Annotated in this window: 102 protein-coding genes, 2 tRNA genes and 1 pseudogene (2 of these 105 running past the window's edge); 49 read left to right on the top strand and 56 right to left on the bottom strand. The window is 69.7% G+C overall.

All coding sequences use genetic code 11. The features are described from left to right. Positions 1-35 carry the 3' portion of a MarR family transcriptional regulator gene (locus J2S55_RS24605; RefSeq protein WP_306865397.1) on the top strand. 439 nt of this gene lie to the left of the window's left edge, so 35 of the gene's 474 nt are visible here — the last part of the coding sequence; the start codon falls outside the window, past its left edge; its stop codon occupies positions 33-35. A gap of 205 nt (positions 36-240) precedes the next feature. Next, on the top strand, positions 241-4,530 hold the full coding sequence (locus J2S55_RS24600) for an nSTAND1 domain-containing NTPase (RefSeq protein ID WP_306865395.1): 4,290 nt from the start codon (positions 241-243) through the stop codon (positions 4,528-4,530). 59 nt (positions 4,531-4,589) lie between these two features. Here J2S55_RS24600 and J2S55_RS24595 read toward each other — a convergent pair whose 3' ends face one another. Then, on the bottom strand, positions 4,590-5,432 hold the full coding sequence (locus J2S55_RS24595; protein ID WP_306865393.1) for an MBL fold metallo-hydrolase: 843 nt from the start codon (positions 5,430-5,432) through the stop codon (positions 4,590-4,592). 67 nt (positions 5,433-5,499) lie between these two features. Here J2S55_RS24595 and J2S55_RS24590 point away from each other — a divergent pair, with 67 nt between their 5' ends. Beyond that, on the top strand, positions 5,500-6,108 hold the full coding sequence (locus J2S55_RS24590) for a TetR/AcrR family transcriptional regulator (protein WP_306865392.1): 609 nt from the start codon (positions 5,500-5,502) through the stop codon (positions 6,106-6,108). A 75-nt stretch (positions 6,109-6,183) separates the two neighbouring features. On the opposite strand, the gene J2S55_RS24585 is transcribed toward J2S55_RS24590, so the two are convergent. Together J2S55_RS24585 and J2S55_RS24580 are read right to left on the bottom strand one after the other, a co-directional pair. Next, entirely contained in the window at positions 6,184-7,140 is a 957-nt protein-coding gene (locus J2S55_RS24585) for a TIGR03885 family FMN-dependent LLM class oxidoreductase (RefSeq protein ID WP_306865390.1), read from the bottom strand. Positions 7,141-7,340: 200 nt separating this feature from the next. After that, positions 7,341-8,396 (bottom strand): hypothetical protein, encoded by a 1,056-nt coding sequence (locus J2S55_RS24580; RefSeq protein WP_306865388.1) that lies wholly within the window; start codon positions 8,394-8,396, stop codon positions 7,341-7,343. Between the two features lie 435 nt (positions 8,397-8,831). Here J2S55_RS24580 and J2S55_RS24575 point away from each other — a divergent pair, with 435 nt between their 5' ends. After that, complete coding sequence (locus J2S55_RS24575) at positions 8,832-9,749, top strand: SCO6745 family protein (RefSeq protein ID WP_306865385.1); 918 nt, start codon at positions 8,832-8,834, stop codon at positions 9,747-9,749. On the opposite strand, the gene J2S55_RS24570 is transcribed toward J2S55_RS24575, so the two are convergent. The 3 genes from J2S55_RS24570 to J2S55_RS24560 all read right to left on the bottom strand — a co-directional run bounded on the left by J2S55_RS24570 (position 9,734) and on the right by J2S55_RS24560 (position 15,537). After that, the gene (locus tag J2S55_RS24570) at positions 9,734-10,111 is read right to left on the bottom strand and encodes an STAS domain-containing protein (protein ID WP_306865382.1); all 378 of its coding nucleotides are present in this window, start codon (positions 10,109-10,111) and stop codon (positions 9,734-9,736) included. The two genes, J2S55_RS24575 and J2S55_RS24570, sit on opposite strands and share 16 nt — an antisense overlap. A gap of 167 nt (positions 10,112-10,278) precedes the next feature. After that, positions 10,279-12,060, bottom strand: coding sequence for an APC family permease (locus J2S55_RS24565; protein WP_306865380.1), 1,782 nt, complete (start codon positions 12,058-12,060; stop codon positions 10,279-10,281). 555 nt (positions 12,061-12,615) lie between these two features. Further along, entirely contained in the window at positions 12,616-15,537 is a 2,922-nt protein-coding gene (locus tag J2S55_RS24560) for a glycosyl hydrolase (protein ID WP_306865377.1), read from the bottom strand. A 462-nt stretch (positions 15,538-15,999) separates the two neighbouring features. Between J2S55_RS24560 and J2S55_RS24555 the strand changes: the two genes are divergently transcribed. Together J2S55_RS24555 and J2S55_RS24550 are read left to right on the top strand one after the other, a co-directional pair. Further along, complete coding sequence (locus J2S55_RS24555; protein ID WP_306865375.1) at positions 16,000-16,365, top strand: hypothetical protein; 366 nt, start codon at positions 16,000-16,002, stop codon at positions 16,363-16,365. 176 nt (positions 16,366-16,541) lie between these two features. Then, positions 16,542-16,721, top strand: coding sequence for a hypothetical protein (locus tag J2S55_RS24550; protein ID WP_306865373.1), 180 nt, complete (start codon positions 16,542-16,544; stop codon positions 16,719-16,721). 205 nt (positions 16,722-16,926) lie between these two features. Here the strand turns inward: J2S55_RS24550 and J2S55_RS24545 are convergent, their stop codons facing one another. From J2S55_RS24545 to J2S55_RS24530, 4 genes are all read right to left on the bottom strand, one after another. Continuing rightward, the gene (locus J2S55_RS24545) at positions 16,927-17,166 is read right to left on the bottom strand and encodes a hypothetical protein (RefSeq protein WP_306865370.1); all 240 of its coding nucleotides are present in this window, start codon (positions 17,164-17,166) and stop codon (positions 16,927-16,929) included. 314 nt (positions 17,167-17,480) lie between these two features. Continuing rightward, positions 17,481-17,554 (bottom strand) — tRNA-Lys (locus tag J2S55_RS24540). Positions 17,555-17,655: 101 nt separating this feature from the next. Further along, on the bottom strand, positions 17,656-18,309 hold the full coding sequence (locus J2S55_RS24535; protein WP_306865367.1) for a response regulator: 654 nt from the start codon (positions 18,307-18,309) through the stop codon (positions 17,656-17,658). Further along, on the bottom strand, positions 18,306-19,562 hold the full coding sequence (locus J2S55_RS24530) for a sensor histidine kinase (protein WP_306865364.1): 1,257 nt from the start codon (positions 19,560-19,562) through the stop codon (positions 18,306-18,308). The genes J2S55_RS24535 and J2S55_RS24530 overlap by 4 nt, the downstream gene beginning before the upstream one ends. Before the next feature lie 131 nt (positions 19,563-19,693). Between J2S55_RS24530 and J2S55_RS24525 the strand changes: the two genes are divergently transcribed. Further along, a complete protein-coding gene (locus tag J2S55_RS24525) occupies positions 19,694-20,890 on the top strand; it encodes an alpha/beta hydrolase family protein (protein WP_306865361.1) in 1,197 nt (398 codons plus the stop codon). A 158-nt stretch (positions 20,891-21,048) separates the two neighbouring features. Beyond that, positions 21,049-21,423 carry a PRC-barrel domain-containing protein gene (locus tag J2S55_RS24520; RefSeq protein WP_306865358.1) on the top strand — a complete coding sequence of 125 codons (375 nt, stop codon included), beginning with the start codon at positions 21,049-21,051 and terminating at the stop codon, positions 21,421-21,423. 268 nt (positions 21,424-21,691) lie between these two features. On the opposite strand, the gene J2S55_RS24515 is transcribed toward J2S55_RS24520, so the two are convergent. Next, positions 21,692-22,288 carry a nucleotidyltransferase family protein gene (locus J2S55_RS24515; RefSeq protein WP_306865355.1) on the bottom strand — a complete coding sequence of 199 codons (597 nt, stop codon included), beginning with the start codon at positions 22,286-22,288 and terminating at the stop codon, positions 21,692-21,694. 66 nt (positions 22,289-22,354) lie between these two features. Here J2S55_RS24515 and J2S55_RS24510 point away from each other — a divergent pair, with 66 nt between their 5' ends. Both J2S55_RS24510 and J2S55_RS24505 read left to right on the top strand, forming a co-directional pair. Beyond that, the gene (locus J2S55_RS24510; RefSeq protein ID WP_306865352.1) at positions 22,355-22,891 is read left to right on the top strand and encodes a DUF6328 family protein; all 537 of its coding nucleotides are present in this window, start codon (positions 22,355-22,357) and stop codon (positions 22,889-22,891) included. Between the two features lie 22 nt (positions 22,892-22,913). After that, on the top strand, positions 22,914-23,063 hold the full coding sequence (locus J2S55_RS24505; RefSeq protein ID WP_012894286.1) for a GPGG-motif small membrane protein: 150 nt from the start codon (positions 22,914-22,916) through the stop codon (positions 23,061-23,063). A gap of 170 nt (positions 23,064-23,233) precedes the next feature. Here the strand turns inward: J2S55_RS24505 and J2S55_RS24500 are convergent, their stop codons facing one another. Both J2S55_RS24500 and J2S55_RS24495 read right to left on the bottom strand, forming a co-directional pair. Beyond that, complete coding sequence (locus J2S55_RS24500; protein WP_306865341.1) at positions 23,234-23,947, bottom strand: metallophosphoesterase family protein; 714 nt, start codon at positions 23,945-23,947, stop codon at positions 23,234-23,236. Beyond that, the gene (locus tag J2S55_RS24495; RefSeq protein ID WP_306865339.1) at positions 23,944-24,189 is read right to left on the bottom strand and encodes a BON domain-containing protein; all 246 of its coding nucleotides are present in this window, start codon (positions 24,187-24,189) and stop codon (positions 23,944-23,946) included. Before J2S55_RS24495 ends, J2S55_RS24500 begins: the two co-directional genes overlap by 4 nt. Positions 24,190-24,337: 148 nt before the next feature. Between J2S55_RS24495 and J2S55_RS24490 the strand changes: the two genes are divergently transcribed. Both J2S55_RS24490 and J2S55_RS24485 read left to right on the top strand, forming a co-directional pair. Beyond that, a complete protein-coding gene (locus J2S55_RS24490; RefSeq protein ID WP_306865337.1) occupies positions 24,338-25,558 on the top strand; it encodes a glycosyltransferase in 1,221 nt (406 codons plus the stop codon). A 19-nt stretch (positions 25,559-25,577) separates the two neighbouring features. Then, positions 25,578-26,573: an SDR family oxidoreductase gene (locus J2S55_RS24485; protein WP_306865334.1), complete on the top strand. Its 996-nt coding sequence runs from the start codon at positions 25,578-25,580 to the stop codon at positions 26,571-26,573. A gap of 195 nt (positions 26,574-26,768) precedes the next feature. Here J2S55_RS24485 and J2S55_RS24480 read toward each other — a convergent pair whose 3' ends face one another. The 13 genes from J2S55_RS24480 to J2S55_RS24420 all read right to left on the bottom strand — a co-directional run bounded on the left by J2S55_RS24480 (position 26,769) and on the right by J2S55_RS24420 (position 36,942). Next, positions 26,769-26,987, bottom strand: a complete 219-nt coding sequence (locus tag J2S55_RS24480) for a DUF4235 domain-containing protein (protein WP_306865329.1) — start codon at positions 26,985-26,987, stop codon at positions 26,769-26,771. Positions 26,988-27,153: 166 nt separating this feature from the next. After that, positions 27,154-27,417, bottom strand: a complete 264-nt coding sequence (locus J2S55_RS24475; protein WP_306865328.1) for a DUF6458 family protein — start codon at positions 27,415-27,417, stop codon at positions 27,154-27,156. A gap of 301 nt (positions 27,418-27,718) precedes the next feature. After that, positions 27,719-28,555, bottom strand: a complete 837-nt coding sequence (locus tag J2S55_RS24470; RefSeq protein ID WP_306865325.1) for a MetQ/NlpA family ABC transporter substrate-binding protein — start codon at positions 28,553-28,555, stop codon at positions 27,719-27,721. Between the two features lie 87 nt (positions 28,556-28,642). Next, the gene (locus J2S55_RS24465; RefSeq protein ID WP_306865322.1) at positions 28,643-29,272 is read right to left on the bottom strand and encodes a DUF305 domain-containing protein; all 630 of its coding nucleotides are present in this window, start codon (positions 29,270-29,272) and stop codon (positions 28,643-28,645) included. A gap of 58 nt (positions 29,273-29,330) precedes the next feature. Further along, positions 29,331-30,209, bottom strand: coding sequence for a lytic polysaccharide monooxygenase auxiliary activity family 9 protein (locus tag J2S55_RS24460; protein ID WP_306865320.1), 879 nt, complete (start codon positions 30,207-30,209; stop codon positions 29,331-29,333). 188 nt (positions 30,210-30,397) lie between these two features. Continuing rightward, positions 30,398-30,760 carry a hypothetical protein gene (locus tag J2S55_RS24455; RefSeq protein ID WP_306865317.1) on the bottom strand — a complete coding sequence of 121 codons (363 nt, stop codon included), beginning with the start codon at positions 30,758-30,760 and terminating at the stop codon, positions 30,398-30,400. 115 nt (positions 30,761-30,875) lie between these two features. Continuing rightward, complete coding sequence (locus tag J2S55_RS24450) at positions 30,876-31,784, bottom strand: NADP-dependent oxidoreductase (protein ID WP_306865315.1); 909 nt, start codon at positions 31,782-31,784, stop codon at positions 30,876-30,878. Between the two features lie 131 nt (positions 31,785-31,915). Next, positions 31,916-32,929 (bottom strand): cytochrome d ubiquinol oxidase subunit II, encoded by a 1,014-nt coding sequence (locus tag J2S55_RS24445; RefSeq protein WP_306865312.1) that lies wholly within the window; start codon positions 32,927-32,929, stop codon positions 31,916-31,918. A 4-nt stretch (positions 32,930-32,933) separates the two neighbouring features. Further along, complete coding sequence (locus tag J2S55_RS24440) at positions 32,934-34,313, bottom strand: cytochrome ubiquinol oxidase subunit I (RefSeq protein WP_306865310.1); 1,380 nt, start codon at positions 34,311-34,313, stop codon at positions 32,934-32,936. Between the two features lie 150 nt (positions 34,314-34,463). Then, positions 34,464-34,540, bottom strand: a tRNA-Lys gene (locus J2S55_RS24435). Between the two features lie 548 nt (positions 34,541-35,088). After that, positions 35,089-35,487 (bottom strand): OsmC family protein, encoded by a 399-nt coding sequence (locus J2S55_RS24430; protein ID WP_306865308.1) that lies wholly within the window; start codon positions 35,485-35,487, stop codon positions 35,089-35,091. Between the two features lie 75 nt (positions 35,488-35,562). Continuing rightward, positions 35,563-35,838 carry a hypothetical protein gene (locus tag J2S55_RS24425; RefSeq protein WP_306865306.1) on the bottom strand — a complete coding sequence of 92 codons (276 nt, stop codon included), beginning with the start codon at positions 35,836-35,838 and terminating at the stop codon, positions 35,563-35,565. A 54-nt stretch (positions 35,839-35,892) separates the two neighbouring features. After that, positions 35,893-36,942 carry an NADP-dependent oxidoreductase gene (locus J2S55_RS24420; protein ID WP_306865303.1) on the bottom strand — a complete coding sequence of 350 codons (1,050 nt, stop codon included), beginning with the start codon at positions 36,940-36,942 and terminating at the stop codon, positions 35,893-35,895. Positions 36,943-37,228: 286 nt separating this feature from the next. Here J2S55_RS24420 and J2S55_RS24415 point away from each other — a divergent pair, with 286 nt between their 5' ends. Together J2S55_RS24415 and J2S55_RS24410 are read left to right on the top strand one after the other, a co-directional pair. Next, positions 37,229-37,597 (top strand): phage holin family protein, encoded by a 369-nt coding sequence (locus tag J2S55_RS24415; protein WP_306865301.1) that lies wholly within the window; start codon positions 37,229-37,231, stop codon positions 37,595-37,597. A 4-nt stretch (positions 37,598-37,601) separates the two neighbouring features. Continuing rightward, positions 37,602-39,122, top strand: coding sequence for an aromatic amino acid lyase (locus J2S55_RS24410; RefSeq protein ID WP_306865298.1), 1,521 nt, complete (start codon positions 37,602-37,604; stop codon positions 39,120-39,122). A gap of 79 nt (positions 39,123-39,201) precedes the next feature. Here J2S55_RS24410 and J2S55_RS24405 read toward each other — a convergent pair whose 3' ends face one another. Continuing rightward, entirely contained in the window at positions 39,202-40,155 is a 954-nt protein-coding gene (locus J2S55_RS24405; protein WP_306865295.1) for a LacI family DNA-binding transcriptional regulator, read from the bottom strand. Between the two features lie 226 nt (positions 40,156-40,381). On the opposite strand from J2S55_RS24405, the gene J2S55_RS24400 reads away from it, so the two are divergent. Then, positions 40,382-41,272 (top strand): amidohydrolase family protein, encoded by an 891-nt coding sequence (locus J2S55_RS24400; RefSeq protein ID WP_306865292.1) that lies wholly within the window; start codon positions 40,382-40,384, stop codon positions 41,270-41,272. A 52-nt stretch (positions 41,273-41,324) separates the two neighbouring features. Then, the gene (locus J2S55_RS24395; protein WP_306865289.1) at positions 41,325-41,831 is read left to right on the top strand and encodes a cysteine dioxygenase; all 507 of its coding nucleotides are present in this window, start codon (positions 41,325-41,327) and stop codon (positions 41,829-41,831) included. A gap of 182 nt (positions 41,832-42,013) precedes the next feature. On the opposite strand, the gene J2S55_RS24390 is transcribed toward J2S55_RS24395, so the two are convergent. Together J2S55_RS24390 and J2S55_RS24385 are read right to left on the bottom strand one after the other, a co-directional pair. Beyond that, entirely contained in the window at positions 42,014-43,111 is a 1,098-nt protein-coding gene (locus J2S55_RS24390; RefSeq protein ID WP_306865288.1) for a glycerophosphodiester phosphodiesterase, read from the bottom strand. A gap of 108 nt (positions 43,112-43,219) precedes the next feature. Further along, on the bottom strand, positions 43,220-44,428 hold the full coding sequence (locus tag J2S55_RS24385) for a CynX/NimT family MFS transporter (protein WP_306865285.1): 1,209 nt from the start codon (positions 44,426-44,428) through the stop codon (positions 43,220-43,222). Positions 44,429-44,573: 145 nt separating this feature from the next. Here J2S55_RS24385 and J2S55_RS24380 point away from each other — a divergent pair, with 145 nt between their 5' ends. From J2S55_RS24380 to J2S55_RS24350, 7 genes are all read left to right on the top strand, one after another. Then, positions 44,574-45,398 (top strand): CoA transferase subunit A, encoded by an 825-nt coding sequence (locus tag J2S55_RS24380; protein WP_306865283.1) that lies wholly within the window; start codon positions 44,574-44,576, stop codon positions 45,396-45,398. Positions 45,399-45,498: 100 nt separating this feature from the next. Next, positions 45,499-46,266, top strand: coding sequence for a CoA-transferase subunit beta (locus J2S55_RS24375; protein ID WP_306865281.1), 768 nt, complete (start codon positions 45,499-45,501; stop codon positions 46,264-46,266). Beyond that, complete coding sequence (locus tag J2S55_RS24370; RefSeq protein WP_306865278.1) at positions 46,263-47,438, top strand: thiolase family protein; 1,176 nt, start codon at positions 46,263-46,265, stop codon at positions 47,436-47,438. The genes J2S55_RS24375 and J2S55_RS24370 overlap by 4 nt, the downstream gene beginning before the upstream one ends. Positions 47,439-47,503: 65 nt before the next feature. After that, the gene (gene pcaB, locus J2S55_RS24365) at positions 47,504-48,835 is read left to right on the top strand and encodes a 3-carboxy-cis,cis-muconate cycloisomerase (protein ID WP_306875557.1); all 1,332 of its coding nucleotides are present in this window, start codon (positions 47,504-47,506) and stop codon (positions 48,833-48,835) included. A 127-nt stretch (positions 48,836-48,962) separates the two neighbouring features. After that, positions 48,963-49,361: a 4-carboxymuconolactone decarboxylase gene (pcaC, locus tag J2S55_RS24360; RefSeq protein ID WP_306865274.1), complete on the top strand. Its 399-nt coding sequence runs from the start codon at positions 48,963-48,965 to the stop codon at positions 49,359-49,361. After that, positions 49,345-50,196, top strand: a complete 852-nt coding sequence (locus J2S55_RS24355) for an IclR family transcriptional regulator domain-containing protein (RefSeq protein WP_306865273.1) — start codon at positions 49,345-49,347, stop codon at positions 50,194-50,196. Before pcaC ends, J2S55_RS24355 begins: the two co-directional genes overlap by 17 nt. Positions 50,197-50,283: 87 nt before the next feature. Next, entirely contained in the window at positions 50,284-51,243 is a 960-nt protein-coding gene (locus J2S55_RS24350) for a LacI family DNA-binding transcriptional regulator (RefSeq protein ID WP_306865272.1), read from the top strand. Here the strand turns inward: J2S55_RS24350 and J2S55_RS24345 are convergent. Continuing rightward, positions 51,240-52,436: an MFS transporter gene (locus J2S55_RS24345; protein WP_306865270.1), complete on the bottom strand. Its 1,197-nt coding sequence runs from the start codon at positions 52,434-52,436 to the stop codon at positions 51,240-51,242. The two genes, J2S55_RS24350 and J2S55_RS24345, sit on opposite strands and share 4 nt — an antisense overlap. A gap of 66 nt (positions 52,437-52,502) precedes the next feature. Between J2S55_RS24345 and J2S55_RS24340 the strand changes: the two genes are divergently transcribed. After that, complete coding sequence (locus J2S55_RS24340) at positions 52,503-53,489, top strand: ArsR/SmtB family transcription factor (RefSeq protein ID WP_306865268.1); 987 nt, start codon at positions 52,503-52,505, stop codon at positions 53,487-53,489. Position 53,490: 1 nt separating this feature from the next. Here the strand turns inward: J2S55_RS24340 and J2S55_RS24335 are convergent, their stop codons facing one another. Genes J2S55_RS24335 through J2S55_RS24325 form a run of 3 tightly spaced genes read right to left on the bottom strand, consistent with a single transcriptional unit; the run spans position 53,491 to position 56,631 of the window. Further along, positions 53,491-54,408: a carbohydrate ABC transporter permease gene (locus J2S55_RS24335; RefSeq protein ID WP_306865266.1), complete on the bottom strand. Its 918-nt coding sequence runs from the start codon at positions 54,406-54,408 to the stop codon at positions 53,491-53,493. Beyond that, positions 54,405-55,292, bottom strand: a complete 888-nt coding sequence (locus J2S55_RS24330) for a carbohydrate ABC transporter permease (protein WP_306865264.1) — start codon at positions 55,290-55,292, stop codon at positions 54,405-54,407. Before J2S55_RS24330 ends, J2S55_RS24335 begins: the two co-directional genes overlap by 4 nt. Before the next feature lie 52 nt (positions 55,293-55,344). Continuing rightward, entirely contained in the window at positions 55,345-56,631 is a 1,287-nt protein-coding gene (locus J2S55_RS24325; RefSeq protein ID WP_306865263.1) for an ABC transporter substrate-binding protein, read from the bottom strand. A 622-nt stretch (positions 56,632-57,253) separates the two neighbouring features. Here J2S55_RS24325 and J2S55_RS24320 point away from each other — a divergent pair. After that, a complete protein-coding gene (locus J2S55_RS24320; protein ID WP_306865261.1) occupies positions 57,254-58,975 on the top strand; it encodes an RICIN domain-containing protein in 1,722 nt (573 codons plus the stop codon). A gap of 172 nt (positions 58,976-59,147) precedes the next feature. Here the strand turns inward: J2S55_RS24320 and J2S55_RS24315 are convergent, their stop codons facing one another. Together J2S55_RS24315 and J2S55_RS24310 are read right to left on the bottom strand one after the other, a co-directional pair. Further along, positions 59,148-59,921: an AMP-binding protein gene (locus J2S55_RS24315; RefSeq protein WP_306865259.1), complete on the bottom strand. Its 774-nt coding sequence runs from the start codon at positions 59,919-59,921 to the stop codon at positions 59,148-59,150. Between the two features lie 524 nt (positions 59,922-60,445). After that, the gene (locus J2S55_RS24310; RefSeq protein ID WP_306865257.1) at positions 60,446-62,920 is read right to left on the bottom strand and encodes an ATP-binding protein; all 2,475 of its coding nucleotides are present in this window, start codon (positions 62,918-62,920) and stop codon (positions 60,446-60,448) included. Between the two features lie 338 nt (positions 62,921-63,258). Between J2S55_RS24310 and J2S55_RS24305 the strand changes: the two genes are divergently transcribed. Beyond that, positions 63,259-65,232 (top strand): ABC transporter ATP-binding protein, encoded by a 1,974-nt coding sequence (locus tag J2S55_RS24305; protein ID WP_306865255.1) that lies wholly within the window; start codon positions 63,259-63,261, stop codon positions 65,230-65,232. Between the two features lie 82 nt (positions 65,233-65,314). On the opposite strand, the gene J2S55_RS24300 is transcribed toward J2S55_RS24305, so the two are convergent. Both J2S55_RS24300 and J2S55_RS24295 read right to left on the bottom strand, forming a co-directional pair. Further along, positions 65,315-66,781, bottom strand: coding sequence for a peptidoglycan D,D-transpeptidase FtsI family protein (locus J2S55_RS24300; RefSeq protein WP_306865253.1), 1,467 nt, complete (start codon positions 66,779-66,781; stop codon positions 65,315-65,317). Between the two features lie 98 nt (positions 66,782-66,879). Beyond that, entirely contained in the window at positions 66,880-67,260 is a 381-nt protein-coding gene (locus J2S55_RS24295; RefSeq protein ID WP_306865252.1) for a MerR family transcriptional regulator, read from the bottom strand. Positions 67,261-67,351: 91 nt separating this feature from the next. Here J2S55_RS24295 and J2S55_RS24290 point away from each other — a divergent pair, with 91 nt between their 5' ends. Beyond that, entirely contained in the window at positions 67,352-68,290 is a 939-nt protein-coding gene (locus tag J2S55_RS24290; protein WP_306865251.1) for an aldo/keto reductase, read from the top strand. A 108-nt stretch (positions 68,291-68,398) separates the two neighbouring features. On the opposite strand, the gene J2S55_RS24285 is transcribed toward J2S55_RS24290, so the two are convergent. Further along, positions 68,399-69,055, bottom strand: coding sequence for a TetR/AcrR family transcriptional regulator (locus tag J2S55_RS24285; protein ID WP_306865249.1), 657 nt, complete (start codon positions 69,053-69,055; stop codon positions 68,399-68,401). Between the two features lie 71 nt (positions 69,056-69,126). Here J2S55_RS24285 and J2S55_RS24280 point away from each other — a divergent pair, with 71 nt between their 5' ends. Next, the gene (locus J2S55_RS24280) at positions 69,127-70,449 is read left to right on the top strand and encodes a GH1 family beta-glucosidase (RefSeq protein ID WP_306865247.1); all 1,323 of its coding nucleotides are present in this window, start codon (positions 69,127-69,129) and stop codon (positions 70,447-70,449) included. Positions 70,450-70,543: 94 nt separating this feature from the next. Here the strand turns inward: J2S55_RS24280 and J2S55_RS24275 are convergent, their stop codons facing one another. Next, on the bottom strand, positions 70,544-70,888 hold the full coding sequence (locus J2S55_RS24275) for a putative quinol monooxygenase (RefSeq protein ID WP_306865245.1): 345 nt from the start codon (positions 70,886-70,888) through the stop codon (positions 70,544-70,546). A 45-nt stretch (positions 70,889-70,933) separates the two neighbouring features. On the opposite strand from J2S55_RS24275, the gene J2S55_RS24270 reads away from it, so the two are divergent. Continuing rightward, positions 70,934-71,344: a MerR family transcriptional regulator gene (locus J2S55_RS24270; RefSeq protein ID WP_306865242.1), complete on the top strand. Its 411-nt coding sequence runs from the start codon at positions 70,934-70,936 to the stop codon at positions 71,342-71,344. A 158-nt stretch (positions 71,345-71,502) separates the two neighbouring features. Beyond that, positions 71,503-71,733: pseudogene (locus J2S55_RS24265) on the top strand (SDR family NAD(P)-dependent oxidoreductase); the annotation flags it as partial. Between the two features lie 329 nt (positions 71,734-72,062). On the opposite strand, the gene J2S55_RS24260 reads toward J2S55_RS24265, so the two are convergent. The 7 genes from J2S55_RS24260 to J2S55_RS24230 all read right to left on the bottom strand — a co-directional run bounded on the left by J2S55_RS24260 (position 72,063) and on the right by J2S55_RS24230 (position 79,204). Continuing rightward, complete coding sequence (locus J2S55_RS24260) at positions 72,063-72,491, bottom strand: hypothetical protein (RefSeq protein ID WP_306865240.1); 429 nt, start codon at positions 72,489-72,491, stop codon at positions 72,063-72,065. A gap of 212 nt (positions 72,492-72,703) precedes the next feature. After that, a complete protein-coding gene (locus J2S55_RS24255) occupies positions 72,704-73,099 on the bottom strand; it encodes a GNAT family N-acetyltransferase (RefSeq protein WP_306865237.1) in 396 nt (131 codons plus the stop codon). A gap of 480 nt (positions 73,100-73,579) precedes the next feature. Beyond that, complete coding sequence (locus J2S55_RS24250) at positions 73,580-74,557, bottom strand: DUF6461 domain-containing protein (protein ID WP_306865235.1); 978 nt, start codon at positions 74,555-74,557, stop codon at positions 73,580-73,582. A gap of 65 nt (positions 74,558-74,622) precedes the next feature. After that, a complete protein-coding gene (locus J2S55_RS24245; RefSeq protein WP_306865234.1) occupies positions 74,623-75,309 on the bottom strand; it encodes a NucA/NucB deoxyribonuclease domain-containing protein in 687 nt (228 codons plus the stop codon). 225 nt (positions 75,310-75,534) lie between these two features. Next, positions 75,535-76,422, bottom strand: a complete 888-nt coding sequence (locus tag J2S55_RS24240) for a hypothetical protein (RefSeq protein WP_306865232.1) — start codon at positions 76,420-76,422, stop codon at positions 75,535-75,537. Between the two features lie 39 nt (positions 76,423-76,461). Beyond that, on the bottom strand, positions 76,462-77,112 hold the full coding sequence (locus tag J2S55_RS24235) for a response regulator (protein WP_306865229.1): 651 nt from the start codon (positions 77,110-77,112) through the stop codon (positions 76,462-76,464). Further along, positions 77,105-79,204 carry a sensor histidine kinase gene (locus tag J2S55_RS24230; RefSeq protein ID WP_306875554.1) on the bottom strand — a complete coding sequence of 700 codons (2,100 nt, stop codon included), beginning with the start codon at positions 79,202-79,204 and terminating at the stop codon, positions 77,105-77,107. Before J2S55_RS24230 ends, J2S55_RS24235 begins: the two co-directional genes overlap by 8 nt. Positions 79,205-79,483: 279 nt before the next feature. Here J2S55_RS24230 and J2S55_RS24225 point away from each other — a divergent pair, with 279 nt between their 5' ends. Then, entirely contained in the window at positions 79,484-80,170 is a 687-nt protein-coding gene (locus J2S55_RS24225; RefSeq protein ID WP_306865226.1) for a hypothetical protein, read from the top strand. A gap of 502 nt (positions 80,171-80,672) precedes the next feature. On the opposite strand, the gene J2S55_RS24220 is transcribed toward J2S55_RS24225, so the two are convergent. The 7 genes from J2S55_RS24220 to J2S55_RS24190 all read right to left on the bottom strand — a co-directional run bounded on the left by J2S55_RS24220 (position 80,673) and on the right by J2S55_RS24190 (position 94,265). Beyond that, on the bottom strand, positions 80,673-81,269 hold the full coding sequence (locus J2S55_RS24220) for a DUF6461 domain-containing protein (protein ID WP_306865224.1): 597 nt from the start codon (positions 81,267-81,269) through the stop codon (positions 80,673-80,675). Between the two features lie 76 nt (positions 81,270-81,345). Further along, entirely contained in the window at positions 81,346-88,311 is a 6,966-nt protein-coding gene (locus tag J2S55_RS24215; protein ID WP_306865222.1) for a DNRLRE domain-containing protein, read from the bottom strand. Between the two features lie 1,141 nt (positions 88,312-89,452). After that, on the bottom strand, positions 89,453-90,268 hold the full coding sequence (locus J2S55_RS24210; RefSeq protein WP_306865220.1) for a hypothetical protein: 816 nt from the start codon (positions 90,266-90,268) through the stop codon (positions 89,453-89,455). Then, positions 90,256-92,187 (bottom strand): hypothetical protein, encoded by a 1,932-nt coding sequence (locus J2S55_RS24205; protein ID WP_306865218.1) that lies wholly within the window; start codon positions 92,185-92,187, stop codon positions 90,256-90,258. The genes J2S55_RS24210 and J2S55_RS24205 overlap by 13 nt, the downstream gene beginning before the upstream one ends. A gap of 2 nt (positions 92,188-92,189) precedes the next feature. Further along, on the bottom strand, positions 92,190-93,002 hold the full coding sequence (locus J2S55_RS24200) for a hypothetical protein (protein ID WP_306865215.1): 813 nt from the start codon (positions 93,000-93,002) through the stop codon (positions 92,190-92,192). Positions 93,003-93,035: 33 nt separating this feature from the next. Continuing rightward, entirely contained in the window at positions 93,036-93,683 is a 648-nt protein-coding gene (locus tag J2S55_RS24195; protein WP_306865213.1) for a Crp/Fnr family transcriptional regulator, read from the bottom strand. 48 nt (positions 93,684-93,731) lie between these two features. Beyond that, complete coding sequence (locus J2S55_RS24190) at positions 93,732-94,265, bottom strand: Pycsar system effector family protein (protein ID WP_306865210.1); 534 nt, start codon at positions 94,263-94,265, stop codon at positions 93,732-93,734. 315 nt (positions 94,266-94,580) lie between these two features. Between J2S55_RS24190 and J2S55_RS24185 the strand changes: the two genes are divergently transcribed. The 7 genes from J2S55_RS24185 (at position 94,581) to J2S55_RS24155 (ending at position 105,847) form a co-directional block, all read left to right on the top strand. Beyond that, positions 94,581-95,522, top strand: coding sequence for a hypothetical protein (locus J2S55_RS24185; protein WP_306865207.1), 942 nt, complete (start codon positions 94,581-94,583; stop codon positions 95,520-95,522). Between the two features lie 918 nt (positions 95,523-96,440). Beyond that, on the top strand, positions 96,441-97,655 hold the full coding sequence (locus J2S55_RS24180; RefSeq protein ID WP_306865204.1) for an ABC-three component system protein: 1,215 nt from the start codon (positions 96,441-96,443) through the stop codon (positions 97,653-97,655). Then, on the top strand, positions 97,642-98,130 hold the full coding sequence (locus J2S55_RS24175; protein WP_306865200.1) for a three component ABC system middle component: 489 nt from the start codon (positions 97,642-97,644) through the stop codon (positions 98,128-98,130). Before J2S55_RS24180 ends, J2S55_RS24175 begins: the two co-directional genes overlap by 14 nt. After that, positions 98,127-100,070, top strand: a complete 1,944-nt coding sequence (locus J2S55_RS24170) for a DUF3732 domain-containing protein (RefSeq protein ID WP_306865197.1) — start codon at positions 98,127-98,129, stop codon at positions 100,068-100,070. Before J2S55_RS24175 ends, J2S55_RS24170 begins: the two co-directional genes overlap by 4 nt. Before the next feature lie 249 nt (positions 100,071-100,319). After that, a complete protein-coding gene (locus J2S55_RS24165; protein ID WP_306865194.1) occupies positions 100,320-101,486 on the top strand; it encodes a hypothetical protein in 1,167 nt (388 codons plus the stop codon). A 695-nt stretch (positions 101,487-102,181) separates the two neighbouring features. Next, on the top strand, positions 102,182-102,619 hold the full coding sequence (locus tag J2S55_RS24160) for a hypothetical protein (RefSeq protein ID WP_306865192.1): 438 nt from the start codon (positions 102,182-102,184) through the stop codon (positions 102,617-102,619). Between the two features lie 1,377 nt (positions 102,620-103,996). Then, positions 103,997-105,847, top strand: a complete 1,851-nt coding sequence (locus tag J2S55_RS24155; RefSeq protein WP_306865189.1) for a hypothetical protein — start codon at positions 103,997-103,999, stop codon at positions 105,845-105,847. 310 nt (positions 105,848-106,157) lie between these two features. Here J2S55_RS24155 and J2S55_RS24150 read toward each other — a convergent pair whose 3' ends face one another. Beyond that, complete coding sequence (locus J2S55_RS24150) at positions 106,158-106,814, bottom strand: HNH endonuclease (protein ID WP_306865186.1); 657 nt, start codon at positions 106,812-106,814, stop codon at positions 106,158-106,160. A 70-nt stretch (positions 106,815-106,884) separates the two neighbouring features. Continuing rightward, positions 106,885-107,160 (bottom strand): GntR family transcriptional regulator, encoded by a 276-nt coding sequence (locus J2S55_RS24145; protein ID WP_306865183.1) that lies wholly within the window; start codon positions 107,158-107,160, stop codon positions 106,885-106,887. Positions 107,161-107,505: 345 nt separating this feature from the next. Here J2S55_RS24145 and J2S55_RS24140 point away from each other — a divergent pair, with 345 nt between their 5' ends. Together J2S55_RS24140 and J2S55_RS24135 are read left to right on the top strand one after the other, a co-directional pair. Further along, positions 107,506-107,802: a hypothetical protein gene (locus tag J2S55_RS24140; RefSeq protein WP_306865181.1), complete on the top strand. Its 297-nt coding sequence runs from the start codon at positions 107,506-107,508 to the stop codon at positions 107,800-107,802. Between the two features lie 254 nt (positions 107,803-108,056). Further along, a complete protein-coding gene (locus tag J2S55_RS24135; RefSeq protein ID WP_306865178.1) occupies positions 108,057-109,274 on the top strand; it encodes a helix-turn-helix domain-containing protein in 1,218 nt (405 codons plus the stop codon). Positions 109,275-109,467: 193 nt separating this feature from the next. Here J2S55_RS24135 and J2S55_RS24130 read toward each other — a convergent pair whose 3' ends face one another. Next, positions 109,468-109,854 (bottom strand): GntR family transcriptional regulator, encoded by a 387-nt coding sequence (locus tag J2S55_RS24130; protein ID WP_306865176.1) that lies wholly within the window; start codon positions 109,852-109,854, stop codon positions 109,468-109,470. Between the two features lie 144 nt (positions 109,855-109,998). On the opposite strand from J2S55_RS24130, the gene J2S55_RS24125 reads away from it, so the two are divergent. The 9 genes from J2S55_RS24125 to J2S55_RS24085 all read left to right on the top strand — a co-directional run. Then, a complete protein-coding gene (locus J2S55_RS24125) occupies positions 109,999-110,340 on the top strand; it encodes an SCO3933 family regulatory protein (protein WP_306865174.1) in 342 nt (113 codons plus the stop codon). Then, the gene (locus J2S55_RS24120) at positions 110,333-111,715 is read left to right on the top strand and encodes an FtsK/SpoIIIE domain-containing protein (RefSeq protein ID WP_306865170.1); all 1,383 of its coding nucleotides are present in this window, start codon (positions 110,333-110,335) and stop codon (positions 111,713-111,715) included. Before J2S55_RS24125 ends, J2S55_RS24120 begins: the two co-directional genes overlap by 8 nt. A 6-nt stretch (positions 111,716-111,721) precedes the next feature. Continuing rightward, positions 111,722-112,363, top strand: coding sequence for a DUF2637 domain-containing protein (locus J2S55_RS24115; RefSeq protein ID WP_306865167.1), 642 nt, complete (start codon positions 111,722-111,724; stop codon positions 112,361-112,363). 14 nt (positions 112,364-112,377) lie between these two features. Then, the gene (locus J2S55_RS24110; protein ID WP_306865164.1) at positions 112,378-112,734 is read left to right on the top strand and encodes a hypothetical protein; all 357 of its coding nucleotides are present in this window, start codon (positions 112,378-112,380) and stop codon (positions 112,732-112,734) included. Between the two features lie 16 nt (positions 112,735-112,750). Continuing rightward, complete coding sequence (locus J2S55_RS24105; RefSeq protein ID WP_306865161.1) at positions 112,751-112,921, top strand: hypothetical protein; 171 nt, start codon at positions 112,751-112,753, stop codon at positions 112,919-112,921. Continuing rightward, positions 112,918-113,040, top strand: a complete 123-nt coding sequence (locus J2S55_RS24100) for a hypothetical protein (protein WP_306865158.1) — start codon at positions 112,918-112,920, stop codon at positions 113,038-113,040. Before J2S55_RS24105 ends, J2S55_RS24100 begins: the two co-directional genes overlap by 4 nt. Before the next feature lie 132 nt (positions 113,041-113,172). Next, positions 113,173-114,516 (top strand): replication initiator, encoded by a 1,344-nt coding sequence (locus J2S55_RS24095; RefSeq protein ID WP_370879796.1) that lies wholly within the window; start codon positions 113,173-113,175, stop codon positions 114,514-114,516. Then, complete coding sequence (locus tag J2S55_RS24090; protein ID WP_306865152.1) at positions 114,503-114,679, top strand: helix-turn-helix transcriptional regulator; 177 nt, start codon at positions 114,503-114,505, stop codon at positions 114,677-114,679. The genes J2S55_RS24095 and J2S55_RS24090 overlap by 14 nt, the downstream gene beginning before the upstream one ends. Further along, positions 114,676-115,055 carry the beginning of a tyrosine-type recombinase/integrase gene (locus tag J2S55_RS24085; protein ID WP_306865149.1) on the top strand. 844 nt of this gene lie beyond the right edge of the window, so 380 of the gene's 1,224 nt are visible here — the first part of the coding sequence; its start codon is at positions 114,676-114,678; its stop codon lies beyond the right edge, outside the window. The genes J2S55_RS24090 and J2S55_RS24085 overlap by 4 nt, the downstream gene beginning before the upstream one ends.

Raw genomic sequence — 115,055 nt, 5'->3', positions numbered from 1 at the left:
GCATGCACCCGGGCCGTCCCGGCCGGACGGGCTGAGAGGCCGGAGACGAGCTGAGCTGAGAGGCCGGAGACGGGCTGAGAGGCCGGAGGAGATACGCCGCCGGGCGAGGGGCCGGTCACAGGTTCACGGCGATTGGCACCTTTCATGATTTCGGTGACCGCGGCCGGGCGATATTGGCGGGGTGAGCGCCAAGCCGCACGGTGACCAGTCGGGGTTGATGGGGCCGGGGTACGGGCTCGGGTGGCCCGCCTGGCGCGGGCGACGGGGGCGACGGCGGTCCGATGGTCTCCCCCGGCACTGGTGGCGGTGCTGTCGGCCGGCGCGTTCGCGCCGTTGCTGACCGCGAGCGTGGGCGCGACGGCACTGGCCTCGGCGGGGATCGGCGCCCTTACCGCGGTCGGCGGGAACATGCTCACCGACACGGTGAAAGCGGGTATCGCCCGGCTCCGGGAAAGCGGCCGGGAGCCGACGCGGGAAGCCCTGGAGAGCGAGCTGGAGCAACGGATCCAGCGGATCCTGGAGGACGGCGGGGAGCAGGCGGAGCGGCTGCGCGGTGAGATCGCGCAGGTCCTGCGTCAGGTCGGCGCCGTCGGCGCGGCGATCGAGGCCGCGGTGCACAGCGGCGACCGCGTGCTGCAGGCGCGACTGGCCGCGGGGCTGGCGGCGGTGAGCGAGGAGTTCGCCGAGTTCGACTTCGTGCTGGCCGATCTGGGCACGCAGCTGCGGTCGATCCGCGAGGGCCTGGACCAGCAGAGCGCGGAGATCGGCCTGGCGGTGGGGCTGCAGTACCGTCAGGCGACCGACACCCGGCTGCTGCTGCACCTGGTGTCGGCGATCGAGCGGCGCGTCCGCGCGGACGGGGACCCGGACGTGGGCGGCGCGCGGTGGGTGGACGGGTGCCCCTACCGCGGCCTGGTGCCCTTCGACGAGGTGGACGCCGACGTCTTCTACGGCCGTGAACTGGTCACCGCCCAGCTGGTGAGCACACTGTCGCAGCGGCTGACCCGGCCGGGACCGCTGGTGGTGACCGGGGCGTCGGGAGCGGGCAAGTCCTCGCTGCTGCGCGCGGGGCTGATGCCGGCGATCGGCCGCGGCGAGCTGTCGCAGGCCGCGCGTGACTGGCCGCAACTGGTGATCGACCAGCCGACCCGCTCCCCGCTGTCGCGTCTGGCCGTCCTCGTCGCGGGTCTGGCGGGCCTGGAGGCGTCCGCCGTGCTGCGCGGCCTCACCACGGACCCCGAGCAGGCCCCCCTGCTGATCCGCCAGGCCGTCGACACCGACGCCCGACGCCGTGGCCTGCCCGCCCGGACGGCGGCCGCGGGCAGGCTGATCCTGGTCATCGACCAGTTCGAGGAGATCTTCACCCTCAGCCCGGAGCAGGACGGGCCGTCCTCCGCGGAACGGACCGCGTTCGTCACCGCGCTGCACGCGGCCGCGACCATCCCCCAGGGGCCGGGCGGGGCGCCCGCCGCGCTGGTGGTGATCGCGGTGCGCGGCGACTTCATCGACCGGTGCGCCGACCACCCCCACCTGGCCGCGGCCCTCCAGGACGGCCCGTTCGTCCTCGGGCCGATGAACGAGACGGACCTGCGGCGCGCGATCACCGGGCCGGCCGACGCCGCCGGTCTGGACATCGAGCCCGGCCTGGTCGACACGATCCTCAGCGAACTGCGCTCACCGGCCGGCGGCTACGACGCGGGCGTGCTGCCGCTGCTGTCGCAGGCCATGTCGACCATCTGGGAACACCGCGAGGGCGACCAGCTCACCAGCCGCGGCCACGCCCGCACCGGGGGCGTCACCCATGCGGTCGCCACCAGCGCCGAGGCCGCCTACACCGGCCTTACCGCCGACGGTCAGGACCTGGCCCGGCAGCTGTTCCACCGGCTGACCAGCGTCTCCCGCGAGGGCCGGCTGGCCCGCCGCACCGCCGTACGCACCACCCTGCACGCCGGCCGCACCGGAGCGGAACGCGCCGCCCTCGACCACGTTCTGGACACCTTCGCCCGGCATCGGCTCATCGTCGTCGACGACGCCTGCGCGCAGATCGCTCACGACGTGCTGCTGTCGGCCTGGCCACGGCTGCGCGCCTGGCTGGAGTCCGATCTCACCGGCCACGTCCTGTACAGCCAGCTGCTGGAGGACGCCGAGGAATGGGCCGGCAGCGGCAGATCCGCCGCCTACCTGTACCGGGGCGAACGCCTGACCTCCCTCACGCACGCCCGATCGCGGTGGAAGGCCGACCCCGACCGTTACCCCGTCCTGTCCAGCACGCCACAGGAGTTCCTGGACACCGCGGTGCGGGCCGAGACCCGCCGGATCCGGCTGCGCAGAGCCCTCTTGACCACTCTGATCACCCTCCTGGCCGTCGCCCTGACCGCGGCGGGTCTCGCCATCCGGGCCCAGCGGGAGGCCGACGACGGACGCGACATCGCCGTCTCCCGCCAGCTGGCGACGGAGAGCGAGAACGAAGATCCCCTGATGTCCGCGCTCCTCGCGGCGGCGGCCTGGCGCATCCATCACAGCCCCGAAGCCCGCGCCAGCATGATCATCGCGCTCAGCCGGCCGGAACGCGCCACGCTCACCGGCCACACCGACGTGGTCCCCTCGGTGGCCTTCAGCCCGGACGGAAGGACACTCGCCGGCGGCAGCTACGACGGCACCGTCCGGCTGTGGGATGTGAAGACCCGCCGCGGGCTCGGCGTCCTGCGCACCGGCCCCGACGTGATCTCCTCGGTGGCCTTCAGCCCGGACGGAAGGACACTCGCCGGCGGCAGCTACGACGGCACCGTCCGGCTGTGGGACGCGAGAACCCACACGCCGGTCGGCGGCCCCCTCACCGGCCACACCAGCTCGATCAATTCGCTGGCCTTCAGCCCCGACGGAAGGACGCTCGCCACCGGCGGCGCGGACAGAACAGCCCGGCTGTGGGACATGACAACCCGTCGGCAGCTCGGCGGACCCCTCACCGGCCACACCGACACGGTCAACTCGGTGGCCTTCAGCCCCGACGGAAGGACACTCGCCACCGGCGGCGCGGACAGAACAGCCCGGCTGTGGGACATGACAACCCGTCGGCAGCTCGGCGGACCCCTCACCGGCCACACCGACACGGTCAACTCGGTGGCCTTCAGCCCCGACGGAAGGACACTCGCCACCGGCGGCCAGGACAGGACAGCCCGACTGTGGGACGCGAGAACCCACACGCCGATCGGCACCCCTCTCACCGGCCACACCAACGCGGTCAACTCGGTGGCCTTCAGCCCCGACGGCACCGCGCTCGCCACCGGCGGCCAGGACAACGCGGTCCGGCTGTGGGACGTGGCGACCCGCACTCCGATCGGCGAACCCCTCACCAGCCACACCGGAGCCGACCCCTCGGTGGCCTCCAATCCGATCAGTTCGGTGACCTTCAGCCCGGACGGGAAGACGCTGGCCACCGGCGGCGGCGACACCACGGTGCGGCTGTGGGACGTGAAGACCCGCCGCCAGCTCGGCACCCCCCTCACCGGCCACACCGACACGGTCAACGCGGTGGCCTTCAGCCCTGACGGCACCGCGCTCGCCACCGGCGGCCAGGACAACGCGGTCCAGTTGTGGGACGTGAAGACCCACAGCCGGCACGGCACTCCCCTTGCCGGAGCCGACCCCTCGGTGGCCTTCAGTCCGGTGAATTCAGTGGTTTTCAGCCCGGACGGGAAAATTCTGGCCACCGGCGGCGCGGACGAGACAGCCCGGCTGTGGGACGTGAAGACCCACACGCCGATCGGCACGCCCCTCACCGGCCACACCAGCCCGATCACCTCGGTAGCCTTCAGCCCCGACGGAAAGACACTCGCCACCGGCAGCCAGGACAGGACAGCCCGGCTGTGGGACGTGAAGACCCACACGCCGATCGGCACGCCCCTCACCGGCCACACCAGCCCGGTCAACTCGCTGGCCTTCAGCCCCGACGGCACCACACTGGCCACCGGCAGCCAGGACAGGACAGCCCGGCTGTGGGACGTGAAGACCCACACGCCGATCGGCACGCCCCTCACCGGCCACACCAGCCCGGTCAACTCGCTGGCCTTCAGCCCCGACGGAAAGACACTCGCCACCGGCGGCGGCGAGAGCAACGCCCAGTTGACGGACCACACGGTACGGCTGTGGGACGTGGCGACCCGCCGGCAGCTCGGCGTACCCCTCACCGGCCACACCGATCAGGTCTCCTCGGTGGCCTTCAGCCCCGACGGCACCACACTGGCCACCGGCAGCCTGGACCACACGGTACGGCTGTGGGACGTGGCGACCCGCCGGCAGCTCGGCGCGCCTCTCACCGGCCACACCGATCAGGTCTCCTCGGTGGCCTTCAGCCCCGACGGCACCACACTGGCCACCGGCGGCGCGGACCACACGGTACGGCTGTGGGACGTCGGCATCCCCAGCGATCTCCTCCGGGCCGTCTGCGCCGGCCCGGGCCGCTCGCTGACCCGCGCGGAATGGGCGCAGTACGTGCCTGCCGAAAAGGAGTTCCGGACGGTGTGCCCCTGACGCGGCGCCTGCGCCCTCCCGGGCCGCACTCCAGTGCTCCGAGCCGTTGAGAGCGTCGACTACTCGGAGCGCCGGACGGACGACGTGTGGCGCTGGAACTCCCACGGGTCGTGGGCGCTGAAGACGCTCACCTCGTCGCCGTGCAGGCGGACCAGTTCGCGCAGGCGGGCGTGGTTGCCCAGCCGTAGCGGCCGGTCCACCTCGGTGATCTGCTGCAGGATGTCCATGCCCGGGTGACCCCGCGGGCTGTCGGGGTCGATCTCGCCGTGGAAGTAGTAGGCGTCGCCGCAGTGGAGCAGCCAGCGGTCGCCGTCGGCCACGGCTATCGCGCTGTGGCCGAGGGTGTGGCCGCCGAGCGGGACGAGCAGGATCTCCGCGTCCAGGCCCTTGAGCGGGCGGACCGCGTCGAAGCCGAACCACGGGTCGCCCTGGTGGCCGGGGTAGGTCACCCAGTGCGGCCGGTGCGCCCAGTGGGCGGGCCGGTAGCGGACGCGGTCCTCCGGATGATGGCCGGGAGCGGCCATCGCGGCACGGTGCTCGGCCTCACGCAGGTGGATCTGGGCCCAGGGGAAGTCGGGCAGGCCGCCGGCGTGGTCGAGATCGAGATGGCTCAGCACGATGTGCCGTACGTCCTCCGGCTGGAAGCCGAGCTCGGTCACCTGGTGCAGCGCGGTCTCCCGCGTGTCGAGGACCGGCTGGGCCCGGCCGAGGAACTCCCGGCTGAGAGTCTCCTCCGGCCGCGCGACGTCGGGCGTGCCCAGCCCGGTCTCGACCAGGACGAGACCGTCATGGTCGGTCTCGACGAGCAGGCAGTGGCAGAGGGCACGGGCGGGGGCCAGCGGGCTGTCTCCGACGGGGTCGATCCGGCGCATCGACCCGCAGTTGAGGTGGTGGATCCGCACGACGGCTCCTTTAGATAACGAACGTTCGGATGTTTTTAGCGAACGATCGGTAGATTAAGCTGGTGTCATGAGCCCGCGCAAGTCCGCCGCCGAGGCGGCCGGCACCCGGACCAGAATCATCGAGTGCGCTCTCGCACTGGCCTCGACCGACGGCCTCGAGGGCCTCACGATCGGCCGCCTGGCGACCGATCTGGGGATGAGCAAGGCCGGAGTGATCGGCCACTTCGGCACGAAGGAGGCGCTGCAGCTGGCTGCGCTCGACGCCGCGGTCCAGGCGTTCCGGCTGCGCGTGCCGGCCAGGGTCGCGGGCGCCAGGCCCGGAGTCGAACGGCTGGCGCGCGTGTTCGCGGAGTGGGTCGACTACATGCGGGACGGCGAGGCGCCCGGAGGGTGTTTCCTGACCTCGGTCGCCACCGAGTTCGACGGGCGGCCGGGCCCGGTCCGCGACGCCGTGCTCGCGGCCCTGTCCGCCTGGTCGGCCTATGTCACGGGCGAGATCCGCGCCGCCGTCGAGGCCGGAGAGCTGCCCGGGGAGACCGACGTCGACCAGCTCGCCTTCGAGCTGAACGGCGTCGCACTGGCCGCCGACCAGGCCATCCAGCTCCACCGCGATCCGGCGGCCCCCTCCCGCGCCCAGCGGGCCGTCAGCCGCCTGCTCGCCCCCGGCGGCCCCTGAGTCCCCGCCCCCGCCCACTCCGGCCCCGGCCCGCCCCCGCCGCGGGACCCGGGGCCCTATCCGGCGGAGAGGCGTTCAGCGGAGCTGCGGCAGGACCTTGGCGCCGAAGGCGTCGATGTAGGCGCTCTGGTCCTGGCCGACGTGGTGCAGGTAGATCTCGTCGAAGCCCAGCTCCGCGTACTCGTTGATCCAGGCGGCGTGCCGCCCCAGGTCGGCGGAGACGTTGACCGCCTCGGTCACCCGCGACGGAGGCACCTCCGCGGAGATCACGTCGAAGAGCTCGGCGGTGTCGAGGTCCCAGCTCACCGGCGGCCCGAAGACGTTGCTCCGCCACTGGTCATGGGCGATCGCCAGGGCCTCCTCCTCACTCTCGGCCCAGCTCAGGTGGACCTGGAGGGCCACCTTCCCCCGGCCGCCGGCCTCCCGGTAGGCCGCCATGACCTCGCGCAGCGTCTCGACCGGGCGGTTGACCGTGATCAGGCCGTCGGCCCACTCCGCGCACCAGCGGGCGGTCTCGGCGCTCACCGCGGCTCCGACCAGCTTGGGTGGGACCTCCGGCCGGGTCCACAGGCGGGCGCGGTCCACGGTCACCAGGCCGTCATGGCTGACCTCCTCCCCCGCCAGCAGTGCCCGGATGACGTCGACGCACTCCCGCAGGCGGGCCGTACGGACGTCCTTGCGCGGCCAGCGGTCACCGGTGATGTGCTCGTTGCTCGCCTCCCCGGTGCCCAGCGCGGCCCAGAACCGGCCGGGGAACATCGCCCCCAGGGTGCCGATCGCCTGGGCGATGATCGCGGGGTGGTAGCGCTGGCCGGGCGCGTTGACGATGCCGAACGGCAGTTCCGTGGCCTGGAGGGCGGCGCCCAGCCAGGACCAGGCGAAACCGGAGTGCCCCTGCCTCGCGCTCCACGGCGAGAAGTGGTCCGACGACATCGCCGCCGCGAAGCCCGCCTGCTCCGCCCGCGCCACCGCCTTCAGCAGCTCGGCCGGATGGATCTGCTCATGTGATGAGTGAAAGCCATAGGTCGCCATGGCCTCCCGCTACCCGGGAGAGCCCCGTCCACGCGGAGCGGGCGGCGCACCGGACAGACGGACGGCACACCGGACGGACAGGCGGCACACCGGACGGACAGGCGGCACACCGGACGGATACGCCGCCGGTCCCGCAGGGCGTGCCGTACGGGACCGGCGGGACGCCCCCGCCGGCAGCGCGGGCGGGGGCGCGGACGGCCTCAGAAGGCCGAGGTGTAGGTGGTCAGGGAGGGCCGGTCCACCCGGGTGGTGGCGTTGTAGCAGACGACGTTGCGGACGATCGCGGTGCTTGACGAGGTGTTCCAGAGGCTCACCAGGTTGCAGAACTCGGGACCGGGCCCGTAGGCGGTGACCTGGACGTGGTCGGGCAGGACGCCGACCGTCGGGAAGGTCACCAGGCGCTGGCCCGTCCCGGCGGTCTGCACCGTGTTGATCCCGCCCTGGGAGTTGTAGTTGACCGCCGCGGGCGCCGGCGCGTACGGCCCGGGGTTGGCCGGGGCGTTGTCGAAGGTGTAGGCGAAGTTCTTCGGCGGGACCGCCGCCCCGGTGATCGCCCGCTCACGCTGGTAGGTCAGCGTCCAGCCGGTGTTGAGCGGGACGTTCGTCGCGTTGTGGCAGCGGACCTGGACCGTCTGCCCGCCGAGGGCCGAGGCCCAGCCGCCGACCTTGCAGCGGGCGGGCTGGACCGGGTCTACGGCGGTCACCTGGACGTTCCCGGCCAGGGTCGCCGAGCCCAGGCCCGGCAGGGTGACCGTCCAGACTCCCGCGCCCCCGGCGACCGTGTTCAGGGCCGCCGCCGAGTTGAAGTCGGCGACGACGGAGGCGCCGTCGTAGTGCACGTAGCCGAACGCCTGCGGCGCGGGCAGGACGCCCGTGCTCTGCTCGAAGGCGATGGTGAACGGGGTGAACACCGGCGCCCCGCCGTAGCGGTAGCACTGCACCACCGCGACCAGGTCGGGTCCGGCGGGGGTGGGGCTGGGCCCCCACTTCTGCGCCTGGCACCAGTAGGCGGACTGGGAGATCGCCGTGACGTGCACGACTCCCTTGGCGATACCGATCTGCGGGAACTTCACGTAGGTCTGCCCCACAACGCCGGGCGAGACCGAGACGTTGAACCCGGCGCCCCAGCTCCCTGCCTGACGGGCGAGGTCGGGGATACCCGAGTTGACGTTGACGTGGGCGAACCCCCACCGGTTGGGGACGGCGGCCTCGGCGCTCGCGGCCACGGCGGTGAGGCCGGCCGCGAGCATGGACATCACACAGAGGATTCTCGCGATCGCTTTTCGTAACCGGTGCATGTCGGCCTCGTTCCGGCTCAGGGGGGCGTGGACGGCCGGACACGCCCGCGACGCCGTACGGCATGCGGGTCGCTGTGCTGGGATGCCCGGCTGACAACTGGCTCTGAGCTCTTGATAGCCCGACCAACCTCCCTTGAGAAGACCCAACCTTTCTCGCCGCTCTGACCCGTCAGAGCCTGATGGAGTCAACTACCGGCCGCTGCTGGTGACATATCCCTATAAATCATGTGAAGGCCGTTGGAGCCCGCCGCGCGGGAGGGCGGACGTCCGGGAGCGTTCCCCGCCGGACCGCCGGGAGCACCGCCTGGCGTCCGGCCGGGAACCCTGCCTGGCGTCCGGCCGCCGTCCGGCCGGATACTGATCGACGACCCGCCACCGCTGGAAGGAACGCGCATGAACGCCGATGTCCCCCGCGTGATGTGGCACCTGCTGGAGCCCCTGCACGCCGTCACCTACTTCGCGCCCGAGGCGCGGCAGGCCGCCGACGCGGCCGGCATGCGCGGGTTCTGGATGGGCTACTTCGCGATGCGGGCGGCGCCGCTCGGACCGGTCGGCCCGGACGTCGTCACCGCCGCCTTCCACGGCTTCCACCCCGGCCGGGTCTCCCGCGCCCTACCCGACGCCTGGACGTTCGCACCCCCCGCCGCGGTGCTGCGCGCCCGGCTCGACGGCGCCGGAGCCGCTCTGCGGCGCCTGCTCGCCGGCGCGCCGGCCGGCCCGGCGGACGTGGCCGCCGCCGCCGCGCTCGCCTGGGAGGCCGCCGGACACGCCGACACCGCGGGGCGGGTGCTGGGCGCGGCGAACCAGGCCCTGCCCGCGCCGGACGAGCCGTACCTGAAGCTGTGGCAGGCCGCGACCACGCTGCGCGAGCACCGGGGCGACGGGCACGTGGCCGTCCTCGTGGCCCACGGCGTGTCACCGGTCCAGGCCCACCTGCTCAAGGCCGCGGCGGACGAGACCGGCATCGACGTCCTGCGCGCGGGGCGGCACTGGGCTGCGGACGACTGGGCGGCCGGCGCCGCCGGCCTGCGCGAGCGAGGGTGGCTGGACGGCTCGGACCGTCTGACGGCGCTGGGCGCGCGGGAGCGGGACCGGATCGAGCGGCTGACCGACGAGGCCGCGGCCGGTCCCTGGCGGGCCCTCGGCGAGGAGCGCACCGCCGCCCTCTCCCGGCTGCTGCACCCCCTGGCCACCGCCGTGGTCGAGTCGGGCACGCTCCCGGTGCCGAACCCGATGGGCCTGTCCTGGCCGCCCGTCCTCCCGGTCCTCCCGGGCGGGGAGGACGCCCCCCGGACTCATCCGGAAGCCTGAGGTCCTCCGTCGGAGGCGTACTTCAGGGAGCCGACCACGTCGGCGTCGATGGAGAAGAAGCTGTAGAGGTCGGTCATGCGCAGCAGCCGCTCGAAGTGGCCCTGCGCGCCCGCCAGCCGCAGCCACCCGCCCGCGTCGAAGGTCAGGGCCATCCCGCTGAGGAACGTCCGCAGGCCGTTGGAGTCACAGAAGGTGATCTCCGCCACGTCGAGGACGATCCTGACGTTTCCACCGGACACCAGCCCGCGGACGGCCTCCCGCAGCAGCGGGCTGGTGTTGCGGTCGATGTCACCTTCGACGGTGAGCACGGCACAGCCCGCCTCCTCGTGATGGGTGACGTGGATGACCAGGTCTCTACTCATCGCGCTGTCTCTCCCATGCACCGACGATGCGGCCCGCGCCGGCTGCTGTCCAGACTGATCAAGGTATACCCGTCCCGTCCGGCGGGTCGGGCGACAGTCAGGAGACATGTGCGTAACGGCGCGGGCCGCCGGCCGGAGGCCACGCGGCCGGCGCGGCTATCGCCGGGTCAGCCGACGTGGACCATGGGGCGCCGCTCGGCGACGGGCTCGGCCTGGCGGATGACCTCGCGGGTGAGCGGGGGGACGTCCCCGCCGCCGAAGACGAGATACCGCAGGAGCGCGCCGACGGGGTTGCCCTCGGCCCAGTGGAAGTAGACGTTGGGCTGCTTGCCGGTCTCGTCGCGCAGGTGGAGCAGGATCGCCGCGATCGCGTTGGGGATGGTGGCGCTCTCCACCCGCAGGATGCGGAAGCCGTAGCGCTCCTCGCCGATCACCCGCAGCTCGGAGGTGAACTCCGAGGCGTCGGGGACCGTCACCTCCAGGAAGATCAGCCCTTCGGCACGCCGGAGCCGGTGGCGCTCCCACGCCTCACGGGCCTTGTCGACGTACTCCTTGCAGTCGCGGGCGTTCGGCTCGTTGGCGATCAGATGGATCTCGGCGGCCTCGTTGATGTACCGGCGGGCCTCGTCGTTCATGGTGATCTTCGTGACCCGCAGCTCGGTCGACCGGGTGGCCCGGGAGATCAACGAGGTGACGACGATCGCCAGGACGAAGAACAGCGCGATCACCAGGCCGTCGGGGCGCTCGATGATGTTGGCCACCGTCGCGTAGGCGAAGATCAGCGTGACGGTCCCGAACGGGATCGCGACCTTCGGCCGGCCCTTCTTCCACGCCGAGAGCGTCACCGCGACCGCGGCCGACAGGATGAGCGCCAGCACGCCGGTGGCGTAGGCGCCGCCCTGGGACTCCACGTCCGCGCCGAAGGCGAAGGTGATCGCGAAGGACACGAGTGTGAAGACCAGCACCATCGGTCTGGCCGCGCGTGACCAGTCGGGCGCCATTCCGTAGCGCGGCAGGTAGCGCGGCACGATGTTGAGCAGGCCCGCCAGCGCGGAGGCTCCGGCGAACCACAGGATCGCGATCGTGCTGATGTCGTAGGCGGTGCCGAACCAGTCGCCGAGGTAGCCGTGGGCCAGGTAGGCCAGGGCGCGCCCGTTGGCCTTGCCCCCCTCGGCGAACTCCTCGGCCGGGATCAGCAGGGTGGTGGCGAAGCTGGAGGTGATCAGGAAGACACTCATGATGAGCGCGGCCGTGGTCAGCAGCTTCCTGGCACCCTTGATCCGCTCCGTCAGGTCGCCCTTGACCAGCGGCATCACCGCCACGCCGGTCTCGAACCCGGACAGGCCCAGGGCGAGCTTGGGCATCACGTAGAGGGAGACGGCGATCATCGCGATCGGGCTGGAGTACTCGGCGGTCAGCGCCGTCCGCCAGTCGGTGATCACGCTGGGGTCGGCGACGACGTGCTGTACGGCCACGGCCAGCACGACCACGTTGAGGATCAGGTAGACGGCGACCAGCACGACGGCGATGGAGATCGCCTCGCTGAAGCCCATGAGGAACACCGTGCCGAGCGCCGCGATCAGCACCAGGGTGACCGGCACCTGCCAGCCCTGCCAGGTCTCGGGGACGAACGGGTTGTGCAGGATGTGCGCGGTGGCGTCGGCCGCCGACAGGGTGATCGTCACGATGAAGGCGGTGGCCACGAAACCGAGCAGGAACAGCACGAGCAGCTTGCCACGCCAGCCGGGCAGGAGGCTCTCCAGCATCGACAGCGAGCCCAGGCCGTTGGGACTCTCCTTGGCGACGGCGCGGTAGGTCGGCAGCGCGCCGAACAGCGTCAGGGCGACCAGCAGCAGGGTGGCGACGGGGCTGAGGGTCCCGGCGGCCAGGGCGGCGATGCCGGGCTGGTAGCCGAGGGTGGAGAAGTAGTCGACGCCGGTCAGGCACATGACCTGCCACCAGGCGTGCTGCTTGTGCGGAGTCTCTTCGTGGTGGGGCCCGGGGGTCTTCAGATCAGGCCGGTGCAGACCGTCAAGTAACCATTTTCGGATCCCAGAGCTGGTATCCGGCGGGGTCGACATGGTCAACCCGGTCACCCCCTGCGCTCAAAGTCATACATAAGAGAGGAACACTACCCATGCTGGATGGTCGCCCTCCGGTCAGCCGTCCCTTCTTCCGGACCCCTTCCCCCGCTCCGGGAAACGAACGTGCGCACGTCGGCGAGAGAGCGCGCCGGTGTGCGCGAGAGGTGGCCGGGATCCCCCGACCCCGGCCACCCCGTGCGCCGGAGGACCGGCCCGCCGCGGAAGGCGCGCTCCCGCGGCGGGAGCGCGCCTTCCAGCAGGTCGGCGCCTTCCGGGGGACCGGTGCCTTCCGGCAGGCCGGCGCCTTCCGGCAGGCCGGCGCCTTCGGACGGACCATGTCCTCCGGCGGACCGCGTTTTCCGGTGGGCCGTGCCTTCCGGTGGGCCGCGCCTTCCGGCGGATCGGCGCCTTCGTGGTGGATCAGCCGAACGGCAGCCGTACCAGGGAACGGTCGCCGGTGCCGAGGGTGGTCGTGCCGCCGCCGATGGCGTTCCAGACCTCCACCCTCACCCGGCCGCCGGACAGGTCGCCGAGCGTTCCGGAGGAGGACTGCAGGCCGGCGGCCTGGGTGTAGTGCTCCCAGCCGGCCACCGGGTCGGTGGCGAAGTAGCGGTAGGTCTCCACCCGGTCCCAACTCCCGTCACCGGTCAGGTCATAGGAGACCCGGAGCTGGACGCCGTTGGCGACCGTGGTGCCCGCGTCCACGGAGAGGTCGAACGCGGTGGCCCCGCCGTTGTGGGCGGCGGTCAGGCCGGTGGCCGTGAAGACCTGCGCGTTCACGGGCGTGCCGTCGTGGTTGCCGTTGGCCGCGGCCAGCGTGACGGTGCCCGCCGTACCCGGGGCGCCCGGCAGCCCCCCGCCCGCCTGCGGGTAGCGCGTCGCGGCGAAGGGGCCCACGGTGGGAGTGGGAGTCGGGGTGGGCGTGGGCGTCGGGGTGGGACCGGAGCCGCCGCCGGCGTTGCCGCCGCTCCAGGTGTGGGCGCCCGAGGTGACCGTCTTGCCGGCCGGGACGTTGAGCACGGTGCCGTTGGAGAAGGTCACCGTGATCGCGGCGCCGGTGATGTTGGACGCCACGTAGGTGCGGGCGCCGTTCTTGCTGAACACCTTGGCCAGGGGATGGTCGGCGGTGACCGAGGTGTCCACCGTGCCCAGGGCGGCCAGGTTGCGGATCCAGTGGAAGGTGTGCGCCCTGCTCTCCCCCTCCTCGGAGGTGAGACCGCTGTTGGCGCGGAAGTTCGCCAGGGCGGCGTCCCCGTTGCCGAGGGCGAGGAACTCCCAGAGGATGTCCCGCCACACCGTGGGCGGCCCGCCGTTGTTCCTCGTCAGCTCGTTGTAGTTGGTGGTCACGTAGCCGGGGTTGTCGCCCAGGTAGAAGTGGCCGCCGGTGACGGGCAGCATGTTGATGCCCTGGATCATCTCCGGCTCGGCGCTGAACCAGGTGGCGTAGGCGCCGCCGTCGCCCCAGACCATGCCGACCGTGCTGTGGCCGAAGGCCGCGGGGAAGTTCTGGTCGCGCACGTCGAACCAGTACTCCCGGATCGCCGCCGCCTGCGTGGTGTAGATGTAGACGCCGGCGTCGCGGACCGCCGTGTTGCCGGTGGCCTGGCCCCACTGGATCAGGGCGTTGGCGAAGTTCATGCCCTCGGACGAGGACTCCTGGTTGTTGCCCGCGCCGAAGGCCCCGTGGCCCGACGCCCAGTCGTGACCGGCGTAGATGTCGAAGTCGCGCAGGTAGGGGAAGCGCGTGTCGCCGCGGTCGTAGTTGTTGGCGTCACGGATCAGCAGGTCGACCATGCCGCCGTAGCGGCCGGCCCGCGCCCAGTCCGGGTCGAACTTGGCCAGGGTCGCGGCGGCCGCGATGTAGTAGCCGTAGTGGAAGTGGTGGTCGTTGAGCTCCTGGTCGGAGCCGTAGGAGGCCGGGTAGCCGATCAGCGTCCCCCAGGTGGGGTCGAGGTAGAAGACCCGTGAGGTCTTGCCCGGCGAGGCGGTGAACCAGTCGGTGAGACGGGTGCGGATGGCGCCCAGGGCCGCGTCGCGGACCGAGGTCAGGTTGAGCTGGTCGGCGATCTCCGCGATGCGGGCGGCGCGGCCGAGTCCCTTGCCGGTCCAGTAGGTGTCGTCGCCCCGGTTGTCCATCGGGTTGCCCTGCTCGGCGTTGAGGAGGGCGGTGACCGTGGCGAGGTCGGCTCCGCCGCCGTCGCCGACGGCGGGCACCTCGGGCAGCACGCCGGTGTACTTCATCGACGTCCTGAACTGCGTCCCGGTGACGATCTTCATCTGGCCGCGCGCGGAGGTGTAGGTCTGCGGCAGCGGCGTGGAGCCGGTCAGGTGGTTCCACTGGTGCGGGTAGAGCGCGATGACGGTGCCGGTGGCGGTGCCCTGCCTGGCCGTGGTGGTGAAGGCGTACGTCGTGCTCAGCGTGGCGCTGCCCGGGGTGTAGGAGTAGGAGACGCGGGTGCCGGTGACGTGCGCGTGCGCGTACTGGCCGTAGGTGCTCGCCAGGGCGGCGCGGTCACCGCCGGCCGGGAGCACCGCCACCGAGAAGAAGCCCTTGCCCGCCAGGGAGGAGCTGATCGTCGTCCCGGCGACCGTCCAGGTGGCGCCGGCGGGGGCGTAGGCCACGTAGTCGTGGCCGTTGGCGGTGAAACCGACGGTGGCGCCGCTGTTGGACCACACCGCCGGGGCACCCGAGGTGGTGATCCGCGCGTCGCCGCCGGTGACCTGGAAGTAGGCGAACGGCAGGCCGTGGCCGATGGTGGCCTTCATGGTCCGGCCGCCACCGCTCCAGTACGGCGTGACGGTCCAGTCGCTCCAGCCGTCGACCTTGACGTCGGGCGAGTTCAGCCCGGCGACGCCGACCCGGATGTCCTGGACGTAGGGGTAGTGGAACTCTCCCACCCCGGTCGCCGTCCCGCTGATCGCCGGGGTGGTGGTGTAGGAGAAGCCGAGGCCGTCGCCGAAGGTGTCGTAGGAGATCGGGTGGGCGTGGAGCGGCTCGCCGTAGGCGCAGTCGGTCCGCTTGTAGAGGATCGACGACCACCAGTCGTTGGTCGGGACGGCCCCCGCGGGCGCGTTGGCGGTCACCCACTGGCGCGGGTTGGTGGAGACGGAGCCGCAGCCGGTCGGCAGCGAGCGGCCGGCGGGCAGGGTGTCCGCGTAGCTGCCGGCGCCGACCGGCGCCGCCTCCGCGGAACGGGTGAGGCCGAGGCCGAACATGCCGGCCACCATCGCGGCGGCGACGCCGGCGACGAGGGCGCGCCCGCGGGTCCAGGGACGGCGGGCGGGCCGCCTTTCGCGGGGCTGCGGACTGTCCGGACCCGTGGTCCGGCTCGATGGATGCATGGGGGGTGCCTCCGGGAGAAGTGGGGGGATCCGAGGCGGGCTGATCGAGAGAGCGCTCTCTTGACCGCGAAAGTAACGGCCCGTTCCATTGGCGTCAATGTTTCGCTTCGGTAACGGATAAGTAAAGGAAAGAAGTGCAGGCGGGAGAGGTCTCCCGCGAAACATGGGCTCATCGCGCCAGAGAAACACGACAGAGACCGCCGGAAGGCCGATCGCCGGTCGGGCGCCAGCCATCCCTTCACATGTGAGAGCGCTCTCATTACCAGGAGCTGTCCGCGGCCGGCCGCCGGGTGCGCGACACCCCGGGCCACCATCCGGGGCGGAGGCGCCGCCCGGGGATGACCACAGCAACCCGAGTCGGCGAAACTCACCGCGCGGTGACAAAACCAAGGCTGGACACTCCGTGTAGCAGCTTATTTACTTTCCGTGACCACTCCAGCACCCCCTGTCCCGGGAGACACCATGCGAAGCAAGAGGCTCACGACCATCGCCCTGGCCGCCCTCGTCGGCTGCGCGGGCCTGACGGCGCTGTCCGTCACGCCCGCCGGAGCCTCCGCGCCGGCGGCGGCCCCGGCGGCGGCCGACTTCACGGGTTACCAGATCGTCAAGCTGCCCAACGCCAACGTCCCCAACTTCCAGCGCCGCACGGTCCGCTGCCCCAGCGGCAAGAAGGCCGTCGGCGGCGGCGCCGAGGCGCAGGGCAACGACGCGATCCTGGTCGGCTCCTTCCCCACCGATGACGGCGCCGGCTGGATCGGCCTCGGCCGCCAGAACAACTACAGCGACGTCGGCATCAGCGTCTACGTGATCTGCGCCAACGTCAGCTAGCCCCACCCGCCCCCCCAGCTCTGGCCAGACCCCCGCGGGGTCTGGCCAGAGCCTTTCTGTCGCGGGACTCGCCGCCCCCGGCTCTGTCGCGGGACTCCCCGCCTCTCCCGACACCGGGTCGCGATCACCCCCGGCCGCCGAAAGATCACCCAAGCGAGAACAGGGAGGCTTCACGAGTGAGGCGCCTGCGACACCGCTTCGACAATCTCATCTCCCGGGGAGTCTGGGCGATGACCGGCCTGCTCGCCGTCGTGGCGCCGGTCATGGCGGCCGCCGGCGCGGCGGCCGTCCTCGCGCCGTTCCGTCCGGGAGCGGCCACCCACCCGGCGGGGGCCCACCGGGCCGAGCCGACCTGAACAGCACTCCGTCCAGCGCGCGGGCCGCACGGGACCACCAGGAGACCAGGACACGGACCGGCGCGTCACCACCAGGCGGCCAGGACACGGACCGGCACGTCACCGCCAAGCGGCCAGGACACGGGCCGGCGCGTCACCGTCAAGCGGTCAGAGCGCGGGACCACCAGGCGGTCAGGGCAGGGACCGGCACGTCACCGCCGGGCGGTCAGGGCACGGCGAGGGTGGCGGGGTCGACCTGGACGGCCGCGCTGAGGGCCCAGCGCATCCGGGCCTCGTACGTCTCGGGATGGTCTCCGGCCTCCTGCGCGACGCAGGCGGCACAGGAGGCGATGTCCTCGTGACAGGCGCGCAGACCGTCTTCGATGACCGTACGCACCTGCTCCGGCGAGGGATGGTCGGATGCCTGCAACGTGGAGGCGAAAAGGATCTTTGCCAGGTCGGACACGCTCATCGTGGTCGGCATCATCTGCCCCTCTCTCCGGGACCTGCCGGTTACACGGAACCTCGGCGGTGCCCGTTGATCGTCAGCCTCGTGTTCTCATCTCCATCGTCTCGCCTGATACCGACATTTTTCGCGAATCAGACAAGGAGCTTGAAGGGTACGAACATTGCTCTATTCGGCTATACCCATCGATCCACGCGGTGATGCGGCCCAGTGGCCACACCGATCATCCGGAAGGGGTGCGGCCACCCGGGAAACGCGGAGAGCCCGGGAAACGCGGGAAGCCCGGCCGTGACACGGCCGGGCTTCCCGTCAGGTGCGCCGCCAGGGACTCGAACCCCGGACCCGCTGATTAAGAGTCAGCTGCTCTAACCAACTGAGCTAGCGGCGCTTGACCTCGACAAGAATACCGGATTCGGAGCCATGGTCCGTACGTGAGATGACATGTGCCGGTCGCGGCCCCGCCAGAGAGCAGCCCCGGTCCGTCCCCGCCTAGCCCGGGAACGGGCCCGCGTCGTGGACGAGGATCGCCGCCTGGACCCGGTTGGCCAGGCCGAGCTTGGCCAGGGAGTTGCTGACGTGCGCTTTGACGGTCGCCTCGCTCATCGTCAGCTCGCGGCCGATCTCGGCGTTGGACAGGCCCCGGGCGACCTCCCGCAGGACCTGGCGCTCACGGTAGGTGAGCACGGCGAGCCGCTTGCGCGCCGCCTCGGCCGGCGACGGCCCCTTCTCCGCGAAGGAGCTGATCAACCGCCTGGTGACGGTGGGGGCGAGCATGGCGTTGCCGGCCGCGACCGTGCGGACGGCGGCGGCGAAGTCTCTCGGCGGCGTGTCCTTGAGCAGGAAGCCGACCGCGCCGGCACGGAGGGCCAGGTGGACGTATTCGTCGATGTCGAACGTCGTCAGCATGATCACCTTGGGGGGATCGGGCAGCCTGCCGATCTCCGCCGCGGCGGAGAGGCCGTCCATGCCGGGCATACGGACGTCCATGAGGATGACGTCCGGGCTGAGCCGGACGGCCGCGCCGACCGCCTCGGCGCCCTCGCACGCCTCACCGACGACCACGACGTCGCCGGTGGCCTCCAGGATCATGCGCAGGCCCGACCGGACGAGCACCTCGTCGTCGACGATCAGCACTCGGATCACACGACCCCCTCCACCCGCTCCGCCGGAAGCCGGGCGGACGTCCTGAACCCGCCGCCGGGCAGCCTGCCGACCTCGAACTCGCCGCCCGCCAGCTCGACGCGCTCGCGCAGCCCGGTCAGGCCCAGCCCGGCGCCGGGCAGCGGCTCGGCCGCCGCCGTCGACAGGCCGTTGTCCACCACCACCTCGAACGTCCCGGGAAGATATCGCAGGAAGACGGCCGCGGACGCGTCACCGGCGTGCTTGTGGACATTGGTCAGCGCCTCCTGGACCAGCCGGTAGGCGGTCCGCTCCACCATGGCCGGCAGCGGGCGGGCCATGCCCTCGTCGTGCCGGCTGACGGGGATGCCCAGCGACCTCGACTGGTCGAGGAGCCGGTCGAGGTCGGCGAGCGTCGGCTGCGGGGCGAGGGGGACGCCCTCGCCGCCGCCGGGGCCGCTCCCGCCGCCGTCGGGGCCGACCGCCACGGCGCCGGGGTAGGGCGAGCGCAGCACGCCGAGCACCTCCCGCAGGTTGACCAGCGCCTCCCGGCCGATGGCCTGGATGAGGGCGGCCTCCTGCGCACTGCGCTCCTCCAAGGTCCGCACCTCCAGCGCGCCGGCGTGCAGGACCATCAGCGACACCCGGTGCGCGACGACGTCGTGCATCTCGCGGGCGATCCGCGTGCGCTCCTGCGCCCGGGCGCGGTCGGTGCGGTCCCGCTGGTCGCGTTCGAGCCGTTCGGCGCGCTCGCGCAGCGCGACGACCACCTGCCGGCGGGCGTTCACCCACAGGCCCGCGACCAGCGGCAGGGCCACCAGCGCCGCCAGGGGCATGGCGCCGTCCACCACGGTCTCCGTCACGGTGCGGCGGGCGCCGTCGGCCACCGCGTCGGCCACCACGGACCCGCCCATGACCGCGGTGGCGGCCAGGGCGTAGGCCACGACGTCGATCAGCCGCCGCAGGCCCGTACCCGCGTGGTAGGAGGCGATGACCACCGCGGGCCACAGCCCGAACGACACCCAGCCCACGGCGGCCATGACGGACAGCGGCCACCGGGTCCGCCGTACGGCCCCCGCCGCCAGCGCCGACGCGGCCAGCACCGGGAGGAAGCCGGGATGCCGCCAGAGCGAGGGCGCCTGCGTCAGGCCGTCTCCGGACACCCATGACAGCAGTAGGACGGCCAGGCCCAGCGCCCAGGGGCCGCTCCGGTCGATCAGATGGCTGACCCGCCTCAGCACCTGGCCGCCGACCGGTGCCGCCTCGCCGTACTCCACGGGTCCGAGCCTAAGGCGCTCCGGTGGAACGCGCCCGCGACGAACGTCGGGCCGACCCCCTACGAAAGTCGCAGCTCTCCGACCGCCCCTCGGCCGAGGCGCTCCCGGCCCCGCGCCGGGAGGGTGTGCCCATGCCAACCTCGATTCTTCGCGGCGCCCTGGCCGCCGCCGTCGCACTGCTCGCGTTCGCGACGCCGGCCGCCGCGGCGGCCGGCGCACCCGCCGCACCGGCCTTCCCCTCCCCCTCGCCGAGCGGCGCCCCCACCGCGCCGAAGTCGGCCCTCGCCCTGCCCAGGCCGACCGGCCCGCACCGGGTGGGCATGACGACCCTGCACCTGGTCGACGGCTCCCGCCCGGACCCGTGGGTCCCCGAGGAGAAGTCACGGCAGCTCATGGTCTCGCTGTGGTACCCCGCGCGGACATCCCACGGACGGCGAGCCCCCTACATGACCGCCGAGGAGTCGGCGCTGACGCTGAAGGGGCAGAAGATCACCGGCGTGCCCGGAGACGCCCTGAGCAAGATCCGGACCAACGCGCTCGTCGACGTCCCGCCGATCGGCCGCAGGCACGCCGTGCCCCTCGTCGTGCTCTCGCCGGGGTTCACCATGTCGCGCAGCTCGCTGACGGCCCTGGCCGAAGACCTGGCGAGCAGGGGTTACATCGTGGCGGGGATCGACCACACGCACGAGGCCTACGGCACCACCTTCCCCGACGGCCACACCACGACCTGCGTCGCCTGCGACGAGCAGGCCGAAGACCTCTGGAAGTTCGGCGACAAGGCGACCAGGAGCCGGACAGCCGACGTCTCCTTCGTGCTCGACCGGTTGACCGGGCCGAGTCCCGCCTGGAAGGGCGGCGGGCTGATCGACCGCTCCCGGATCGCGATGGCGGGCCACTCCATCGGGGGCAACAGCTCCGCCTGGACCATGCTCAACGACTCCCGGGTGCGCGCCGGGATCAACATGGACGGCACCTTCTTCGTCCCGATCCCCGGCGAGGGGCTCTCCCGGCCGTTCCTCATGCTGGGCGCCGGAGAGGTCCACGAGCCGGGCGGGAAGGACTTCACGTGGGGCCGCGACTGGAAGGGCATGACCGGCTGGAAGCGCTGGCTCACCCTCGACGGCGGGGACCACGGGTCCTTCACCGACTACCCGCTGCTCCTGGAGCAGTCCGGCATCGACCTCGGCCTCCCGGTCTCCGGGGCCCGCTCGGTGGAGGTCACCCGCGAATACGTCGGCGCCTTCTTCGACCTGCATCTGCGCAAGCGGTCCCAGCCGCTGCTCGAACGGCCCTCCCGCCGTTATCCCGAGGTCAGGTTCTGGAGCTGATCTCGACCGGTAAGAGCTCTGATCACATCCAATGATTCTCCATGTGAGTGGGCAAGTCGTGGATTTAATTCCATTCGATGGCGCGTGTTCCGTTTAGCCCTCATGCCTCGGGTACGAGAGTTGAGCCCGGAGAATCAACCGAAAGGGAGATACGAACTATGTCGTCCGAGCTCTGGACCTACCGGACCGATGTCTACGACGTCAACAAGAGCCTCGACATTGCGGGCTATCACGTAGAGGCCACCGACGGAAAGATCGGTTCCGTCGACGAGGCCACCTACGACGTCGGCGAGAGCTACCTCGTCGTCGACACCGGACCGTGGATCTTCGGTAAGAAGGTCATGCTCCCGGCGAGCACGGTCACCCGGATCGACCCGCAGGAGCGCAAGATCTACGTCTCGCGCACCAAGGACGAGATCAAGCACGCTCCGGAATTCGACGAGGCCACCTTCAAGGAGCCCGTCTACCGCGACACCGTCGGCGACTACTACAGCCGCTTCCCCCTCGGAGGCGGCCCTGGCGCCACGTACTGACGCGCACGGTGAACAGGGAGGGCCCCGCCGCCAGGCGGGGCCCTCCCGCCGCGTCCTGACCCTTCTCCCACATTGAGCCCCTCCCAGGCCGCGCCCCTCCCACACCGAGCCCCTCCCGCGAGCTCCTCCCAAACCCGAGTCCCTCCCGCGCCGAGCCTTCTTCACACGCCCCGGGCCCTCCCGCGACGCCCGGAGGCAGCCGCGGCAGGGCCCGGGTGCGGACCACCGAGGGCGGCGGCCAGGGCCAGGGCGCGCAGGGCCGGGGCGGTCAGGGCCAGGACGGGTCGTCGGCGGGTTCGGGGAGGTGGGGGATCACCTTGAGCCGCTCCAGCAGGGTCAGGAAGGTGAACGCGTACGGCGATGCCTGGACGACCGCCGCGACCCGCTCCCAGTCGACCTGCTCGCGCAGCGCCCGCACCTGGGGCAGCAGCGAGCTGTAGTCGCAGCTGTGCTCCGAGAGCGGCAGCAGCCAGGAGATGACCAGGTCGGTGGCCTCCAGGACGGGCAGGATCATCGCCGACGCCTTCATCGGCTCGGCGCGCTCCAGCAGTGCCGGAGTGACGGGGTGGTCGCAGATGGAGAAGATCAGGTCCACCAGCCTTCCCTCGTCGTACGCCTTGACCAGCCAGTCCTCCGGAGGCTTGGCCGTCTCGAAACCCAGTCCGCGCAGCGCCTCCAGGGCGGTCGGCACATCCTCCTGCGGCAGGACGAAGTCCACGTCGTGCAGCGAGGGCGCGGCTCCGCGCGCATACGCCGCGCACCCCCCGGCGAGTGCGAACCTGACGTCCGCGTCCTTCAGCCCGCTGCTCGCCCGCTTCAGTGTTTCCAGGATCGCATCGGTTACCTCGTGACTGTGGCTTCCCATTTCCCTCGCCTACCCCGTAGATCTCCAGGTAGGCATGGCAAACCTTGACTCGGGTAGGTGGCCCGCATGAATCAGCCGGAACAGGTACAGAACGAAGAGGCGGGGCCCGATGAGAGCAGCAGGACGGAGAATCCGGAGCCGGGAGAGAGCCACAAAGAGCGGGTGGACCGGGAGCTCGCCGAGCTGCTCCAGGGACTGCGCGTCGCCGTCACCGGTGTCCAGGTCCTGTTCGCCTTCCTGCTGACGCTGCCCTTCGCCGCCGGCTTCCACAAGGTGGACCTCCTGGGCCGCTGGCTGTTCTTCATCGCGCTGCTGAGCGCCGCGCTGGCCTCCATTTGCTTCATCACCCCCGCCGCCCAGCACCGCCTGCTCTTCCGGACGGGCCTGAAGGAGAAGATGCTGCACCGCGCCAACGAGCTCGGCGTCGCCGGAGCGGTGGGACTGGCGATCGCGATGACCAGCTCGGTGGCCCTCGTCGCGGAGACGGTCATCAACAGCTGGCCGGCCGTGCTGTTCGGTGGCACGGTCGCGCTGGCCAGCGGCTGGCTCTGGATTCTGCAGCCAATTGTCGATCTGTATCGGAGCAAGGATGTTAAGTCGTGAATTGTGAGGGCAGTCCCTAGTTATGGCTACTTTGCTCTGGATCATCGCAGTCGTTCTCGTCGTCGCCGGGATCTATGTAATCCTGGCCCGCCGCGACCTCCTCTGGGGGATCGTCCTTATCGTCCTCGGCTTCCTCGTCGGTCCCGGAGGTGTGAGCATCTTCAATGTGTGATGCGGGCGATGGCTCGCAGAACGTCCGCACCAAACACCAAGTCGCCCCGAATTACCATCAGAAGCCTCAGCGGGCCGGGTTCTCACCCGGCCCGCTTCTTCACGCCCTCACGACTTCATTTCTCCGTGGTTTCATCTCTTCGCGATTTCACCGCCGCAGGGCCTCCGGGACTACAGGCAGTACACCCCGTACGCCCGGCCCAGCACCGGCAGCGCCACGTTGCGCACCCGGACGCCCCCCGGGGTGACGCCCTTCTCCGTCCCGGCGTGCGCGTGACCGTGGACGATCAGGTCGGCGCCCTCCGCGTCCACCGCCTCGGCCAGCAGGTAGCTGCCGAGGAAGGGATAGATCTCCAGCGGCTCCCCGTGCAGGGTGTCCTTGACCGGCGAGTAGTGCGACAGCACGACCCTCCGGTCCGCCTGGAGCTCCTTGAGGGCCACCCGCCAGCGCTCCGCGATCCGCTTGGTGTGCCCGACGAACGCCTTGATCTCGGGCTCGCCGAAATCGCTGGCGCACTTGCCGGCGTATCCCCCGCCGAAGCCCTTGCCGCCGACCACGCCGAGCCGTACTCCGTCGATGTCGAGCACGGTCGAGTCGTCGTGCAGGACCGTGATCCCGGCACCGGACAGCAGGGCCGCGATCTCGGCGGGCAGGTCGGAATGGTGGTCGTGGTTGCCGAGCACGGCGACCACGGGGATCGGCAGGTCGCGGAACTCCTCCGCCACCACCCGCGCCTCCTCCAGGGTGCCGTGCCGGGTCAGGTCCCCGGCCAGCAGCAGCACGTCGGCGTGCTCCTCGACGCCCTCCAGTCGCGCGCGGTAGCTCCCCCTCAGACTCTCGTCCAGGTGCACGTCTCCGACCGCCGCGATCCGCAGCTCTCTCACAGCCTCTCCTCCTCCCCCGGACCCCGGACGTCCATGACGGTGATCTCGTTGTGGACCGTCAGGCCGGGAGCCGCCTCGCCCGCCACGTCGGCGATCAGCGCGCGGCGCTCGGCGCCGGTCACCTGGCCGCGCAGGAAGAGCTGCTCACCCCGGACGTCCACCCGGATGCCGAGCTCGTGGGTTCTCTCGTCCTCGGCCAGCGCGCGTTGCACACGCGCGGCGACGTACTGCGGCGCCTCCATCGTTGAACTCCTCTCTTCAAAGCGGTCGCGTTCCCGAGAAACCCGAGGTCAAACGCGTTTAAAACGCTCATGAGGGGAAGGAGAGCCAGTCGGATGCCTAAGACGCAGGCACGTCGCCGCCGCATGCCGCGCCACGGGAGCCGTGCCCATGAAGATCGCGATGGTGTCCGAACACGCCAGCCCTCTGGCCACCGTCGGCGGTGCCGACGCCGGGGGACAGAACGTCCACGTCGCCGCCCTCTCCCGCGCCCTCGGCGCGCGGGGACACGAGGTGACCGTCTACACCCGCAGGGAGACCACCGCCCAGCCGGAGGAGGTCCGCTTCGCCCCCGGGGTCACCGTGGTCCACGTCCCGGTCGGCCCCGCCGAGACCATGGCGAAGGACGACCTGCTCCCCTGGATGCCGGACTTCGGCCGGTGGCTCGCCCGGCGCTGGCACGCCACCCCGCCGGACCTGGCCCACAGCCATTTCTGGATGAGCGGCCTGGCCACGCTGGCCGCCGCCCAGGACACCGCGGTGCCCACCGTGCACACCTTCCACGCCCTCGGCACGGTCAAGCGGCGTCATCAGGGGCCGGCCGACACCAGCCCGCGCGAGCGCGTCGGGACCGAGAAGCTCATCGCCCGCCAGGTGGACGCGGTCATCGCGACCTGCGCCGACGAGGTGGCGGAGCTGGGCCGGATGCGGGCGCCCGGCGTCCGCACCCGGATCGTCCCCTGCGGCGTCGACCTGGACGCCTTCACCCCGACCGGCCCGAGGATGGACCTCGGCCCCGGGCCGGTCCTGCTCGCCGTCGGCCGGGCGGTCCCGCGCAAGGGGGTGGAGACCACGATCCGGGCGCTGCGCCACGTTCCGGACGCCACGCTCGTGGTCGCGGGCGGCTCCCCCGGCGAGCCGGAGCCGGCCCGCCTGGCGCGGATCGCCGGCATGTACGGCGTGGCGGACCGTGTCCGGTTCCTCGGCAGGGTGGCCCGGCAGGACGTCCCGGCGCTGATGCGCGCGGTGGACGTCGTGGTCAGCGTGCCCTGGTACGAACCGTTCGGCATCGTGCCGCTGGAGGCCATGGCCTGCGGCGTGCCGGTGGTCGCCTCCGCCGTGGGCGGCCACCTGGACACGGTCGTCCCCGGCGTCACCGGCCTGCTGGTGCCGCCCCGCAAGCCGGCCGCTCTCGGCCGCGCCCTGCGCGAGCTGCTCGCCGACCCGTTCCGGCGCACCGCCTACGGCGTCGCCGCCGCCGGCCGGGCGAGATCCCGCTACGGCTGGGGCCGGGTCGCCGACCAGACCGTCGCCGTCTACACGGACGTGCTCACCTCTCGCGGCCGGTCACTCGGCATGACCGGTGCCTGCCCGGGTACGGGTGCCGCCTGAACCGGAGGAGGAACCGATCATGAAGAACAAGGTCGTGGTGGTGACCGGGGCCAGCGGCGGGGTGGGCCGGGCGGTGGTCCGGCGGCTGGCCGCCCGCGGCGCCACCGTGGCACTGATCGCCCGGGGCACGGCCGGTCTCGGCTCCGCCGCGGTGGAGGCCGGCGCGGCGGGTGGCGCCGGGCTGGTCTACGAAGCCGATGTGTCCGACTACCAGCAGGTCAGGGATGCCGCGGAACGGATCGAGCGGGAGGTCGGGCCGATCGACGTCTGGATCAACGTGGCCTTCTCGTCGGTCTTCGCCCCCTTCACCGAGATCACACCGGAGGAGTTCGAGCGGGCCACCCAGGTCACCTACCTCGGCTATGTCTGGGGGACGCGGGTGGCGCTGGATCTGATGCGCCCCCGCAACCGGGGAGTGATCGTGCAGACCGGCTCGGCTCTGGCCTACCGGGGCATCCCGCTGCAGGCGGCCTACTGCGGGGCCAAGCACGCGATCAAGGGGTTCACCGAGTCGGTCAGGACCGAACTGCTGGGGGAGCGGAGCGGGATCCAGATCACCATGGTGCAGCTGCCCGCGCTGAACACTCCGCAGTTCTCCTGGGTGCTGTCCAAGCTGGGCCGCCACCCGCAGCCGGTGCCGCCGATCTACGAGCCCGAGGTGGCCGCCCGGGCGCTGGTCCACGCGGCCGAACACCCCGGACGGCGCGAATACTGGGTGGGTGGCTCGACGGCCGCCACCCTGCTCGCGCAGCGGATCGCCCCCGGGCTGCTCGACCGCTATCTGGCCCGGACCGGCCGGGACAGCCAGCAGACGGCGGCCCAGCCCCCCACGGGCGTGGCCAACCTGTGGAGGCCCGCCGACGAGGACGACGACTACGGCGCCCACGGCACTTTCGGCCGCCGCGCCCACGCCCGCAGCCCGCAGGCCTGGCTCTCCCGCCACCGTCGCCTGGCCGCCCTCACCCTGGCCGGCGGGGCCGTCGCCGCCGCGGTCACCCGCCGGGCGAGGGCCTGACGGGCCCGGCGGAGCCCCGGAGTCGCGGGGCTCTCGCCCCTCGGGCCCCCGGCCCAGACTCGCGGCCCGGATCTCCGCGGGGACTCCCGGCCCGGACCCGCGGCCCGGATCTCCGCGGGGACCCCCGGCCCGGATCTCCGCGGGGACGCGCCGAGCCCCCGGTCCGTCAGACGGGCCGGGGGCTCCCGGGCGAGATCACTTGCCGGTGGCTCGGTGAATGCTCCGCGCCGCGGACCTGTCGATCGCGGCCTTGACCACGCCGAAGATCGCGCCCTGGATGGCCGCCGCGACCAGGATCTCCCTCCAGCCGTACTCGTCGGACGTCGCCTGGGGCGCGTCATCCTTGCCCGAGGCGAACTTCCAGACCTGCTTGAAGATGGCTCCTGCGATGGCACCGCCGAGCATTCCGCTCACGGCGCTCGTCCCTCGGGATACGACCCTGCTCAACGTCCCGTCCTCCGTTTCACACTTGATGAGAGGCCCCACCTACCCGGCACGCGCGGACGCTAACGGGCGCACCGGCGCGGAGTGGGCGGTCAGGCCCTGGAAACCTCGGCTCTCGTACCGCGGAGTGGACGGGTCACACGACCGGGGGGTCGTTGTAGTGGCGCTCCTCGTAGACGCGACGGTGGGTCACCGGGTCCTCGACCACCGTGGTGGTGGGCGTCTCCACGGCCCGGCGGGCGACGCTGAGGCGGTAGATCGCGAACAGCAGCCACGCGAGACCGCCGAGCATCAGGATGACGCCGACGATGTTGATGTCGAACCCGGCGATGTCGAACTCGACCGCCCAGGTGAGAATGGCGCCGAGCATGATGAGGATGATGCCGCCTGCGATGGTCATGGGATTCCCTCCTTCGAGCCAACGCCTCATCCCCTATCCCCCACACGGATCTCAAACGTCGCGCCGCGTGGCCCGCCACGGGGCACGGCCGCCCGGCCGCGGTCACGGCCCCGCCGATCCCGGGAGAAGCACGGGCGTCCGGCCGCCGTCACGCCCCCGCCGGCCTCGGGGGGAAACGCGGGCGTGCGGCCCCGTCGGCCCCGGAAGGGCCCAGGTCACCCCGGGAAACAGATCCGCCGCGCGGCCCCGGCCGAGATTCCCGGCGGGGGCCGCGCGGCGGCGGGGTGGCGGGGTGGCGAGGTCACTGGCCGGCGGGCAGGACCGCTCCCTTGTACTTGTCCTCGATGAACTTCTTGACCTCCGGACCCTGGAGGATCTCCGCGAGCTTCTTGACGCGGGGGTCGTCCACCTTGGCCGGCACGGTCACCAGGCCGTTGGCGTAGGGGTTGCCCTCACCCTTCTCCAGGATCAGGGAGTCGGTCGCCGGCTGCAGGCCGCCCTCCAGGGCGTAGTTGCCGTTGATGATCGCGGCGTCCACGTCCTCCAGGGAGCGGGGAAGCTGGGCCGCCTCCAGGGGCTTGAACTGCAGGCCCTTGGGGTTGTCGGCCACGTCGCGCTCGGTGGCCTTGACACCGACGCCCTCCTTGAGGGTGATCACCCCGTTGTCGGCCAGGAGCTTGAGCGAGCGGCCCAGGTTGCTGGTGTCGTTCGGCAGGGCCACCGAGGCGCCCTGGGCGAGCTCGGCGACGTTCTTGATCTTCTTGGAGTAGAGGCCGAGCGGCTCGATGTGGACCGGGGCGACCCAGCTCAGCTTGATGTCCTTGCCCTTGGAGAACTCCTCCAGGTACGGGATGTGCTGGAAGTAGTTGGCGTCCAGGTTGCCCTCGTCGAGTTGGGTGTTGGGCTGGACGTAGTCGGTGAACTCGACGATCTCCAGGTTCAGCCCGGCCTTGGCCGCGAGGTTGTCCTTGACGTATTTGAGCACCTCGCCATGGGGCACGGGGTTCACCCCGACCTTGAGCGGGGCGTCGGCCTTGGGTGCCGCGGCGGGCTCGGCCGTGTCGGTCGAGGATCCACCGCAGGCGGCGAGGCTACCGGCCAGGATCAGGCCTGCCACGACCCCGAACAACTTACGCATGACTCTCCCTATTTCCTTTACACTAGGTAGGAAATATTCCATACCGGAGAGCGTGCGGACAAATCGATCATCGGACCCGCGGTCCGATCACTGGCCCAGCAGCGCCAGGATCTGCTTGATCTGCGCCGTGCGCGAGGCGTCGATCCGCGCCGCCAGCGCCTTGACCTCGGCGTTCAGGCCGGTGCTCACCTCCATCCTGGCCATCTGGACGGCGTCGTCCTGCTGGGCGATCAGCATGTTGAGGAACTTCTTCTCGAAGTCGGCCGGGGCCGCTCCGGCGACCGCGGCGATCTCCGCCTTGCTCACCCCCGGCATGCCTCCGTGGGCGGCGTGCTCGCCGGGCTCCGCGCCGATGGGCCGACCCCAGTCGATCAGCTGTTCGGCCATCGACGCGGCCTCCACCTCCTGGGTCGTGGCGATCGCCGCCGCCAGTGTCCTGACCTCCTGACGGGTGGTCCGCACCGGCGCCAGCCGGACCAGCTCCACGCCCTGGCCGTTGTGGGCCGTCATCATCTGCAGGAACATCACGTCGGCGGGGTTGAAGTCCTTGCCCGCGACGGCGGTCCCGCCCGGGGTGCGGGCGGCGCCGTGCCCCGCGTGGGCGCCACCATGCCCGGCGGAGGCGTCACCGCGGAGCTCCTGGATGCTGTGGGCACCGCAGCCGGCGAGCAGGAGGCCCCCCAGGACGGCGAGGGCGGCGAGGGCGGTGCGCTTCATCGTGGACTCCTCTCCGGGGTGGGGCCGGGGCGGTCGTGGCCGCCCCGGCCGGTCTGGATCAGACGCGCTGCCACAGCGAGGGGACGTTCGGCGGCTCCCAGCCCGGCAGCGCGGTGTGCGGCTGCAGGCACTGGTAGGTCAGGCCGCCGTAGGTCACCCGCGTGCCCGCCGTGTAGGCGGTGCCCGCGCTCCAGGCGCCGCCCGACTGGGTCGAGGTCGGCGTGGGGGTCGGGGTCGGGGTGGGTGTCGGGGTCACGGTCGGCGTCGGGGTCGGCGTCGGGGTGGGGGTCGGCGTCGGGGTGGTGCCGCCGCCGAAGTCCACGTCGGAGCAGGTGTAGAAGGCTTCGGTGCTGCCCACCACGCGCTGCCAGATCGAGTAGACGAGCTGGCGGCCGCTGCGCTGCGGGAGGTTGATCGTCCAGTTCGTGAACGTGCTGGGGTTCTGGTTGTTGAACGTCTTGATGGGCTCCAGGTCCGCCCAGCGCAGCGGCTGGGTCGGGTCCCAGCTCTGCTTGGTGATGTAGAACTCGAAGTTGCTGTTGGCGTGGGGTGCGGTCGCGTGGTAGGTGATCGTCAGCGGCCCCGGGGAGACCCGGGTGGCGGGCCAGTCGGCCCTGGCGAGGTCGAGCCCGCGATATTTGTCACGCCCGGCGCTGCACAGCTTGCCGTCCGGGATGATCGCACGGTGGTTGCCGCCGGCCTCAAGCCGGGAGACTTCGTGCCAGTCGTAGAACGCCTGGGTGCCACCGGCCGCGACGGCCGCCTTGCACGCCTCCGACTTGGGGGTCTCCGGCCCCTCCGTCTTGCAGACGTAGGCGCGGCTGGGCGGGTTCGACATCGATCCGTGCGCGACCGCCGGGGCGGACGGCAGCAGGGCGAGCAGAGATCCAACAGTGAGCGCGGCGGCCGCGGTGGCCGCCTTGTGTCGCAGATGCACGTGGACTCCTCCTACAGGGGGATGGAGGTGGGACATGTCCAACGGCCGACGGATAGCACGTTATTAACAAGAAACCTTACTAAAAATTCGGTCCCCGATGCCATAGGTTGCGGCACATCCGAAGAACGATTCCCGCGCCGCGGCCCCGCCCTCCCGGCCCGGGGCGGGGCGGGGCCGTCGGGGCGGGGTCAGTAGAACGCGTAGCACTCGACTTCGGATCGACGCTCCGTCAGCCCCGCCTCCACCGAGTGCTGGACGCACGCGGCCTCTCTCTTGCTGAGCGACAGCTCCCCGCAGACCGTGACCCCCGAGTAGGTCCGGCAGTCGAGGTCGGAGTTCTCCCGCCCGATCCGGTAGTTGCGCTCGACCGCCGAGCGACACTCGCTCTGCAGCCGCGCCGAGTCGGCGTACCGGCACTGGTCCATCAGCGCCTGGTACTGGTCCGGGCCAACCGGCGTGCTGCCATCCCGCGCCTGCGCAGACGCCCCCGTCGCGACGATCCCAGAGGTGGCGACGATGAACAGTGCCGCCGCATGCATGAGTTTTCTCACGATGGCTCCCCCCGCCATACGGTCCTCAAAACGGACTTTACATGGGAAACGTCACTTGTTGTGTGCGTGTCACCACACTTCTCTCGGTTAAACGCGGAGATGATCTGAAGTTCGCTCAGCCGACGGCGAGGACGACCTTGCCCCGGCCGTGGCCGGTCTCGACCTCGCGGTGGGCGTCGGCGGCCCGGTCCAGCGGGTAGGTCCGGCGGACGTGGAAGGTGAGCCTGCCGTCGGCGTAGAGGTCGGCGAGCTCGGCGAGACGGGAGGCCAGCCGCACCCCCTGGGTCAGCTGGACCCCCAGCTCCTCCGCCCTCTCGTGCTCGACCAGCGTGACGACACGCTCGCCCTTCACCAACTGCAGCGACACCTCCAGCGCCGCACCGCCCGCGCCGTCCAGGACCATGTCCACCCCGCCGGGGGCGAGGGCGCGCACCCGCTCCAGCAGGCCGTCGCCGTACGCGACGGGGGTCGCGCCGAGCGAGCGCAGGTAGTCGTGGTTCTCCTCGCGCGCGGTGCCGATGACCCGCGCCCCCCACAGCCGGGCGAGCTGCACCGCGGCGGTGCCGACCGAGCCGGCGGCGGCGTGGACCAGGACCGTGTCCCCCTCCCCCACCCCCAGCTGCCTGAGGGCGATGTGGGCGGTCTGGGTGCCGGCGGTGAAGCCGCCCGCCACCTCCCAGGGCATGTTCGCGGGCTTGGCCGTGACGTTCTCGGCCGGGACCACGACGTACTCGGCGTAGGAGTTCAGCAGGTTGAAGCCCAGCACCTCGTCACCGGCGGAGACCCCGCTCACCCCCTCGCCCACCTGGTCGACGATCCCGGCGAACTCGTTGCCGGGGATCCGGGGCAGGCCCCCGGTCACCCCCGCCGGGCTCCACCCCTGGCGCACCGCGACGTCGAACGGTTGCACGCCCGCCGCCTTGACCCGCACCCGGACCTGCCCCGCACCCGCCTCGGGGGTCTCAAGCTCCATGACCCGCAGCACCTCGGGCCCGCCGAACTCGGAAAAAGCAGCAGCCTTCATCGGAAACTCCTCCGCTCGTCATTGCCGGACCCCACTCTGCAACCTCAACTTTGATTGAGGTCAACCGGTCCGGAACGGCCGCCGCCCCCACCGGTGCCACCCTTGGCGAGGGAGGCCGGCCCGAGCGGACGTCAGCCGTGCGCGCCCGGGTCGTACGGCGAGCGCCGCTGCAGCAGGAACAGCCACGCCATGGACGGCACCACCAGCAGCGCGCCCACGGCCAGGACGGCGAGCGTGGCGCCGAGCACGGCGGGGGTCGCGGCGGCCTCGCCGACGGTGAGAGCGGGAGGGAGCATGACGGGATACTGCGCCAGGGGCCAGCCCCACATCACCGCCGCGACGGCCGCCGCGGCGGTGACCCGGACCGCCAGGTAGCGCCGCCGCCACAGCAGGGCCAGCGAGAGCAGGCCGAGCACGGCGCCGGCGACGACGAGGGGCAGCGCCCGGCCGGTGAGGCCGCCGAACAGCCGGGGGGCGTCCCAGCGCACCACGGCGATGCCACCGAGCACGACGGCGCCGACGCCGAGCCCCGTGGCCACCGCCCTGCGCCGGAACCCCTCGGCCAGGGCGGGCAGGTCGGCCCGCACCGCGTCGTCGCACAGATACACCGCGGCGAGATAGGCGCAGACGCCGACCGCGAGGACCCCGCCGAGCAGCGAGGTCGGGTTCAGCCAGCTCCTCACGAGATCCCCGGCCGCCAGCCCCGGGGGGACGCGTCCCGAGGCGACCGCCCCGGCGACCGTGCCCAGGAAGAAGGGGGTCAGGACGGAGGAGAGCGCGAAGGCCGCGCCGAACAGGCGCTGCTGCCACAGCTCCGTGCTGGCCTTGCGGAAGACGAAGGCCGCTCCCCTGGCGATGATGCCGAGCGCCGCGAGCGTCAGCGGGATGTAGAGCGTGGACATCACCGCCGCGAACACCGGCGGGAAACCGGTCCACAGCACGACGATCACGAAGATCAGCCAGACGTGGTTGGCCTCCCACACCGGCCCGATGGAGTGCTCGATGAGGCGCCGCTGCGGCATGCCGGCACGGCTGCGCCCCGCCACCAGGTCCCAGACGCCGCCGCCGAAGTCGGCCCCGGCCAGCAGCGCGTAGAGCGTCAACCCCACCCACATCACGACCAGCAGGATCTGCGCCGCGTCCATCGGATCACTCCGGTTCCTGGGGGGCTGCCGACTTCTGTGGGGCGCGTGCCAAGCGCCGCATGACGTAGACGGTGGCGACGGTGAGGACCACGTAGACCAGGGTGACGACGACGGCCCCGGCCCACAGGCCGGGCACCGGGTTGACGGCGTCGAAGGTGCGCAGCTTGCCGTACACCGTCCACGGCTGCCGGCCGACCTCCGTCACGACCCAGCCGGCCTCCACCGCGACGACGGCGGCCACCCCGGAGACGGCCGCGAGCCTCAGGAACCAGCGGGAGCGGGGCAGGTCGCGCCGCCGCCACCAGGCCGTGGCGTACCAGACCGACAGCAGGAGCAGGAAGAATCCGATCCCCACCATCGTGTCGAAGGCCAGGTGGACGGCGGTGACCGGTGGGCGGTCGGCCACCGGCACCCGGTCCAGCCCCTCGACCACGGTGCGCGGACTGTAGCCCACCAGCAGGGACAGGCCGTTGGGGATCTCGATCGCGTAGCGCAGCTCGCCGTCGACGGCGAAACCGCCCAGGCTGAGCGGCGCGCCCGAGCGGGTCAGGAAGAGCCCCTCCGCCGCGGCGAGCTTGGCCGGCTGGTAGTCGGCCAGGAACTTGGCCGCGTAGTCGCCCAGCAGGACCTGGACCGGGGCGAAGACCGCCGTCATCGTGAAGGGGATCAGGAAGCCCAGGCGGTGGTAGCGGTCCCGCCGCCCGCGCAGCATCGCCACCGCGTACACCGCCGCGGTGACGGACCCGGCGACCATGAACGCCGCCACGATCATGTGCAGCGTCTGCGGCGGCGTGGCCGGGTTGAACATCGCCCGCCACGGGGACACCTCCGTCACCCGGCCGTTCTCCATCACGAACCCGACCGGCTGGTTCATCCACGCGTTGGCGGTCACCACGAAGAACGCCGAGGCCACCCCCGCGACCAGCACAGGCACCCCGCTCAGCAGGTGCGCCACGGGCGGCAGCCGGTCCCAGCCGTAGAGGTAGACGCCGATGAAGATGGCCTCGACGAAGAAGGCGATCCCCTCCAGCGCGAAGGGCAGGCCGATCACCTCACCGTAGATCCCCATGAGCCCCGGCCACAGCAGGCCCATCTCGAAGCTGAGGATCGTCCCCGAGACCGCCCCGACCGCGAACAGCACCCCCGTCGCCTTCGCCCACCGCCGGGCCAGCCGCATGGAGTCCCCGTCGCCGGTCCGGATCGCCCGCCACTCGGCCGACAGCAGCAGGACGGGCATCCCGACCCCCATGCAGGCCAGGATGATGTGCCAGCCCAGCGAGAGGGCCATCTGCAGGCGCGCCGCCGCCATGTCCGCCGCGCTCGCCGGGCCGGCGGTCCAGACGAGCGCCGTCACCACGGCGTCGACGCCGCCCCCGATCCCCATGGAAGGGCTCTGCCCCAGCGCGATAACCGACAAACGACGCACACGCCCCATCAGGTCGCTTCCGAACCCGGCGACGGCGGCGCGGGTGAGCGGGCGCCCCTGGAACCAGTGAAGCCCAGGCCGATGGTCATCGGCCTGGGCTTCACTGTGTGGTGCGCCGCCAGGGACTCGAACCCCGGACCCGCTGATTAAGAGTCAGCTGCTCTAACCAACTGAGCTAGCGGCGCTTGCAACGGAGGTAACTCTAGCAGCAGCCCCGGCGGTGGCGCACATCGGACGGATCCCCGCTCTCCCCTGGCGGGGGCGGGGCCGGGCGACTCCCCCTCCACGATCGGAAAAGGGGCCGGACGGTCCCCCAACCGTCCGGCCCCCACCCCCAAAGACTCGGGACCGGACAGTCCCCCAACTGTCCGGTCCCGGCCTCCTCGCGGGCCTCTCCTTCGTCTCCCCCAAGACTCCGGCGGCTCCGCTCAGGGACGCGATCCCCCTCGCGTCCTGTATCCGGTGAAAAGTCTCTGCAATGCTCCCCCCGGGCTTCGCAGAACCCCTTGACCTGCTTCAACAGTACAGAACCAAATGTAACGAGGACGTCATCCAAGGGTTGATTTTGGGCCTACAGCCGGGGTTGACCCGGTATTGCCAGACCAAGCTCCGGGGTCCCGGGCCGGGCGCGGCGGCCGCCGCGAGACCTCCGGTCATCCGCCGGACACAGGCGGCCGTTCATCGAGCACGGCAGCCGTCCCGGGGCCGTGCCGGTCGCCCACGGGCGCGGCGGTCACTCGGGGAGTTCGAGCCGGATCTCGCTCTTCTCCCGCAGCGCCCGGCTCACCGTGCAGTATTTCTCCTCCACCCGCTGGGCCACCGCGCGGAAGACCTCGTCGGCCTTGTCGTCGCCTTCCGGCAGCTCCACGTCGTAGGTGACGGTGATGGGCCCGAGCAGCGTCGGCTCCACCTTCTCCGCCTGGACGGTCATCGCCAGGCGGACCAGCCGGTGACCGCGCTGGGCGGTGAGCGGCTCCACGGTGACGATGTTGCAGCCGCCGAGCGCCGCGAGCAGCAGCTCGACAGGGGTGAACACCCCCTGCTCGTCACCGCCGCCCATGGCGACCTCGGCACCGCGCTCGTTGCGGGCCACGAACCCGTCCTCGGTCCGCTCGACTCTCACCTGTGCCATGACCGCTCCTCCCGTAACCTTGCCGGTCACCCTACCGAAGCGGCCGGGGACCGGAACGGCCGGAGCCACGGCCGGCTACGCCTCGGGATGTTTGGAGAGGTAGTCGATGTAGAACGGACGCAGCGCCTCGCCGAGCCGGCCCTCACCCGACGCCATGGCATCGCTGAGCAGGGCGGAGACCCGGCTGAGGTCCTTGGCCGTCTCGGTCTCGTTGCCGGCCGACGCCTCGGCCGCCGGGATCACCTTCAGCAGATCCCACAGGAAGGCGAAGTCCCCGTGGTGCACGGCATATCGGACCGCACGATCATGTAGTTCCTGGGCCGACAGCGCCTCAAGCTCGTCCGTTTCCACCTAACCCACCTCCTCTCGCCCCTCCTGCCCCCAGATTGTGAGGATTATGCACGGTCACCGGGCCAACCGGACGAGCATCTTGCCGGTGTTGGCACCGGCGAGCATGTCGATGAACGCCCTGGGGGAGTTCTCCAGGCCGTCGACGACGGTCTCCTCGAAAGTGATCTCACCGTCGCGGAGCCAGGCGCCCACCTCCCTGATCATGTCGGTCATGCGGTCGTAGTGGTCGCCCACGATGAAACCCCGGAGGGTGAGCCGCTTGCCGACGGCCAGGAAGAGGTTGCTCGGGCCGGGGACCGGTCCGGCGGCGTTGTAGACGGAGATCGCCCCGCACATCGCGACCCGGCCGTAGGTCTTGAGCGCGTCGAGGGCCGCCTCCAGGTGCTCACCCCCGACGTTGTCGAAATAGACGTCGATCCCGTCGGGGGCCACCTGGGCGAGCTGCCGTCGCACGGGGGCCGTCTTGTAGTTGAAGGCGGCGTCGAAGCCGAGCTTCCCGGTCAGGTAGGCGATCTTCTCCTGCGATCCCGCGCTGCCCACGACCCGCGAGGCGCCCTTCAGCCGGGCGATCTGCCCGACCAGGCTGCCCACCGCCCCGGCCGCCCCGGAGACGAACACCGCGTCGCCCTCCTTGAACGCGGCGATGTCGAGCAGTCCCACATAGGCGGTGAGACCGGGCATGCCGAGCACGCCGAGATAGGCCGAGAGGGGGACCCCGGGGATCTCCTCGATCTTGCGGGCCTGGTCCGCGCGGACGAGCGCGTACTCCCGCCAGCCGTACCCGTGCAGGACGAGGTCGCCGGCGGCGAGGCCGGGGGCGCGCGACTCGACGACCTCGCCCACCGCGCCGCCGTCGAGGGGCCTGCCGAGCTCGAAGGGCGGGACGTAGGACTCGGTGTCGTTCATCCGTCCCCGCATGTACGGGTCGACGCTCATGAAGCGGTTGCGGACGAGGACCTCTCCCTCACCGGGGGCGGGGACCCCCACCTCCACGAGCTCGAAGTTCTCCTCCGTCGGCCAGCCCTCGGGCCGTGAGGCGAGCCGGATCTCCCGCGACGCCGTACGGCCGGCGGCCCCGGAGCCGCTGGATGTTTCGTTGGACATGGTGAGGCCTCCCTCGGCGGCACATGCTCTCGCCGGGAGCCATTCCCCTCCGCCGGGGGAGCGACGGGCCGCCTATGAAACCTTTAACCTCGCAACTACGTGGAGTCACGGGAGGAGGCTCTCCGCGTCCGCGTGGCCCCCTGGGCCCGTCCGGGATCCCCTCGTGCCCGGTCCGCCACGGTTCCGGCGCCCACCGCGCCCTCAAAGTGCCTAGTGTCCTGATATATCCGCATCTAATGCTGCGGATCTATCGCCCATCCGACGACCCATGCGAGGATGCCGAAACGTGAAAATCATCATCAAGATCCTGGCCGTGGCGGCCGCCCTGTGGGTGGCCACCAAACTCGTGAGCGGCATCACGGTGACCACCGAGACCACCACCATGCAGATCGGGACGCTCCTGGCGGTCGCCCTCCTGTTCGGTGTGATCAACACGGTCCTCAAGCCGATCATCAAGACCCTCGGCTGCGCCTTCTACGTCCTCACCCTCGGCCTGTTCGCCCTCGTCGTGAACGCCGGCCTGCTGCTGCTCACGAGCTGGATCGCCGCCCAGGCCAACCTGCCCTTCCACGTGGAGGGGTTCTGGGCCGCGTTCTGGGGCGCGATCGTCGTCGGCGTGGTGAGCTGGCTGCTCGACCTGGTGTTCGGCGACTGACCCGATGACGGTTGTCCTCGACGGCGCCCGCCTGACCTGCGAGCAGGTCCACCGGGCCGCGCACGGCTCCGGGATCCTGCTGGGTTCCACCGACCGCGCCGAGACCGCCTGGCAGACGGCCCGCTCCCTCAGCGGGCCGCTGTACGGCCAGACCACCGGGGTGGGGGCCAACAAGGGCGTCCCGGTCGAGGCCGCCGGTCTCGACCTGCTCCGCAGCCACGCCGGCGGCGCCGGTCCGCTGATCGGGGAGGCGCGCGCCCGCGCCACCCTCGTGGTCCGCCTCAACCAGCTCCTCACCGGCGGCTCCGGCCTCAACCCCGGCCTGCTGCCCGTTCTCGCCTCCGCCGTCAACCAGGGTTTCACCCCCCCGATCCGCACCTACGGCGCCATCGGCACCGGCGACCTCACCGCGCTGGCCACCACCGCCCTCTGCCTCCTCGGCGAACTCCCCTGGACACCGCCCCCCGGCACCGGCGGCGGCCCCGGCCCCCGATACGCGCTGGCCTCCAGCGACGCCCTCCCCTTCATCAGCTCCGGCGCGGCGACCCTCGCGGACGCGGCCCTGGCCTGCCACCGCCTGAGAGCCGTCCTCACCGCCACGACAGCGGTCGCGGCCCACTCCTTCCAGGCGATCGACGCCTCGCTCGAACCGCTCGCGCAGGCCGTGCAGCGCAGGCCGGATCAGGCGGCGGTGGCGGCCGGGCTCCGCGAGCTGATCGGCGCCACCCTCCCGCGCCGGGTCCAGGACCCCTACGGCTACCGCGCCCTCCCCCAGGTCCACGGCGCCGCCCTCGACGCCCTCGACCGCGCGGAGCGGGCCGTCACCGAGGAGCTCAACGCCGCCCCGGAGAATCCACTGATCGCCGACGGGCGGGCCTGGCACAACGGCAACTTCCACTCCGTCAAGGTCGCGCTCGCCCTCGACGCGCTCAGGGCCGCCGTCGTCCAGACCGCCTCGCTGAGCGCCGCCCGGCTCGCCACCCTGACCGACCCCGCCCACACCGGCCTGCTGCCCTTCCTGGCCGAGCGCCCCGGCCTGTCCGGCGTGATGATCCTCGAATACGTCGCCCACTCGGCCCTGGCCGAGCTCCGCCAGCTCGCCTCCCCGGTGACCCTCGGCACCGCCGTGCTCTCCCTGGGGACCGAGGACCACGCGAGCTTCACCCCCCAGGCCGCGCGCTCGGCCCTGTCCGCCCTCGAACCGCTCGGAACGGTGCTGGCCTGCGAGCTGGTCGCGGCGGTCCGGGCGCTGCGCCAGCGGGGCCTGCCCTGCGACGTCGGCCTTGACGCCCGGATGGCCGACCGCCCCCTCGACGCCGACCTCGACGCGGCGCGCGGGATGCTGCCCGGCCTCATGTGCGGGCCCCACGCGCGGGCGGGGTCCCGGTCGCCGGGTGGCCTGCCTCCGGGCGGCCCGCCGCCGGGCGGGCCGCTGCCCGACGGGCCGCTGCCCGACGGGCCGCTGCCCGACGGGCCGCTGCCGGTCTCCCCGGCGCCGGGCGAGCTCCTGCCGGATCTCGCCTAGCGGCCGCGCGGGCAGGCACGGCACGGCACGCGCGGGTGGGCGGACACGGGACAGGCGCGGCCCGGGTGTGGGGCGCGGGTCAGCCCACCGAGCCGCGTTCGCGGAGTTCGGGGGCCTGGACGATCCGGCGGCGGCGGGTGTTGCCCTCGGCGGCGGCCACGACCAAACGGACGGCCGCGCGGACGATGCCGTCGATGTCCCAGTCGACCGTGGTCAGTCCCGGGCTGAGCAGTCCCGACATCGGGTGGTCGTCGTAGCCCATCACCGACACCTCGGCGGGGATCCGCAGGTTCCGCTCGGCCGCCGCGGCGTACACCCCGTAGGCGATCGAGTCGGCGAAGCAGAAGAACGCCCGGTGCCCGTCGGCGAGCATCCGCCGGGCGACGTCCGTGGCGGCGGTCAGCGCCTGGGGCGCGGTGACCACCTCGATGTCCAGCCCCAGCCGTCCCGCCTCGGCCAGGACGTGCACGTCGGCGGGGCGGTCGGGGGTGCTGGCCCGGGTCGGGGTGAGGACGGCGACACGCCGGTGGCCCCGGTCGCGCATGTGCTCCAGCGCCAGGGTCACACCGGCGCGGTTGTCGAACACGACCTCTCCCGCCGTGCGCGCCCCGGCCAGCGAGTCGCCGATCGACACCACCGGCAGGCTCTCGCACAGCTCGGACCAGAGCGGCGCGGCCGGGTCCACCGGCTGCACGATCAGGGCGTCCACCCGCTGGTCACGGAGCTGCCTGGCCAGCGTGCGCTCCCGCACGGGGTCGCCGGTGGCGTCCAGGATCAGCGCGTAGCGGTCGTTGTCCTTCAGGGCCCGGCCGATACCGACCGCCAGGGCCTGCTGCCAGAGGTCCTCAAGGGAGCCGCAGAGCAGGCCGATCATCCCGGTCCGGCCGCTGGCCAGCGCACGGGCGATGGGATCGGCCTCGTAGCCGAGCTCGGCGGCGGCCCGGCGCACCCGCTCGATGGTCTCCTCCGAGACCTGCATCCCTCGCAGGGCATACGAGACCGAGGCCGGTGAGAGGCCGGTGGCCTTCGCCACCTCGCGTATCGTCGCTCGTTTCCGGGGCTGGGGCACCCGGCCAGCCTATGCCTCCAGCCTCCCGAGAGGGCCGTTCTCCGTACATCACGGCGTTTTAGGGCATTGACACACAAGAGGTGAAACGGTTCACTGAAACGGTTCACTGAAACGCGTCACCTGAATACGTAGTAAGGTCAGAGCGGTTACCTATATTCTAGGTAGGGAATATCTCGAAAGGAGGAGGGAAATGACCGTCGACGTGCACCAGCACCTGTGGACGCCCGCGTTCGTGGACGCGCTCCGGCGCCGCACGGTCCCACCGCGCCTCGACGGCTGGACCCTCCACCTCGACGGCGAACCCGCCTACGAGGTCGACCCCGCCGACCACGACCTCACCAGGCGCCTGGCGCTGAACGACGGGCTCGACCTGGCCCTGGTCTCGCTGTCCAGCCCGCTCGGCATCGAGTCGCTGCCGCCCGAGGACGCCTGGCCGATCATCGACGCCTACCACGAGGACGCCCTCGCCCTGCCGGCCCCGTTCGGGGCCTGGGCCGCGACCTGCCTCAGCGAGATCGACCCGTCCCGGCTCGCCAAGGCGCTCGACCAGGGGCCGGCCGGGCTCCAGCTGCCGGCGACGGCCGTGGCGACCGGCGCGGACCTCGCCAGGGTCGCCCCGCTGCTCGACGTGCTCGCCGCCCGCGACCTGCCGCTCTTCGTGCACCCCGGACCGGCCGCCGAGCCCGAGGGCCCCGGCTGGTGGCCCGCCGTCGTGCCGTACGTGCAGCAGATGCACGCCTCCTGGTACGCCTTCTCCGCCTTCGGCCGCCACCGCCACCCCGGGCTGCGGGTCTGCTTCGCGCTGCTGGCCGGGCTGGCCCCGCTCCACTCCGAGCGGCTGCTCAACCGGGCCGGCGAGGGCCGGGGCCAGGTGGACCCGGACATGTACGTGGAGACATCCTCCTACGGCCCGCGCGCCATCGACGCGATCGTCCGCGAGCTCGGCATCGACGTCGTGGTCAACGGCTCGGACGAGCCCTACGCCAGGGCCCCTGACCCCGCGCTCGGCGATGCCGCCCGGCACGCCGTCGCGGTCACCAATCCCAACCGCCTGCTGAACCGGAAGGAGTCGCGCAAGTGAACGTGAACCAGTCCCAGGGCAGTGAGCGCTGTGCGCTCCCAGGAGGCCGGCGATGAGCTACGGAGAGCTGCCCGCCCGCACCCTCGACCGGCGCGAGCTGCGCGACCTGGTCGACGAACTGGCCGCCGACCCCTCCCGCTGGGAGGAGCAGGTCGACTTCCCCGAGGAGGGCGGCCGCCACTACGCCTCCCTCTACCGGGACGCCTACGTCGACGTCTGGCTGCTGTGCTGGCGGCCGGAGGACGACACCGGCTGGCACGACCACGACATCTCCTCCGGCGCGGTCCGGGTGGTGGCCGGGACGCTGCTGGAGTGCAACCCCCGCATCGGCGGCGAGCACCTGGAGACCGTGGTCTCGGCCGGTGAGTCGTTCTCCTTCGGCCCCGACCACATCCACCGGCTGACCGGCGCGGTGGACGGCAGCGTCTCCATCCACGCCTACTCGCCGCCGCTGTGGCGGCTGGGCCAGTACTCCATCAGCGACAGCGGCGTGATGCGCCGCGTGTCGGTCAGCTACGCCGACGAGCTGCGTCCCATGGACGAGGTCGCCGTCGCCTGACACCCCCCACCCTGAGGTCTCTGCCGCTCACCGTCGCTCACCGCGCGGTGGCCGCGGACCTCGCTCGGACCTCCGGCGGCCGCCTCAGCCCAGGCGCCGCCGGAGGTCACCGGTAGCCGGCCCGGCGATCCGGATGGCCGTCCGTGGGTCGCCCGGTCATCTGGATCGCCGTGGTCACCGTGCTACAGGAGACGCTCCCGGACGGCCCGGGCCACGCCGGGGTCGTCGGCGAAGACGCCGTCCAGCCCGAGCTTGTACAGCTTCTCCAGCCAGCCCATCACGTCGCCCGTGGCGCGGGGGAAGGCGGGGTTGGCCGGGTCGCCGAGCCGGAAGTCCACCGGGAGCTGGGAGTTCTCGTTCCGGACGGTCCAGGTGTGGACCTTCAGGCGGGCCCGGTGGGCGTCGGCGACGAGCGTGGTGGGCGGCAGGAGGCGCCCGTCGGGACCGGCCGGGACGATCCGCCGGGTGTCCACGCCGATACCGTCGGCGTAGCCCGCCACCTCGCGCAGCCCCTCGGGGGTGACCATGGTGTCGTAGGTGCGCGGGTCTCCGGCCGCCGTCCAGTCGTACGGCGCGCCGGTGGCGGTGATGAGCTGGATCAGCGGCAGCCGGGTCCGCTCCCTGAGCTCGCGCAGGTTGGCGGTCTCGAAGGACTGGATGAAGACCGGGTCGCGCCGCCCGTTCCAGCCGTACCGGGTGAGCGTCTCCAGCAGCGGCTCCTCCAGGGACAGGCCGATGGAGTCGAAGTAGCTGGGGTGCTTGGTCTCGGGATAGACGCCGACGCCGTGGCGCTGCGCGAGCTGGACGATCTCCTCGAAGGTGGGGATCTGCGCGAGGCCGTTGAAGACGGTGTTGTCCGGGCGCAGGTCGGGGACGCGCTCCTCGGCCCTGAGCGTACGCAGCTCGGCGAGGGTGAAGTCCTCGGTGAACCACCCGGTCACCGGGCGCCCGTCGATCGTCTTGGTGGTGCGGCGCGCCGCGAACTCGGGGCGGCTGTCGACGTCGGTGGTGCCGGAGATCTCGTTCTCGTGCCTGGCGACCAGCACGTGGTCCTTGGTGGAGACCAGGTCGGGCTCGATGTAGTCGGCGCCGAGCGCGATCGCGGCCTCGTAGGACAGCAGCGTGTGCTCGGGCCGGTGCGCGCTGGCGCCCCGGTGGCCGATGACGATGGGCGCGTCGCCACGGCGGTCGGCCGTCGCGGGTTCGGGTTGGTGCAGCACAACGGTGACGGTACCGCTCACGAGGACGGCCAGCGCCACGGGCAGGAGCCTACGGATCATGCGCAGGACCGTAGGGGCCGGAGGTGACCGTCAGGTGCCTTCGACACGACCGTCAGGTGCCTTGGACACGACGGGCAGTCCACTCTGGAGGTTTCGGCGGCTTTTGTCCTATTTTGCAATGGCGGCGGAATGCGCCTTCTCCGTGCCGGCGGCCACCGGGCGGCCGGCCAGGAACCCGGCGACCAGTTGCAGCCCGCACGCGCCGAGCCCGGCCAGCAGCGGCAGCGTCCAGCCGCCCGAGCCCTGGCGGAGCACCCCGATCAGGAACGGGCCGAGCGCCGCCAGTACGTATCCGGCGGACTGGGCGACGGCCGACAGCGCGGTGACCGAGGCGGGGTCGGGGGCGCGCAGCGTGATGATCAGCAGGGCGAGCGCGATCGAGGCGCCCTGCCCCAGGCCCAGCACCGTCATCCACAGCCAGGGAAGGGTCGCCGGGGCGGCCAGCACGCCGACGTATCCCGCGATGGTCAGCACGGTCGCGGCCGTCACGTGCGGCACCTGCGACCGGACCCGCCCCGCGAGGATCGGGACCGTGAGGGTCGCGGCGATCTGCGCCAGGTTGGTCAGGCCGAGCATGTAGCCCGCCTGGTCGGCGGGGAGCCCCGCGTCCCGGAAGATCGTGGGCACCCAGGCGAGCATGATGTAGAAGGTCAGCGACTGAAGGCCCATGTAGGCGGTGACGGCCCAGGTCACCCGGCTGCCCAGCACCGCGCGGAAGGACCGGGGGGCGCTCCCCCGGCGCGCCGGGGAGCGCAGCGCCTGGGGCAGCCAGAGCACGGCCGCCGCCACGGCCGGGACGGCGGCCGTCGCGGTCGCCTCGCGCCAGCCGTACCCGGTGGCACGCTCCAGCGGCACCGTCAGCCCGGACGCGGCGGCGGCGCCCAGCACGAGGCCGGAGACGTAGACCGAGGTGAACAGGCCGACACGGGTGGGGAAGTGCTGCTTGACGACGCCGGGCATCACCACGTTCATGATGGCGATGGCCGTGCCGGCGACGGCCGCCCCCGCGTAGAGGGCCGGGACGCTCCCGGCGGCACGCAGCACCACCCCGGCCGCCAGGATCAGCAGCCCGGCCAGCAGCGTGCGGTCCAGCCCGACCCGGCGGGCCAGCAGCGGGGCGAGCGGGGCCAGCACCCCCAGGCAGACCACCATCACCGTGGTGATCGCCCCGCCGCCGGCCGCGCTCAGCCCGAGGTCGGCCATGATCTCGCTCAGCACCGGCGAGACCCCGGCCAGCGCGGGCCTCAGGTTGAGCGAGGCGAGCACGAACCCGGCGATCAGCAGGGCCCGCGACAGCCTGAGTCCCCGATCAGTCATTGCCCCACTTTCCCATAGTCCCGGCGCAGACCACCGGAAGGTGTATTTCGCGATATTTCCCTGCATTGACCTTCCAGACGGCGGGTCAGTATGTTCGCTGAAAGAACAGTCGTCCGCATGACGAACATACCTACGAGGGGGCGCGATGGCCACGGTGGTTCCGCTCGCCGACGCGATGGCGGATCTCGTGCACGACGGTGACAGCGTGGCGCTGGAGGGCTTCACCCACCTGATCCCCTACGCGGCCGGACACGAGATCATCCGGCAGGGCCGCCGCGACCTCACGCTGATCCGGATGACCCCCGACCTGATCTACGACCAGATGATCGGGATGGGCTGCGCCCGGCGGCTGGTCTTCTCCTGGGGCGGCAACCCCGGGGTGGGGTCGCTGCACCGCTTCCGCGACGCGGTGCAGAACCGCTGGCCCGCGCCGCTGGAGATCGAGGAGCACAGCCACGCGGGCATCGCCAACGCCTACGTCGCCGGGGCCTCCGGACTGCCCTTCGCGGTGCTGCGCGGCTACCGGGGCACCGGCCTGCCCGCCCACACCGCCCGCGTCCGGCCGATCACCTGCCCGTTCACCGGCGAGGAGCTCACCGCCGTCCCCGCGCTCAACCCCGACGTCGCCGTGGTGCACGCCCAGCGCGCCGACCGGCGGGGCAACGTGCAGCTGTGGGGGATCACCGGGGTGCAGAAGGAGGCCGTCCTGGCGGCGCGGCGCTCCCTGGTCACCGTGGAGGAGGTGGTCGAGGAGCTGGAGCCACGGCCCGGCGCGATCGTGCTGCCCGGCTGGGCGATCACCCACGTGTCCGAGGCCCCCGGCGGCTCCCACCCCTCCTACAGCGCCGGCTACTCCACCCGGGACAACGACTTCTACCGCGCCTGGGACGGGATCAGCCGCGACCGCGAGACCTTCACCGCCTGGATGGCCCGACACGTCCTCACCCCCGGAGCGGAGGCCCACCGATGAACCCCCGGAGCGGAGGCCCGCCGATGAGCGCCGTACCCGTCCCCCCGCGAGGAGCCCGGTCCGCGGGGCACGCCCCCGGCCCCGGCCCGGAGGCCGGCCGATGACCGCGGCCTACACCGCCGACGAGATGATGACCGTGGCGGCGGCCAGGCGGCTGCGCGAGGGCCAGTCGTGCTTCGTGGGCATCGGCCTGCCCAGCACCGCCGCCAACCTCGCCCGCCGCACCCACGCCCCCGGCCTCGTGCTCGTCTACGAGTCGGGGACCATCGGCGCCAGGCCGGACCTGCCGCCCCTGTCCATCGGGGACGGCGTGCTGGCCGACACCGCCGACGCCGTCGTGAGCGTGCCGGAGATCTTCAACTACTGGCTCCAGCCGGGCCGCATCGACGTCGGCTTCCTGGGCGCCGCCCAGATCGACCGGTTCGCCAACATCAACACGACCGTGATCGGCCCCTACGCCGACCCGGAGGTCCGCCTCCCCGGCGCGGGCGGGGCCCCCGAGATCGCCGCCTCCTGCCGCGAGGTGACCGTGATCGTACGGCAGAGCCGCCGCGCGTTCGTCGACCGCGTGGACTTCGTCACCTCCGTCGGCTTCGGCTCCGGTCCAGGCGACCGGGAGCGCCTCGGCCTGCGCGGCGGCGGCCCCCGCACCGTGATCACCGACCTGGCGATCCTGGAACCCGACCCGGCGAGCAGCGAGCTGGTCGTCACCCACCTGCACCCCGGCGTCACCCTCGACCAGGCCCGCGCGGCCACCGGCTGGGACCTCGCGACGGCCGCCGAGCTGCGCGAGACGGCTCCCCCCACCCCCGAGGAGCTCGGCGTCCTGCGCCACCTCACCGGCGACAGCGGGAGGACCCGGCCATGAACGACGTCTTCGTCCTCGACGCGGTCCGCACGCCCATCGGCCGCCACGGCGGCGCGCTGTCGGGCGTCCGCCCCGACGACCTGGCCGCGCACGTGGTCCGCGCGCTGGCCGCCCGCTCCCCCGGCCTCGATCCGGCGGCCGTCGACGACGTGTTCTTCGGCGCGGCCAACGGCGCGGGCGAGGACAACCGCGACGTCGCGCGGATGGCCGTCCTGCTCGCCGGGCTCCCGGTCACGGTGCCGGGCACGACCGTGAACCGGCTGTGCGGGTCCGGACTGGAGGCGGCCGTCGCCGCCTCCCGCGCCGTGGCCGTGGGCGACGCCTCCCTGGTGATCGCCGGCGGGTCGGAGTCGATGAGCCGGGCGCCATGGGTGATGCCCAAACCGCCGCGCGGCTTCGACCGGGGGCCGCAGACCCTGCACGACACGGCCCTCGGCTGGCGCATGGTCAACCCCCTGATGCCGGCCGAGTGGACGGTCGCCCTGGGCGAGGGCGCGGAGATCCTCGCCGACCGCTACTGGATCACCCGCGAGGCCCAGGACGCCTTCGCCCTCCGCAGCCACCGGCGCGCGGCGGCGGCCTGGGAGCGCGGCGTCTTCGGCGGCGAGGTGGCCCCGCTCGACGCCCTCGACCGTGACGAGTGCGTCAGGGCCGACGCGACGCCGGAGGCGCTCGCCCGGCTCAGGCCGGTCTTCCGCCCCGGCGGCACCGTCACCGCCGGCAACGCCTCCCCCCTCAACGACGGCGCCGCCGCCCTGCTCATCGGCGACGAGGCGGGGGCCGGGCGGGCCGGCCGTACGCCGCTGGCGCGGATCGCGGCGCGGGCGGCGGTCGGCGTGGAGCCGCACCTGTTCGGCATCGGACCGGTGGAGGCCGCCCGCACGGCGCTCGGCCGCGCGGGTGTCACCTGGTCCGATCTGCGCGCCGTCGAGCTCAACGAGGCCTTCGCCGCCCAGTCCCTGGCCTGCCTGGCCGAGTGGCCGGACCTCGACCCGGAGATCGTCAACGTCAACGGCGGCGCGATCGCCCTCGGCCATCCGCTCGGCTCCTCGGGCGCCCGCATCCTGGGCACCCTCGCCCACGAGCTGCACCGTCGCGGCGGCGGCTACGGCCTGGCCGCCATCTGCGTCGGGGTGGGCCAGGGGCTGGCCGTCGTTCTGGAAGGTGTTTGACGTTCACCGCGACGCTCACCCATATACGTGACAATCTGTCGACATCATCATTACTGGAGGTGAGCATGACCTTGTCGGCGCGCGACGGACTGTTCTCGGGGATGTTCGCCAGGGGCGGTGCCGCGCCAGAGGTGTCGGACGCGGCGTGGCTGGCGGCGATGCTGGACGTCGAGGCCGCGCTGGCCACCGCCCAGGCGGGGATCGGCCTGATCCCGGACGAGGCGGTCGAGGCGCTGGGGGCGGCCTGCCGGCCGGAGCTGTTCGACCTCGCCGAGCTGGGCGGCCGGGCCGCGCCGGCGGGCAACCCGGTCATCCCCCTGGTCGCGGCCCTGCGCGAGCGGGTCAAGCCCGAGCTGCGGCGATACGTGCACTACGGCGCGACCAGCCAGGACATCAACGACACGGCCGCGATGCTGGTCGCCTGCCGCGCCCTCGCGCCACTCCTGGCCGACCTGTCCGCCTGCGCCGACGCGTGCGCGCGCCTGGCGGCCGGGCACCGCGACACCGTGATGGCCGGGCGCACGGTCCTGCAGCAGGCGGTGCCGATCACCTTCGGGCTCAAGGCCGCGGGCTGGCTGAGCGCGCTGGACCGGTCGCGGGCGGAGCTGGCGGAGCTGCCGCTACCGGTCCAGTACGGCGGGGCGGCGGGCACCCTGTCCGCCCTCGGCGGCCGGGGCCACGAGGTGCTGCCGCGCCTGGCGGCCGGGCTGGGCCTGGCCGAGCCGGTCCTGCCCTGGCACACCGACCGCGCCCCGGTCGCCCGGCTGGCCTGCGCCCTCGGCACGGCGGCCGGGACGCTCGGCAAGATCGCCACTGATGTGAAGCTGCTGGCCCAGACCGAGGTTGGGGAGGCCGCCGAGCCGTCGGCCCCCGGCCGGGGCGGCTCCAGCGCCATGCCGCACAAGCGCAACCCGGTGGGCGCGGTGTCGGTGCTCGCCTGCGTCCAGCGCGTCCCCGGCCTGGTGGCCTCGGTGCTCGCGGGCATGGTCCAGGAGCACGAGCGCGCCGCCGGCCCCTGGCAGGCCGAGTGGGAGACGCTCGGCGAGCTGCTCCGGCTCACCGGCAGCGCCGCGTCCTGGCTCGGCGAGGTGCTGGAGGGCCTGACCGTCGACCCGGCGCGGATGCGGGCCAACCTCGGCGCGGCGCGGGGGCTGCCGATGGCCGAGCACGTCGTCGCCCGGCTCGGCGGCACCCCTGAGGCGCGCGGGCTGGTGGACGCCGCCTGCGCCCGGGCGGCCGCCGAGGGCCTGTCGCTGCGCGAGGCGCTGCTGGCCGGGCCCGGCCTGGCTCTGACGGCGCAGGAGCTGGAGGCCGCCCTGGACCCGGCGGGCTATCTCGGCTCCGCCGGGGTCTTCGTCGACCGGGTGGTCGCGGCCCACTTCGACCCCCCGGAGTGACCGGGTGGTCGCGGCCCGCCCGAACCCCCGGGGTGACCGGGTGGTCGCGGCCCGCACGGCCCCTCGGGGTGACAGGTGGCCGCCTCCCGCGGGGACGGCCCGCGGCGACACGACAAGGAGCTGACGGATGGACATGTGGAGCGCCGGAGACGCGACGCGCCGGGCCGTACTGGGCGACGAGCACGTGGACCGCGCCGCCGCGGGCGCCACGCCGTTCACCGCGGACTTCCAGGAGCTCATCACCAAATACGCCTGGGGGGAGATCTGGACCCGTCCCGGCCTGGACCGGCGCACCCGTAGCTGCCTCACCCTCGCCCTGCTGACCGCGCTCGGGCACGAGCGGGAGCTGGCCATGCACGTGCGGGCGGCGCTCCGCGTCGGGCTCACCGAGGAGGAGATCAAGGAGGTGCTGCTGCACACCGCGGTCTACGCGGGCGTGCCCGCGGCCAACCGCGCGTTCGCGGTGGCGCAGGCGGCACTAGAGTTCGACCGGAACGAGGAGGACGGGGATGGACGGACCGGTTGACCGAGGCGTGGACGGACCGGTCGACCGAGACGTGGACGGACCGGTCGACCGCGGCCCCGACCACGTGCAGTCGCTGGCCCGGGGGCTGTCGGTGATCCGGGCGTTCGGCGCGGCCACCCCCGAGCTGACGCTCAGCGAGGTCGCCCGCGCCACCGGTCTGACCCGGGCGGCGGCCCGGCGGTTCCTGCTGACGCTCGTCGACCTCGGCTACGTCCGGACCGACGGGCGGCTGTTCGCGCTCTCCCCCCGCGTGCTGGAGCTCGGCTACGCCTACCTGTCCGGTCTCTCCCTGCCCGAGGTCGCCGAGCCGCACCTGGAGCGGCTCGTCGCCGAGGTGCACGAGTCGGCGTCCGTGGCCGTGCTCGACGGCGAGGACATCGTCTACGTGGCCCGGGTGGCCACCACCCGGATCATGCGGGTGACCATCGCCATCGGCACCCGCTTCCCGGCCCACTGCACCTCGATGGGCCGGGTGCTGCTGGCCGCGCTCCCCCCGGAGGAGCTCGACGCCTGTCTCGGCCGCGCCGGGCTGCGCGGGTTCACCCCCCGGACCGTCACCGAGCCCGCCGCCCTCCGGGCCGAGCTGGACGGCGTCCGCGCGCGGGGGTGGGCGGTGGTCGACCAGGAGCTGGAGGAGGGGCTGCGCTCGGTCGCCGTGCCGGTCCGGGAGCGCTCCGGCCGGGTGGTCGCCGCGATGAACATCTCCTCCCACGCGAGCCGGACGACCGTCGAGTCCCTCCAGCGCGACCTGCTGCCGCCGCTGCTGGCCGCCGCCGCGAGGGTGGAGTCCGACCTGCGCGCGACGGGCGTGCGGGGCGGCGCGCTCTCCCGGTGAGCAGCCGGGCTGGATGACAACGTTGTCAACCGGCTGGACTTGGGCGATGATCGGGCCGTGGCAGACAGTGTCCGTGGACGTCCCACCATGAAAGATGTCGCGGCGGCGGCCGGGGTGGCGCTCAAGACCGTCTCCCGGGTCGTCAACGAGGAGCCGGGGGTCAACCCCGCCACCGCCGAGCGGGTCCTGTCGGCCATCGAACGGCTCGGCTACCGGCGCAACGAGAGCGCCCGGGTGCTGCGCCGGGGCCGGACCGCGAGCATCGGCCTGGTGATCGAGGACGCGGCCGACCCGTTCTACTCCGGGATCAGCCGCGCGGTCGAGGACGTGGCGCTCCGGTACGGCTCGCTGGTGCTCAGCGGCTCCTCGGGGGAGGAGCCGACGCGCGAGCGGGAGCTCGTCCTCACCTTCTGCTCCCGCCGGGTGGACGGCCTGATCATCGTGCCGGCCGGGGACGACCACGACTACCTGAGGCCCGAGCTCGACGCGGGCATCGCCGCCGTCTTCGCCGACCGGCCGGGCGGGCTGGAGGTGGACACGGTGACCTGCGACAACAACGGCGGGACGCACACCGGGGTCACCCACCTGATCCGGCACGGCCACCGCCGGATCGCCTTCCTCGGCGACAGCGCGTCCATCTTCACCGCCGCCGAGCGCCTGCGCGGCTACCGCCGCGCCCTCGCCGACGCGGGCCTGCCGTTCGACGGGTCGCTGGTGGCGACGGGCCCCCCGGAGCAGGCCGGGCCCGCGCTGGCCCGGATGCTCTCCGGCGACGACCCGCCCACCGCGGTGTTCACCGGCAACGGCCGGATCACCGTGGCCACGCTGCGCACCGGGCACCGGCTCGCCATGGTCGGCTTCGACGACTTCGAGCTCGCCGACCTGCTGGTGCCCGGGGTGACCGTGGTCGCCCAGGACCCGGCCAAGCTCGGCCGGACCGCGGCCGAGCTGCTCTTCCGCCGCATCACAGGGGAGCCGGGCCCAGCCGCCCGGATCGAGCTGCCCACCCGGCTCATCCCCCGCGGCTCCGGAGAGCTGCGCCCCTAGCCCGGCACCGGGGACGGCCGCAGGGAGCGGTGGAGGGCGAGGGAGCACCCGATGACCGCCAGGCCCGCGGCGGCGATCGCCAGGTGCGGGGCCGCCAGTTCGGCGGCGGCGCCCACCAGCGCGGCGCCCAGCGCCTGGCCGGTCATCGCGCCCGCCGACACCAGTCCGAAGGCCTGTCCCCGGACCCGCTCGGGCACCGCCTCCAGGAACCTCCGCTGCAGCCCGAGCTGGTAGGCGCCGCTGCCCGCCGTGGCGAGCACGGCGATCAGGACGGCCCCCGCGAGGCCCGGCTGGAGGGCGAAGCCGAGCAGCGGCACCCCGGCGAGCACCGCCAGGGGCAGCGCCAGCCGCTCCCGCGCCGACGGCGCGGCGAACCGGCCGACGGCGAGGTTCCCGGCCGCCAGCCCCGCGGACGCGGCGGCGAGCGCGATCCCGGCCGTGCCGCCCAGGTAGGGCACGAGCATCGCCTCGGCGCCCGTCACGAACGACACCGGCAGCCAGTGGGCGAGCAGCAGCCCGCGCACCCTGGCGTCGGCCAGCAGGGACCGGTTGACCCGCAGGGTCTCCCGTACGGCGCCGCCGCCCACCGCGCCCCGGGCCGGCAGGCCGGGCAGTCCGGCCCGGAGCACCACCGCGGCCACGACCGACAGCACGGCGGTGCCGGCCAGCGCCCCGTCCGGGCCTGCGGCGGCGAGGATGCCGCCGCCCACCGCGAGGCCGCCGATCTGCGCCCCGGCGGCCGTCATGGACAGCACCGACCTGGCCAGCACGAACGCGTCACCCGGCAGCAGGTCGGGCAGGAGGGCGCTGCGGGCGGCGGCGAAGACCGGCGAGAACAGCCCGGTCAGGAGGACCAGGGCCAGCATCGCCCAGACGGGCAGTCCGGCGAAGGCCAGCAGCAGGCAGGTCACCACCCGGACCAGCTCACCGGCGATCATCAGCTCGCGCGGCCGGAGCCGGTCGGCCAGCGAGAGCAGGAACGTCCCGCCGACGATGTAGGGCAGGAAGCCCAGCATGTACGTCGCGGCCGACAGTCCGGGCGACCCGGTCCGCGCGTAGACCAGGGCCGACAGGGCCAGCATCTTGATCTGGTCCCCGGCCACCAGGAGCGCGAAGCTCCCGAACAGCACCCGGAACTCCCGGCCCGCGAAAACCTCCGTGTAGGTCGCGCCGCGCTCTTGTGTGGGGGTCATGCGGACCATGCTCGGGCGGGCCGGGACGGCTGACTAAGCTTTCGGATATCTCCGAAAGGTCGCTACATGGTCTACCTGATCGAGGTCAGCCCGCAGGACGTCATGGCGAGCAGGTTCGCCATCTCCCCTCTCATGGTCACCAAGCAGGCGCTCTGGCTGCTGTCCGGCAAGAAGGACGACCCGGTGTGGCGGGCGTGGGTGGACCGGATGCGCGGGCCGTACGAGGGCCTGCTGGCCAGGCAGGCCGGCCTGGGCGCCCTGGTGACGCTGTACCGGGACCGGCTCTACAACGCCGACTTCCCCGCGCCGCCGCCGGCCGGGGTGAGCACCCCCTTCGCCGCCGAGCTCACGGCCGTGCGGGCGACCCCGGCCGCCCAGGCGCACGGCGAGATCGCCCGGAACCTGGAGGGCATGGCGCGTCCCCCGGACGCGGTCATGGACGTGCTGTTCTCACCGGACGTCGTGGAACTGTTCGCCGCCGCGCTCCAGGCCGTCTGGGACGAGATCGTCGCCCCCTCGTGGCCACGCTTCCACGCGATCCTGGAGCGGGACGTGGTCCAGCGGGCGGGCCGGCTGGCCGCCTACGGCTGGGCGGCGGCGCTGGCCGACCTCAGCCCCCGGGTGCGGTGGCGCCCGGACGGGGTCATCGAGGTCGGCGCGCGGAGCCCGGACGCGACCCACCGGCTCGACGGACGCGGCCTGCTCCTCGTGCCCTCCCCCTTCGACTGCGGAGTGGGCTCCTACCTTGAGCACGCGTGGCCGTACGCGATCAGCTATCCGGCCCGGGGCGCGGGGATCCCGCACCGGGCGCCCGACGGGCTGGCCGGGCTGATCGGCCGGACCCGGGCCCGCGTGCTCCTGGAGCTGGCCGGCCCGGCGACCACCACCCAGCTCGTCACCCTGCTCGGCCTGAGCCTGGGCACCGTCGGAGGCCACCTGGCCGCGCTGCGCAGGGCGGGCCTGGTCGCCGGGAGCCGCACCGGCCGGGGCGTCCTCTACCACCGCACCGCGCTGGGCGACTCCCTGGTCCATCCTGAGGCGCTCCGACCGTGAGTCACCCCTTCAGCGCCCCGGCCATGAGGCCGCGCATGAAGAACCGGCCGAGCAGGACGTAGACGATCATCGTGGGGATGGAGGCGAGCAGGGCCGCGGCCATCTGCTGGCTGTAGGGGACGGTCTGGGCGCCGGCGATGTTGTTGAGCATGACCGTGGTGGGCCAGCTCTGCGGGCCGGTGAGGAAGACGGCGAACAGGAAGTCGTTCCACATCGAGGTGAACTGCCAGATGATCACCACCGCGAAGGCCGGCCCGGAGACCGGCAGCACCACCGACCAGTAGGTCCGCAGCATCCCCGCGCCGTCCACCCGGGAGGCCTCGATCAGCTCGTCCGGGATGGTGACGTAGTAGTTACGGAATATCAGCGTGCAGATCGGGATGCCGTAGACCACGTGCGCCAGGAGCAGCCCCGGTATCGCGCCGTAGAAGACCCCCGACGCCCCGGTGACGGACTGGGTGATCTCGTTGAGCTTCACCAGGAGCTGGACCAGCGGGATCATGACCCCCTGGTAGGGGATGAACATGCCGAACAGGAACAGCGTGAACAGCACGTCGGCGCCGGGGAAGCGCCACTTCGACAGCACGTAGCCGTTCATGGAGCCCAGGACCGCCGAGATCAGCGCACCGGGTACGGCCAGCAGCACGCTGTTCCAGATGCCCGGGGCGAGCTTGTCCCAGGCCACCCGCCACGGCTGCGCCGTCCACACCTCGGGCAGCGCCCAGGCCCGGCTGGGGTCGGCCTCGGTCAGCGGCTTGAAGCTGGTGACCAGCAGCACGTAGACCGGGATCAGGAAGATCACCAGGAAGGCGGCCAGCAGCGCCAGCCGGACGCCGCGCGCCCAGCCCGCCCGCCGCCCGGCCCGGCCGCCCGGCCCGTGCGCCCGCGCCGGAGGGGTCCGCGTCTCCGTGGCCGTCATGGCCGCCTCTCCTTGCGAAGGGTCCAGACCAGGTAGGGGATGACGAACACGCTCACCGCGAGCACGATGTAGGCGGCGATGGTGGCGCCCTTGGCCGGGTCGTGGGAGTCGAAGACCGCCACCCACATGAACACGGCGGGGACGTCGGTGATGATCTGCTTGCCGGACACCGCGACGATCAGGTCGAAGACCTTGAGCGAGATGTGCCCGAGGATGATCAGCGCGGACAGCGTCACCGGGCGGAGCAGCGGCAGCACGATGTGCCGGTAGACCTGCCATTCGGTGCAGCCGTCGACCCGGGCCGCCTCCCGGAGGTCTTCGGGGACGCCCCGGAAGCCCGCCAGGAACAACGCCATGACATATCCCGACATTTGCCATATCGCGGGGATGGCCATGGCCGCCATCCCCCAGTCCGGGTTCCGGAACCACTCCCACTGCAGGAAGTCCAGGCCCAGGCTGTCGAACAGCCGGTTCAGCCCGACCGCCCGCTCGTCCTGACCGGAGTTCATCAGCCAGCGCCAGACCACCCCGGTCGCCACGAACGAGATCGCCATCGGGAACAGGTAGACCGCCCGGAAGGTCCCCTCCCCCTTGATCCCCTTCTCCATGAGGAAGGCCAGCAGCCAGCCCAGCGCCAGCGCACCGAACACGAACACCACGGTGAAGACGACGGCGTGGTTGACCGAGATGCCCCAGCGCTTCTGATCCCAGAGCGTGACGAAGTTCTCCAGGCCAACGAAACTCCCCTCGGAGATCTCGTCGTGCCTGTCGGTCATGGCCAGCCGGAAGTTCCAGCCGAGCATGCCGTACACGAAGACCGCGATGGCGATGATCGACGGCGTGACCAGCAGCAACCCCGGCAGCCACCTGCGCACCCGTGTCACTGACACCCCTTCCACGGGGTACGGCCCGCGTCGCCGCGGGCCGTACCGGACATCACTGACCCGAGTTCTTGGCGGCCTCGGCCAGCGAGGCCTGGAGCGCGGCCACGTCCTTGTCGGTGTGGAAGAGACCGACCGCCTCGTTGATCGCGACCCGCCAGGCGTCGTTGACGACGACGCCGTGCTGGATGGACCCGGCGAGCTTGTTGCTCCCCCAGTCCTTCAGGGCGTCGGCGAGGTAGTCGGTGTAGAGGGAGGTGTCGGCGTCCTTACGGGCCGGGATGGAGCCCTTCTTGGGGTTGAAGGCGTCCTGGCCCTCCTTGCTCGCGGCCACCTTCAGCCACGCCAACGCCCCGTCGCGGTTCGGGGCGCCCTTGGGCAGGGTGAAGCTGTCCGACAGCCACATGAAGGTGCCGCCGGTGCCGGGCGAGGGCGCCCAGTCGAAGTCGGTCTTGGACTTCTTGCCCAGGCCGCCGTCCGGCGGGTTGTGGAAGTAGCCGTAGGCCCAGTCGCCCATGATGGTGAAGGCGGCCTGGCCGTCGGCCACCTGCTTGGCCGCGGGCTGCCAGTCGTCGGCCGGGTCCCCGGCGTAGGACAGGATCGTCTTGAAGTCGTTCAGGGCCTTGGTCATCGCCGGACCCGACCAGTCGGAGCCCGCGGTCCAGAGCTTGTTGTAGGCGTCGGTGCCGAGCGAGCCGAGCAGCACGCTCTCCAGCAGGTGCACCATCGTCCACTCCGAGCCGATCGAGAGCGGGACCTTGCCCGTCTTCTTGACCTTCTCCAGGGCGGCGACGAACGTCTCGATCGTCGCGGGCACCTCGGTGACGCCCGCCTCCTTGAGCACGGCGGGGTTGAACCACATCACGTTGGAGCGGTGGATGTTCACCGGGACCGAGTAGATCTGGCCCTGCACGCTGATCTGGTCGATCAACTGCTGCGGGAAGACGTCCTTCAGCTTGAGCTCGTCGTAGAGGGAGTTGACCGGCTCCAGGTCACCGGCCTTGATGTAGCCCTGCAGCTCGGCGCCCGCGTGGCCCTGGAAGGTGTCCGGCGGGGTGTCGGCCTGCAACTTGGTGGCCAGCAGGGCACGCGCCTTGTCACCGGAGCCGCCCGCCACGGCCGCGTCGAAGAACGTCAGGCCGGGGTTCTGCTTCTCGAATATCTCCTTCATGGCCTTCAGGCCGTCGGCCTCACCCGGTCCGGTCCACCAGGAGAAGACCTCAACCTTCTTCTTGCCGTCGGCCTGCGGGCTCTGCGCGGCGCCGCCGCCGTCACCGCAGGCGGTCAGGGTAAGTAGGCCCGCCACGGTGACCGCGACGGCCGCCATCCACCGTCGTCGCATAGCTTCCCGTCCCTTCGGGGTCGAGGTTTCACAGATTCCCCCGAGCAAGATGACAACGTTGTCAGTGGATCAATCAATTCATCTGACACCGAGCGACGTCAAGGTGTGCGCGGATAACTTCTGCGCATCCCGGCCGGCCCCTGTCACGCGGATCCCGCCGCGGCCGGTGGCCGCGAGTGATCGCCGGCAGGGCCGCGGCCGCCGGATCCCCGCCACACCGGGCGCGCCCCGGTCCACCGCGCGCGGACCACGCCGATCACAGCCCTGAGCTGCCTCTTGTGGCCCGTGGACGGGCTCAGGTCAGCTCTCCGCGGCACGGGGGAGGGCCGGACCATTCGGATTGATCATGCCGAAGTCGGCGGTTATGTTGATCAGCGCTGCCGCCAAGGCGCGCGAAATTCGCAATCGGGGAGCCTCTCACGTGTTTGCCAGACGGACCACCCTCTTAGCCGTGGCGGGAGTCCTCGCCGCCGCGAGCCTCGTCTCCGGGGGGCTGGACGCCTCCCCCGCGGAGGCGGCACCGGCCGCCCCGTGTGCCCGCCCGGCGGCGTCACCCGAGCCGAGTGCCCGCACGACGGCATCGTCCCAACCGGGTGCCCGCACGACGGCATCACCCGAGCCGGTGAGCTGCGTCGACGATCACGACGTGTTCCCCGGCGCGCGGCTCGGCGCGCGGACCGGACCGCAGGGTGATACGGCCCGGCTCACGGCGGCCCAGGCCGAGGCCGCGGTGGAGGCGGCGCCCGCCAGGGTGTTCTGTGAGGGCGACGGGGTGAGCGGCAAGCGCGTCGAGGTGCTGTACGTCCGCGAGCCGAGCATGCCCGACCGCTACAGCAGGCTGCTGCCCATGTTCCAGGCGTGGCTCTCCAACGCCGACGACTCCTTCAACGACGCCGCCGCGGCGGCCGGCAAGAGCCGGCACATCCGCTACGTCACGGAGGCGGTCTCCGGAGGATGTCAGGTCGCGGTCCGTGAGGTCGTCGTGCCCGCCGAGGCGCTGGCCACCTTCGGCAGCGGCGTCGCCGCGGTGCAGGCACTGGGCCACAACCGCGCGGACCGCAAATACCTCATGCTCACCGAGGCGACCGTCGTCTGCGGACTGGGCCAGAGGTACACCGACGACCGGCCCGGCGCCGAAAACTACAACAACCGTCTCACCTACGCGCGGGTCGACGCGGTCCCCAACTGCTTCGGGGCCAACGCCATCGCCCATGAGCTGGGCCACACGTTCGGCGCGGTGCAGGAGAGCGCCCCGCACTTCTACGGCTCGCACTGCTCGGACCAGTTCGACCTAATGTGTTACGGCGGGACCCCGTCCTGGGCCTGCCTGAAGTGGGACGACTACCGGCTGCCCGACTGCAACCGCGACGACTACTTCAACGTCAGCCCGGCGGCCGGCAGCTACCTCGACACCCACTGGAACATCGCCGACAACGAGTTCTTCGTCAAGGGGGACACCAGCGACGCCGTCGCCCACCCCACGGTCGGCCTCACCTACGCGATCACCAGCGTGTCGACCGGGGGAGCCATCGAGCCGATCGGCGGCTCCACCGCCGGGCTGACCAAGCTCAGCCAGCGTGCCCGCACCAACGCCCTGAGCCAGAGCTGGCTGATGGGATACAAGACCGGCCTCCAGCTCGTCAACATGAACAGCCGGATGTGCGCCGACAGCGCCTACAGCGGAACCGCCTCGGGGACGCAGGCCCTGCAGTACAACTGCAAGGGCACCGACGGCATGCGGTGGGCGTACCTGCCCCAGACGGACGGCAGCTACGCCATCGTCAACTGGCTGTCCGGGCTGGCCCTGACGGTCACGGGCGCGTATCCGGCCCCGCTGGAGCAGCGCCCCTACACCGGCGCGACCGACCAGCGCTGGAAGTTCAACCGGATCCTCAACTCCGTCGGTCCGGGGAACGGTTCGACCTACTACCTGACGGGCGTCGGGAACCGGGAGAACGCCGAGGTCCTCAACGGGGCGCTGACGTCCGGCGCACCGGTGACGCACAAGGCGCATTCCGGTGCGAAGAGCCAGCAGTGGACACTGCGCAACCCCAACTCGTCCACCTCCCCGGACTGGCAGCTGGTCAACGCCAACAGCGGGAAGTGCCTGGACCTGAAGGCGACGAGCACCGCGGCCGGGACCCAGATCGTCCAGTCCACCTGCTCCACCACCTCCAGCAGGCAGAAGTGGCAGCTGCAACGCGTGGCGGACAGGACGTACGTCATCGTCAACAAGTACAGCCGGCGGGCGCTCAACATGACCACCGGTGCGCTGTCCGTCCTGGACCAGCAGGTCCTCGCGGGCGACAACGGCAACCACTTCTGGGCGCTCAAGCAGGTCTAGGTCCGGACCGGGCGGCCCCCGCCCCTTCCGACGACGCGCCGCCCGGCTCCCGCCCCTTTCCGACGACGCGCCGCCCGGCTCCCGTGCCGGGCGGCGCGTCTCCGCGTAGGGGCACCCGCCCGCTGCCGCGGCAGGACCTCCGGGCCAGGGCCCGGCGGGACGGGGTCAGGGGCTAGACGCGCTGGACGGCTCCGTCGAGCAGCGCCATGACGGTGACCCCGAAGTCGTGGATGGTCGCCGACAGCTCGGTGGGCGACAGGCCCGGGGCCACCACGACCAGCGCGCCGCGCATCAGCGCCAGCCCGACCAGGGTCGTCATGGCCAGGGTGCAGTCGAGGGACCAGGTCACCAGCAGGACGTCGGACTTCTCCAGCACCGTGTGCCCACCCAGCTCGTGCATGCGCGCGATCAGCTCCTGATGGGTGAACAGCCCCTCGTCCTCGGTCAGCAGCGCGGGCTGGACCGAGGGGTCGAACAGGGGCAGCGGGCCGGGTTCGAGCAGCAGCAGGTCGGCGAAGTCGACGGTGTCGCGCGCCTGGCCGAAGGCGATCACCTGGCGGACCCTGGACGCCTCGGCGGCCAGCAGCGACGTCTCCGCCAGGTCGGGGGTCGTGATGAGCAGCCGGGCGTCCCACCGGGCCAGCAGCTCGGCCGCCGCCCCGCCCCAGGACGCGACCGGGGCCGCCACCCCGCCGGCCGCGATGACGGTGTGCACCGCCAGGGTCTGGGCCGCGGCGTTGTCGACGTGGATCCCCGCCACCTGGCGCCGCCGGGCGCCCCGACGGACCAGCCCCGAGGCGCCCCGTGTCACCTCGTCGGCCAGGCGGCGGTAGCCGTACACCACTCCCGCGCCGAGGTCGATCAGTGCGGGCCGGTCACCCCGCTCGTACGCGTAGCCGAACACCGCTTCGGTGACGGTGCCCTTTATGGACGAGGTGGGTCTCATTCCACCGACGCTACGGCCGCCCTGCCGGCCGGGCATCGGCAGATGTATGTAGATGGGTGTGTATTCGAAATCCGTCCCTCCGGAAGGCGGGCCCGAGCCCTGCGCGGCTCGGGCCCGCTGTCGCGTGGCCCATGGCACTGAAGTCCCCACCCCTCCGAGGAGACCTCGACCGTTGGGAGGGACACGCGACGCTACCGGTGTGCTCGACCGAGACGCCGGGGATGGTGTGGGCCTGCCGTACCGGATCACCGTCATGACGGGCACGGTGCGGAAGGCTGGGCGTCATCGGTCGAACACGAGGGAAACCTACGGCGGACGGCCACTGCGGCGCATGCTCCGGAGTGCGTATCCCGAGATGTATCTATGCGGCGGCTGATGTGTAGACCCGATGTGTAGGCAGGGCCCCGGAGCGGGAGCGTCCACGGCCTTTTCCCTGCTACGGCCCTGCCTCCCCGCTACGGCCCTGCGCTGTGGCCCTGCTACGGCCCCGCGCTCCCCCGCCGCGGCGGGAGGACGGGCGGGGCCTAGCCTCGGTTCTGCTCGATGACCCAGGTGGCGACCTGGGTGCGTGAGGAGAACCCGAGCTTGGCCAGGATGTTGGCCACGTGCCGGGCGGCGGTCGCGGGACTGATCACCAGCTCGTCGGCGATGGCCTTGTTGCTCAGGCCCCGGGCGATCAGTCCGGCGATCTCCCACTCCCTGCCGGTGAGCGTGGTGAGCGGGGCGGCGACCGGACCCCGGCCCGCCATCAGGGGCGCGTCGGACTGCTCGTCGCCCTCCAGCGCGTAGCGGACCGCCTGGTCCTGGGACATCTCCTTGCCGTGCGCCCAGAGCTGGGCGACCATCGCGTCGCCGAGCCGCATCCGGGCGGGCTGGAGCAGCTCCTCCATCCGCGCGCCGAAGCCGGAGGGCAGGACGGCGCCGCTCATCGAGCTCCGGATCGCCGCCGAGGCCCCCGCCAGGCGCACCGCCCGGCGGTCGTCCTCCTCGGCCAGCGCGAGCTGCGCGAGCGTCTCGATCCGCCGGGCCACGCCGAGCCGCTGGCCCGTCCCCTGGCACAGCCGCAGGCTCTCGATCAGCCTGACCCGCGCGGTGGCGAGGTCGCCCTGGGCCAGGGCGATCCGGCCCAGGCCCGCCAGGCAGGTGATGGTCTGCCAGTGGGCCGTGATGTCCTGGAGCAGGTCGAGGGCCTGCTCGTAGTAGGCGCGGGCCTCCGCCAGGTCGCCCCGGAGCCAGGCGACCTGGGCCAGGCCGATGAGCGCGACCGGGGCCGCCCAGTGGTTGTCCAGCTCGTGCGCGATGGCCAGCGCGGCCTCGAAGGAGCGCTGCGACTCCTTGGCCCGCCCCTCCGACAGCGCGAACGTCCCCTCCATGGCGCGGATCACCATCTCGTGCCATGGATCGTCCACCCGGCGCACCGCCTCCAGCGCCTCGTCCAGGAAGGCCCTGGCCCGCTCCGGCCGGCGCTGGTAGATGGCCACCCAGGCGAGGATGGCGAGCGCCCCGCTCAGCGGCCCGTGCAGACCCGTCGCCCGGCACAGCTCGGCCGCGGCCGTGCAGGCGACCTGCGCGGTGTCGGGGTCACCCTGGCCGAAGGCCACCTGCCCGCGCAGCACGAGGGCGTCACCGCGCACGCTCGGCGGCAGCTCCGTCTCCTCCATCGCCAGCAGCCGGTCCAGCCACTCGTCCGCGGGGGTGAACCTGCCGCCGGCGATGGTCGGCCAGCGGAGCAGGACCAGCAGGCGCAGCGCGCTCTCCGGGTCGTCGGCCTCCGCCGACCAGCGCACCGCCGCCCACACGTTGGCCTGCAGCTCGTCCAGCAGGACCAGCAGCGGGCAGATCTCCTCCCAGGTCGGGCGGGGGCGCCGGACGATCGTCTGGTGGATGCGGCCGGCGACCTCGATCATGTGGTCCCGGTGCCGCCGCCGCAGCGCGGCCTCCTCCCCCGAGGTGTCGAGCTGCTCGGCGGCGTACTGGCGGATCGTCTCCAGCATCCGGTAGCGCGTCTCGCCCGCGACCTCGGCGTCGGCCAGCACCAGGGACTTGTCGACCAGGTCGCAGAGCACGCCCAGCACGTCGTCGGCCCACAGCCCGTCACCCGCGCAGACCTGCTCGGCCATGTCCAGGGTCCAGCCCCCGGTGAACACCGCCAGCCTCCGCAGCAGGATCCGCTCGGGGTCCTTGAGCTGCTGATAGCTCCAGTCGACGGTCGCGCGGAGCGTCTGGTGCCGGGCCGGGGCCATCCTGTCGCCGGTGGACAGCAGCCGGAACCGGTCTCTGATCCGGGCGTGGATCTGCTCCACCGTCAGCACCCGGCACAGCGCGGCGGCCAGCTCGATGGCCAGCGGCATCCCGTCGAGCGCCTCGCACAGGCTGGCGATGTCGCCGGCGTTGTGCTCGGTGACGGCGAAGCCGCGCGAGGCGGCGCTGGCCCGGTCGACGAAGAGCCGTACGGCCTCGCTGCCGGCGAGGTCCTGGACGCCGGTCCGGGGCAATGTGAGCGGCGGCACCCGCCACACGGTCTCCCCCGCCACCCGCAGCGGCTCCCGGCTGGTCATGAGCATGCGCACGCCCGGACAGACGGTGAGCACCGCCCGGCAGAACCGGGCCGCCTCCTCGATGAGCGACTCGCAGTTGTCGACGATCAGCAGCAGGCGCCGGTCGCCGAGCGCGTCGATCAGCGTGTCGGACAGCGGACGCGGCGGCTCGGCCTTCACCCCGAGCACGGCGCCCACCCGGGGCTCGATCAGATCGCCGCGCACCGCCTCGGCCAGCTCCACCAGCCAGACGCCCCCGGGGAACTCCGCCGCCACCTGGGTGGCCACCCGGACCGCCAGCCTGCTCTTGCCGATGCCGCCCGCTCCGCACAGGGTCACCAACCGGGCGACACCCAGCAACTCGACGAGCTCCTCCACGTCGCCTTCACGGCCGACGAAGGCATTGGGTTCGAGAGGCAGGTTGCCGCCGGTGAGAGAAACGTGCGCGGTGTCCTGTGTCATCGGCTCTTAAGGGAGGTCGCGGGCCATCCGTCACAGAAAGTGTGACACCAATTACCGTGCCGTGCCCAGGCTTAGCCCCATTTCGCACACTCGGCTTAACAACACTGCTCGCGAAATGTTATTGCACCGAATTCACGTGCGGCGGCGGAAGTGCCGATACTCCGGTACGACGGATCGGGCGGACCCGGAGGCGGCGGCGGCCCCGGACGGCGTCCGGGCCGCGAGGCTCACCGCGTCCGGGGCCGCCGGCCTGGAGCCCTCGCCTCGATGACGGGCCGGGTTGACCGCACGCGGCCATCCGATGGCGGATCGGCCGTGGGGCGCTTCAGACTGCACCCATGGCGGACACTCCCCTGGAACCTGCTCCCCGTACCGCGACCGACGAGGACACCTCCTCCGACTCCATTCCCGAGCTCGGCGAGCTCAGCCTGTCGGAGTGGCACGCCCACGTCGGCAAGATGACCGGCATCGGCTTCCTGACCATCGCGCGCCGGCTGCCCGCGCTGGTGTCGCACGCCGTACGGCTGGCGTGGCTGGCCGGCCCCCGTGACACCGTCATCGCGATCGTCCTGAGCCTGCTCGGCGGCGTGTTCACCGCGTTCGGGCTGCTCGCCACGACCGGGGTGCTGTCGGCCCTGTTCGAGGCGGGGCCCACTCCGGAACGGGTCATGGCGGCCCTGCCCAGCCTGATCGTGGTGGGTGTGGCCGGCACCCTGCGCACGCTGATGCAGGCGGGCGCGGGCTGGGCGCAGTCCCGGCTCGACCCCCAGGTCAGCCGGATCGCCGAGGAGCGGCTCTACGGGCTGACCAGCAGGGTCGGCCTGGCCGCCTTCGACGACCCCGACTTCCACGACGCGCTCCAGCGTGCCCGCTCGCGCGGGGTCGCCATGGCGGACGTGGTGGTCGGCACGGCCATCAACGTGCTGACCGCGATCATCGGGATCGTCGCGGCGGCGGGCGTGCTCGGGGTGCTCCATCCGGTGCTCCTGCCGCTGCTGGTGCTGGCGGTGGTGCCGGACGCGTGGGCCGCGGTCCGCTCGGCGCGGATGCGCTACACCACGATGTACGCGCTGATCCCCGCCAGCCGCCGCAAGTGGATCATCGCGGAGCTGCTGGCGGAGCGCGGGTCGGCCGCCGAGGTGCGCTCGTTCACCATGCGGGGCTTCCTGATGCGGATGTACGACGCCGTGGCCACGGCCGAGCAGAGCATCCTGCTGAGGCTGGCACGGCGGCAGACGTTCGCGAAGATCGTCGGTGAGGCGCTCGGCGGGGTCGGGACGGCCGTCGTCTACGTCGCCCTGGGCATCCTGCTCGCCGTGGGCGCGGTGCCGCTGGCCGTGGCGGGCACGGCCGTGCTGGCGATCCGCTCGGGCCAGACGTATCTCGCCAACCTGATGTTCGCCACCAACCGCCTCTACGAGGAGGGCCTCTACTTCACCGACTTCCTCGACTTCTGCGCCGACGCGGAGAGCCGGATCGGGCACGGGCGCTCCGGGCAGGCTCCCGAGACCTTCGAACGGATCACCGCCGAGGACCTCGTCTTCACCTATCCCGGCTCCGGCAGCCCCGCCCTGCAAGGGGTGTCGGTCCGCGTCGACCGGGGCGAGGTGATCGCCCTCGTCGGCGAGAACGGCTCGGGCAAGAGCACACTGGCCAAGATCCTGTCGGGTCTCTACGAGCCGGACAGCGGGCACGTCCGGTGGGACGGCACCGACCTCGCCGACGTCGACCCCGACCAGCTGCGCGGCCGCATCGCGGTCATCGCCCAGGACCACACGCGCTGGCCGTTGACCGCCAGGCACAACATCAGCATGGGCACGGAGAAGGGGGAGCCCGCGCTGGTCTCGGCGGCCGAGGTGGCGGGCGCCGACCAGGTCGTCGCCGAGCTGCCACACGGCTACGACACCCTGCTCGACCGGCGCTTCAAGGACGGCCAGGAGCTGTCCGGCGGCCAGTGGCAGCGGATCGCCGTCGCCCGCGGCTTCCACCGGGACGCCCCGCTGTTGATCTGTGACGAGCCGACCGCGGCCCTCGACGCCCGCGCCGAGCACGCCCTCTTCGAGCGCATCCGGCAGCACGCCGACGGCCGCACCGTCCTGTTGATCACCCACCGGCTGGCCAGCGTCCGCTACGCCGACCGGATCTACGTCCTGGACCACGGCAAGGTCACCGAGGAGGGCACCCACGACCAGCTCATCGAGCTCGACGGCCTCTACGCCGACCTCTACAACCTGCAGGCCCACGCCTACTCGACCGGAGCCTCGACGGAGCCCGCCGTACCCGGGACCGGAGGCCCGGCGCGGCCCGCGTGACGGCCACCGCGATCCGACCGGGCCCGCCGTACCCCGGACCGGCAGGCCCGCGTGACGGCCGCCGTGACCCGGCCGGGCCCGCCTACTCCGGGCGGATGCCCAGCACGGCCCGCATGACGGCCGCCGCGACGGGAGCCGCCGTCCGGCCGCCGGATCCGCCGTGCTCCACCAGGACGCCCACGGCCACCCGGGGGGTGGCCGCCGGGGCGAAGCCGGTGAAGACCGCGTGGTCCTGACCGGAGGCGGCGTTCTCCGCGGTGCCGGTCTTGGCCGCGACATCGACGCCCGGGACGGCGGCGGCCGTGCCGGTGCCGCCGGGCTGGGTGACCGTGACCATCATCGCGGTGAGCCGGTCGGCCTCGTCCTCGTCGAGCGTGCGGCGGTAGGGCGACGGGTCCGCCTCGTCGATCACCGCGCCGTCGGCCAGGCGGACCTGCTCCACCAGGTAGGGGCGCATCAGCACGCCGTCGTTGGCGACCGCCGCCGAGATCATCGCGATCATGAGCGGGGTGGCCCGGTCGTCGAACTGCCCCAGCGCCGACATCGCGGTCTGGGCCTGGTCCATCCCCCGCGGGTAAACGCTCTCGGCCACCGGCATCGGGACGGTGAGGTCGTCGGCGCCGAACCCGAACGCCTCGGCCTGCTCGCGGAGCGCGTCCTGGCCGAGGTCGATGCCCATCTTCGCGAAGGGGGTGTTGCACGAGGTCTTGAACGCGTACGCCAGCGGCGGGTCGCCGTCACCGCAGGCCGTACCGCCGGAGTTGCGCAGGTAGGTGCCGGTGCCGGGGAGGCGGAACGCGGTGGGGGCCTCGACCCGCACGGTCGGGCTGTATCTCCCGGAGATGAGCGCGGCCGCGCTGGTGACGACCTTGAAGGCGGAGCCCGGCGGGTAGTTCCGCTGGATCGCCCGGTTCAGCAGCGGGTCGCCGGGGTCGCTCCGCAGCCGCCTGTCCACCCTGTCGAGTTCGGCGCTGTCGAAGGTCGTGTAGAGGTTCGGGTCGTAGGAGGGGAAGGACACCATGGCCAGGATCGCGCCGGTGGCCGGGTCGATCGCGACGGCGGCCCCGCGCAGCCCGGTGGCGCGCAGCGCCTCGTAGGCGGCCCGCTGCGCCCGCCCGTCGATGGTGAGCTCAAGCGTGGCGCCGCCCTCGGTGCCGTCCACCAGCGAGCGCAGCTTCACCCATGGGTCGCCGCCGGACAGCACCGCGTTCTCGGCCGCCTCGATGCCGGTCCCGCCGTAGAGCGAGAGGTGCCCGGTCACCGGCGCGTACAGCGGACCCCAGGGATAGGACCTCCGGTACCGGTAGGTGCCGTCCCCGCTCTCCCGGCTGGTCGCGACAACCGTGCCGTCGCGCAGCAGGATCTCGCCCCTCGGGGTCTCGAACCGCGCGATCCTCCTCTGGGGGTTGCGCGGGTCCTCGTTGAGCCGGTCGGCCTCGAAGGCCTGGATATGGGTCGCCTGGGCGAGCAGCGCGAACAGCATGGCCCCGCACATCAGGGCGACGCGCCGGAGCGGGATGTTGATCCGGCGCGCGCGTGGTGCGGCCATGGGCCCTCCCCCGATCCCGCCACCGGTCACCGATATACCGGTTTAACAGCCGGACCGAAAAGGGGGGACCGTCCTGGGGCAAAGCAGCCGTACGGCTTCTAATCAACCACCGCACGGTAGTAATTGATCTTGTTCAGGACGGCCGTCTGCTTCTCGCGCAGGTTGGCCACCTGGCTCTCCACCCGCCGGTTGTGGGCTTCGAGGAGCTCGATCCGGTCACGGATCGTATGGTCGCCCGCCCGGACCAGCTCGGCGAAGCGGAGCATCTCCGCGATCGGCATCCCGGTGTCCCGCAGACAGCGGATCGTGCCGAGCCAGCCGATGTCGTCCTGGGTGAACCTGCGCTGGCCGGCCGCGTTACGGCCGACCGGCTCCAGCAACCCGATCCGCTCGTAGTAACGCAGGGTGTCGAGACTGAAGCCGGTCTCCTCCACCACCTGCCCTGGCGTATAGACCCGCCCTGGTGCGTAGACGCTCACGCCTGGCAGCATCCCACCTGGAGCCCACTCCAGGTCAAGCAGGAATGTCCGGCTTGACCTGGAGTGAACTCCAGCCTGCAAGGTGATGCCCATGACACACATCCCTCTGGCGCTGGGAACCATCCCGTTCGGCACCGCCCTGGACGACAGGGCGACCTTCGCGATCCTGGACCGCTTCGTCGACGCCGGCGGCGCGCTGCTGGACACCGCCAACAACTACCCCTTCTGGAACGAGGGCGCCACCGGCGACGAGAGCGAGCTCGCCATCGGCCGGTGGCTGGCCGCCCGGGGCAACCGCGACCGGGTCGTGCTGAGCACCAAGTGCGGCGCCCGGCCGACGGTCCCCGGCGACCGGACCCTGGACTCCGCCGAGGGCCTGTCCGCCCCCGCGATCCGCGCGGCCGCCGAGGGCAGCCTGAGGAGGCTGGGGACCGACCACGTCGACGTGTACTGGGCCCACGTCGAAGACCGGTCCGTCCCCCTGGAGGAGACGCTCGGCGCGTTCGCCGAGCTGGCCGGGTCGGGCAAGGTCCGGGAGATCGGGGCGAGCAACGTCCGCGCCTGGCGCCTGGAGCGCGCCCGCGCCCTGTCGGCGGCAAACGGCTGGCCCGCCTACACCAAGGTGCAGCTCCGCCACACCTACCTCCGGCCCCGGCCGGGACTGCGGCCGGTGGAGTCGGGCCACGTGCTCGTGCAGGACGACATGGTCGACTACCTGCGCTCCGAGCCCGGTCTGACCCTGTGGGCCTACAACACGCTCATGGCCGGCGCCTACACCCGGCAGGACCGGCCGATCCCGGAGATCTACGACCATCCGGGCACCACCCGCGGGCTCGCCGTACTGCGCGAGGTGGCGGGCGAGCTGGGCGTGACCGTCAACCAGGTGGTGCTGGCCTGGCTGATCGGCGGCGACGTCCCGACGGTCCCGATCGTCGGCGTGAGCTCCCTGGCCCAGCTCGAGGAGGCGCTCGGCGCCGTGGAGCTCAAGCTCGACGACGAGCTCCGCGCCCGCCTGGAGTCCGTCCGATGAGGCCGGCCGAGGAGCTGTGGTTCCTGACGCCCACGCCCCTGGGGGTGTGGCGCTTCCCGGACACCCGGCCGAGGAGGCCCGGGGCGGGCCACTCCTGGTGGGCGCGGATCACCCCTGGGGGAGGTAGTCGGACAGGTAGCGGCGGACCAGACGCTTGCACTCGGCGATCAGCTCGGGGTCCCCGTCGGGCCGCGAGCGGAAGGCGAGCTTGAGCACGGCGTCGGCGGCCTCGACCGCGACGACCAGCGCCCGGTCCAGGGCCGGGCCGATCGGGGCGCCGAGCAGCTCGATGGTGATCGCGCGGAGCCGGTCGGCCACGATGACGTTGTTCTCCAGCGCGGCGTCGAGCATCCGCTCGGTCCCCTTGATCGCCGGACCGCCCGGCGAGGGCAGCACCTCGCCGAAGTCGACGACGGCGAACCCCGGCGTCGTCCGTTTCATCGCGACGAACTCCTCGATCGCCAGGTCCACCACCTCGGTCCAGTCCGACAGCTGCACGGCCGAGAGCCGGGTGGTGATCCGGCCGAGGAACGCCTCCAGGTTGCGCAGCGCCAGCGCCCGCACAAGTCCCTGTTTGTCGGTGAAGAACTGGTAGAAGGTGCCGATCGGCACCTCCGCGCGGCGCGCGACCTCCTTGGTGGTCAACGCCTCGTAACCCGCCTCGTCCAGCAGCCGCGCGCACTCGTCCAGCATCCGCTCGACCCGTTCCAGGCTGCGCCGCTGGGCGGGGCGACGGCGCAGCGTCCCCCCGGAAACGTTCGTCATCGCTCCATCATCTCCTACGCGGGCACATCAGAGGCTAACATGAGCCACACTCATGCCAGCTGGAGGTCAGGATGTTCCTTTGGGGTACGGCTACCGCGTCCTACCAGATCGAAGGCGCCGTCGCCGAGGACGGCCGGGGCCTGTCGATCTGGGACACCTTCACCCGCGAACCCGGCCGCGTCCGCGACGGGCACACGGGCGAGGTGAGCTGCGACCACTACCACCGCTGGCCCGAGGACGTCGCGCTGATGGCCGGGCTCGGCGCGAACTCCTACCGCTTCTCCATCGCCTGGCCCCGCGTCCAGCCCGACGGCAGGGGCCGGATCAATCAGGCGGGCCTTGACTTCTACGACCGGCTGACGGACGCGCTCCACGACAGGGGCATCGTCCCGGCGGCCACACTGTTCCACTGGGACCTGCCGCAGGCCCTGGAGGACGAGGGCGGCTGGCTCAACCGTGACACCTCCTACCGGTTCGCCGAGTACGCCGCCGCCGTGGCCGACCGGCTCGCCGACCGGATCCCCATGTGGATCACCCTGAACGAGCCCTTCGTGCACATGGTCTTCGGCTACGCCATGGGCAACCACGCTCCCGGCAGGGCCCTGCTCCTGGACGCGCTGCCGGTGGCCCACCACCAGCTCCTCGGACACGGCCTGGCCGTACAGGCCCTGCGCGCGCGGGGCGCGGAGCAGGTGCTGATCACCAACAACTGCACCCCCGTCTGGGCCGCCTCCGACGACCCCGCCGACCTGGCCGCCGCCGACGCCTACGACACCCTGCACAACCGCCTGTTCAACGACCCCGTGCTCATCGGCAAATACCCGGATATGTCGGCGTATGGCGTGAGCCTCGACTGCGTCCAGGACGGCGATCTCGACCTGATCGGCGCCCGGCTCGACGGGCTCGGCATCAACTACTACAACCCCACCCGGATCGCCGCCCCCGCCGACGAGGGCCTCCCCTTCAGCGACACCGGCATCACCGGCCATCCCACCACCGCCTTCGGCTGGCCGGTCGTCCCCGACGGCCTCCGCGAGCTGCTGACCGGCCTCAAGGCGCGGTACGGCGACGCCCTCCCGCCCGTCTACATCACCGAGAACGGCTGCTCCCAGCCCGACGTGCCCGGCCCGGACGGGGTGGTCGACGACCAGGACCGGATCGCCTACCTCGACGGCCACATCGCGGCGGTCCACCAGGCCCAGGCCGAGGGCGTGGACGTACGCGGCTACTACGTCTGGTCCTTGCTGGACAACTTCGAGTGGGCCGAGGGCTACCACCAGCGCTTCGGCCTGGTCCACGTCGACTTCGCCACCGGGCGGCGCACCCCGAAGTCCTCCTACCACTGGCTCGCCGGGCGGATCGCCGAACACACCGGACACCCCGAGCCCCGCTAGCTGTATTGACCCGCGGGGTTGTTGACACGGCTGACCCCCAGGGTTGCTGACACGGCTGATGGGGGTCGGCCGCCCGGAGGAGCGGCGGCACCCGCTAGCGCGGGTAGGGGCTCAGCATGGCGCCGGAGTGGGCGTCGAGCTCGCGCTCGAGATAGTCCATCCGCCGCTCCCAGAAGTCCTTCATGTGCGGCAGCTCCATGTGCCGGTCGAGGTCCTCCTGCGAGCGCCACACCTCGTAGAGGAAGAAGCTCCCGTCGGCCTCCTCGTGAACGTGATACTCCAGGCTGCCCGCCTCCTGGCGGGTGGGCTCCACGAAGGAGAGCAGGAGCTCCCTGAGCTCCGCGGCCCGTTCCGGCCTGGGGCGGGCGAAACCGTAGAGGGAGATGGTGCCGGTCGTCGCGTGCCGCGCCTGGTCTGTCCGCGCTGTCGTGTCTGTCATGACGGCAACGCTAGAATCTCACATGGATGTGAGGTTCAAGCGTATGTGAGGCGGATCACATTGAAGATCGGCGACCTGGCGCGCGAGACCGGCGTGAACGTGCGCCTGCTCCGCTACTACGAGGAGCAGGAACTGCTCGTGTCCGAGCGGGCCGGCGGCGGCCACCGCCGATACGCGGCCGACGCCCCCGCGACGGTCCGGCGGATCCGGACCTTCCTGGGAGCGGGGCTGCCCACCAGGGTCATCCGCGACCTCCTGCCGTGCGTCACCGGCGACGGACCCGACCTCGACCCCTGCGTGATCGGGCACCTGCGGGAGCAGCTCGGCGGCATCGACGAGCGGATCGCGGGGCTCCAGGAGGCGCGCGCCTCCCTCGCCGGCCTCCTCCAGGCCACCGAAGGCGCCCGGCCCGCCTCCGCCGGCCACCGCCTCCAGCCCGAGCCCGCGCTCCACTGACACCGGCGCTCCGCTGAAGCCCGCGCCCCACTGACACCGGCGCTCCGCTGACACCGGCGCTCCGCTGAAGCCCGCGCCCCACTGACACGACCGCTCACCCCGGCGGATCCCGCCGGGCCGGCGCGCCGTCGAGCACGGCCGGCGGCGGTCCTGCGGACCTCGTCAACATCTCCTCGATCGGCGCCCACGTCACCTTTCCCGGCTACGCCGTCTACGGCGCCACCAAGGCCGCGCTCACCCACCTGTCCGCGTCGTTGCGCCCCGAGTTCGGCCCGCGCGGCGTCAGGGTGACGAACAGGGCGGGGCGCTGCCGGCGGAGGTCTGCGGTGGCCGATGGCCGGGATGTCTTCAGGTCGCCGGTCCCCGGCGGGTGGCCTGGGGCGCGGTGATGATCTGAGGAACGGTGATGACCTGGGGGCAGTGATGACCTGGAGGGCGATGATGATCTGAGGAGCGGTGATGACCTGTGGAGCGGTGAGCGCCGCGGTCGCCTTCACGCGGATCTGCTCGGTGCTCGTGCCCTCATCGGTGCGGGCTCGGAGGGCGATGCCTCCGTTTGCCGGTCTGCTGTTCACGCCATTGTCCGGGCGGAAGGGCGAGTATCCGGACTCCGTCGATCGGCGAATTTCACAGCGGCTCTGAAAGGGCCCGCCACACCTTCGGCTCGACCGACACTATTTAATTCTTCCATGTTTTCCGGGTGGATCCCCGGAGCGTTTTACAGCGTGGTCGTGGTGGCCGTCGAGTCCCACGTGGTGCCGTCGGTACCGGCGGCGTCCCAGGTCGTACCGTCGGTCGAGTCCCACGTGGTGCCGTCCGCACCGGCGGAGTCCCAGGTCGTACCGTCGGTCGAGTCCCACGTGGTGCCGTCCGCACCGGCGGAGTCCCAGGTCGTGCCCGCCGCGAGCACCGACACGGAGTCCCAGGTCGTACCGTCGGTCGAGTCCCAGGTGGTGCCGTCGGCGCCGGCGGAGTCCCAGGTGGTGCCCGCCGCCACCGTCGACGCGGAGTCCCAGGTGGTGCCCGCCGCGGTCGAGACGGAGTAGCCGCCGATTGCCGCGGTGAATGCGACAGCACCGGAAACAATTGCGACCGACAGCTTGGCGGCGACATTGAACTTGACCAGGGAAGCGGCGGAGTTCTTCATTTCTTAATCTCTTTTCTTGAGCGGTTGTTCTTTCCTCGCACAACCAACTCTGCGCCTTTCGGAGCCCACGGACCAGGCATGTCGGAGTCAGCAAGTTCCCCGCCGATGACAGCTTCCTGCCACCGGCGCCGGACACCGCCTACCCACGCCGGGGCCGCTCTCCCGTCGGAAGCCGCGGCCGGCACCGCATGCCCTCCCGCTCCGGCGGGCCCCTACAGCGCGATGAGACCCGCTCCGGTCGCCTGGAACCCGCAGGATTCGAGATAGAAGCCCCGGAGATGATCGTCGAAGTCGACGTGGAGCCACTCGCACCCGGCCGCCCGGGCCTGCCTGACGGCGACGGCGACGAGCTCGGTCCCCACCCCGTGCCGCCGCAGCCGCGCGGTCACCAGCGTGTCGAGGACGAAGGCGTGGACGGCGCCGTCCCACGCCACGTTGACGAAGCCGACGAGCTCCTCCCCCTGCCTGGCGCAGACCCACCCGAGACTGTGCCGGTTGACCTGGGCCCACCAGTCGTCCTGCAGGGGCGCGTGATCGAAGCCCTCGGCGTGCAACGCGTTGACCGCCGCGTTGTCGAACCCCCCGCGCCACTCATACGTGATCGTCATGAGGCGACTTTAGGAAGGACCCTCCGGCGACGGCCAACACAATTCGCTGGAGATATGCCCGGATCTCCGCCGGCGCCCAGGGCCGTCGCCCGCATCGGACGCCGGCGCCCTCGCCTGTGCCCGCCGGATCCGCGGGGAGTCGGTCACCGTGATCGCCGGGCACCGGCCGCTCGACGCTGTATCGGGCGCTGGAAGAGGGACTCAGCGCAGGAGCCCTGCCCCTCACGGCTGACCGTAGAAGTATCGTGTGTGTTCGCGGCCGAGTCGTTCCGCCACCAGCCACACACCGGTAATCGACTCAGCCAGAATGAATGCTTTCGCCCCACACTCCTCCGATGAAGCATTCCATCGTGCTCTCTGGCGCTACAGGGCGTTCTCGCCATGCTGAATGTAGTAATGGATCAAACTGAGCGTATGGGCGCGCTCGAAATCATCGTTTTCGTGGCTGAGATGTGTCTTCCCCGCCGCGTTCAGGGCAGTTTAGGCAGCCTCCTCCGGATTGGAGTTGAGCGCCGACACCAGCGTCCGGGCTGCATTGTGTTTCAGCAGTAACTGTCCGGATTCCGTGTCATGACCGGGGACCAGAAGAGAGGTGGAGCCCTCCTCTTCCAGAGCCCCCCTCGCCTGAGCCAGAAGACGGTTGGCCAGACTCCCCACCTTGCCGCGGATCTGCCCGGCACGGACTCCACGTTCTTTTTCCGCGATCAGTTCCAGCGCTTCGTCGATCAATTCGCCGCGCAGGCCCGTGGTACGTACGGCCATCTCGGCTGCGATCAGGGCGATCTCCGGTAACTTGTCCCGTGTGGGGACCGCGGCGATCGCCGCGATGCGCGGGTCACGTGCGACCAGGCCTTGCGCGTCGTCGTCGAGAAGCAGCGCAGGACGTTGCGGGGCGGTGAAGTCCGTTGCGACGACGAGGCCGAGATGTGGCTCGTCGAACCAGGTTCGATCGAGGCGGATGCCCGAAAGCTCCTCGCCGGCCGTCAAGGCGGCGGCCATCCAATCCTCCCGCCACTGTTCCGGGGCCAGGGTGAGGTTCAGGGATGCAGCCGAGGAGTCGAGCTCCTCCACGTCGAGGGGGTCGAAGGCCGTTACAAGCTCCCCGTGCGCGGCGTAGGAGATACGCGCGTCATGGTTGACGGTCCAGTGGAGGCTGAGCGCCTCACCCGCAGCGGACAGCTCTCGCAGCAGGGCGGAGCCGCTCCCGCTGAATCCGACGGGTTCGACGACCACCGTGCAGTCACCGTGCGATGCGAGAAGGATGATCGCGCCGGTGCCCTCATCAAGGCCGTAGGCCTCCTCGCACACTTCGTTCCAGGTCAGTTCCGTGAGCCGGCCGTAGTCACCGCCGAATCCCCGGACGACGTCACGGGTCGCGACACCGCTGACCCAGGTGATGCAGGCCTGCTCCGGAAAGGTATCGCGCAGGTTCGCGTACGCGCTGAAGACCTCATTCATGATCTTTCCATTGTCTCTGGAAGGCAGACGCAGGGCGGCGCAACCGCCCCGCACCATGTCATGACCTAGGGCACCACAGGGCCGGGGATATTGTCCTCAATCCCGTCAACGGTGCAGGTCGCGTAGTCGAGGACCTCGTCGGGGAAGGGGTTGGTCACCACTATCCCTGGGAGGCCGCTCGACGGCCTGGTCGCGCCCTGCACGATCACGTCTACCCAGAACGGTGATAGTTCACGGATCCGGTGTCGCTGATACCAGGCCCCCAGCCGGGACCCCGAGGAGCAGTTGTCCTTCACCGGAATGAGCTCTACCGAATAGTCGTAGGTCGAATTACTCGCGCCTTCGACGGTGGAGGCGAAGGGGTATTCGTCGCAGCTGTCCGGACTCTTGTAACCGGGTTTCACCACTCGACAAGCGGGGATGGCCACCCCACGGTTCTTACCGATCACCGCCTTGTTCCGGGTGCGGTGCAGGCAGCGTCCGATGACGCCGTTCACCCTCTCACAGCCAGGATTGGCGCGGTCAATGCGCCCGGGGATGTTCTTCTGCGTCCCGCGCCCTGGATCAGTGTCTGGCGAGCGGTACAGCGCGGCCCAGATGTGAAGAGCGCTCCTGAGGACCTTCTTGTCGTTTCCGTCAAGGACGAAGGTGGGTCGGATCGAGTCCACGACGCAACCACCGCTGTAGGCAGTGATCCAGTCCGCGCTGTCACAGATGAACGACTGGTCCCACTCCTTACCCTTGCGGTCCAATGAGTAAGCCGATAATAGCTGTCCATGAGCTCGGGATTGTTCATGTATTTGATCGAAGGCTCGAGAGAGCAAGTGCCGACCTTGTCGGTATGAGGGAGACAGCCCCAAGGAACATCGAGAGTGATTTCGAGGTCACCACCGCCACACCACTGGACAACGCTGCCCTCATGGCCGTACCCGAGATCCTTTGCCTGACCGTTCTCCTGATAAGTGGCGTCACAATTGCTACCCTTCTCCCCGAACGCAACCTTGAAGCGATTGTCCTTCCAATTGGAGCCGTAGATATCGACCTTGTCGACCCGCACCCAGGCTTTGATCTGACGGCTGTTCACGCCGGAGGGACCATTTGGCGGCGCTGATGAGGTCCGTGCTGCGGTCCCCCTCGTCGTCTTCGTCGCGCTCACCGATCCACATCGCGTAGCACACACTGAAGGAGTTCTTACAACTGAACGCCTGGTTGTGCAGGGAATTATCGTTACTTGGCGAGTTGAGGTCGCCCACGGCCTTCTGGCATTCCGCGTACGACATGCGTTCGTAGGGAAACTTCCTGGCGGCCGCTGCCTGGGTCTTGGGCGAGACGTCGGTGGGCGCCTGCGCGGACGGCTTGACCGACGGCTCCGCCACGGCCGGCCCGGCCACATCGATGCGCAAGCCTTGCCAGCCCGACCAGGAGCCAGCCGCAGACCCGGTCCTGGTGCGGGCCCGCCAGCGCACCTTCCAGCCGTCGGTCAGTTTCCCGGTCGGAACCTGGAGAGCCCCGGTGGTTCCGGAGGAGACGTTCGTGGCGGTGCCGGACCAGATCAGTCCCTGCCCTTGTGATGGTGCCTTCGGGTCATGGGCGACCTCGAACTCCACGGTCGAGCGGCGCCACAGTGGGTCGGACGCCTTGGCTATGAGGTGCGGCGTCGTGGTCGACGTGATCGCGTTGCCGTCCTTGGTGGTGAACGGGCGCGTCCACATCGTGCCGATGGACGGCTTGATGTCGCGCCTGGGCGTGGTGGGTTGCGGTTCCGCCTGGGCCTGTACCGAGGGACTGGGGGATGTGTCGGTGATCTTCGGCTGGTCCTGCTTCCTGGCGATGATGTCCGAATCGAGCCTCTCGACTGATTCCACGGAACAGAAGCTGGGCGTGTGGCAGGCGGCCGGCGGGGGTCAGCGGCCCAGGCCGGCGTCGCGGGCGCGGACGATGGCCTCCGCCCGGTCGGCGACGTGCAGCTTGGCGAAGATGTTGGAGACGTTGTTGCGCACGGTTTTCTGCGACAGGAACAGCGCCGACGCGATCTGGGCGTTCGACCTGCCGGCCGCGACCAGCGACAGGATCTCCCGTTCGCGCGGCGTGAGCTGCGGGAACGCCCCGTCGTCCGCCGGCGGCCCACCGGCGAAGAACTCCGCCACCCGGCGTGCGATCGCGGGGCCGAAGATGGCCTCGCCGTGGGCGACAGAGGTGATCGCGCGCCCGATCTCGGCCTGGTTCGCGCCCTTCAGCAGGTAGCCGCGGGCCCCGGCCCGCATCGCGGCGAACAGGGTGGCGTCCTCCTCCGACATCGTCAGCATGACCACCCCGATGTGCGGACTGTCGGCGGCGACCCGTCGGGTCGCCTCGATCCCGTCCAGCTCCGGCATCCGGACGTCCATCACCACCACGTCCGGCTGCAGCTCGGCGGCCCGCTCGACCGCCTCCAGCCCGGTGGCGGCGGTGCCCACCACCTCGATGCCGGGCATCGAGCCCAGCAGCGCCGCCAGGCCGTCGCGGTATACCGGGTGGTCGTCGGCGAGGAGCACCCGGATCGGCTCGTCAGACACCTGTCATCTCCGTTACCTGTCCTACCTGTTCTACCTGTTCCAACGGGAGCGTCGCATGGACCAGCGTGCCACCGTCGGCGGGGCAGGTGACCTCGCAGCCGCCGCCGAGCTCGGCAGCCCGCTCCCGCAGCGAGAGCATCCCGACCCCGGCCACGACGTCCGCACCGATCCCCGCGCCGTCGTCGCGCACCAGGACGTCGAGCACCCGCCCGTCCACGCGCAGAGTGATGTCACAGTGCGAGGCGCGCGCGTGCCGGGTCACGTTCGTCAGTGCCTCCGACACGATCCGGTAGGCCGCCACCTCCACCGCCGCGGGCAGCGCGCGGAGTGCCTCGTCGCCGGTGACGGTGACCGTCAGGCCGCTCGGCCGCAGGCGGTCCGCCTGCTGTTCGATCGCCCGGAGCACGCCCAGTTCGTCGAGGGCCGGCGGGCGCAGGTCGTGCACGATCTGGCGGATGTCGGCCATCACCGTCGCGACCTCGGCGGCCGTCTGCTCAAGGATCCGGTCGGCTCCGTCGGGTGAGGTGCGGGCCAGGTTCCGGGCGGTCTCGATCCGTAACGCCACCGCGCCGAGACTCGGTCCCAGCCCGTCGTGCAGGTCGCGCCGGAGCCGGCGGCGTTCCTCCTCGCGGGCGACCACGAGCTGGGCGCGGATGCGCTGCAGGTCGACGGTCAGCTCGGTGGCGCGGGCCGCCGCGGCCGCCTGCCGTACGAGGTCGCCGAGGAGCCGCTGGTCCCGTTCGGTCAGGTCGGTCCGGCACAGCACCAGCCGTCCCACCGTCTCGCCGCGGTAGGCGACCGGCAGCGACACCGACGGCCCGCGCGGTGAGCCGTGCTCGACCACCGAGCGTTCCCCTCCTGGGCGTTCGATCTCCACCCGGACATAGGACAGCCGGAACGCCTCGGCCAGCGTCCGCGCCACCGCGATCAGCTGCCCGTCCGGATCGACGGTCAGCTCAAGCCGCTCGGCCAGCGTCGAGACCGTCGCGTACGGATCGTTCCGCGACCCGCGCAGCAGCCGGCGGCCCGCCCGCATCAGCCACGCCCGCATCGGCATGTAGACCACGGCGACGATCGCGATCGCGGCGAACGTGGCGCGCCGCTCGTCGAGCACGCCGGCGGCGACGGTGAACACGGCGGCGTCGACCACGACCGCCAGCACGGCGAGCACACCGTACAGGACCGTCGCCGACAGCAGCCGGTCGACGTCGTACAGCCGGTATTTGGTCACCGCGACCACCACGGCGGAGGAGGTCAGCGCGATCGCGACCGCGAGCAGGAGCGCGGGGACGTCCGGCGGCAGCACGAGCGGGAGCAGCAGCACAGACATGTCCACGAGCGCGGCCCACATCAGCCAGCGGATCTGCGCCCGCCGCTCGGCGTCGGCGCCGCGGTAACGGTGCACCATGACCGCGAACGGCACCACCAGGCTCACCACCACCCCGGCGTGGGCGACGTGCAGCGCGGGCTCCCAGATCTCGTACGGCAGGCCGACGCTGAACGGGTCGAGCGACAGCCTGGCGATCTCGGGGGGCAGCGGGGTGTCTTCGTAGCGGGCCAGCACCGCCATCGGCGCCAGCAGCCGCAGCACCGGCAGGAGCGCGGTCAGCGCGAGGCTGGCGGCCGACAGCCGGCGCCACGCCGTGGCCGCCGGCAGCCGTCCGTCCGGGAACAGCAGGATCAGCAGGGGCAGCCCGAGCAGCAGCGCCGCGCCGAACCTCGTGTAGAACCAGTAGGCGGCCGACGCCCCCGGTGTGCCCGGCGACACGTAGCTCGCGTACGTCGCCCAGCCTGCGGTGAAGCCGTTCAGCAGCCACATCAGCCCGGAGAGGGTCAGCACCCAGGCGACGGGGTGCCGCGGCAGCCGCCACAGCAACAGGAGACCGGGCAGCATCTGCACCGCCCCGGCCAGCGCGGACGGCCAGCCGGGGTCGAGATCGGCGCTGTGCGCCACCTCCACTCCAGCGGCGCGGACGTCCAGCAGCACCGTGCCGACGGCGATCGCGACCACGACGACGGCCAGTACGCCCGGCAGGCGAGCCCTGCGCGCTGCCGGCAGTCCGGCCGGTCCCATGTTCTCCACGACATGCATTGTCACCTGCCATATGTCCTGCCTGTCCCGGGACCACCGTCCCGACCCGGGACGGGACGGCCGCCCCTGGACGGGGAGCGGCCCCCGGGGCGGAATCCGGGACCACCGGCCCTGCCCGCCCGGGTCCACCGGCGCGGACTCTGGATCCGCACGTCGGACGCACCGCCTGACCCGGCGGCGCCCATGCGCGCACACAAGGATTCCGCCCGCAGGAATTCGCAGAAACTAACAGGAATTCACTGGAACTCACTGGAACTCACAGGAAAGGGACCAGCCACAATGGACGCGCACATCACGAACACGCCGGCCAAGGCACGTACGGACGTCAGTCCTCCCGGCACCGCACCGGCCGCGCGGCCCCCCGCGATCGCCCCCGGCACGGTCCGCCGCCTCGGACTCGGGCTGGCGGCCGGCACGCTCGTCTGGGCGGTGAGCATCTTCCTGTTCGACCCCACGGCCGGCGGGACGGAGGGGCGGATCGGCGACCTGGCCGGACTGGCCTTCCAGCTCGGCCTGTTCGGCCTGCTCGCGGTGCAGATGCGGACCCGGGCGGGCGGGACGTCGCGCGTCTCCGCGGTGATGCTCAAGGTGGAGGTGGTGCTGCTCGCCCTGGCCTCCGCCTGGTCGCTGCTGCACGCGATCCTGCCGGAGGCGGCCGGCGACGGGGTGGTGCTGGCGGTGCTCGACGTCTTCTGGCCGCTGTCGATGCTGGGCATGTTCGTGATCAGCGTGAAGCTGGTGCTCGCCCGCAGGTGGCGGGGGCCGCTGCGGTGGTGGCCGCTGGTGGCGGAGAGCTGGGGCGTCGTGACGGTCCCCGTGTTCGCGCTGCTCGGCGAGGCCGCCTCCCGGTGGGTCGGCGGCGGCCACCTGCTCGTCGGATACGCCGCGCTCGGGCTGCTGCTCGTCTGGCGCCCGGAGCTGACCTTCGCCGGGCAGGAGAGCCCCGCCGTGCAGGACGGGAAGTGAGCCGCGCGGGACGAGAGACAGACCCCTGTGGAGCGGGAGGTAACCGGTATGAGGCGCGAGGCGAACGGCACGCCGGCGGGCCGGCGGCCGCTCCGGGGTGATCGGTGGGCCAGCCCGGAGCGACCGATGGGCCACCCGACCGACGGCCGTCCGGAATGGGGGCCGGTGCGCCCCGGGAACGGCCCGTCCAAGCCCCTCCGGATGACGCGTTCGAACACACCCGGGCCCGCCGGAAAGCGTCCGGCGCCGCGCACGCCGTACAGGATCCGTCGAAGTCGAAGGAGCGCTGGAAATTAAACTCCCCGTCCGTCTTCATGGAGCCGCACTGTTCGAGGGACAAGCATGACGAAAATAGGCCGCGAAATCGTTTCATGGAATCGGCGGGCGGACTGGTTATATCGAGATCTGAGTCTCCGTGGAGACTTTGGTGTGCCCTGATTCTCGTGGAGTCGCGTTTCCGAATTCTCATGCCACGATGAGTCGGCGACCCACCGCGCTGCGGTCACCAGGACCCGTCAGGAATCACGTAACACGTGTTGCTGGACTCAAGCCATTCCTGGTCGAGGCCTCGTCCGGTGATGCGTTCGATCAGGATCAGCGCCGTAGCGATGTTCGCCTCCGTGTCCGGGCTGTCCACGAACGACAGCCCGTCCAGGTATCCGTCCAGCGCATGCCGATTGGCCCCACCTCGACGGGATGAGGGGGAGAAATCCATATAAGTGAGGATCCGTCCATCGGACGCGTAGATGAGCTGTTCGTCGCCGTCAGCGTTCCAGCCGATCGCCACCGCGCGGCCCCCGCCGCTGGACACGATGGACAGAGCCCGATCGCGCAGGCAGTCCCAGCCCCGTAGCTGCAGGATCAGGACCCAGGAGCCGGCCTGACCGATGAGGACGACGCCGTCGCGCTCGCCGGCGTCGCCGGTGTGTTCATGGACGTCGTGGATATTGCATTCCGCCGCGGTATCGAGGTCGGCCCGCATCCGGCGGGCGGCTTCGTGGGCGTCGACTCCCTCGACCCAGGCGGCGTGGAAGCCGAAGTAATCGTCATCGAGCCCATATTCGTCCAGGACGTCGTAGTGGGTGCGGCCCTCGCTCATCGTCTTCCTTCCGTGGAGCATGGCGGCTCGTGGAGCATGGCGGCCCCGCCTGGAGAGCGGGGCCGCCATGTCGGCCTTACTTGATGTTGACCCAGAACTGGCTGCCGTTGAGGAACCGGTAGCGAGCGTAGAAGATGCCGAGATCAGTCCCGGCGTTCCCGTTCTGCTCTGCGAGAAGCGCTCGGATGGAGTAGTTGTATCCGGCGGAGCCCGCCCCTTCCTTGGTGGACCCGAAGGGGAACTCGTCACACTGCAATTCGCCGCGGACGTCGTCCGGATCGGGATCGTCGTCGCTGTCGGCCTTCGGGAACCATTCCCGGCAGTCGATGTCCTTTCGGTACTTGTTCTTCCCTCGATACGTGCTCCCGTCCGGGGCCTTGGTGGACTTGGAGACGTATGTCAAGGCCGGCCCCCCGGTAGCGTAGTTGCCCGGGATTCTCTTAGCGATGGGTGAGCCGTTCGCGTCCTTGAAGTGAGGGGCGGTCAGATGCGGTGAGTAGAACGCGTCATGGATATGCTTGGCCACATCGCCCATAAACGGGTCGCTCCGATACATGGTGTAGAGGGCGTTGGCCCCCACCAGGACGCATCCGCCCTTGTACACATGCTTGGTCAGGCTGTCGCAGCGCACCTTGGCGGCGTTGTCGTTGGTGGCCGTCGGGTTCCGCGGGATGTCCCACAACTCGACGCTCTTGTCCGGCCAGGCCGGAATGTGAAGCGTCAGCCAAGGACGGATCGTGCAGCTGTCGAAAAGGGCTCCCGAGGAGCGGAAGACGAACTCGGTCCGCCATTCCTCACCGAGGTCCGGCACGTCGCCGACACGCTCGGCCGGCCCCTCGATCTGGGTGCAGTTGCTCGTCGCCTTGCCGGCCTTGGCCCGGACCCGGAGCTTCAGCGTGCCCAGCACCAGGGCGTCGTCGTCGCCGGTGACGAAGACGTCGGACAGCTTCGTCCACACCTTGATGTCGCGGGGCAGGCGCCCTGCGGTGCCGCCCTGGACGCCGGTGGCCGTCTCGTTGCCGGCATAGGTGTGAATGGCGACCGACACGCGGAAGTACATCCAGCTCGGGACGGGGAAGACCACCGTCTTGCCCGTCTGCCTGGTCTTCTCCGTGTCGACGGTCCAGACCAGCCAGCTGTGGAACCTGGCTGTGCAGCCGCTGTACGGACGGGCCTCACCCCAGACGTTGTCGGCCAGTCGGTCGTCGTCGTCCTCGTCCTCCCGCTTGTCCTCGCACCACTCCAGCGTGTGGCGGTCGTAGGGGAACGACTCCGTCGCGGCGGCGCGTACCGTGTTCTGTGCCGCGGGCACCTTTGCCGTGGGCGCCTTCTTCTCGCCGGAGACGGCGGCGCTCTTGGTGGGCGACGCTGCGGGAGAGGCGGGCGGGTCGGCCAGTGTGGCGACCTGGCCCGCCGTCAGCGCGTTCTGGTAGATCCGCACCTCATCGAGATCACCGATCATGAACGTGCCCAGAGTGACCGCACCCGCGCTGTTCCATGCCGGCCCGGTGACCGGCGTGGTCTTGACCGGGGTGCCGTTGAGATACAGCGTGGCCGACTTGGCCTCGGCATCGTAGACGCCGGCCAGGTGGAACCACTCGCCCGTCGGCGGTTCGACGCCGGCCAGCACACCCTCGGTGGTCGCGTCGACGGCGTCGGCACTGGTCAAGGTGAACACCAGCCCGTGGTCAGGGTCATTGCCGAGGCGGAATGGTGCCTGCTGAGCTCCCTTCTGTTCGATGACACTGTAGGCGCCGTCCTTGTCGTCCCACTTCAGCCAGGCCGCGACGGTGAAGCTGTCGTCGGTCCGGATCACTGGCCCGCTGGTCTGAGCCAGTGGTTCCTCGCCGGGGTGAACGACGTCCACCTTGAGCTCCTGCCAGTCCGACCACGTGCCGGTGGCGGTGGCCGAGACCGCGCGGGCGCGCCAGCGCACCTGCCAGCCGTCGGTCAGCTTGCCCGCCGGGACGGCGGCCGTGGCCTGGGACCCGACAGGGAGGTCGGCCAGCGCCGTCGCCCAGATCTGTCCCGTGCCCTGCCCCGCCGGCGCGGCCGGGTCGTGCTCGACCTCGAACTCGGCGGTGAGATTGTCACCGCGAGGGTCTGCGAGCGTGGCTCGCAGTTCCGGCGTCACCGTATAGGTGACCGTCTTTCCGTTCACCTTGCGGGAAGGGGTCGCCCGCAGTTCGCTGACGGCCGGCGCCGAGACGGGCCGCTCAACGGTCAGCTGCTGCCACTCCGACCAGGTCGAGGCCAGCTCAGCGGTGAGCGAGCGGACCCGCCAGCGCACGACCCAGCCGTCGGTCAGCTTGCCCGCCGGGACGGTGGCCGTGACCTGGGTACCCGCTGCGGCATTGTCCACCGCGGTGGTCCAGATCCGCCCGCTCCCCTGGCCCGCCGGAGCCGACGGGTCGTGCTCGACCTCGAACTCGGCCCGCAGGTTACCGCCGGGGGCGTAGGTGACCTGGGCGTGCAGCGACGGCGTCACCACGGTGGTGACGGTCTTGCCGTCGACCACCTGCGACGGGGTGACCTGGAACTGGCCCACGCCGGGCTTGGGGATCTCCACGGCCAGTTGCTGCCAGGCCGACCACGGCGAAGAGGCGGTGTCCGAGACCGCGCGAGCGCGCCAGCGCACCAGCCAGCCGTCGCTCAGCTTCCCTGCCGGAACTTCGGTCGCGGCCTGGGAGCCGACCGCTACGTTGTCGACAGCGGTGGTCCAGATCTGCCCGCTCCCCTGGCCCGCCGGAGCCGACGGGTCATGCTCGACCTCGAACTCGGCCCGCACCGGCTCGCCGCGGGGGTCCAGTACGGTGACCCGCAGCTGTGGGGTCACCGTCGAGGTGACGGTCTGCTCGCCCACCTGCGCCGAGGGCATGACCTGAGGCTTCTCCACGGCCGGAGCCGAGCCGGGCTGGTCCACCAACAGCGGCTGCCAGTCCGACCACGGAGAGGAGAGCGTGCCGGCGACCGTGCGGGCCCGCCAACGCACCGCCCAGCCGTCGGCCAGCTTGCCGGCCGGGACGGTCACCGAGCCCTGCGTCCCCGCCGGAACACCGTCGGCGGCGCCGGACCAGATCTGGCCGGTTCCCTGGCCCGCCGGAGCCGACGGGTCGTGCTCGACCTCGAACTCGGCCCGCAGGTTACCGCCGGGGGCGTAGGTGACCTGGGCGTGCAGCGACGGCGTCACCACGGTGGTGACGGTCTTGCCGTCGACCACCTGCGACGGGGTGACCTGGAACTGGCCCACGCCGGGCTTGGGAACGGCGACCTTCACCTGCTGCCAGGCCGTCCAGGTCGAGGAGGAGGCGCCCGCCAGGGAGCGTACCCGCCAGCGCACCAGCCAGCCGTCGGCGAGCTTGTCGGCCGGGACGGTCACCGCGGCGGCGGTACCGGACGCCACGTTGTCCAGTGCCGTGGCCCAGATCTGACCACTGCCCTGGCCCTGCGGGGCGGACGGGTCGTGCTCGACCTCGAACTCCACGCGTGAGGCACTGGCCTGCGGATGGGACACCGCCGCGCGCAGTTCGGGCGTCACCGACGAGGTGACCGTGGCACCGTCCTCGCTCTGCGAGGGGATGACCTGCGGCTGGCCGACCGCCGGATCGGTGGCCGGATCGAACACGTCGACCTGGAACTTCTGCCATCCCGACCAGGCCGGGGTGGATCCCGGCGTGGTGGCCTTGACCCGGAACTCGTACGCGATCTTGTCCGACAGCTTCCCGGACGGGACCGTCACCGACGTCTGGGTGCCGGAGGCGACACCGGTCACCGACATCGACCACAGCACGGTGTCGGTGAGGTAGTCGGCGACCTGGAAGTCGACCGTGGCCGTGCCGCCGAGCGGGTCGGTGACTCGGGCCAGCAGCGTGGGGGTCAGCGACGAGACCACCGTGACGGCGTTCACGGTCTCGGCCGGGGTGACCTGGAACTGGTCCGTCACCGCCTCAGGCACGTCCGCCGTGAAGAACTGATACGACGACCACGCCGAAGTCGCGCCGCTGGCCGTGGCCCGCACCCGCCACTCGTACTTCGTACCGTCGACCAGCTTGGCCGACGGGACCGTCACCGACGCCTGCGTGCCGGAAGCGACGTTCGCCGCCGATCCCGACCACACCACCACGTCGTCGGAGTACCGCGCCACCTCGAAAGAGGCCGTGACCGGCCCACCGAGTTGGTCGATGACCCGAGCCAGCAACGTGGGGGTCAGCGAGGTGGTGATGGCGCCGTCGGAGGCGGTTCTGGAGGGGCTGACCTGGAACTGGTCGACCCGCGGTGCCGCGTCCACGGTGAAGAACTGATACGCCGACCAGGCCGGGGTCGAACCCGGCGTGGTGGCCTTGACCCGCCACTCGTACTTCGTACCGTCGACCAGCTTGGCCGACGGGACCGTCACCGACGCCTGGGCCCCGGAAGCGACGTTCGCCGCCGATCCCGACCACACCACCACGTCGTCGGAGTACCGAGCCACCTCGAAGGCGACCGTGGACACACCGCCCAGCGGGTCGGTGACCCGCGCCTGCAACTTCGGCGTCAACGACGCGCTCACGACGGAAGAACCCGTCCCCGACGACGGAGTGACCTGGAACTGGTCCACCACCGCCTCAGGCACGTCCGCCGTGAAGAACTGATACGACGACCAATCGGAAGTGGTACCACCACTGGTGGCCCGCACCTGCCATTCGTACCGGGTGCCGTCCACCAGCTTGCCGGACGGCACGGTCACCGACGCCTGGGCTCCGGAAGCGACGTTCGCTGCCGACCCGGACCATACAAGGCTGTCATCAACGTACTTCATCACCCGGAACTCGACCGTGGACGCGACCCCGCCGGCCTCGGTGACGGTGGCCTTCAAGGCCGGCGTCAACGACGGCGTCACGATGGATCCGGACACCGTCTGCGACGGCTCGACGGCGAACCCGCTCACGGTCGGCACCGCCGCAGCGGCTCTGGGCAGCGGTCCGGACCGCTCTGGCGTCCCAGGCTGCTGCAGCACTCCCGCGAGCCCGTCGGCGGGTGCGTTCGTCACCGCACCGCCGACCTTGCCGGTGGTCCACGTCGTGGTCTCGTTCACCTTGGCCTGGTGCCCGTTGCCGGAGGAGTCGGCGGCGACGTCTCCCGAACCCTCGTCGAAAGTCCAGTGTGCCGCCGCCTGCAGAACAGTGGTGAAGGACCAGGAGTCCGCCGCCATTCTGTTACCGGCGGCGTCGTGGGCGAGGGAGACCTCGACCGTGTAGCGAGTTCCACGCAGCAGGGGCTGCTCGGGGGTGAAGATGAGCACCTTGCGCTCGGTGTCGAGCTTCGCCGTGCCGGGCACGACGTTGCCCGTGCGATCCTTCAGCGTGATCCGCTCTTCCCAGACCGGCTCGCTGAACACGGCTCTGACCTGAGCCGTCGTCTCCGCATCCGAGGCACCACGGGTGGGGCCGACCTCCACCAGAGCCGGCGGAGTCCTGTCGTCGATGTCAGGGCCGTCCACCTCCTCGTTCTGAGGGTTCGACCAGTCTTCGCCCGGCAGCGGCCCCAGCTTGTCGGGCCCGATCTCGTAGGGGACCGTGCGGGTACCTTCCGAGGTCACCAACTCTTCCACAGGCACGCCGGCCCGGTCAGGCACGCCCTCGTAGGGCTCACGGTGCAGCGCCGACGCCTCTTCGAACGTCGGCGGCGAGGTGCGGCGCGGTCCCGACTCCGAGAAATAGGTCAAGATCTTCGGCGCGGGGGTGAAGTCGACGGTGAGCTGTGGGCCGTGCGCGCCCCAGCCGTCGGTCTGCTCCTTGGAGCGGTAACGGCGCCAGTTCGTCAGGTCGGACTCGTTGCCGGCGGCGAGCTGGAAGCCGTAGTTCGGCTCCCCGTAGGCCCACTCCTGGACGATGTCGTCGACGGAGTGGATGAGGTCGGCCGCGTAGTTCATGGAGCCTGAGCAGTTGGTGCTGTAGGCGCCGTACTCGGTGTCGGCGCCCGCGCTGGTGGCCAGCGGCTGGTTGCTCCAGGTCAGGGTGGAGACGTCCCACCGCTCGGTGACGCGGCGGGCGGTGATGCCCGAGCCGACGTACAGGCCGCAGTCGTTGGACAGGTAGTTCCACAGCACCAGGTCGGCGTTGTCGACCGTCCCGCCCCGCAGCGGGGAGTCGGCCGGGATCTCGTCGAAGCGGATGTAGCTGCGCCAGCGCACCGAGCCGCTGTTGGACTTGCCGGCCAGGATGCGGTCCAGGCCGCTGTTGGCGTAGCCGTCAGGGTAGTCGGCGTTGTTGACGAAGGTGTCGTTGCCCAGCTCGGGCTCCCACCAGTCGGAGTCGGCGGCCGTCACGGTCACCGGGTAGGCGACCGCGGGGTCGGCGAGGAAGGCCGCGTCGGGGGCGAGCAGCAGGGCGGAGCCGTCCGGCTCCACGCTGACCGGCGCCGCGCCGACCCTGCCGGCGTCGATCGGCCCGTTGGGGTCGTTCGCAACGGCGTCCAGCACCAGCGGCCGTGGGAGGTCGGCGATCTTCTTGCCGTCCTCGGCCAGCAGGGCCGGCTGCCCGGCGGCGTCCGTGCCGTAGGACATGCCCTTGGGCAGGTCCACCGGCAGGCGGAAGGTCACCGGGCCGCTCGGCCGCTCGCGGATGACGATCTTCTGCCGGAAGCCGGTCGCGGTCGCGGTGACCACCAGGTCCACGCCCTCGCCGTAGGCCGACCGGTAGGTGGCGGTACTCCCCTTCAGCTTGGGCTTGGGCAGGTCGCCGGGAGCGGCGATCTCGGCGGTACCCCGTTTGGTCGTGCTCTTCAGCAGGACGGTGTCTTGGCCCGCCGACAGGGTCAGGCCGCCCTTGACGGTCTTGGGCTTGATGACGCCGTCGGCCTCGACGAGGGTGGTGTCGATCGGGGTGAAGCCCTCGCCCTTGGCCTTCTTGACCCGGATGGGCTGGGCGTGCATTTCCATCCGCAGGGTCTTGCCGTCGGGGTTGGCGAAGACCGTCGTGCTTTCGGTCTGCTTGGAGGGGATCTCCACGCGTTTGCCGGTCGTGCGGGCTTTCTTTTTGGCGGCCTCCACTACCTGGTCCACGATCGGGGTGCCGCCCTTGGGGGCGGGAGCCGGCGGCGCCGGCTGTGTCGGTGCCGGAGTCGGCGCCGCTCCTTGCTGGGCCCATGACGGCGCCGCCGCCAGACTGACGATCATCGCCACGGTGAGTCCCGCCGCTGCGGCGTTCGCCAGCCGGCGCCTGCCTCGTCTGCGACGAGATAAGGGAGGAGGAGTTTTCCCTACCCCTGCGGTTGATGGCACGTATCACTCCTGTACACATGCGAGTGGCCCGTGCGACGACACGGGCCACTCGAACAAGATTTCGACATACAGGAACGTACTCGTAAAATTTACTTAAAGATAGATAGATCATCAAGATTGGTGATCATGGCCAACTAATCGGCGGTTCTAGATCAACAAATGCCATGCCGCCCAAGCCCTATCGATATCCGCGTCTTGATGCATGCCACAGCAGAGCCGCACGGCCGACCACGTCCCGGAGTGATCTCACTCGACGGTGAAGGTGAGAGCCCCGATTTCCGGCAGGACGCTCGCCGTGCAGCAGACACCGCGCTCATCGCTCTGGCTGCGACGGCGCTCGTCATCACGACCGTCTTCCGGGAGCGAACGCCACCGACCGAGCCTGAAGCGCCTCACCCGCTGTAGAGGCGGACCGAGGAACGCTGAGGATCCCTTCATTACCGGGGAAGGGCCGAACCGATAGTGATCCTTACGCTCACCCGTGCCGATGCCATCGGGCCTGCAGATCCTGTCGCGTGGCGATCGACCCGTTGGGCAATAATCCGGATCGCTCCATCTGCTCGGCCTCAGCTCGGGGTGATCTCCGAGCAGGCGGTCTGACAGTAGTTGACTTAAGCGGCAGTTGACTTAAGTGGCGTGCGAGTCGCCGGCGTTGGCACGTTCACGTAGTCCTCCTGTCCGTGGCGGGTCAGAAGCCTGACGGGTCAGAACATCGAGATCTGATCCGTCATGATGACCGACCTGCAGTGATCGCCTGGGAGGGGTTCTGAGCTGGACTTTTGGCGTTCACTGGTTCTCATCGTTTTGCGCTGCTTCTCGCGCCCATGTGCCCTGGGTGTGCCCTGCCCTCGTTGATCCGGGCGGTCCCGGACGAGCGCAGCAGCTGACCCGCCTTAGCCGGCGGAACTCCCACTGCCTGGGACTACGGAACGCCTCCGAGATACCTTCCGTTTCCGTGATCGCTATCCGGTGATGGCTCCACAGCACCGTCACCAGACGTCGCGACCAGCCGATCCGCCAGTTCTGGACGCTCGTAGCCTCGGAAGACCCTGTTCAACTGGTGAATCAGGAGTCGGCGGTGTTCCGGTCCCAGCTCCGCCAGGAAGAGCTCGATGAGCTCGGCCACGGTCGTCTCCCCCACTCCCGGCGCGCTCGGCTGCGTGCCGTGGCCGCCGGAGACCAGGTTGATGGCCTTCTCGAACTCGTCCCCGTGTTTCACCAGTTCCATCAGCTTTTTCGGGTCCGATTGGAGCCACCACAACCGTGCGATAGACCCGTCTCGCAACATAGTGTCCCGCAGGGCCGTCAGCCGGGTGACCTCGGCCTGCTGCGCCATTCGATGCCGCTCGGTCTCCAGATCTCTCGTCATCTGCTCACGGGCGAACTCGACCGCCTCAGCCTCGACGCCGAGCACCGCACGTGCTCGACGGAAATAGGGATGGGTCTCGACACGGCCCAGCGCCAGGTTGACCGCGCTCTCCGCCTCCTCCCTGTGGAGCACCGAGAACGGCGTGGCCGCCTGACGGGCGGCCACGATGAGTCTGTCGCACACCGAGGTTTCGATGTCGACGGGCAGTTCCGTCCCCCAGGGCAGGAGCCATGTGAGCGTGATTCGCGCCCGGAATTCCCGGTTCTCCCGCTCGCTGCGCAGCACCTGCGCGAGCTCTGTATGGTGCGGGACGAAGTCACCCCGATGCCTGCGGGCCAGAAGCGTTTCCAGCCAGTCTAGGAATCCCACTCGGTCGTCTCCTCGACGTCGTAGGCGCTCAGCAGTGAGATACCGGAGGTGAGATTGTCCGCCTCACCGATCCGTCGCATCAGCTCGATACAGAGGCTCTCGCGGTCGACACCGTCATCGGGGGCGGTACGTGCCCAGTGCCAGATAAGGGGCGCGAGCACACCGACGTCCATGCTGGATCTACACGCCTTGGCCAGGACTCGGCAGATGACCTCGCTGCCAGCGTCGCCTCGGACGACCTCTTCCAACCAGACGACCGCCGCTTTCTTGGCCGTATCGGCGCTCTCAGGGTTACGGAGGGTCGCCCGCCATCCATCGGCGAGAGTGTCGATGAGCGTCTCCTCTCGCGTCGAGTGCGGCATCAGCACCAGGCGCCCTTCAGGCGAGCGCAGGGCCGCCAACCCCACGAAAGCACGCAGGCCGGTGCGCCGGGCACGTCCTGCGGTCTCGACCCACTTCACGACCTCCATCACCGTTGGAACGCGCAGTCGCGGGCGGATGGCAAGCCGGGCCAGCGCGTCGAGAACCGAGGCTTCGACCCGCTCGGAGTCACGGCCGGCCAGATGCTTCAGGCGGGTGAACGCTATCCGGTCGAACCCGTCGGCCAGCGGACCTCCGCAGACCGCCGCCACCACTAGATGAAGTGACTCCTGGTTCCCGTTCCGCGCCCACACGTACATCCTGCTGCGCACCGTGCGGCCGAGTTCGTCACTCATCGCCGCGACCGTCAGAATCCTGGCCGCTCGCTCCGGATCCTGCCCGGACCACTGCTGGACCGTCTCCACCACCAGATCCGGCAGGCCGTGCCGCATCGCCAGGCGCAGAAGGATGGCGGCGGGCTGATCATCGCGCAGTTCCCTGAGCCAGTCGGTCAGATGATCCTTGAAGAAGGGTCGGTCCTCCCACACGTGATCCAGTACGGCCACGCCGTATCTGGGACGGGTGAACTCCACCTGCCCTTTCACGTGCCTCGCGTCGACGTCCTGCAGATGAGCGTTGACGCCCGGACCGATCAAGCCTCGGCCCGGAGGGTACGGAATGCCGACGGTCGCGCACAGCATGTCGGCCGCGTCGAAGACCTTCGCCACGGGCGAACCTTCCATCGCGGCGACCGACAGCAGGAGGGCACGCCGGTATCCCTGCTCCGGTGCTTGGGTGGTCTCGAACCAGCTCCTGAGCTCCTTCTCCCAGTTGTGGTAGGCGGCGAGGACCTCCTGTATCCCTTCCTGCGGCGTCCGATGTCCTGATTCGTGCACGTGCTCGGTGAGCCTCACCGCGTCCTGCGGAGAGGCGCCGGACAGGATGCCGCCGATCCGTTCGTCGGCCGCCCATGCCTGGCACTCCTCTCGCGAACGCCACCGGGCCAGGTGCGCCAGGAACACCTCACGCGGGTCGCTCGCCCTCAACTTGACGATCTCGGGCTGGACGGCGAGGTCGAGCGTCCCCAGCTCGTGCTCCGTGGCGAGCACCACCAGACAGGAGCCGGCCTCACGCAAGCGCGTGATGTAACCCGCCAGTTCTCTTCCCAGGGCGGGAAGCACTTCCGGGGCGCTCTCCTGCAGGTTCAGCAGGTAGGTCCTGCGCTTCTTACAGTGCAGCGAGGCATGGACGTCGTCCTCATCGATGACCAGCCACTCGGGGGACAGTTCGAGACCGGCTGCCACATTCACCGCAGTGATGCGCCGACCGTTCCCCGGGTGGGCGCACAAGACGACGGCCCCTGTCTCGCGAGCCGCCACGACGGCCCGTGAGAGAGTGTCGCCGTGCGGCACGTATACCGCCCGCATTCTGGCGACCTCTTCCTGGCCCAGCCGCCGTGGGGCGATCAGCCTGCCCAGGTTGAAAGTGAAGTCGCCGTAGAAGGTGCCGTCGACGATAGCCGTTTCCACCCGCTCGTAGAACTCAGCACTTGAACGCACTCTCACGTCTCCCGGAAGTTGAAGTCGCCGTGGAACGTTCCGCCGGTGAACGCCTGTCCGACCCGCTCGCGGAAGACCGCCGAGGCACCTGTGACAGCCTGCCCGTCCGTTCTACCGTCCCATTTGCCCGCCGTACGGCCGTCCGTCCCCGGCGCCCCGTCGGGGAAGGTCGGGCGGGGCACATAGATCCAGGCGTGCTGCTTGAAGTTCTTCTCCGGCACCTCGGCGGCGACGCGGCGGAACTGACTCGCGTGAACGGCGGTATATCCCCCCTCGACCACGTCCTGGAAGACCCGCTCGGAGATGATCGCTCCGACGAGGGTGACGTCGGGCTCCGCGTGGGCCATCACCTCGCGCAACTGATCGGAATTGAGCAGCCTGAAGGCGTCGTTGGTGGTCTTCCCCTTGCGGTCACGCAACGGGTCGTCCTGGTCATAGACGGGTCCCACATGGATGCTGGCCCTCAACCTCATGGTCAGGGCTCTGTCGCGGGCGCGAAGCGAGGGTGAGAGCTCCCATAGCGTGGCCTGCAGACTGTCCAGGAAAGGGTGGATCAGGAACGGCAGGTATTGCGGTGCGATGCCGAAGACATACCCGTCACCCGGCAACTCGGGGAAGCGCTTCTCCTGCCAGATGCGGTCTTGACCACATCGCGCGAACGCCTGCTCCAGGACATCGGGGATCATCGCACTCAGTTCAGGAAGATACCTATCTCGATTGTCGGTGAATCTGACGACATCCACCGCCAATAGCCCGCGGTAGGGCGGCAGCGGATGACTGCCCGCATCGGGGATCACTGTGGTGCCTCCTGTCATGGCAGATCCTGATGACTGGCTACACGATGGCATTCAACTTTCCGAGCGACTGTCCAGAATTGGACGTTCATCCCAGGCCGTTGCCCGAAGCGCAGTCAAGTCCTGGATAACCATGCGCCGGCGCGCGGTGGCGACGATTTCCGCCCGCCGCAACGCAGCCAGTTCGGCGGCCACCGCCGACCTTGAGAGCCCCGTCGCTGCCGCCAGATCGCTCTGGGAGAGCGGTACCTCCAGTCCCGTTGCCAACCGCAGCAGAGTCCGCGCCACAAGCGTTACGGCGGGCAACCCCGCCAGGTCCGCCCGGACGTCCTCCCCTTCTCTCAGACGGCGGATCGCGCGGCGGATCAGCATCCCGTGCAGATCGAACTGACGGACGATCCTGTGGAAACGCTCGGCCGGCACCGCGTAGGCCAGGCACATGGTCAGCGCGGACACAGTCGCCGACCGCTCTCCGCCGTCCAAGACGGCCAGCTCTCCCAGCAGGTCATCCGCCCCTCGTACGGCCAACAGGAGCTCACTGCCGTCCGGCTCCAGGCGGATCACCTTGACCTGACCGAAGGTCAGCACCAGCACGTGGCTGCCCTGCGCGCCCTGCCGTAGGAGCACGTCCCCGGCTTCGTACCGGCACGGCGTGCCACTCTCGATCAGAGAGTGCCAGGCAGGCTGGGAGAAGGGCCGCATGACCCATGCGTACGTCGGGTACGCCGGTTTGGCAATCACACGAGCGTGTCAAAGGGCCAGTTGGATCACCGCCGAGCCGACCGTCGACCCGATAGAGATCAGAAGCAGCCAGAAACCCCACTGGATGAGCAGATACTTCCTGGTCACGATCACGCTGACCGCTCGGATCTGCTCGGCCAGGCCGGTCAGATCATCGTTGTCGTGGTTGCGCAGGGCGTTGGCGATTTCCGCCGCAGAGCCGTACCGCCCGATGTCACCGAAGTAAGCGATACCGAGCGTCCGCTTTGTGATACGCGGGTATACGGCGCTCGCCATGCAGACCAGAGAGGCGAGCGCGCACACCGCTCCCACCCACCACAGCCATTGCAGACCCGCGTGCAGCTTCAATGGCGACCAGTTTCCCGCCAACAGGCCACCGGCAACCGCGCCGACGCCTAGCCCCGCGACACCGAGAAGTACCTGCGCCTTCATGTCTGCCCGGTTGAGTTCCTCACGGGCTTCGGTGAGCAGTTGGACACCATGGATACGCGCCTGCGCATCATGGTCCTGCGACGGCGGTACGGACACGACCGCCCTGGTCATCCACCGGAACACCTGCGCCCCCTGGGTGAGTGAACCTTGAGTCATTCAGCTGTGGAGATGACGAAGAGTGTCGAAGATCGATTAATGATGAAGACTCTCGCCACCCTTCCTTTCGGCCGCACTCTACGTGACGATCAACGACTGGTGCCGAATACGGCTATTGCCGTTCTCACACACGCTGCTTCTGCTCATCCACCATGATCGCTGAGCCACGTACACCACCTCCGTAGACGCAACGCATGGAACCTCACAGCCAACGTCAACCAGACGGACGTTCGAGGCGTCTCCTACGCACCCCCAGTCCCAGGAGCTCCGATGGCGAATCAGTACGGCCCGCAGGATCGGTATCACCAGCCACAGCAGCCGTACGGGCAGCCGCCGCGACCGCCAGCCGGTTACCCCCAGCAGTATCAGCAGCCTTACGGCCAGCCGTATCCCCCGCCCGGCTACGGATACAATCCACCTCCGCAAAAACCGGGCAAGGGTGCTGTGTTCTGGCTGCTCGTCGTCTGCGCGCCCATCCTGCTGCTGTTCGGCTGCGTCGCGGTCGTCGTCAAGGTCGGCAGCGTTACGACTACGACGACTGGGGCCCCGCCTGATGTTGTCTACGCAGCGCCCACCCAAACAGCCGAATCCGCTCCTGTGACCGAGACGCGCCCCTCAGCGCCGCCCACAACAGCGTCAACGGCCCCGAGCTCTCCACCCGCTGTGGCGCAGCCTCCGCAGATCGAACCGAAGACCTACAGCGGCACCGGCGCGAAGGTCGTGAAATTCGATCCGATCAGCGACCTCGCCCTGGTCACGTTCACCCACACCGGCAGTGCCAACTTCATCGTCACCGCCCTGGACAGCTCAGGCGCGATGCAGGACGTTCCCGTGAATGCGATCGGCAGCTATTCCGGCACGCGCATGCTCAGCCCGCGAAACAACACGCAGATCGCCGCGCTCGAAATCAAGGCGGACGGCCAATGGACCGCCGACATGAAACCTCTATCGGCCGCGCGAACATGGTCAGGCCCGAGCATCGAAGGACGCGGCGACCAAGTGCTGAAACTCGACCCGCCCGCAGAAGGCCTCGCCACGGCCCAGGTCATTCACTCGGGCAAGGCGAATTTCATCGTGCAGACGCATGGCGGAAGCGCCCTCAACCTCCCGATCAACGAGATCGGCAACTACTCCGGCGAGGTTCAACTGCCGAGTGGCACCACGGTCGTGGAGATACGCGCGGATGGCGCGTGGTCGTTCCGCCGCGGGTGAATCCTCTCGCGCCTATGCACAGTCGCCAGGCTCCGCGCAGACCCTGGTGTGCGAGTTCTGCGCGCCCAATGCCACGCTGATCAGCCGGTCGACGCCCCGCTGGCGCCCTGCTTCATGAAGAGGCCGCGGCGGGGCGGGACCTCGCCTGTGGGTCATTCCTCTTCCCCGAGGGCGCCGACATGAAGGCTATCCAGGGCGTGTTGTTGCACACCTGGCAAGCCACCGTGGCGGATGTCTAGTTCACCTGCTCGACGAGGTGAAGCACGCGGCGAACGACAGCATGAACGATGCTCTCGCCGGTCTCACGAAGCGGAAGCGGGGGAAGACGGCACCGTAAGCGCGTGGTTGTATAAACGATCAAGACCTCCTTGTAATCAAAAGATGCCCTGGTCAAACCATGTGCAGCCGAGAGGTCTCGAACCCTAGCCTTCTGATCCGTAGCATGGTCAGAGACGTCCACCGCCGACCACTGGCGACAGAAACCTTGCTCAGAGCAGATCTCGGGACCCGTGTATCCCGCTGCCGTCCAGGACTGTTGTTAGCAGACGCGTTAGCAAGCTCGCCGAGTCGGACGCCGTCGAGAGCACGCGCGGACGGCAAAGCGATCAGTTGGCGGTAGACGGATACCGGGCCGCTTGGAGGTCCTCAAACTGAGTTGAGCACACCCGGCCGCAGCCCATCGTTCCGGTACAGACTCATCGCCCATTCGTGATCGAAGCCGCGGATATACGCGCCGGCCGCCGAGAAGGCGATGAACTGCTCATCCCCCGGAGCCGTTCCTCATGGAGACCATCTCCTCCTCCAGCCGGTAACCTCGGCAACGAATCGCTTCCAATGTGACGAGGTGTGTTTACTCGGCGACCTGGCTGTGATGCCCTGCCAAGGGTGACTGTCCAGGCGGGGCTTTCAGGAGTTCCTGTGAGTGGTTCAAGCAGTGTGTTCGATGCTTCGGCCTCGGCTATCGGCTACCTGTACCAGCTGCGATATGCCCTCCTGGCCGGCCTCAGGGAGTTCGGCACAGACGCGAGCTGGACTGTGTCGGTTGAGGTGGTGGACGACGTGGAAATCATCGCTGCGGGCGAAAACAGACGTTGGCAATTGAAGCATCGAGCCGGCGGCACTCGGATCACGGACGGCAGCACCGATCTGTGGAAGACGCTACGAATTTGGAGCGAAGCGATCAGGGACGGCTCGCTAGACCCCGCCCGCACCCGGCTCCTGCTGCTAACCACCTCGACCGTGCCCGTTGATTCGGCAGCCCACTACCTTCAGACAGGTCCGGGCCGGGATGTCGGGAAAGCACATGAGCTACTCGAAGCGGCGGCCGCAAAATCGGCGTCGGATGCGAAGAAGAAGAGCATCGAGGCTTACCGCGGACTGAAGGACGATCAACGACATGCGATGGTTGCCGCCATCACCGTGCTCGGCGACGGTCCCACCATTGAGGACGTCCACTGGGATCTCCTTCAAATCTGCCACTTCGCTGTCGGCAAGCAGGCGGCTGCATCGCTACTCAACCGCCTCGAAGGCTGGTTCATCCAGCGGTGCATCCAAACGATGCGGGTTGCGGCTGCGATGCCGATCTCGGGTAGCGAGATCGATGAAAAGTTTAGCGAGCTGCGCGATCAGTTCCGGACCTATAACCTTCCGATCGACGACGACATTGCCGAGATGACGGTGACGCGAGAGGAGTACGGCGAACGCACGTTCATCCGACAGCTCGATCTAATCGAAATAGGGAGCCGTCGAATCGAACTCGCGGTGCGTGACTACCTACGCGCTTCTACCCAACGCTCACGTTGGGCGCGTGAAAACCTACTCCTTCCTGGTGAGATCGGCACCTACGAGCGACGGCTGCGCGAGGAGTGGGAGACGCACTTCGCCGTCATGCAGGACGAGCTTGGCGTGGAAGCGGCGGAAGAAACGAAGATCGCGATGGCGAAACGGATCTACGGTTGGGTGGAGACCGAGTTCCGCAGGAACATCCGGCCGGAGTGCCATGACCCTTTTATCTGCAAGGGATCTTTTCACATCCTCGCGGACGACCAGCGTGTGGGTTGGCACCCGGACTTCGAGGCGCGTCTTCTGACCATCCTGGAGCCTGCCGGTGGTGCGGTGAATGGCGGTGATTGACTTCCTGAGCCGGGAAGAGCGGAACCTGTTCAATCCTGCGTTCGCCGGACTTTTGGTCACCCGCGCCGTGCAGGGGCATGAGCAGGACAACAGCCCCGGCTGTCACCTCCTTCTCGCTGTCCTGGCTCCCGTCATGGCCTTCACTGCCCCGGTGCGAGCCGTCCTGCCGAAAAACGTCTCCTCGACGACGGTCAACTGGATCGAGCGTGAATCGGCGGCCCGGGTCCACCTTCGACAAGCCGCGCCGGTTCTTGGCCCGCTCGTGCGGGAAGGACTGCTGCTCAGCCTGCGAGCCGGTGTGCTGGTGCTGGATGAACAACACCTTGTCCGATCGACCGGGCGAGTCCCCAAGAGGATCTCCGGTGACACCCTGGAAGTTACTCAGATCCAAAGGGCCAGTTTGTTCCTTGGCCGGTGGCTTTCCAGGGCTGGCGACCTTCCGACGATCTTCACCCTTCTTGGAGTCCGTCCTTGAGCTTCCAGATCAGGCATGTCGTCGTGTACGGCCGTGGCGAACGTGCGCGCAAGGTGACCTTTGAGCTCGGACAATTGAACATCATCACCGGCTCCTCGCGTAGGGGCAAGAGTGCGATCGTGACGATCATCGATTACTGCCTCGGTAGCGGTGGGTATCCGGTCAAGGCGGGGGTAACGAGGGACAACTCCAGAGGGTTTGGCCTCATGATCGTGAGCGGTGATCGGGCGATGTACGTCGCCCGGCCAGCGCCGGAGCGCCTCCACAAAACCGCCGACCGCATGTACGTCAGCGTCGTCTCCGATCCAGAATCGATACCAGCCTTCGACGAACTCGAGTTCAACACGAACGTCGACACCGCTAAACAGATCATCGGAGATCTTTGCGGCATTGACCGCTCACTGCGTCTTCCGATGCCCGGCACCGCGGGGCCGCTGTCTCCCAGCATCCGCCACGCGCTGTTCTTCGTGATGCAGGAACAGAACGAGATCGCCAACCAGGATGTGCTGTTCCATACCCAAGGGGATGAACATCGCCCGAACGCGATTCGAGCGGTCATTCCTTATTTCTTGGGAGCGGTGGATACCGAGTACGCCACACTCACGATCAGGCTACGCGCCCTCAAGCGGGAGCTCGTCTCCCTGCAACGGGCCCTTGATGAACGCGCCGCAACACTTGGCGCCACGGGCCAGGCCCGTGCGCTCCTTGCAGAAGCAGCGGCCGTTGGACTGCTCGATGAGCTGCCCCCTCAGGGCCTCAATGAGAGTGAAGCCGTCGGAATTCTGCGGCCACTTTCGCTCGTCGACGTTAGGTCCGTCCGACAGCCGGAGGCCCAAGGTGATCAAATCACAGCACTCAATCAGCAGCGTGCGGAGCTGCGAGACCGGCTAGCCGGCTTGAATATCCAACTGACCCGGCTTCGTCGCGCGACCAACGAGAACAGCGATTTCGCCTCCGAAGCCAGCGAGCAGCGCGCACGCCTCGCGTCGCTCGGGTTCTTCGGAAACGAGGACGGCCCCGTGCCTGCCTGTCCGTTGTGCGGTAACGACGCGCCCGGCGCTGAAGGAACCTGGGCAGACATGCGCCGTGAGCTGCTACGACTTGACGGGGAGATCGTCGCCATACGAACAGACACCCCTAAAATCGACCAGATGATGGCGCTGCTGGCTGAAGAGATCCAAGAGGTCACGCAGCTACTGCGAACCAATAAGGCTGAGATCGATGAGCTAGAAGCCGGAATCCAGGCCATCGCGAGGCTTCGCGATGCCGAGTCTCGTACCGCGTTGGTTCAGGGGCGGATCGGTTTCTACCTGGAGATGCTTGACCGGCGCGACCAACAACCGCCGATCCGGGACCGCACGGCTGAGATCGAGGCCGAGATCGCCGAGATCGAGGTAAGGCTGGAGGAGAACGGAAACCCTGACTTGCTCTCATCCTTCCTGGCGCGCATCAGCCAAAACCTGTGGGAGAAGGCTCAACGCCTTGAACTTGAGCACTCGGCATGGCCAATCCGCCTGGACCTGAGGCGTCTGACGGTCGTCGCCGACACCCGCAATGGCGCGGTCCCGCTGCCCGAGATGGGCAGCGGCGAAAACTATGTTGGGTACCACGTGGCGACCTTCCTGGCGTTGCACGAGTGGTTCGCGATGGAGGACCGCCCCGTACCCAGGATTCTGATCTTGGACCAGCCGTCGCAAGTCTGGTTTCCCGCCGACTACGCCGGCGACGGTTCACACGTGTTGCCTGATGACGATCGGCAATCGCTCGTCCGCATCTATCAAGCGGTCATGGAGACTATCGCGCGTCCCGAAGTAGACCTCCAAGTCATCGTCATGGAGCACGCCGATCTCGAGGAGCAGTGGTTCAGCGACGCGGTTAGATATCGATGGCGCGCTGACGGCGAGGCGCTGATACCCGCAGACTGGATCGAGGAGAACTAGCTTAGCTAGTAAGTGATCCCGGCCTGCCCACTCAGGATGGGCAGGCCGATGAACGTGAAGTGACCGGAGTCGGCCACGTTCAGCCAGCGCTGCCCGTCCCGAACTCAGTCAGCGTTGGCCGAGACCGGACGCCGTTCAGATGGTCTTGGCGGCCCCATGGCTGCACGTTACGCACAACCATGTGCCGTCGAGCGGTTTCGGAGGATATTGGGCGGCGGATCCGACACGTATGCGTGCATGCTTGCCCCTATGAACTCACTCCCCGGAGAGGCCGAAGCGAGCGAGCGCCTGAAGCAGACAGCGTTGCGTGACTTCGGACCGGTCCCCGAGGATGAAGACAACCAACGGGGCACGACCTACAAGCTGCACTTGAGCCGGGACGACGTGCCGGTTCCGTCCCTATTCAAGTATGCGCTCACGCTTACCGGACTCACGGCGCGCGGACCCGGTGAGAAGGCCGCGTGGTGGGTCGACTTCACCTACCGGGGCGAGTGGTGCGAGCTCGCGCATCAGAAACTCGGGGTGCGGCTCTACTTGCGCACCGAGAAGCCTGAAGAGGAGGTGCACAACATTCAGGTCCAGATCGTCAAGAAGCTCCGCTCCTCGATGCGCATAGTCGAGAAGTTGATCGTGGACGCAGCACCCGAACTGCTCGGCAAAGGCAACGCCACCGTAGTGAATCAGCACCAGTCACTGCGGCGTGCCTACGAGTACTTCCGCGAACGCGCCGTCACCCCAGTACTCATCGAGGATGAGTACATCCACGACGAGCCGATCGAAGGCGCGACTGGGTCTTGGTGCACCTTCAAGAGCGGCAAAGCCCAGATGCAGATGAACGCCTTCCATGACATGATCGCAGCGATCTCGGCGTACATCAGCCTGCTGGAGCACGACCTGGTACTGGCCCTGGCGTTCCACGGCTTCGATCCGGATCGGGACGACCTTACCGACGTGATCGGGTCACGGTGGGGCGACAAGTTCGACCGCGTTCTCGGCAAAGACCATGATGCCGCCCGCTACAGGCAGCGGCTTACGGACGTTGTCGAACGATGGCGTAATCCCTACTCTCACGGCGGCTTTGAAAAAGGCCACCGCGCAACCATCTACCTGCATACGCCAGGGGTGAACGCCGCAGTACCGGTCGGCCTGACCAGCGTACGCAGGAGTCCACTGTTCTCCTTCATGCCAGCATCTGAGACCGACATCACGCAGGTGTTCGAGCTCTTTGACGAGGTTGACACGTGGTTAGAGTCGGAGCTTCCCGAAGGCATGAAGTGGATCAACTCGGAGCTGGACGTTCGCTTCGACGAGTCCTTCCGAGTATTGCTTGCTCAGGCTCTACAGCAGGACAATTTCGCGAGTTTCCTGGAGTTCTGCGAATATCAGCAGGAGATGATGGACAACATGGATTTCTGAGCCACGCTGCCGAGAATATCCGTGCACCTGCTACCCCTCGCTGCCAGCGCAGTACTCGCTGCGCCGCTGACCCCTGCTGCCATAGCGCACCGGGGCCCGCTCTGCGCTGGCGGGCGCCTCTTCCTCGTCGCGATATGCCTGCTCCTGGCGGGTCTGGCGCCCGGCTTGCCGGTCGCAGCCGCCACGACGCTCCTCACCAGGCTCCGTGGACGCACCCGCGATAGCCTCCCGGTGATCGTGTCCATCGCCCTAGCGAAATTCACCGCCAGCGGCAGCGCAGCTGCGGAGTCCACGACGAACATGCCCAGCCGCTTGGCCAGAGCGAAGTACTCACGCTCACTCATCCCTGCCAGATCCACTGCCGCCCACTCACTCTGGACACGAGTGGCTCCCTATGTCCGCTGTGCGCGCTGCGGGGTGTCGCTGTTGTCGTCAGAACAACAAAACGCCCTGGAGCGATCATCGCTTCGGGGCATCTTTGGCTCTTCAAATCTAGTGGTCAGGAGCAGAGTCGAACTGCCGACCTTCCGCTTTTCAGGCGGACCAATCACCCTGTTCGGGTAGCGGAGACTGTGGTCAGAGGGTGGTGGACGGTCGCCGAAGTGAGTCCGTGTGTGGGGACGTTGCTGTCAGGGTTGCTGTCACCGCTCTGCCGAGACCTGCGAGATCGTTCCGGCCTATAGGACCATGTCCTCATGTCAGTGACCGAGTTCGCCGGCGTAACCAAAGACAAGGATCGTGGCATCACGTCCAAGGGAGGGCTGTACGAGTTCTGGACTGAGGAGGGTGCCCACGTCTACCTTCACGACACCGACTTCAAACGCCTGACCTACGAGCCCGGCAGGCCGCCGACGTTGGAGCTGGAGTTCGCCTACGACCCGCGGTGGACTCCACCCGAACTGTCGAAGACGCCTGTCGTGGCCTTCCGGTTCGAGGACGTCCACCTCATCGAGTGGTACGAGGACCAGGAGGGCCAGGAGGGCCATGACTGCGTAGCCGCCTCCCCTGATGCTCCACCGGGGCAGGTCGGGCAGTTCGACTGGGACGGCGCCGACCCGTTCACGCTGGGCACCTTCACATTGCGTCTGGTCTTTCACTCGCCGCGAGCAGCGGTAACCGTGCGCGCGAAATAGAGCAGGGAACCCGTCACCGCCCGCCCGCTCGAATTTCGGATCTCTTTATCACAAGTTGGAACATAATTGTCCACGACTGTCTTGCGGACCTGGTGGAACGGGTTCTCAGAACTCCTCGGTCCATGGGAAGGGCAAAGCCCTCACGGACGACATCTAACGCTGCTCAGATGGTAAATGCAGCGCGGGGCGTGTGATTGCCTAAGCCGGTTACTATATGGACTGCTGTACAGCACCGTGATGCAGTCCTCAGAGATGTGATGAGCCATCGCGCGGGGGGAGTAATCCCCTCCAATCTCATAGCGGGCACCACGCGATGGCTCTGTATTAGGTTGCGGGCGCAGACCCACGTCCTTCGCTGGGCCCTGCAAAGGACGATAGGCGGCTACTTCTCGCGCCTCTTGTATATCGCTACCCCTACGTTGATAACCGCGCCTGTGATGCTCAGGACGCCGCCAATAATAGGGGCGATACTGATCAAGTAGCTCATGAGAGACATCGTTTGACCTCCGAATTGTCTTAAGACCGCTCATGCGGCCGGATGGCTCATCCATGCCACCGCCCTGCGACTTCCTTCGGCCAGAGAAGCGGAGGAACCCGGAGGAATTCCCCTGTCCGCCTTCCTTGAGGCTCCCTGACATGGGACTATGCCGGATAGCGAGACAGTCATTTCGAAGCTCTCCGGAGTCTTCGGAGGACGTGCCGCAGAGACCGGAGAGACTGGGCAGGAAGACTGAGCACATGAGCATGGCTGAGACTCCTCTAGATCCGAGCGGGATCGAGAGCATGGACTCCTTGGTTTTGGCTCTTGAGGCCCTACGTAAGCACTTGGGACTGTCCTACGGAGATCTGGAAAGGTCTGCGAACCGTCTTACTGCCATGCGGAAGGAACCACACCGACTCAGCAGTAGCACTCTGCATGACATGCTTAAGCGTGCCCAAGTTTCAGAGGAGAAGCTACGCACTTTCGTCCTTGCATGTGGATTGCCAGAAACTGCATTAGAGGAATGGCTCCAAGCATGGAGGCGAGCTAAAAAGCCAACTCACGCACCGTGTGGCAGTGAGCTAAAAGTGCGCGATGCCAATCCTCGACTGCTCGGTGTTCATCGGGCCATCGAATCGACCGACGACTATAGAAGTATGCCAGATTACGTACTACGCGATACAGATCTGGCAATCAATGGCCTACGGACTACTGTAAATCGGGCAACAGTTAACGGCGGCTTCATTCTCTTGGTCGGAGGATCCTCTTCGGGCAAGACGCGATGTGCCTATGAGGCGATTCGTGCAATAGCTCCGGATTGGTGGCTCCTGCATCCGGGAGATTTAGAGGATATAGAGAAGTTCTCCGAGGCCCCTTCTCCACGCACCGTAATCTGGTTGGACGAACTCCAACTATATCTTGATCACCATCGAGGGCTTCGCCCCGGAATGGTCCGCAAGCTTATCGGCTCAAAAATCCCAGTCATCATCATAGGGACTTTGTGGCCAGAGTTCTATACCGCTTACACTCGTGACGCAATTTTAAACCTAGAGTCAAATTTAGGTTTCGAGCGAGAGCTGATGCGCCTTGCAGAAGTTGTCCATATAGGAGACTCTCTTAGTGATCGAGAAACTGAGCGAGCCCGACAGGCGGCAAAAACCGACAGACGGATCCGCGAGTCTCTTCGGTCTCACGATTACGGGATGACACAATTCCTTGCAGCAGGACCTCTGCTCATTGACGCCTGGAAGTCCGCCGACAGGTACGCTTCCGCATTGTTGCACGCAGCAATAAGCGTATCCTTGCTGGGAATTAGAACGCCCCTTGATCTCGAAATGATTAAATCCGTTGCCATAACGAATATCACTGGCCGAGCTCTCGCCCTTGCTAAGCCCGACTGGTTTGACGTCGCACTGTCGTACTGCACCGAACCTCTTAGAGGAGCAGCTTCGCTACTTGAGCCAGTCGCTACCGACCTGGGAAAGATAACAGGATACAAAGTGGCTGACTATGTGTTGCAGTCGGCCAGTATGGAGCCAAGATACTCTCGGATAACAGAGGGAGCGTGGCAATATCTGGCGACTCACATTGTTGAACTGAACGACCTGCGACGACTGGCACAAGCCGCCGAGATAAGGCTTATTTATAGCATCGCGCTCCCCTTAAGAAGAAAACTGTCAGAGTTGGGCCGACGTGGTGACCTCCTTGCCTTGGCGATGCTCCTCGCGAAGCAGGACCAGAAAGAAGATGCCACAGAGCTGTTGTGGAGTAATGTCAAACCTCAAGACTATAATGAATCACTCAAGCTTGCCGATCTACTGATAGAAAAGAGAGATATAGAGAGGTTGGCGCTCCTCGCTGATAGCGGTAATGAGCACATCGCTGATGAGCTTGCCAAATGGCTCAAGAGCATAGGAAATATTCGAGATCTTGCTAGGCGCGCCGATGCGGGCGACGGTAAGGCAGCAGAACATTACTACCAATTGCTAGTAGACCAAGGAAATATCGACACTTTAAGTGTGTACTCCAACTCGGGAGATAAGCGCGCAGAGTGGCACCTTTCTCGCCTCCTCGCTTTGCAGTGCAAGCTGCCAGAGCTGAGAGAAAGCGCTGAAGCAGGGAAAAGAAATGCGCGCCGACAGCTAGCAACAACATTGGCATCAATGGGGCGCCAGGAGGAATTGAAGAGCCTGGCAGATGCAGGAGACTTAGATGCACTGGGCATGGCGGCACGACTTCCCGAGGGAGGAAAATATCTGCGTGAGCTTACGGACCATGCAGATAGGGGAACGCAAGGTGCCGCTATGATTCTCGTAAGCGCACTAATGTTCCTAGACGATACGGAAACTCTAAAGAAGCGCGCAGCGAATGGGGACGTCCTGTCGGGCGCATTTCTTGCATCTTACCTCTCGGTAAAAAAGGATAAACAAGCATTAGAAGATATGGTCAGATCCGGGGACACAATTGCTGCGTTTATGTTAGGGCAAGTACTGGGAGGAGAAAAAGACCTAGAAGGACTGATGGATCTTTCAAACGTGCATGGTTCATTTGCCGCGAAAGAGGTGTGTCGCATCCTCGCTGAACGTGGCGACATAGACGCCTTAATATCAAACACCTTGGCTGGCCAATATGATGCATCACAATACCTGATTGAGGCACTCGAAAAATGCGGGCGAGCGGACGACGCGCGCCGCTTGAAGAAGTATGGCCTCACCGCAGATGGTGACATCGCAGAACGGCTGGAATGAATTGCTCCTACGAGATGACCCTCGCGAGAATGAGAGAGCAACCACGTATGCCGATGGCAAGGCCCGACGTAGGAGGGCCGCGGCAGCCGATCACCCCGACCTCGCACGGCGAAGACCGAAGTGAGTGATCGTCACGGTCTTAAACGGTCGCTTCTGTAGGCTTCTCGGGCGCGTGGGGCGGTGCGTGCCCGGACCGGCCGAAGAGCCGCAGCCGGGCACGCTTGCCGACCGGCGCGCCCGGCGGGCCGCGCAGCGGACCGCCTTTAAAGACGTGGAGAAAGTCCTCATCCGATCATGGTCGTGCGTGATCTCAGAGATGTTCCTGCTGCTGAGAGGCCACGATCCCCTGGAGCTCCTCGACGGTGAGCCAGGATGATCGATGGATCATGCGGTGACAGTTTGAGCAGAGCAGAGCCAGATCCTCCAAGCGCGTCAGGGTCTCACCACTAACGTGGAGGGGTACCCGATGATGGCACTCGATGTAGCCCTCTCCCCGCTCTCCATACGTGCGATGGAAGTCGAAGCCACACACCTCACAGGCGATACGGCCACCACGTTTGATGACCGACTTGATCTTTCTGGCTCGGATGCGAGGGTCTCGTTCTCGTGCCAGATGCTGCCGCAGGACGGCGCGCCCCTCCCCTGAGCCCTCGTCATCCAGGTCGGGCACCTCATCTTCGACCTCGGGCAGACCATCCAGGTTCAGGAACTTGAAGCCCAGTGCTCGGAAGCGCCGGCCGACCGTGGCATCCCCACCGCTGAAGTCCTTGGATTCCCAAACTCGTCCATGGCCGAACTTGCATGCCACACCGTAGAGGGCCTTCGAGTCGTAGAACCTGCCGTCCTCGAACACGTAGTAGGACTTGGCCTCTTTGAACCCGTACGTGCTGAGGAAGACGTCCCTGCCGAGCCGATCAAACTCGGCCATCGCCTGTCTGACATCGTTGTGCGAGACGTGGGGGATCACAGCCCACGAGCCTTGCATTCTTCACGAAGCCCTACAAGCTGAAGATGGCCGGACACCGTAGAGAGCTGGATCAGCCCTTCTCTCGGTGATCCTCGTCAACGCTGACGAAGCTGCCGAGGTTGGGCACGGTGTAGATCTTGCCGGCTTCGCGCAGGCGCTCCATGGCCTTGCGAATGGTCGGGCGTGCGACGCCGAACTCCTCCATCAGCTTGACCTCGGAGATCTTGAACTTGGGTCCCCACTCGCCCGAGTCGATCCGGGACAGCAGGACCTCAAGGATCTGCTCCCAGCGGGAGCGGTCCTCGTCAAACTCCCACGTGCGCGTGTGCTCGACATATCTGGCCACACTACGACCGTAGAAAGGCACTTCACGGCACCTCACACTGACTCATGAAGCTTCATGGAGCTCCATGGAATAGACAGGTACTTACAGGCTCGGTTACTCTCGTCACATGGCATCGGTGAGCGGCGGCCCGGAGTCGGAGCGGGTCCGGGACCACTTCCTCTCTTGGATCGCGTCCCGCGGTGATCGTGAAGGGCGTCGTGGGACACGGCCCGCTGCGCTGCTCACCGATGCCTTCCTCGTCCCCGGCCTGCACCTGCAGGAAGGGGCCACGCCGGCACATCGGCTCGGGCGACGCGATGGAGCCGTCCCTGAACTCGTCGCCGTTCAGGGCGCGGAGGTGACGCGATGAGCAGTACGGGCCGGCTCGCCGAGACCTACCACTCGGTCCACGTCGCTCCCCTGCAGAGCCATCACGAGCTCGTGGCATGGCGCACGGAGGCACCGCGGGCCGACCGGGTGCGAGTCCGTGAGCACACCTGCCCGTGCCGGAGGATCACCTACGAGTTCTGCTTGGCCGGCGGCCTGGCGTTCGTCCGCCGGACCTACCGGCACGACGGCGTGGCCGTACATGAAAGCGCCTGGATGCGGACCCGTGAGATCGAGCAACTGTGGCTGCGCATCCTCCTGGGGCAGGCCCGATGACTTTCCACTCCTCATACGGTCGGAGCGATAAGGAGAATATCCACGCGACAAATCTGGCATAAGGTTCATCGAACATCCTCGACACGGCAGGCCACGCAAGTCGCGTACGAGGAATGACAACTCCACTCCCAATCATTTCCGCAGGTCAGTGCCGACCTGCGGCTAGACGTGTTTCCCGACTGGCAGTTTTTCTGCCAGTGACGAGGATCACCCGCCTTATCGTCGAACCAGACGACGAGAGGGAGGGTGAGAACGTGGCCACCGAGAACATGACGACGGGCCAGAGAATCGCACGGGCTCGTCACCGGAAGGGCTGGGATCAGGCCACACTCGCCGAGAAGATCGGCCGGTCGGTCTCCTGGCTCTCCAAGGTGGAGAACGGGCGGATGCCGCTCGACCGGATGAGTGTCGTCGGCCAGCTCGCCGAGGCGCTCGGGGTGGAGATGGCCGAGCTCACCGGCCAGCCGTACCGGCACGAGACGGAGGAACTCGACTCCGGCCACTCGGCGATCCCGGGACTCCGTCTCGCTCTCCAGCAGGCCACCATGCCGGGCGGGGCCGCGCTCCTGGGCAACCGGGAACCGCGGGGCCTCGACGACCTGGAGGCCAACGTCCGGCTCGCCGAACAGCTCCGCCAGGACGCCAAGTTCACCGCTCTCGGCGAGGTGCTGCCGAGCATCATCACCGATCTCCTGCTCATCACCTCCGGCTCGTCGGCGGACCGCGACCGGGCGGAGGCGCTGATGCTCCGGGCCTGCCACATGGCGCGCGTCTCCTCCAACCTCCTCGGTCACCATGACCTCGGGTGGACGGCCGTACAGCGGGAGCTCGTCGCCGCTCAACAGGTCGGCTCTCCGGAGCTCGTCGCCGCCGCGTCCTGGGATCTGTGCGGCGTCTGGCTCCATGAGGCCGCGCTCGATCCGGCGAAGAACGCGGCGCTGTCCGCGCTCGACGCGATCGAACCCCACGTGGGGACCGGCGACGACTCGATCAAGTCCCTGTGGGGAGCCCTTCACCTCCGGGCGGCCGTCGCCTTCTCCCGGCTGTGGAACCAGTCAGAGGCCGAAAGCCACCTGGCCGAAGCCTGGCAGATCGCCGAGCGGCTGCCGGCCAACGGCAACGTCTTCCAGACCCAGTTCAACCGGGTCAACACGACCATTCACGCGGTCGAGGTCAGCATGGAACTGGGCCGGCCGCGCGACGTAATCACGAGGGCGGAGCAAGTAGAGATCGCTGAGATCGCCTCGTCGGAGAGACAGGCCCACTACTGGACCTGCACAGCCGCGGGCTACCACATGAACCGCAAGGACAACGAGGCGGTGGAGGCGCTGATCCGCGCGGATCGCATCGCTCCCCAGCACGTCCGCAACCGCCCCATAGTCCGCAACATCGTGCGTGACCTCCGTGACAGCGGCAAGCATCTCCGCCAACGTGAGGTCTCCAGCCTGGCCCAGGCGATGAGGCTGGGCTGATCCGAAGCTCGTCCGGTGAGCCTGTCCGCGCATGGCTCCCCATCCATCAGGTTCCACAGGGTGCGCTCGCACCCTGCCTAAACGAATGGGGCAGTACTCGTGGGTCTCAATGAGATCGAACGGCAGATCTTGCTACGTGAACTGGCGGAGCTCGCGACCGAGCTCGCCGAACTTCAGCGGCGCACGCTCGGGCTCACCGCTCGGGTTGATCAGGACGGGTCCGAGCGTCTAGCTCGTCCAGCCTGAAGCTGAGCTTCTGCACATGCTCCCGGATCTCCCGGAGCTGCTGCGAGAGGAGAAGGAACTCCTCGCTGGGCTCCTCGGTGACGGCCTGGCGGTCGTCGCCGCCTTCCGGCATGCGGGTCACGAAGCTTCCGGACCCCTGGCGGGTCTCGATCAATCCCTCGTCGCGCAGTACGGCCAGCGCGTTGCCGATGGTCATCATGGCGACGCCGTACTTGTCGGCCAGCTCCCGGGCAACGGGAAGCTGCTCCCCCACGGCGTACCGGCCGGCGGCCATCTCCCGGCGGATGTCGTCGGCGATCCGCAGGTAAGGCCGGCGCCGGTCAGTGTTGCCCATAACCACACAGTATCCGTTCTAGGCATCTAGGTCTCTGGGCAACTTGTAATGAAGTTCGAAGGCAACCTAGCTGTGTCGGTTTACAATCCTAGATACCTAGGTATCTTTATAACTAGCACAGTCACTCCTGGAGGTTCACAGCTCATGCGCAACATCCCCATCCCCGTCGACGTCACCCGGCTCCAGTTCATCTGCGTGAAGGCCCCGTGCCCGCGCATCGTCAACAAGGAGACCGGCGAGCTCAAGACCGACAAGGCCAGCGGCCAGACGGTCTACGAGGTCCTGTTCTCGGTGGAGGACACCTTCGGCAAGATCGAGCTGGTCAAGATCGGCGTCGTCGGAGAGCCTCCGGTCGCCCCCGGCAACGAGGTCAAGCCGGTCGGCCTGGTCGGCTACGTCTGGGAGCTGTCCGGACGCTGGGGCATCGCCTACCGGGCCTCGGCGCTCCTGCCCGCTGTCTCCACCGTGGAGGCGCGCGGTGTCTGACAGCTTCCTCATCACACTCGGAGTCCTGGCCGCTTCGGCGTCCGGGCTCTGGGCCTGGCACCGCTGGCACCACCGGTCCTTCTGGCTGTGCCTCGGCTACCCGCTGACGGCCATCACGGTCCGCTTCACCTGGCGCAAGGTCGCCCTCGGCTGCGGCCTGACCAAGAAGCGGCAGCGCTTCTGGTTCACCACCGTCCCCGGCCTGGTCGCCTCGACCGGCGTCGTCCGGGTCAAGCGCAAGTTCCAGCGGATCGCGGTCGACACCAAGCCGTGGATGTGGTTTCCCCTGCCGACCCGGTACGGCTGGCGCGTCACGCTCCACCTGCTGGAAGGGCAGATACCTGACGACTACGCCCAGGTCGCCGAACGGCTCGCGCACTCCTGGGGCGTGCACGCCGTCCGAGTCTCGTCCCCTCGTCCCGGACGGGTCATCCTGGCCGCCACCATCCGAGACCCGCTGGTCCGGGTCGACCGGTTCCCCTTCTCGACCGAGCTTCTTAAGGTCACCGTCGGCCGATTGGAGACGGGCAAGCCCTGGGTCATCGACTTCCGGACGGTCCCGCACTGGCTCAACGCGGGAGCCACACAGTCCGGCAAGTCGAACCTGGCCAACGCCCTGATCATCGGTCTGTCCTCTCAGCCGGTGGCACTGGTCGGCTTCGACCTCAAGGGCGGGGTGGAGTTCACCCCGTACGGCCCTCGCCTGTCGGCGCTGGCCACGTCCCGCGCGGAGTGCGTCGATCTCTTGGATGACCTCGTCAGGCTGATGGTCGACCGGATGACCGCATGCCGTACGGCCGGCGCGCGGAACATCTGGCAGCTTCCCGAGGACCGGCGACCGGTCCCCGTCGTGGTCCTGGTCGACGAGCTGGCCGAGCTCTATCTGATGGCCGACAAGTCCGAGAAAGAGGAGATCGCCAAGACCTCCACGGCCCTGCTCCGCGTTGCCCAGCTCGGGCGGGCCTTCGGGATCTACCTGTTCTGCTGCGGCCAGCGGATCGGCTCCGACCTCGGGCCCGGCGTCACGGCCCTGCGTGCCCAGTGTTCGGGACGGATCTGCCATCGGGTCAACGATCCCGAGACCGCGACCATGACCCTCGGCGACCTCGACCCCGCGGCCCTGGTCTCCGCACGGGCGATCGCCTCCGAGACACCCGGCGTCGCGATCGTGGCCTCCCAGGACGGCCAGTGGTACCGGGCCCGATCCTTCTACGTCTCCGAAGCCGCCGCCGAGCACGCGGCCCGGATGTACGCCGACCTCACCCCCTCATGGACGGACATCACGACCGGCGAGCACTCCGCAGAGGTGACCGATGCCGACCTCGCCCAGTTCCTCACTCCCGACCCCGTCGTCCCGGAACCCCGGAAGGGCTGACCCCTCATGCGACGCCTCGCCTCCTGGCTGCTGGACTCCGGTCCCGTCCTCGTCCTGGCGCTCATCGCCGGTGCCGGCTCTTTCTCCCACGTCCGGCAGACGGCGGTAGAGCACGGGCAGACGGGCCCGATGGCCTGGGCCGTGGCCGTGTGCGTCGACCTGACCTGCGTCATGGCCGCCCGCGAGCGGCAGCGCGACAAGGAGACCGGGCGCGAGCGGAACGGCTGGGTCTCCTGGCCGACCTCCGTCCTCGTCGCCGGGATCGTCCTGTCCCTGGCCGCCAACCTCCACCAGGCCGAAGCCTCCGTGTGGGGCTGGCTCACCGCCGCGACACCCGCGGCGGCGTTCCTGGTGGCCGTCTCCATGCTCGAACGGCGGGCGACCGGCCCCCGCCCGGAGCCGTCCCCCGAACCGTCAGCCGCGCCGTCTTCCGTCCCGGCTCTCATCCCCGCCACCGAGGACGACCAAGGCGACGCCCCCGGACCGTCCCCCGCGCTCCTCGACTACGCCCGGCGCATGGTCGACGAGCACCACGCCAAGCACGGCAAGCCGATCACCCGTGACCTGCTGCGCGCCCGCCTGGGCGTGTCCGATCAACTCGCCTCCGACCTGCTCCGCCTACTGCGGACCGCGCCGGAAGCCCTGTGAAGGGAGCACCACCCATGTCCACCGACCCCAAGCGCCGTACGGCCTTCATCACCGGACTGCGCGAGCTGGCCGACTTCGTAGAGGCCAACCCCGAGATCCCCATCCCGAGAGCCTCGATCCCCGTCCACTACTTCCCGGAGCGCGTGACCGACTCCGAGATGTGCGCGGAGGTCGACCGGATCGCCGAGCTCCTCGGCACCGAGATCGACCCGGTCCACCTGCCCCACGACCACTACATGACCGCCCGGCATTTCGGGCCGATCTCCTACGAGGCCGTCGCCATCCTCGCCGGCGCCCGCGCCCGGCACGAGGCCCTCACCAGCTACCGCGACTGCGTCACCCCCGACACCGACACCGTCCACGCCGCCTGACCGAAGGACAACCACCATGCGCATCCGCCTCGACGGCACCCACGCCGAGATCACCTACAGCATGTTCCGCCTCCGCGAGATCTTCACCGTGACCTCGGTCTCGCGAGCCTTCCCCGACCGCGTCCGGCCCAGGAACTACCGGGTCTTCGTCGACATCATCCCGCGCGAGATCAGGAGTGCCCGGTGACCGGCCTGCTCCCGGTGATCCACTCCCGCTGCTGCACCTGCAACGGGACCGGCGTCACCGGCGACGGTGAGACCTGTCCCGACTGCGACGGCATCGGAATCGACAACCACGGCGCATAGCCGTGAGCGCCCCCCGCCTGGCCACACAACCGCCAAGTTCCGCGCCAGGCCGGGGGCCATCCCTCACAGATCACTCTGGATAGGACGGAACCCATCTTGCCCAACCTGACCGATCCACACGCGGTGGCCGGGATGGTCTCCCGGCTCCGCGATCCCCACTACGAGCGCTGGGCCTCCCAGATCAAGCGGACCGGCGGCTGCCGACAGCCGATCCATCTGCGGGGCAAAGTAGAGCACTGGGACCGGGCGACCGGCACACTGCTCCACCGCTACAGCACCCACCTGGAGCCGGACGGCGTACTCCGCGTGCCCTGCAAGACCCGCCGCGCGAGTCGCTGCCCGTCCTGCGCCGAGACCTACCGGGCCGACACCTACCAACTCGTCCGCGCCGGTCTGGTCGGCGGGAAGGGCGTCCCGGCCTCGGTGAGCGCCCACCCGTGCCTGTTCGTCACCTTCACCGCGCCGTCCTTCGGAACCGTCCACACCCGGCGGGAGAAGAACGGCAAGGTCCTGCCCTGCCACGCTCGCCGCGACGCCGAGACCTGCCCGCACGGCACGGTGATGTCCTGTACGGCTCGGCACGGGGCCGACGATTCCTGTCTCGGGGAACCGCTGTGCCCCGACTGCTACGACTACGCGGGCTCGGTGCTGTTCAACGCCATGTCCCCGGAACTGTGGCGCCGCTTCACCGAAGCCCTGCGCCGCCGCGTCGCCAAGAACGCCGGACTGACACAGCGCGAGCTCCGCGACCAGGTCACGATCTCCTTCGCCAAGGTCGCCGAGTACCAGCGCCGCGGCGTCGTCCACTTCCACGCCGTGATCCGCCTCGACGGCCCGGACGGACCCACTACGACTCCTCCGGCCTGGGCGACGGCCGACCTGCTGGCCGACGCCGTACGGCACGCCGCCTCCGCCGTCACGGTGACCGTTCCCGAGGTGCCCGATGAGCCCGTTCGGGCCTTCCAGTGGGGTGCTCAGCTCGACGTCCGGCAGATCACCATGGACGGCGAGCTCACCGACCAGGCGGTGGCCGGCTACATCGCCAAGTACGCCACCAAGGCCGCCGAGTGCGTCGGCACCCTGGACCGGCGTATCAACCCTCTCGACGACCTGACCGCCTTCGACCTCCGCGATCACCCCCGGCGCCTCATCGCCGAGTGCCTGCGCCTGGGTGTGCTCGACGGACTGGCCGACCTCCGGCTCGTCCAGTGGGCCCACATGCTCGGCTTCCGCGGCCACTTCTCCACCAAGAGCCGCCGCTACTCCACCACCCTCGGCGACATCCGTCAGGAACGCGCCGAGTACATGCGCGGTGAGGCCGTCACCACCGGGCGGCTTCCCCTCTTCGACGAGGACACCGTCCTCGTGATCTCCCACTGGGAGTACGCCGGGAAGGGCCTCTCGGCCGGTGACGCGCTTCTGGTAAGCGCGCTTACCGGCACGCCTCACTCCTGGGGGCCAGATGACCCTCGATGACCGCCTCTGGGGTGTGTTGGAGACCTCGCATTTCCTCCGGGTGCCCGTCGCCACGCTCTACCAGTGGCGCCACCTCGGCACCGGCCCGGAGAGCCACAAGGTCGGCCGTCACATCCGCTACCTGCCGGAAGACGTCGTGGCCTGGGTGCGGAGGCAGCCATGACCGTCTACGACCGCTGGCACAAGATGGAGAAGCAGCCGGACGGCGTCACCAAGAAGGTCCGGAGCTCCGAGTACGGCATAGGCGACCGCTGGCAGGTGCGTTGGCGTGACGAGTCCGGAGCACAGCGCAAGAGGAACTTCCCCAAGAAAGCCGGTAAGGACCCGAACACCTGCGCCGAAGCGTTCGACGCCCAGATCACCAGTGACTTGAACCGCGGAACCTACGTCGACCCGAACGCGGGGAAGATCACAGTCAAGGAGTACGGGGATCAGTGGCTCGCCGCGCAGACCTTCGACCGGTCGTCATACGAGTTGGTGGAGATCCGCCTACGGCTCCACGTCTACCCCACTCTCGGGAAGAAGGAGTTGCGGGAGTT

Origin of the sequence: Streptosporangium brasiliense (assembly GCF_030811595.1) — a bacterium.
Taxonomy (GTDB): Bacteria; Actinomycetota; Actinomycetes; order Streptosporangiales; family Streptosporangiaceae; genus Streptosporangium; species Streptosporangium brasiliense.
This window is presented reverse-complemented; position numbering and strand designations above follow the sequence as displayed.

Excerpts from the sequence above, each read along its gene's own strand:
- J2S55_RS24590 (WP_306865392.1), top strand. The coding sequence starts at position 5,500 with ATGAGCCCGCGCAAGTCCGCCGCCGAGGCGGCCGGCACCCGGACCAGA.
- J2S55_RS24585 (WP_306865390.1), bottom strand. The coding sequence starts at position 7,140 with ATGGCGACCTATGGCTTTCACTCATCACATGAGCAGATCCATCCGGCC.
- J2S55_RS24580 (WP_306865388.1), bottom strand. The coding sequence starts at position 8,396 with ATGTCCATGCTCGCGGCCGGCCTCACCGCCGTGGCCGCGAGCGCCGAG.
- J2S55_RS24575 (WP_306865385.1), top strand. The coding sequence starts at position 8,832 with ATGAACGCCGATGTCCCCCGCGTGATGTGGCACCTGCTGGAGCCCCTG.
- J2S55_RS24570 (WP_306865382.1), bottom strand. The coding sequence starts at position 10,111 with ATGAGTAGAGACCTGGTCATCCACGTCACCCATCACGAGGAGGCGGGC.
- J2S55_RS24565 (WP_306865380.1), bottom strand. The coding sequence starts at position 12,060 with ATGTGCCTGACCGGCGTCGACTACTTCTCCACCCTCGGCTACCAGCCC.
- J2S55_RS24560 (WP_306865377.1), bottom strand. The coding sequence starts at position 15,537 with ATGCATCCATCGAGCCGGACCACGGGTCCGGACAGTCCGCAGCCCCGC.
- J2S55_RS24555 (WP_306865375.1), top strand. The coding sequence starts at position 16,000 with ATGCGAAGCAAGAGGCTCACGACCATCGCCCTGGCCGCCCTCGTCGGC.
- J2S55_RS24525 (WP_306865361.1), top strand. The coding sequence starts at position 19,694 with ATGCCAACCTCGATTCTTCGCGGCGCCCTGGCCGCCGCCGTCGCACTG.
- J2S55_RS24520 (WP_306865358.1), top strand. The coding sequence starts at position 21,049 with ATGTCGTCCGAGCTCTGGACCTACCGGACCGATGTCTACGACGTCAAC.
- J2S55_RS24515 (WP_306865355.1), bottom strand. The coding sequence starts at position 22,288 with ATGGGAAGCCACAGTCACGAGGTAACCGATGCGATCCTGGAAACACTG.
- J2S55_RS24510 (WP_306865352.1), top strand. The coding sequence starts at position 22,355 with ATGAATCAGCCGGAACAGGTACAGAACGAAGAGGCGGGGCCCGATGAG.
- J2S55_RS24505 (WP_012894286.1), top strand. The coding sequence starts at position 22,914 with ATGGCTACTTTGCTCTGGATCATCGCAGTCGTTCTCGTCGTCGCCGGG.
- J2S55_RS24495 (WP_306865339.1), bottom strand. The coding sequence starts at position 24,189 with ATGGAGGCGCCGCAGTACGTCGCCGCGCGTGTGCAACGCGCGCTGGCC.
- J2S55_RS24490 (WP_306865337.1), top strand. The coding sequence starts at position 24,338 with ATGAAGATCGCGATGGTGTCCGAACACGCCAGCCCTCTGGCCACCGTC.
- J2S55_RS24485 (WP_306865334.1), top strand. The coding sequence starts at position 25,578 with ATGAAGAACAAGGTCGTGGTGGTGACCGGGGCCAGCGGCGGGGTGGGC.
- J2S55_RS24475 (WP_306865328.1), bottom strand. The coding sequence starts at position 27,417 with ATGACCATCGCAGGCGGCATCATCCTCATCATGCTCGGCGCCATTCTC.
- J2S55_RS24470 (WP_306865325.1), bottom strand. The coding sequence starts at position 28,555 with ATGCGTAAGTTGTTCGGGGTCGTGGCAGGCCTGATCCTGGCCGGTAGC.
- J2S55_RS24465 (WP_306865322.1), bottom strand. The coding sequence starts at position 29,272 with ATGAAGCGCACCGCCCTCGCCGCCCTCGCCGTCCTGGGGGGCCTCCTG.
- J2S55_RS24450 (WP_306865315.1), bottom strand. The coding sequence starts at position 31,784 with ATGAAGGCTGCTGCTTTTTCCGAGTTCGGCGGGCCCGAGGTGCTGCGG.
- J2S55_RS24445 (WP_306865312.1), bottom strand. The coding sequence starts at position 32,929 with ATGGACGCGGCGCAGATCCTGCTGGTCGTGATGTGGGTGGGGTTGACG.
- J2S55_RS24440 (WP_306865310.1), bottom strand. The coding sequence starts at position 34,313 with ATGGGGATCGGGGGCGGCGTCGACGCCGTGGTGACGGCGCTCGTCTGG.
- J2S55_RS24430 (WP_306865308.1), bottom strand. The coding sequence starts at position 35,487 with ATGGCACAGGTGAGAGTCGAGCGGACCGAGGACGGGTTCGTGGCCCGC.
- J2S55_RS24420 (WP_306865303.1), bottom strand. The coding sequence starts at position 36,942 with ATGTCCAACGAAACATCCAGCGGCTCCGGGGCCGCCGGCCGTACGGCG.
- J2S55_RS24410 (WP_306865298.1), top strand. The coding sequence starts at position 37,602 with ATGACGGTTGTCCTCGACGGCGCCCGCCTGACCTGCGAGCAGGTCCAC.
- J2S55_RS24400 (WP_306865292.1), top strand. The coding sequence starts at position 40,382 with ATGACCGTCGACGTGCACCAGCACCTGTGGACGCCCGCGTTCGTGGAC.
- J2S55_RS24395 (WP_306865289.1), top strand. The coding sequence starts at position 41,325 with ATGAGCTACGGAGAGCTGCCCGCCCGCACCCTCGACCGGCGCGAGCTG.
- J2S55_RS24390 (WP_306865288.1), bottom strand. The coding sequence starts at position 43,111 with ATGATCCGTAGGCTCCTGCCCGTGGCGCTGGCCGTCCTCGTGAGCGGT.
- J2S55_RS24385 (WP_306865285.1), bottom strand. The coding sequence starts at position 44,428 with ATGACTGATCGGGGACTCAGGCTGTCGCGGGCCCTGCTGATCGCCGGG.
- J2S55_RS24380 (WP_306865283.1), top strand. The coding sequence starts at position 44,574 with ATGGCCACGGTGGTTCCGCTCGCCGACGCGATGGCGGATCTCGTGCAC.
- J2S55_RS24375 (WP_306865281.1), top strand. The coding sequence starts at position 45,499 with ATGACCGCGGCCTACACCGCCGACGAGATGATGACCGTGGCGGCGGCC.
- J2S55_RS24370 (WP_306865278.1), top strand. The coding sequence starts at position 46,263 with ATGAACGACGTCTTCGTCCTCGACGCGGTCCGCACGCCCATCGGCCGC.
- pcaB (WP_306875557.1), top strand. The coding sequence starts at position 47,504 with ATGACCTTGTCGGCGCGCGACGGACTGTTCTCGGGGATGTTCGCCAGG.
- pcaC (WP_306865274.1), top strand. The coding sequence starts at position 48,963 with ATGGACATGTGGAGCGCCGGAGACGCGACGCGCCGGGCCGTACTGGGC.
- J2S55_RS24355 (WP_306865273.1), top strand. The coding sequence starts at position 49,345 with ATGGACGGACCGGTTGACCGAGGCGTGGACGGACCGGTCGACCGAGAC.
- J2S55_RS24350 (WP_306865272.1), top strand. The coding sequence starts at position 50,284 with ATGAAAGATGTCGCGGCGGCGGCCGGGGTGGCGCTCAAGACCGTCTCC.
- J2S55_RS24345 (WP_306865270.1), bottom strand. The coding sequence starts at position 52,436 with ATGACCCCCACACAAGAGCGCGGCGCGACCTACACGGAGGTTTTCGCG.
- J2S55_RS24340 (WP_306865268.1), top strand. The coding sequence starts at position 52,503 with ATGGTCTACCTGATCGAGGTCAGCCCGCAGGACGTCATGGCGAGCAGG.
- J2S55_RS24335 (WP_306865266.1), bottom strand. The coding sequence starts at position 54,408 with ATGACGGCCACGGAGACGCGGACCCCTCCGGCGCGGGCGCACGGGCCG.
- J2S55_RS24325 (WP_306865263.1), bottom strand. The coding sequence starts at position 56,631 with ATGCGACGACGGTGGATGGCGGCCGTCGCGGTCACCGTGGCGGGCCTA.
- J2S55_RS24315 (WP_306865259.1), bottom strand. The coding sequence starts at position 59,921 with ATGAGACCCACCTCGTCCATAAAGGGCACCGTCACCGAAGCGGTGTTC.
- J2S55_RS24310 (WP_306865257.1), bottom strand. The coding sequence starts at position 62,920 with ATGACACAGGACACCGCGCACGTTTCTCTCACCGGCGGCAACCTGCCT.
- J2S55_RS24305 (WP_306865255.1), top strand. The coding sequence starts at position 63,259 with ATGGCGGACACTCCCCTGGAACCTGCTCCCCGTACCGCGACCGACGAG.
- J2S55_RS24300 (WP_306865253.1), bottom strand. The coding sequence starts at position 66,781 with ATGGCCGCACCACGCGCGCGCCGGATCAACATCCCGCTCCGGCGCGTC.
- J2S55_RS24290 (WP_306865251.1), top strand. The coding sequence starts at position 67,352 with ATGACACACATCCCTCTGGCGCTGGGAACCATCCCGTTCGGCACCGCC.
- J2S55_RS24285 (WP_306865249.1), bottom strand. The coding sequence starts at position 69,055 with ATGACGAACGTTTCCGGGGGGACGCTGCGCCGTCGCCCCGCCCAGCGG.
- J2S55_RS24280 (WP_306865247.1), top strand. The coding sequence starts at position 69,127 with ATGTTCCTTTGGGGTACGGCTACCGCGTCCTACCAGATCGAAGGCGCC.
- J2S55_RS24275 (WP_306865245.1), bottom strand. The coding sequence starts at position 70,888 with ATGACAGACACGACAGCGCGGACAGACCAGGCGCGGCACGCGACGACC.
- J2S55_RS24260 (WP_306865240.1), bottom strand. The coding sequence starts at position 72,491 with ATGAAGAACTCCGCCGCTTCCCTGGTCAAGTTCAATGTCGCCGCCAAG.
- J2S55_RS24255 (WP_306865237.1), bottom strand. The coding sequence starts at position 73,099 with ATGACGATCACGTATGAGTGGCGCGGGGGGTTCGACAACGCGGCGGTC.
- J2S55_RS24250 (WP_306865235.1), bottom strand. The coding sequence starts at position 74,557 with ATGAATGAGGTCTTCAGCGCGTACGCGAACCTGCGCGATACCTTTCCG.
- J2S55_RS24230 (WP_306875554.1), bottom strand. The coding sequence starts at position 79,204 with ATGCATGTCGTGGAGAACATGGGACCGGCCGGACTGCCGGCAGCGCGC.
- J2S55_RS24225 (WP_306865226.1), top strand. The coding sequence starts at position 79,484 with ATGGACGCGCACATCACGAACACGCCGGCCAAGGCACGTACGGACGTC.
- J2S55_RS24220 (WP_306865224.1), bottom strand. The coding sequence starts at position 81,269 with ATGAGCGAGGGCCGCACCCACTACGACGTCCTGGACGAATATGGGCTC.
- J2S55_RS24200 (WP_306865215.1), bottom strand. The coding sequence starts at position 93,002 with ATGACAGGAGGCACCACAGTGATCCCCGATGCGGGCAGTCATCCGCTG.
- J2S55_RS24195 (WP_306865213.1), bottom strand. The coding sequence starts at position 93,683 with ATGCGGCCCTTCTCCCAGCCTGCCTGGCACTCTCTGATCGAGAGTGGC.
- J2S55_RS24190 (WP_306865210.1), bottom strand. The coding sequence starts at position 94,265 with ATGACCAGGGCGGTCGTGTCCGTACCGCCGTCGCAGGACCATGATGCG.
- J2S55_RS24185 (WP_306865207.1), top strand. The coding sequence starts at position 94,581 with ATGGCGAATCAGTACGGCCCGCAGGATCGGTATCACCAGCCACAGCAG.
- J2S55_RS24175 (WP_306865200.1), top strand. The coding sequence starts at position 97,642 with ATGGCGGTGATTGACTTCCTGAGCCGGGAAGAGCGGAACCTGTTCAAT.
- J2S55_RS24165 (WP_306865194.1), top strand. The coding sequence starts at position 100,320 with ATGAACTCACTCCCCGGAGAGGCCGAAGCGAGCGAGCGCCTGAAGCAG.
- J2S55_RS24160 (WP_306865192.1), top strand. The coding sequence starts at position 102,182 with ATGTCAGTGACCGAGTTCGCCGGCGTAACCAAAGACAAGGATCGTGGC.
- J2S55_RS24140 (WP_306865181.1), top strand. The coding sequence starts at position 107,506 with ATGAGCAGTACGGGCCGGCTCGCCGAGACCTACCACTCGGTCCACGTC.
- J2S55_RS24130 (WP_306865176.1), bottom strand. The coding sequence starts at position 109,854 with ATGGGCAACACTGACCGGCGCCGGCCTTACCTGCGGATCGCCGACGAC.
- J2S55_RS24125 (WP_306865174.1), top strand. The coding sequence starts at position 109,999 with ATGCGCAACATCCCCATCCCCGTCGACGTCACCCGGCTCCAGTTCATC.
- J2S55_RS24115 (WP_306865167.1), top strand. The coding sequence starts at position 111,722 with ATGCGACGCCTCGCCTCCTGGCTGCTGGACTCCGGTCCCGTCCTCGTC.
- J2S55_RS24110 (WP_306865164.1), top strand. The coding sequence starts at position 112,378 with ATGTCCACCGACCCCAAGCGCCGTACGGCCTTCATCACCGGACTGCGC.
- J2S55_RS24105 (WP_306865161.1), top strand. The coding sequence starts at position 112,751 with ATGCGCATCCGCCTCGACGGCACCCACGCCGAGATCACCTACAGCATG.
- J2S55_RS24095 (WP_370879796.1), top strand. The coding sequence starts at position 113,173 with ATGGTCTCCCGGCTCCGCGATCCCCACTACGAGCGCTGGGCCTCCCAG.
- J2S55_RS24090 (WP_306865152.1), top strand. The coding sequence starts at position 114,503 with ATGACCCTCGATGACCGCCTCTGGGGTGTGTTGGAGACCTCGCATTTC.